The 115,343-nt window shown below is 62.7% G+C and carries 89 protein-coding genes and 7 pseudogenes (2 of these 96 running past the window's edge); 51 read left to right on the top strand and 45 right to left on the bottom strand.

Annotated features, from left to right (window positions below):
- A pseudogene (locus J2T21_RS04600) lies at positions 1-211 on the bottom strand (ISL3 family transposase) (its annotated part extends 1,085 nt beyond the left edge of the window); the annotation flags it as partial.
- Positions 212-594: 383 nt separating this feature from the next.
- Between J2T21_RS04600 and J2T21_RS04595 the strand changes: the two are divergent.
- Positions 595-777, top strand: a pseudogene (locus tag J2T21_RS04595) (ACP phosphodiesterase); the annotation flags it as partial.
- Between the two features lie 401 nt (positions 778-1,178).
- Here the strand turns inward: J2T21_RS04595 and J2T21_RS04590 are convergent.
- Positions 1,179-1,973, bottom strand: a complete 795-nt coding sequence (locus tag J2T21_RS04590) for an N-carbamoylsarcosine amidohydrolase (protein WP_307578953.1) — start codon at positions 1,971-1,973, stop codon at positions 1,179-1,181.
- 825 nt (positions 1,974-2,798) lie between these two features.
- On the opposite strand from J2T21_RS04590, the gene J2T21_RS04585 reads away from it, so the two are divergent.
- A complete protein-coding gene (locus J2T21_RS04585) occupies positions 2,799-6,665 on the top strand; it encodes a hydantoinase B/oxoprolinase family protein (protein ID WP_307578951.1) in 3,867 nt (1,288 codons plus the stop codon).
- A 153-nt stretch (positions 6,666-6,818) separates the two neighbouring features.
- A complete protein-coding gene (locus tag J2T21_RS04580; RefSeq protein WP_307578949.1) occupies positions 6,819-8,183 on the top strand; it encodes an MFS transporter in 1,365 nt (454 codons plus the stop codon).
- 522 nt (positions 8,184-8,705) lie between these two features.
- On the opposite strand, the gene J2T21_RS04575 is transcribed toward J2T21_RS04580, so the two are convergent.
- On the bottom strand, positions 8,706-11,858 hold the full coding sequence (locus J2T21_RS04575; RefSeq protein WP_307578948.1) for a DUF3427 domain-containing protein: 3,153 nt from the start codon (positions 11,856-11,858) through the stop codon (positions 8,706-8,708).
- A 382-nt stretch (positions 11,859-12,240) separates the two neighbouring features.
- On the opposite strand from J2T21_RS04575, the gene J2T21_RS04570 reads away from it, so the two are divergent.
- Both J2T21_RS04570 and J2T21_RS04565 read left to right on the top strand, forming a co-directional pair.
- Complete coding sequence (locus J2T21_RS04570; protein WP_307578947.1) at positions 12,241-12,414, top strand: recombinase family protein; 174 nt, start codon at positions 12,241-12,243, stop codon at positions 12,412-12,414.
- A gap of 581 nt (positions 12,415-12,995) precedes the next feature.
- Complete coding sequence (locus J2T21_RS04565; protein WP_307578945.1) at positions 12,996-16,097, top strand: HEAT repeat domain-containing protein; 3,102 nt, start codon at positions 12,996-12,998, stop codon at positions 16,095-16,097.
- Between the two features lie 359 nt (positions 16,098-16,456).
- On the opposite strand, the gene J2T21_RS04560 is transcribed toward J2T21_RS04565, so the two are convergent.
- Positions 16,457-17,884, bottom strand: coding sequence for a hypothetical protein (locus J2T21_RS04560; protein ID WP_307578943.1), 1,428 nt, complete (start codon positions 17,882-17,884; stop codon positions 16,457-16,459).
- Between the two features lie 1,014 nt (positions 17,885-18,898).
- Between J2T21_RS04560 and J2T21_RS04555 the strand changes: the two genes are divergently transcribed.
- Together J2T21_RS04555 and J2T21_RS04550 are read left to right on the top strand one after the other, a co-directional pair.
- The gene (locus J2T21_RS04555) at positions 18,899-19,615 is read left to right on the top strand and encodes a hypothetical protein (protein ID WP_307578941.1); all 717 of its coding nucleotides are present in this window, start codon (positions 18,899-18,901) and stop codon (positions 19,613-19,615) included.
- 323 nt (positions 19,616-19,938) lie between these two features.
- Complete coding sequence (locus tag J2T21_RS04550; RefSeq protein ID WP_307578938.1) at positions 19,939-20,220, top strand: hypothetical protein; 282 nt, start codon at positions 19,939-19,941, stop codon at positions 20,218-20,220.
- A gap of 7 nt (positions 20,221-20,227) precedes the next feature.
- On the opposite strand, the gene J2T21_RS20835 is transcribed toward J2T21_RS04550, so the two are convergent.
- Both J2T21_RS20835 and J2T21_RS04545 read right to left on the bottom strand, forming a co-directional pair.
- A complete protein-coding gene (locus tag J2T21_RS20835; protein WP_373457891.1) occupies positions 20,228-20,710 on the bottom strand; it encodes a DUF1643 domain-containing protein in 483 nt (160 codons plus the stop codon).
- 12 nt (positions 20,711-20,722) lie between these two features.
- The gene (locus tag J2T21_RS04545) at positions 20,723-21,712 is read right to left on the bottom strand and encodes a DNA-methyltransferase (RefSeq protein ID WP_307578935.1); all 990 of its coding nucleotides are present in this window, start codon (positions 21,710-21,712) and stop codon (positions 20,723-20,725) included.
- 215 nt (positions 21,713-21,927) lie between these two features.
- Here J2T21_RS04545 and J2T21_RS04540 point away from each other — a divergent pair, with 215 nt between their 5' ends.
- The 5 genes from J2T21_RS04540 to J2T21_RS04520 all read left to right on the top strand — a co-directional run bounded on the left by J2T21_RS04540 (position 21,928) and on the right by J2T21_RS04520 (position 27,190).
- A complete protein-coding gene (locus J2T21_RS04540) occupies positions 21,928-22,551 on the top strand; it encodes a hypothetical protein (protein WP_307578934.1) in 624 nt (207 codons plus the stop codon).
- A 212-nt stretch (positions 22,552-22,763) separates the two neighbouring features.
- Entirely contained in the window at positions 22,764-24,680 is a 1,917-nt protein-coding gene (locus tag J2T21_RS04535) for a DEAD/DEAH box helicase family protein (RefSeq protein WP_307578932.1), read from the top strand.
- Complete coding sequence (locus tag J2T21_RS04530; protein ID WP_307578930.1) at positions 24,681-24,896, top strand: hypothetical protein; 216 nt, start codon at positions 24,681-24,683, stop codon at positions 24,894-24,896.
- Positions 24,880-26,832, top strand: a complete 1,953-nt coding sequence (locus tag J2T21_RS04525) for an AAA family ATPase (RefSeq protein ID WP_307578928.1) — start codon at positions 24,880-24,882, stop codon at positions 26,830-26,832. Before J2T21_RS04530 ends, J2T21_RS04525 begins: the two co-directional genes overlap by 17 nt.
- On the top strand, positions 26,825-27,190 hold the full coding sequence (locus J2T21_RS04520; protein WP_307578925.1) for a hypothetical protein: 366 nt from the start codon (positions 26,825-26,827) through the stop codon (positions 27,188-27,190). Before J2T21_RS04525 ends, J2T21_RS04520 begins: the two co-directional genes overlap by 8 nt.
- Before the next feature lie 102 nt (positions 27,191-27,292).
- On the opposite strand, the gene J2T21_RS04515 is transcribed toward J2T21_RS04520, so the two are convergent.
- From J2T21_RS04515 to J2T21_RS04495, 5 genes and pseudogenes are all read right to left on the bottom strand, one after another.
- Entirely contained in the window at positions 27,293-27,595 is a 303-nt protein-coding gene (locus tag J2T21_RS04515; RefSeq protein WP_307578923.1) for a hypothetical protein, read from the bottom strand.
- 2 nt (positions 27,596-27,597) lie between these two features.
- Positions 27,598-28,002 (bottom strand): hypothetical protein, encoded by a 405-nt coding sequence (locus tag J2T21_RS04510; RefSeq protein WP_307578921.1) that lies wholly within the window; start codon positions 28,000-28,002, stop codon positions 27,598-27,600.
- Positions 28,003-28,014: 12 nt separating this feature from the next.
- Complete coding sequence (locus J2T21_RS04505) at positions 28,015-28,431, bottom strand: hypothetical protein (protein ID WP_307578919.1); 417 nt, start codon at positions 28,429-28,431, stop codon at positions 28,015-28,017.
- Positions 28,432-28,512: 81 nt separating this feature from the next.
- Positions 28,513-29,502 carry a DUF4192 family protein gene (locus tag J2T21_RS04500; protein WP_307578917.1) on the bottom strand — a complete coding sequence of 330 codons (990 nt, stop codon included), beginning with the start codon at positions 29,500-29,502 and terminating at the stop codon, positions 28,513-28,515.
- A 1,303-nt stretch (positions 29,503-30,805) separates the two neighbouring features.
- Positions 30,806-31,712: pseudogene (locus tag J2T21_RS04495) on the bottom strand (IS982 family transposase).
- 555 nt (positions 31,713-32,267) lie between these two features.
- On the opposite strand from J2T21_RS04495, the gene J2T21_RS04490 reads away from it, so the two are divergent.
- On the top strand, positions 32,268-33,224 hold the full coding sequence (locus tag J2T21_RS04490; protein WP_307578915.1) for an IS110 family transposase: 957 nt from the start codon (positions 32,268-32,270) through the stop codon (positions 33,222-33,224).
- Here J2T21_RS04490 and J2T21_RS04485 read toward each other — a convergent pair.
- Positions 33,221-34,468: an NAD(P)/FAD-dependent oxidoreductase gene (locus J2T21_RS04485; RefSeq protein ID WP_307578914.1), complete on the bottom strand. Its 1,248-nt coding sequence runs from the start codon at positions 34,466-34,468 to the stop codon at positions 33,221-33,223. The genes J2T21_RS04490 and J2T21_RS04485 overlap by 4 nt on opposite strands.
- Positions 34,469-34,652: 184 nt before the next feature.
- On the opposite strand from J2T21_RS04485, the gene J2T21_RS04480 reads away from it, so the two are divergent.
- Complete coding sequence (locus J2T21_RS04480) at positions 34,653-34,847, top strand: hypothetical protein (RefSeq protein WP_307578911.1); 195 nt, start codon at positions 34,653-34,655, stop codon at positions 34,845-34,847.
- A gap of 72 nt (positions 34,848-34,919) precedes the next feature.
- Here the strand turns inward: J2T21_RS04480 and J2T21_RS04475 are convergent, their stop codons facing one another.
- The 3 genes from J2T21_RS04475 to J2T21_RS04465 all read right to left on the bottom strand — a co-directional run bounded on the left by J2T21_RS04475 (position 34,920) and on the right by J2T21_RS04465 (position 37,755).
- A complete protein-coding gene (locus J2T21_RS04475; protein WP_307578909.1) occupies positions 34,920-35,834 on the bottom strand; it encodes an ABC transporter substrate-binding protein in 915 nt (304 codons plus the stop codon).
- A gap of 65 nt (positions 35,835-35,899) precedes the next feature.
- Positions 35,900-36,715, bottom strand: coding sequence for an amino acid ABC transporter ATP-binding protein (locus J2T21_RS04470; RefSeq protein WP_307578907.1), 816 nt, complete (start codon positions 36,713-36,715; stop codon positions 35,900-35,902).
- Positions 36,712-37,755 carry an amino acid ABC transporter permease gene (locus J2T21_RS04465; protein ID WP_307578905.1) on the bottom strand — a complete coding sequence of 348 codons (1,044 nt, stop codon included), beginning with the start codon at positions 37,753-37,755 and terminating at the stop codon, positions 36,712-36,714. Before J2T21_RS04465 ends, J2T21_RS04470 begins: the two co-directional genes overlap by 4 nt.
- A gap of 304 nt (positions 37,756-38,059) precedes the next feature.
- Between J2T21_RS04465 and J2T21_RS20830 the strand changes: the two are divergent.
- The 3 genes and pseudogenes from J2T21_RS20830 to J2T21_RS04450 form a co-directional block, all read left to right on the top strand.
- A pseudogene (locus tag J2T21_RS20830) lies at positions 38,060-38,143 on the top strand (hypothetical protein); the annotation flags it as partial.
- A 186-nt stretch (positions 38,144-38,329) separates the two neighbouring features.
- Complete coding sequence (locus J2T21_RS04455; RefSeq protein WP_307578902.1) at positions 38,330-38,695, top strand: FadR/GntR family transcriptional regulator; 366 nt, start codon at positions 38,330-38,332, stop codon at positions 38,693-38,695.
- Positions 38,696-38,823: 128 nt separating this feature from the next.
- The gene (locus tag J2T21_RS04450) at positions 38,824-39,981 is read left to right on the top strand and encodes an NAD(P)/FAD-dependent oxidoreductase (RefSeq protein WP_307578900.1); all 1,158 of its coding nucleotides are present in this window, start codon (positions 38,824-38,826) and stop codon (positions 39,979-39,981) included.
- 655 nt (positions 39,982-40,636) lie between these two features.
- Here J2T21_RS04450 and J2T21_RS04445 read toward each other — a convergent pair.
- From J2T21_RS04445 to J2T21_RS04430, 4 genes and pseudogenes are all read right to left on the bottom strand, one after another.
- A complete protein-coding gene (locus J2T21_RS04445; protein WP_307578898.1) occupies positions 40,637-42,061 on the bottom strand; it encodes an IS481 family transposase in 1,425 nt (474 codons plus the stop codon).
- Positions 42,062-42,259: 198 nt separating this feature from the next.
- A pseudogene (locus J2T21_RS04440) lies at positions 42,260-42,765 on the bottom strand (PDDEXK nuclease domain-containing protein).
- Positions 42,766-42,897: 132 nt separating this feature from the next.
- The gene (locus J2T21_RS04435; RefSeq protein WP_307578896.1) at positions 42,898-43,125 is read right to left on the bottom strand and encodes a DUF1016 N-terminal domain-containing protein; all 228 of its coding nucleotides are present in this window, start codon (positions 43,123-43,125) and stop codon (positions 42,898-42,900) included.
- A gap of 355 nt (positions 43,126-43,480) precedes the next feature.
- Positions 43,481-43,696, bottom strand: coding sequence for a hypothetical protein (locus J2T21_RS04430; RefSeq protein WP_307578894.1), 216 nt, complete (start codon positions 43,694-43,696; stop codon positions 43,481-43,483).
- Positions 43,697-43,752: 56 nt separating this feature from the next.
- Here J2T21_RS04430 and J2T21_RS04425 point away from each other — a divergent pair, with 56 nt between their 5' ends.
- The 4 genes and pseudogenes from J2T21_RS04425 (at position 43,753) to J2T21_RS04410 (ending at position 45,714) form a co-directional block, all read left to right on the top strand.
- Positions 43,753-43,878: a hypothetical protein gene (locus J2T21_RS04425; protein ID WP_307578892.1), complete on the top strand. Its 126-nt coding sequence runs from the start codon at positions 43,753-43,755 to the stop codon at positions 43,876-43,878.
- Between the two features lie 61 nt (positions 43,879-43,939).
- Complete coding sequence (locus J2T21_RS04420) at positions 43,940-44,182, top strand: DNA-binding protein (protein ID WP_307578890.1); 243 nt, start codon at positions 43,940-43,942, stop codon at positions 44,180-44,182.
- A 238-nt stretch (positions 44,183-44,420) separates the two neighbouring features.
- Positions 44,421-45,074, top strand: a pseudogene (locus J2T21_RS04415) (Nramp family divalent metal transporter); the annotation flags it as partial.
- A gap of 58 nt (positions 45,075-45,132) precedes the next feature.
- Positions 45,133-45,714 (top strand): divalent metal cation transporter, encoded by a 582-nt coding sequence (locus tag J2T21_RS04410; RefSeq protein WP_307578888.1) that lies wholly within the window; start codon positions 45,133-45,135, stop codon positions 45,712-45,714.
- 213 nt (positions 45,715-45,927) lie between these two features.
- Here J2T21_RS04410 and J2T21_RS04405 read toward each other — a convergent pair whose 3' ends face one another.
- From J2T21_RS04405 to J2T21_RS04395, 3 genes are all read right to left on the bottom strand, one after another.
- On the bottom strand, positions 45,928-47,001 hold the full coding sequence (locus J2T21_RS04405) for an alkene reductase (RefSeq protein ID WP_307578886.1): 1,074 nt from the start codon (positions 46,999-47,001) through the stop codon (positions 45,928-45,930).
- A 168-nt stretch (positions 47,002-47,169) separates the two neighbouring features.
- Positions 47,170-48,570, bottom strand: a complete 1,401-nt coding sequence (locus tag J2T21_RS04400; RefSeq protein ID WP_307578884.1) for an MFS transporter — start codon at positions 48,568-48,570, stop codon at positions 47,170-47,172.
- Positions 48,571-48,670: 100 nt separating this feature from the next.
- Positions 48,671-49,132, bottom strand: coding sequence for a DUF6069 family protein (locus J2T21_RS04395; protein ID WP_307578882.1), 462 nt, complete (start codon positions 49,130-49,132; stop codon positions 48,671-48,673).
- Positions 49,133-49,400: 268 nt separating this feature from the next.
- On the opposite strand from J2T21_RS04395, the gene J2T21_RS04390 reads away from it, so the two are divergent.
- A complete protein-coding gene (locus J2T21_RS04390; RefSeq protein ID WP_307578879.1) occupies positions 49,401-49,775 on the top strand; it encodes a hypothetical protein in 375 nt (124 codons plus the stop codon).
- A complete protein-coding gene (locus J2T21_RS04385) occupies positions 49,772-50,926 on the top strand; it encodes a hypothetical protein (protein WP_307578877.1) in 1,155 nt (384 codons plus the stop codon). Before J2T21_RS04390 ends, J2T21_RS04385 begins: the two co-directional genes overlap by 4 nt.
- A gap of 296 nt (positions 50,927-51,222) precedes the next feature.
- Here the strand turns inward: J2T21_RS04385 and J2T21_RS04380 are convergent, their stop codons facing one another.
- Positions 51,223-51,528: an IclR family transcriptional regulator domain-containing protein gene (locus J2T21_RS04380; protein ID WP_373457890.1), complete on the bottom strand. Its 306-nt coding sequence runs from the start codon at positions 51,526-51,528 to the stop codon at positions 51,223-51,225.
- Positions 51,529-51,917: 389 nt separating this feature from the next.
- Between J2T21_RS04380 and J2T21_RS04375 the strand changes: the two genes are divergently transcribed.
- From J2T21_RS04375 to J2T21_RS04350, 6 genes are all read left to right on the top strand, one after another.
- Positions 51,918-53,840, top strand: a complete 1,923-nt coding sequence (locus tag J2T21_RS04375; protein ID WP_307578874.1) for a hydantoinase/oxoprolinase family protein — start codon at positions 51,918-51,920, stop codon at positions 53,838-53,840.
- Between the two features lie 62 nt (positions 53,841-53,902).
- Positions 53,903-54,340: an acetone carboxylase subunit gamma gene (locus J2T21_RS04370; RefSeq protein ID WP_307578872.1), complete on the top strand. Its 438-nt coding sequence runs from the start codon at positions 53,903-53,905 to the stop codon at positions 54,338-54,340.
- Positions 54,341-54,369: 29 nt separating this feature from the next.
- Complete coding sequence (locus tag J2T21_RS04365) at positions 54,370-56,547, top strand: hydantoinase/oxoprolinase family protein (RefSeq protein WP_307578869.1); 2,178 nt, start codon at positions 54,370-54,372, stop codon at positions 56,545-56,547.
- Between the two features lie 5 nt (positions 56,548-56,552).
- Entirely contained in the window at positions 56,553-58,868 is a 2,316-nt protein-coding gene (locus J2T21_RS04360) for a hydantoinase B/oxoprolinase family protein (protein ID WP_307578867.1), read from the top strand.
- Between the two features lie 118 nt (positions 58,869-58,986).
- Positions 58,987-59,790, top strand: a complete 804-nt coding sequence (locus J2T21_RS04355) for a hypothetical protein (protein ID WP_307578865.1) — start codon at positions 58,987-58,989, stop codon at positions 59,788-59,790.
- A 233-nt stretch (positions 59,791-60,023) separates the two neighbouring features.
- Positions 60,024-62,774, top strand: a complete 2,751-nt coding sequence (locus tag J2T21_RS04350) for a helix-turn-helix transcriptional regulator (protein WP_307578863.1) — start codon at positions 60,024-60,026, stop codon at positions 62,772-62,774.
- Between the two features lie 127 nt (positions 62,775-62,901).
- Here the strand turns inward: J2T21_RS04350 and J2T21_RS04345 are convergent, their stop codons facing one another.
- Complete coding sequence (locus tag J2T21_RS04345; RefSeq protein WP_373457889.1) at positions 62,902-63,678, bottom strand: IclR family transcriptional regulator; 777 nt, start codon at positions 63,676-63,678, stop codon at positions 62,902-62,904.
- Between the two features lie 151 nt (positions 63,679-63,829).
- On the opposite strand from J2T21_RS04345, the gene J2T21_RS04340 reads away from it, so the two are divergent.
- The 3 genes from J2T21_RS04340 to J2T21_RS04330 are packed head-to-tail and all read left to right on the top strand — an operon-like array spanning position 63,830 to position 66,356.
- A complete protein-coding gene (locus tag J2T21_RS04340) occupies positions 63,830-64,534 on the top strand; it encodes a CoA transferase subunit A (RefSeq protein WP_307578861.1) in 705 nt (234 codons plus the stop codon).
- Positions 64,535-64,539: 5 nt separating this feature from the next.
- On the top strand, positions 64,540-65,190 hold the full coding sequence (locus tag J2T21_RS04335) for a CoA transferase subunit B (protein WP_307578859.1): 651 nt from the start codon (positions 64,540-64,542) through the stop codon (positions 65,188-65,190).
- Entirely contained in the window at positions 65,187-66,356 is a 1,170-nt protein-coding gene (locus tag J2T21_RS04330) for an acetyl-CoA C-acyltransferase (RefSeq protein WP_307578857.1), read from the top strand. Before J2T21_RS04335 ends, J2T21_RS04330 begins: the two co-directional genes overlap by 4 nt.
- A gap of 96 nt (positions 66,357-66,452) precedes the next feature.
- On the opposite strand, the gene J2T21_RS04325 is transcribed toward J2T21_RS04330, so the two are convergent.
- Both J2T21_RS04325 and J2T21_RS04320 read right to left on the bottom strand, forming a co-directional pair.
- Entirely contained in the window at positions 66,453-66,734 is a 282-nt protein-coding gene (locus J2T21_RS04325) for a HigA family addiction module antitoxin (protein WP_307578855.1), read from the bottom strand.
- A 12-nt stretch (positions 66,735-66,746) separates the two neighbouring features.
- A complete protein-coding gene (locus J2T21_RS04320) occupies positions 66,747-67,025 on the bottom strand; it encodes a type II toxin-antitoxin system RelE/ParE family toxin (RefSeq protein WP_307578854.1) in 279 nt (92 codons plus the stop codon).
- 219 nt (positions 67,026-67,244) lie between these two features.
- On the opposite strand from J2T21_RS04320, the gene J2T21_RS04315 reads away from it, so the two are divergent.
- From J2T21_RS04315 to J2T21_RS04295, 5 genes are read left to right on the top strand one after another with little or no spacing between them, the layout of a single operon-like run.
- Positions 67,245-67,895: a TetR/AcrR family transcriptional regulator gene (locus J2T21_RS04315; RefSeq protein WP_307578852.1), complete on the top strand. Its 651-nt coding sequence runs from the start codon at positions 67,245-67,247 to the stop codon at positions 67,893-67,895.
- Positions 67,896-67,934: 39 nt separating this feature from the next.
- Complete coding sequence (locus J2T21_RS04310; RefSeq protein WP_307578850.1) at positions 67,935-69,545, top strand: carboxyl transferase domain-containing protein; 1,611 nt, start codon at positions 67,935-67,937, stop codon at positions 69,543-69,545.
- Positions 69,546-69,603: 58 nt separating this feature from the next.
- Positions 69,604-71,685: an ATP-binding protein gene (locus J2T21_RS04305; RefSeq protein ID WP_307579547.1), complete on the top strand. Its 2,082-nt coding sequence runs from the start codon at positions 69,604-69,606 to the stop codon at positions 71,683-71,685.
- Complete coding sequence (locus tag J2T21_RS04300; protein WP_307578848.1) at positions 71,682-72,197, top strand: MaoC family dehydratase; 516 nt, start codon at positions 71,682-71,684, stop codon at positions 72,195-72,197. The genes J2T21_RS04305 and J2T21_RS04300 overlap by 4 nt, the downstream gene beginning before the upstream one ends.
- Before the next feature lie 2 nt (positions 72,198-72,199).
- Complete coding sequence (locus J2T21_RS04295) at positions 72,200-73,024, top strand: HpcH/HpaI aldolase/citrate lyase family protein (RefSeq protein WP_307578846.1); 825 nt, start codon at positions 72,200-72,202, stop codon at positions 73,022-73,024.
- A gap of 94 nt (positions 73,025-73,118) precedes the next feature.
- On the opposite strand, the gene J2T21_RS04290 is transcribed toward J2T21_RS04295, so the two are convergent.
- Complete coding sequence (locus J2T21_RS04290; protein WP_307578844.1) at positions 73,119-74,174, bottom strand: zinc-dependent alcohol dehydrogenase family protein; 1,056 nt, start codon at positions 74,172-74,174, stop codon at positions 73,119-73,121.
- A gap of 333 nt (positions 74,175-74,507) precedes the next feature.
- Between J2T21_RS04290 and J2T21_RS04285 the strand changes: the two genes are divergently transcribed.
- Positions 74,508-75,863 carry a D-serine ammonia-lyase gene (locus J2T21_RS04285; protein WP_307578842.1) on the top strand — a complete coding sequence of 452 codons (1,356 nt, stop codon included), beginning with the start codon at positions 74,508-74,510 and terminating at the stop codon, positions 75,861-75,863.
- A gap of 428 nt (positions 75,864-76,291) precedes the next feature.
- Here J2T21_RS04285 and J2T21_RS04280 read toward each other — a convergent pair whose 3' ends face one another.
- Positions 76,292-77,587, bottom strand: a complete 1,296-nt coding sequence (locus J2T21_RS04280; RefSeq protein WP_307578839.1) for an Nramp family divalent metal transporter — start codon at positions 77,585-77,587, stop codon at positions 76,292-76,294.
- 187 nt (positions 77,588-77,774) lie between these two features.
- Here J2T21_RS04280 and J2T21_RS04275 point away from each other — a divergent pair, with 187 nt between their 5' ends.
- From J2T21_RS04275 to J2T21_RS04260, 4 genes and pseudogenes are all read left to right on the top strand, one after another.
- Entirely contained in the window at positions 77,775-78,440 is a 666-nt protein-coding gene (locus J2T21_RS04275) for a GntR family transcriptional regulator (RefSeq protein WP_209906672.1), read from the top strand.
- 44 nt (positions 78,441-78,484) lie between these two features.
- Positions 78,485-79,327 carry an urea carboxylase-associated family protein gene (locus J2T21_RS04270; RefSeq protein ID WP_307578837.1) on the top strand — a complete coding sequence of 281 codons (843 nt, stop codon included), beginning with the start codon at positions 78,485-78,487 and terminating at the stop codon, positions 79,325-79,327.
- 281 nt (positions 79,328-79,608) lie between these two features.
- Positions 79,609-80,749, top strand: a pseudogene (locus tag J2T21_RS04265) (Tn3 family transposase); the annotation flags it as partial.
- A gap of 51 nt (positions 80,750-80,800) precedes the next feature.
- Positions 80,801-81,193, top strand: a complete 393-nt coding sequence (locus J2T21_RS04260; protein WP_307578835.1) for a VOC family protein — start codon at positions 80,801-80,803, stop codon at positions 81,191-81,193.
- 75 nt (positions 81,194-81,268) lie between these two features.
- On the opposite strand, the gene J2T21_RS04255 is transcribed toward J2T21_RS04260, so the two are convergent.
- A complete protein-coding gene (locus J2T21_RS04255) occupies positions 81,269-82,474 on the bottom strand; it encodes a glycerophosphodiester phosphodiesterase family protein (RefSeq protein ID WP_307578833.1) in 1,206 nt (401 codons plus the stop codon).
- 363 nt (positions 82,475-82,837) lie between these two features.
- Between J2T21_RS04255 and J2T21_RS04250 the strand changes: the two genes are divergently transcribed.
- Positions 82,838-84,019: an FAD-dependent oxidoreductase gene (locus tag J2T21_RS04250; protein WP_307578830.1), complete on the top strand. Its 1,182-nt coding sequence runs from the start codon at positions 82,838-82,840 to the stop codon at positions 84,017-84,019.
- On the opposite strand, the gene J2T21_RS04245 is transcribed toward J2T21_RS04250, so the two are convergent.
- The 6 genes from J2T21_RS04245 to J2T21_RS04220 form a co-directional block, all read right to left on the bottom strand.
- Complete coding sequence (locus J2T21_RS04245; RefSeq protein ID WP_307578828.1) at positions 84,016-84,813, bottom strand: IclR family transcriptional regulator domain-containing protein; 798 nt, start codon at positions 84,811-84,813, stop codon at positions 84,016-84,018. The two genes, J2T21_RS04250 and J2T21_RS04245, sit on opposite strands and share 4 nt — an antisense overlap.
- A gap of 117 nt (positions 84,814-84,930) precedes the next feature.
- Complete coding sequence (locus J2T21_RS04240) at positions 84,931-85,602, bottom strand: CoA-transferase (RefSeq protein WP_307578826.1); 672 nt, start codon at positions 85,600-85,602, stop codon at positions 84,931-84,933.
- Positions 85,602-86,273: a 3-oxoacid CoA-transferase subunit A gene (locus J2T21_RS04235; protein ID WP_307578824.1), complete on the bottom strand. Its 672-nt coding sequence runs from the start codon at positions 86,271-86,273 to the stop codon at positions 85,602-85,604. Before J2T21_RS04235 ends, J2T21_RS04240 begins: the two co-directional genes overlap by 1 nt.
- 61 nt (positions 86,274-86,334) lie before the next feature.
- Positions 86,335-87,543, bottom strand: coding sequence for a thiolase family protein (locus J2T21_RS04230; RefSeq protein WP_307578822.1), 1,209 nt, complete (start codon positions 87,541-87,543; stop codon positions 86,335-86,337).
- 541 nt (positions 87,544-88,084) lie between these two features.
- Positions 88,085-89,968, bottom strand: coding sequence for a BCCT family transporter (locus J2T21_RS04225; RefSeq protein ID WP_307578820.1), 1,884 nt, complete (start codon positions 89,966-89,968; stop codon positions 88,085-88,087).
- A 462-nt stretch (positions 89,969-90,430) separates the two neighbouring features.
- On the bottom strand, positions 90,431-91,363 hold the full coding sequence (locus J2T21_RS04220) for a LysR family transcriptional regulator (RefSeq protein ID WP_307578818.1): 933 nt from the start codon (positions 91,361-91,363) through the stop codon (positions 90,431-90,433).
- A gap of 160 nt (positions 91,364-91,523) precedes the next feature.
- Between J2T21_RS04220 and J2T21_RS04215 the strand changes: the two genes are divergently transcribed.
- The 4 genes from J2T21_RS04215 (at position 91,524) to J2T21_RS04200 (ending at position 96,601) form a co-directional block, all read left to right on the top strand.
- On the top strand, positions 91,524-92,828 hold the full coding sequence (locus J2T21_RS04215) for an aromatic ring-hydroxylating oxygenase subunit alpha (RefSeq protein WP_307578815.1): 1,305 nt from the start codon (positions 91,524-91,526) through the stop codon (positions 92,826-92,828).
- Entirely contained in the window at positions 92,825-94,330 is a 1,506-nt protein-coding gene (locus J2T21_RS04210) for a ferredoxin reductase (protein ID WP_373457888.1), read from the top strand. The genes J2T21_RS04215 and J2T21_RS04210 overlap by 4 nt, the downstream gene beginning before the upstream one ends.
- Before the next feature lie 148 nt (positions 94,331-94,478).
- Positions 94,479-95,699 carry a formaldehyde dehydrogenase, glutathione-independent gene (fdhA, locus tag J2T21_RS04205; RefSeq protein ID WP_307578813.1) on the top strand — a complete coding sequence of 407 codons (1,221 nt, stop codon included), beginning with the start codon at positions 94,479-94,481 and terminating at the stop codon, positions 95,697-95,699.
- A gap of 254 nt (positions 95,700-95,953) precedes the next feature.
- The gene (locus tag J2T21_RS04200) at positions 95,954-96,601 is read left to right on the top strand and encodes a GntR family transcriptional regulator (protein WP_307578812.1); all 648 of its coding nucleotides are present in this window, start codon (positions 95,954-95,956) and stop codon (positions 96,599-96,601) included.
- A 64-nt stretch (positions 96,602-96,665) separates the two neighbouring features.
- On the opposite strand, the gene J2T21_RS04195 is transcribed toward J2T21_RS04200, so the two are convergent.
- The 5 genes from J2T21_RS04195 to betT all read right to left on the bottom strand — a co-directional run bounded on the left by J2T21_RS04195 (position 96,666) and on the right by betT (position 104,325).
- A complete protein-coding gene (locus J2T21_RS04195; protein WP_307579543.1) occupies positions 96,666-99,170 on the bottom strand; it encodes a GcvT family protein in 2,505 nt (834 codons plus the stop codon).
- Positions 99,171-99,252: 82 nt separating this feature from the next.
- Complete coding sequence (purU, locus tag J2T21_RS04190; protein ID WP_307578810.1) at positions 99,253-100,173, bottom strand: formyltetrahydrofolate deformylase; 921 nt, start codon at positions 100,171-100,173, stop codon at positions 99,253-99,255.
- Positions 100,174-100,198: 25 nt separating this feature from the next.
- Positions 100,199-101,104 (bottom strand): bifunctional 5,10-methylenetetrahydrofolate dehydrogenase/5,10-methenyltetrahydrofolate cyclohydrolase, encoded by a 906-nt coding sequence (locus J2T21_RS04185; RefSeq protein WP_307578808.1) that lies wholly within the window; start codon positions 101,102-101,104, stop codon positions 100,199-100,201.
- Complete coding sequence (locus J2T21_RS04180) at positions 101,101-101,730, bottom strand: cyclodeaminase/cyclohydrolase family protein (RefSeq protein WP_307578805.1); 630 nt, start codon at positions 101,728-101,730, stop codon at positions 101,101-101,103. The genes J2T21_RS04185 and J2T21_RS04180 overlap by 4 nt, the downstream gene beginning before the upstream one ends.
- 336 nt (positions 101,731-102,066) lie before the next feature.
- Positions 102,067-104,325 (bottom strand): choline BCCT transporter BetT, encoded by a 2,259-nt coding sequence (gene betT / locus J2T21_RS04175; protein WP_307578803.1) that lies wholly within the window; start codon positions 104,323-104,325, stop codon positions 102,067-102,069.
- 302 nt (positions 104,326-104,627) lie between these two features.
- Between betT and J2T21_RS04170 the strand changes: the two genes are divergently transcribed.
- From J2T21_RS04170 to J2T21_RS04160, 3 genes are all read left to right on the top strand, one after another.
- Positions 104,628-105,377 (top strand): IclR family transcriptional regulator, encoded by a 750-nt coding sequence (locus J2T21_RS04170; RefSeq protein WP_307578801.1) that lies wholly within the window; start codon positions 104,628-104,630, stop codon positions 105,375-105,377.
- A 435-nt stretch (positions 105,378-105,812) separates the two neighbouring features.
- On the top strand, positions 105,813-107,267 hold the full coding sequence (locus J2T21_RS04165; protein ID WP_307578798.1) for an MFS transporter: 1,455 nt from the start codon (positions 105,813-105,815) through the stop codon (positions 107,265-107,267).
- 195 nt (positions 107,268-107,462) lie between these two features.
- Entirely contained in the window at positions 107,463-108,386 is a 924-nt protein-coding gene (locus tag J2T21_RS04160) for a LysR substrate-binding domain-containing protein (protein WP_307578796.1), read from the top strand.
- A 577-nt stretch (positions 108,387-108,963) separates the two neighbouring features.
- Here the strand turns inward: J2T21_RS04160 and J2T21_RS04155 are convergent.
- Genes J2T21_RS04155 through J2T21_RS04140 form a run of 4 tightly spaced genes read right to left on the bottom strand, consistent with a single transcriptional unit; the run spans position 108,964 to position 112,655 of the window.
- Positions 108,964-110,379, bottom strand: a complete 1,416-nt coding sequence (locus J2T21_RS04155; protein WP_307578794.1) for an aspartate ammonia-lyase — start codon at positions 110,377-110,379, stop codon at positions 108,964-108,966.
- A 26-nt stretch (positions 110,380-110,405) separates the two neighbouring features.
- Positions 110,406-111,572, bottom strand: a complete 1,167-nt coding sequence (locus J2T21_RS04150; RefSeq protein ID WP_307578792.1) for a M20 family metallopeptidase — start codon at positions 111,570-111,572, stop codon at positions 110,406-110,408.
- A complete protein-coding gene (locus J2T21_RS04145; RefSeq protein WP_307578790.1) occupies positions 111,562-112,233 on the bottom strand; it encodes a DUF1028 domain-containing protein in 672 nt (223 codons plus the stop codon). Before J2T21_RS04145 ends, J2T21_RS04150 begins: the two co-directional genes overlap by 11 nt.
- Complete coding sequence (locus J2T21_RS04140; protein ID WP_307578788.1) at positions 112,230-112,655, bottom strand: RidA family protein; 426 nt, start codon at positions 112,653-112,655, stop codon at positions 112,230-112,232. The genes J2T21_RS04145 and J2T21_RS04140 overlap by 4 nt, the downstream gene beginning before the upstream one ends.
- Positions 112,656-113,003: 348 nt before the next feature.
- Between J2T21_RS04140 and J2T21_RS04135 the strand changes: the two genes are divergently transcribed.
- Complete coding sequence (locus J2T21_RS04135) at positions 113,004-114,272, top strand: flavin-containing monooxygenase (RefSeq protein ID WP_307578785.1); 1,269 nt, start codon at positions 113,004-113,006, stop codon at positions 114,270-114,272.
- Between the two features lie 982 nt (positions 114,273-115,254).
- On the opposite strand, the gene J2T21_RS04130 is transcribed toward J2T21_RS04135, so the two are convergent.
- Positions 115,255-115,343: the 3' end of a M14 family zinc carboxypeptidase gene (locus tag J2T21_RS04130; protein ID WP_307578783.1), read on the bottom strand. 1,078 nt of this gene lie beyond the right edge of the window; the window shows 89 of its 1,167 coding nt (coding positions 1,079-1,167); its start codon lies beyond the right edge, outside the window; the stop codon is at positions 115,255-115,257.

Below are 115,343 nucleotides of genomic sequence, written 5' to 3'. Positions count from 1 at the left end.
TGGTTCCCAAATCCAGGGTGCGCCAGCGTCGGGGTCCGGCGCCGCGGTCGTAGCGCGGGGACTTCCTGGAGCAGCTCCCGCACCTGTTGCGCATGGACTTGTGGGGTGTCACCCGGGCCAGCAGGACCCCGGTGTCGGGGCAGGTCTCCACGTGGTGGACGGTCGTTTTTTCGACACCCAGCAGGGTGGCCCATATGCTTGTTTTCTGCACGCCGTTTTCAGCCCTTGAATTTTTGTACCTTAGTCAGTCAAAAATCCTAGGCAGGAAGCGGCGTGTGGGCGTTAAGGCTCGCTGGCCACGCCCACGGTTATGTCAGAAGAGCCCGTTTTGTCCTGGATACTTTTCATGCGGTCGCAGGCCGGCGTGGTCGGCATGAGGGCTCCAGTCGGACGGCGTCAAATTGCACGGCATCGCACCATGGCAACCGGGTCCACCACCCAGGACGTCGCAGCTCTTCGCCCAAAAAGCTGCGGCTCGATGCCACTGGCAAGCACCATCCCTGCTGGGTCGACCGTTTCAGAGCGCCGCGCATTCACCATAAATCGCTCTGAAACTATGGACGCCCCCTTGCTGCCACGTGCCGGACTGTCCCCTTGACTCAATACAACATTGGTTATTTCGTCGCGTCCCTGGCCACCAACTCCATCAATCGCACCTTGTCCACGGCGCTGATCAAGCTGGCCCCGGATAATCTTCAATTCACCGAGATCCCTATCAAGGATCTCCCGTTGTACAGCTACGACTACGACGCCGCCTACCCACCGGAGGGCGCGGCGTTCAATCGTTGATGGCCAACCGGAATCATCTTGTTCGCCAAGCATCCGGCCGCAAACAACTAATCACGCCGAGTTCACAACCAGAGTGTTCCCGGTCAAGGTTCCGCTTGCGGACGCCCCCGCGCAGCCCATGTCGCGGGCGGAAACCATCCCCTTCCGCCATTGCAGGAAGCGCTTCGCGGTCCACCCACGTCCGCTGCCGGACCGCCCCTACCTGCCATTCGAAACCTATTCCATACTCTCGAGCGAGACCTTCTGGCAGCCGCGGCGTGGTGTGCAGGGCGCCTGCTACGGATACCCCAGACTTCCAAGTCCTCCCGGATGCGCAACAGTCCGGCACCCACCAAGGGGTGCCGGACTGTTGTCGCCACGGCCCAGGGCCGCCGGCCGGTAGGACGCTGTTAGTACTGTTCGGCGAAGACCGGGTCTGCCGGAGCCTCCACCTCGGGCTGGGGATCCGAGAGGGTCTTCGGGACGGTGTCCTTGAACATCGGGAGTGCGTTCAGGTACTGCACCACCGAATCCGTGGACTCCACGTCACCAAACTTGTTGTCGATGTCGTAGAGGTTCCACTGCACAACGCCCGGGACGCGGTCGCCGATGGTCTCGCGGGGGATGATCGGGCGGAAGCCCTTCGCGATCGCGTCCTCGACGGTGTGGCGCACGCACCCGGCTGCGGTCGCACCGGTCACAATCAGGGTGTCGATGCGGTTGGAGGTCAGGAAGAGCTCGAGGTTCGTCCCCGGGAATGCCGAGGCACGGTTCTTCTCGAGCACGACCTCGCCCTCTGCCGGCGCGATGCGGTCATCGATCTGCGCCCAGTAGGAATCCGCCGGAAGGGTTTCCGTGGGGATCTTCGAGTACCACAGGCCCATGTCGTTCGTGCCGGAGGTCGCGTCGCGGTTGCGGTACACGTTGGTGGTGTAGAAGACCGGGACGCCCTTGGCGCGCGCTGCTTCGTTGATCCGCTGCACATTCGGGATGATCGTCTCCATGCCCGGGCAGCTGAACGGGTGGCCCGGACGCGTCCAGGCGTTGGCGAGGTCGATGTGGATGACGGCGGGGCGGTTGCCGTAGCCGATCCGGCGCTTGAAACCGCGCTCGTTGTAGATGCTCGTTCCGGCTTCGAACGCTTCTTCCAGCACTGCTGCAAGGCGGGCTTCGATGTCGTTGAACTTCCCTGTCGCTTCAGTCATTTTTCTCTCCACTCTCATCCATTGGAATGTTGCTAACCAAGCAACTGTGTTGCTCTAGTAAGTACTATAACCCACATCACAGCCCAGCGCCAGAGGTGCACGGAACCCGAATTTTTCCAGGGCCCACCGCACGGTAGCGCGCGGACATCGGCAGCTGCGCCACCCCTGCAGCCCAGCGAGGGCCACCTCCCGCCCCGCGTGATCACAAGGCCGGGCAACAGGATTGGAACCGAGCCCCAGGTGAATGCCGAGGCCCCCTCCGCGCCGAAGGTGAGCAAGGCCGCCCTCCCGCGCCGGCAATCGGTGGCGTCGGTCCGTCCGGTGGCGCTGTCACCGCTGGGCCCGAGAGGAGACGGTGGATGGCGCTCATATTGCCGCGGCCACCGGCCCGCAGCTCCCCTATCGAGACCGACATGAAGACGCGGGGTTCGTGGCGACACTAAAGGGGGCGACCATCCACCGATCGGAAGCAGCACCCCATCGAGACGGCACCCGGCACCCACCCCACGGGCCCTCTGGGCTGGATCACCGGACAAGCAGGGGGGCTGCGGGGACAGTGTCCGCAACAGACCACTCCGCACGCAAAAAAAATATCGAATGGATCCCACTTAGGCATTGCTTGTTGCTCAGAGGGGCATTAGATTGCTACCTAAGCAACGTTGCGTGAGCCGAATCACACGACCTGTCGGAGGAGGCCCCACCACTGTGGACCATCCTTCCCATCCGCGGCCCGGTACGGGCCCCATTCCCTGCATCCCCTATTCTTCCCGGGCTATTCCTTTTTCCACCACAATCCTGGGCATCCCCCTATCGAAAGGACCCATCATGAAGCGCATCGGAGTCGACGTCGGCGGCACATTCACCGACCTTTACTATTCAGATGATGAACGCCGCATCGCCGTCGTCGAGAAGGTTCCCTCCACTCCCCACGACCCGTCCGAGGGCGTGGTCAACGGCATCAAGTTGCTCTGTGAGAAGGCCGGCGTGCCCCTGTCGGAGATCGACCAGTTGGTGCACGGGACCACGGTGGCCACGAACACCGCGCTGACGCATACCGGCGCCGAAGTCGGGATGATCACCACCGAGGGATTCCGGGATATCCTGCACATCGCCCGCCACAAGAAGCCGCACAATTTCTCCCTCCAGCAGGACCTGCCGTGGCAGACCAAGCCGCTGATCAAGCGCCGCCACCGGCTCACCGTGAAGGAACGCATCACCGCCCCCCACGGCGAAGTCCTGGTTCCCCTGGACGAGGAAGAGGTCCGCACCCGGGTGCGCGAGCTCAAGGCCGCAGGTGTCCAGGCCATCGCCGTGTGCCTGCTGCACTCCTACCTGAACCCCGCCCACGAACAGCGCATCGGGCAGATCGTCAACGAGGAGTTCCCCGAGGCCTACCTGTCCCTGTCCAGCGAGATCGTCCCGCTGTACCGGGAGTACGAGCGCTTCTCCACCACCGCCCTGAATGCCTATGTCGGGCCGAAGGTCTCGCGCTACCTGCACCGTCTGCAGGAACAGGCCGAAGACCTGGGTTACCGGCGCGAGATCCTGCTGATGCAGTCCTCCGGCGGCATGGTGCCCATCCGCGAGGCCGCCAAGCGGCCGGTCACCCTGATGATGTCCGGTCCGGTCGGGGGTCTGATCGGCGGCATGTGGGCCGCCAAGCAGTCCGGCTTTGAGAACGTCGTCACCCTGGACATCGGGGGCACCTCGGCGGACATCGGCGTCGCCTACCAGGGCGAGCTGCGCATGCGCCACCTGCTGGACACCAAGATCGGCGACCACCAGGCCATGGTCCCCATGGTGGACATCGACACCATCGGCGCAGGCGGCGGTTCCATCGCCTATGTCGATGCCGGCGGAGTTTTCCGCGTCGGCCCCCAGTCGGCCGGCGCCGTGCCGGGACCGGTCTGCTACGGCCGCGGCGGCACGGAGCCGACCTCGACCGACGCCCAGGTGCTGCTGGGCCGGATGCGCCCGGACCGCATGCTGGCCGGCTCGGGCCTGGACATGGACCTCGACGGCGCCCGCACGGCCATGGAGAAACTGGCCGACAAGCTCGGCATGTCCGTCGAGGAGGCCGCCCTGGGTGCGCTGCAGATCCAGAAGTTCGGCATGACCCAGGCCATCGAGCAGAACTCGGTGCGCCGCGGCTACGACCCGCGCGACTTCACCCTGGTCGCTGCCGGCGGAGCCGGCGCGCTGTTCGCCTGCGAAATCGCCGCCGAGCTCGAAGTGCCCCACGTGCTGGTCCCTGCCCACCCGGGCATCATCGCCGGCATCGGGCTACTGGCGACGGACGAACAGTACGAGTTCGTTGCCACCAACCGGTTCAGGTTCTCCGACGCCGATCCGGCGGCCATCCAGGCGTCCTTCGAACAGCTCGAGCGCGACGCCAATGCCCAGCTGGACGCCGAGGAAGTCCCCGCCGAACGCCGCAGGATCGACTGGCTGGCCGATGCCCGCTATGAGGGCCAGGGCTACGAGATCCGCTTCGACGTCCCCGAGGGACCGGTGACCACCGCCTGGCTGGACCAAGCCGAGGCCGCCTTCCACGACGCCCACTTCGAGGAGTATGGCCACCGCTTCAAGGACGGCACCGTGGAGGTCATCAACATCCGCGTGGAGGCCCGCGCCGTGATGGACGAGCTGCCCACCCCGGAAGCCACGCAGTCCGGCTCCCTGGAACAGGCGCTGGTGGAAACCCGTCCGGTGACCTTCCAGCAGGACGGCCATCCGGTCACCCTGGACACCGGCTTCTATGACCGGGCCAAGATGGGCGTGGGAACCACCTTCACCGGCCCGGCCATCATCGAGCAGTACGACTCCACCACCGTCATTCCCCCGGGCTTCACCGGGACGGTCGACGAGGCCGGCAACCTGGTCATCGCCTGCCCCGCCGCCACCCAGAGCGCCGAGCAGCTGGCCACCCCGATCCTGATGCGCGTGATCGGCGGCGCGCTGAACTCCGCGGCCAAGGAGATGGCCTCGGTGCTCTTCCGCATGGCCTACTCCTCGATCATCCGCGAATCCGAGGACCTGGGTGCCGGATTGTTCGACAAGGACGGCAACGTGCTGGCCGAATCCGACTCCACCCCGATGTTCATGGGTTCAATGCCCAAGATCGTCAAGGGCGTCATCTCCGTGCTGGGCGATGACATCCACGAGGGGGATGTCATCCTGCACAACGACCCGTACCTGGGCGCCACCCACTCCCCGGACGTGGCGATCATCGAACCGATCTTCCACGACGGGCAACTCGTCGGCTTCGCCGGCGCCTCCGGGCAGCTGATCGACAACGGCGGGGCGTTCTCCGGGCTGATGGTGGACATCCAGGACATCCAGTCCGAGGGCACCATCTTCCGCGCGGTGAAGGTCTACGAGAAGGGCGTCCGCCAGGCGTCCTTGATCCAGCACATCCTGAACAACACCCGGACGCCCACCTCCAACGAGGGCGACTTCCAGGCGATGATCGCCGCCTGCGACCTCGCCAAGTCCCGCTACCTGGCCCTGGTGGAACGCTATGGCCTGGATTCGGTCCGCGACGCCGGCCAGTTCTGGATCGACTACTCGGAGCGGATGCTGCGCCAGGAGATCGCCAAGATCCCGGACGGCGTGTACGAGACGGAGGTCGGCTACCTCGATGACGACGGGCGCAACTACGGCAAGAAGCTGCCCATCGTGGTCAAGGTCATCGTCGAGGGCGACGAGATCACCTACGACCTGACCGGTTCCTCCGAACAGGTGCCCACCGCCTACAACTGCGCCTTCGAGGGCACCACGGTCTCGGCGTTCACGTTCATCACCCGCATGATGTTCCTGGACGAGGTCGCCTTCCCGGTGTTCGTCCCGCAGAACGAGGGGATGCTCAAGCCGCTGAAGGTGATTGCCCCGGAAGGCACCATCTTCAACCCGAAGTACCCGGCGGCCACCTTCAGCCGGTTCTCCCAGGTGCAGCGGGCCGTGGACCTGGCCCTGCGGGCGCTGGCTCCGGTGATGCCCGAACGGGTCACCGCCGGGAACTCGGCGCACATCCACTTCATGTCCTACTCCGGCTGGGACCAGAAGCAGGGCGAGTACTGGGTCTACCTCGAGGTCAACGAAGGCTCCTACGGCGGCCGCCAGCACTCGGACGGGCCGGACTCGGTGGACAACCTCATCGCCAACACCCGCAACAACCCGATCGAGGAACTGGAGTGGCGCTTCCCGATGCGCACCGACCGCTACGAACTGCGCGACGATCCGGCAGCCGCCGGTGAATTCCGCGGCGGCATCGGCATCGTGCGGGAGAACACCTTCCTGACCGACACCGCGGTCACCTGCGAGGGCGAACGCCACGACTCGGACGTTCCCTGGGGCGCCTTTGGCGGGCATGACGGCCTGAACGCGTCCCTGGTGAAGAACCCCGGCCGGGACGGGGAGGCCTCCTGGCCTTCCAAGGTCACCGGCTGGCAGCTGGTGGCCGGCGATTCCCTTCAGATCACCGTGCCCAGCGGCGGCGGGTTCGGCGATCCGCTCAAGCGCGACCCCTCGAAGGTCCTCGAGGACGTGCTGGACGGCTTCACCACCGCCGAGGCCGCCACCCGCGACTACGGCGTGGTCCTCAAGAAGGTCAACGACCAGCTCACGGTCGATTTGGTCGCCACCGCCGAACTCCGGAAGAACGTGGCCTCCGAGCTCAGTCCCATCAACTGATCCCGAAGCCGCAGCAGTAAAGGGGGGCGGATTGGAGGCCAGCGTCATTGCCTGGTCGCCGGTCCGCCCCCTCTCGTTCCCGATCCACCACCCTGCCCCTGTCGCTTTGCCACCCTGACCCTGTCATTTCCCCACCGTCCTCAAGGAATCGTCATGTCTACTGTGCAACACACTCAATTTGTCGAATCGGATGTCCGGCCCAAGGACGTCCGGTTGGCCACCTGGATCTGCTTCTTCGCCTGGACCTTCGCCGTCTACGACTTCGTCCTGTTCGGAAATCTGTTGCCCCAGCTCGCCGAGGACCTCGGATGGACAGGGGCCCACTCGACCGAGGTCAACACCTGGGTCACGGCCGGCACGGCCATCGTGGCCTTCGCGATCGGTCCGGTCGTGGACCGGATCGGTCGGCGCAAGGGCATCCTGATTGCCGTGGCCGGAGCCGCCGTGGCCTCGTTGCTGACCGCCATGGTCGGCTGGGTCATCGGCCTCGCCGCCGGCCTGGGGCTCGTCTTCCTGGTCCTCGTGCGGTCGCTGGCCGGCCTGGGCTACGCCGAACAGGCCATCAACGCGGCCTACCTCAACGAGATGTTCGCCCACAACAGCGACCCGGCCAAGGCCAAGCGCCGGGGGCTGGTCTACTCGCTGGTCCAGTCCGGCTGGCCGGTCGGCTCCGTGCTCGCCGCCGGATCCGTCTACCTGCTCTTCCCCCTGGGCGGATGGCAGCTCTGCTTCGTCGTCGCGGCGCTACCGGCGATCTTCATCCTCTGGGCCGGACGCTGGCTCAAGGAAAGCCCCCAGTTCTCCCACCGGCACCAAATCGACCGGATGCTCAAGGCCGGTCAATTGGAAGAGGCACAGTTGCTCGGGGAAAAGTACGGCATCGATGTCTCCGAGAAGGCCAGTCCCCTGGCTTCGGTCTTCCGCGGGGAATCGCTGCGCTCCACCGTGACGATCGGTGGCGCCTTCCTCCTGAACTGGCTCGGGGTCCTGTCCTTCGCAATCCTTGGCACCTCGCTGTTGACGGCACCGGATGGTAAGGGCATCGAGTTCAGCAGTGCGCTGCTGGTCCTGATCATCTCCAATGCCACGGCCTTTGCCGGTTATCTCTTCCATGGCTGGCTGGGTGACCGAATCGGACGCCGCAACGCCATTGGCTTCGGTTGGATCCTGTGCGCCGGGTCCTTCTTCACCATGCTCCAAGCCCCGAACGGGAACTTCCCGCTGATCATCGCCCTCTACAGTGCCGGGCTGTTCTTCCTCATCGGCCCCTTCTCGGCTTTGATGTTCTTCACCGGTGAGAGTTTCCCTGTCCATACCCGGGCCACCGGCAGCTCTCTGATCAACGCCGCGGGCCAGGTCGGTGCGATCATCGGCGGCCTGCTGATCACTGCCTCCCTGGCCGCAGGCAGCGGCTGGATCAATGCCACGTTGTGGTGGGGAGTCATCCCCATCTTGGCCTCCGGGCTGCTGATCTTCGCTGCCCGCAACGTCGACCCTCGCACCATCCGCACCGACTGACGCGGCTGGACCCGGCACCACGAACACCGTCCGTCCGGCGGCAATTCCCTGGCCCCTGGGAATCGCAGTCGGGCGGACATTAATGAGTCCGGGGCACTTCGCCCGTCCGGAGTGTCCCCGAGAACGCGACCCGAGACAGTCTGCACAAGAGCACCACTTCCCGGATCTTGAATGGGCTGGCCGAGACCAGCTGCTTCGACGGGCCGACCTGGGGGTCCGGCGTGCGCACTTGCCCTATCATGAGGGTTTGGCATTCGCTATCCCGGAGACTTCTGCCAGTTCGGTGTGGAACATAAAGTAAGCGATCGTGGTGGAACAGGTTGCAGCTCCCACCAGATCAAGCACACCGCCTTATTAGGCACCCGCTACACGTCAATACGAAATCTCATCGGCGCCTGTCCTTCTGGCCGAACTTCCGCCCGTTTATCGTGGGCCAGGGCGTTCTGCTGACAGCAGGGTAGGCAAGTCCTCCGTATTTTTCGTGAACCGATCTAAAAACGAGCACGTCAATGAGGGCAGATATTAGCGCGCCACCGCACTTGCGGATGTAAACACTCCTACCGGCATATCGCGCTGCAGCTTCCAAGTGATGGCGATGGGTTTGGCGCCCTGGTGCTTCACGTAGTCGACTGCGCCCAGGCATGTGAATGGCATGACCAACCCGTCGATGTCTTTTGCAGCGTCACGGGTAAAGAGCAGGATATGCGATCCATGCTCCTTCCGATTCAAGTAACGTTGCCCGGTTGGGCTCGTTGGACTGGTTGTGTTCTGCGATTCCCAGTGGAAGAGACTGGGGCTAATCGCGTAGTCCTTGTACAACGTGTTGGGGCTGTGGACCGCTTCGTCTTTATCCAGCGTTACGAAAAGAGCATCGGCTCTAGCTTGTGGGCACCAAGCCACGCCCTCCCGGTGACTCACACCCTTGCCCTGTTCCAAGGAACCATATTCCAGTGCAGCCAGAACTTCCGACCTCCAGTACGTGGCATGGGAATAGAGCGGAACCTGCTGCAGTCCCAAGGGGAGTCCCTTTGGTGCATGCGGGCTTCGGGCCACGCCACGCGAGAACGCAGCACGCAGCTCCCGAACCAAGTAACCGTTGGCACGGATACGGTCCAGGCCCGCATCGTAGGAAGCCAAGCCGCCGCCGTTGTCCCAGAACATGTAGAACAGCATGCGCGCAAACGTCTGGAGTCGCTGCCCCAGCTCCGCATAGCGCGGGGCATCTATTGAAAGCAGTTCGGCATACGCTTCGGCACGCTCCGCATCATCTACGTGGAGGAAGCGCGTAACGCGCTTGAGAAGCTCCCGCTCCTCATCCTGCTGGACTCCATCAAAGCCGCCCAGTCCTTCTTCCCAAGGGGAGCGAGCAGAAATCAGGCCCGCCTTGCGGATCAGATCCGTCCACGAATCCCCCGTTCTGCGGTAGATATCCTTAACGTCCCTGCCGGATTCTTCAAGATATTCGTCCATCTCAACAAAACCGTAGGACTTGATTTCCCGAACCAAGACCGGTTTGTTTAGCTTGAGCTGGTCTCGGATGTTGTCCAGCACGATGGCTCGCGCCACACGGTCGAGCATTAGCTGACAACCCGACGGCAACCCTGGTGCACCATCATCGATGACGCGCTCCAGCTTCTTGCGCGGGACATCCAACAAGGCGCGGTACTTGACGTCGAAACGGAACTCCCGGCGTTGCTGGCCAATGAAATCGAGCACCGTGAGCACCGCTTTATCGTCTGCCCGCCGCAACCCACGACCGAGCTGCTGCAAGAATATTGTCGAACTCTGGGTAGGACGCAACAGCAAAATTGTGTCGATCTCCGGTACATCCAGGCCCTCGTTGAAAAGATCAACAGCAAAGACGCAATTGAGTTCGCGGGCACGAAGCTTGGAAAGGGCTCCTTCTCGTTCCTCTGTGCTTGAGTTTCCCGACACGGCCACCGACGGAATGCCCGCATCATTGAAGACCTTGGCCATGTAATGCGCGTGCTGGACCGAAACGCAGAATCCAATCGCTCGCATCATTGAAGTACTGAGGACCTTGTCGCGCAATTCATTGATGATTTTCAGGGCACGGATGTCGTTGCCCGTGTACACGTTGTTCAGCTGCTCCAGGTCGTAGGACCCTCTTTTCCATTCGATGGCGCTCAGATCGACGTCATCCGCCACGCCGAAGTAATGGAAGGGCACCAGCAGATCCGCGTCCAGCGCATCCCACAGACGCAGCTCAGAAGCGATCTTTCCGTCAAAGTAGGTATCTGCAACATTGATACCGTCACCGCGTTCGGGAGTCGCGGTGAGGCCCAGAAGTTCCATGGGCTTCAGGTGTTGAATAAGTCTGCTGTATGAAGGTGCCTCGGCATGGTGGAACTCGTCGATCACCACGACGTCAAAGGCCTCCGCGTCGATCTTCGACAGTCCGAGCGCGGCCAGGGACTGTACGCTGGCGAACACATGTCTCCAGACGATTGGCTTCTGCCCGTCCACGAACATCTCTCCAAAGGAGCCCTTTCCCAAAACCTTGCGATAGGTTTTCAGGGATTGCTCAAGAATTTCCTTGCGATGCGCCACGAACAAGAGTGTTAGTTCCCTGCCCGCTGCTTGGCACAGTCGCTTGTAGTCGAGTGCTGCCAGAACGGTCTTGCCGGTGCCGGTCGCGGCGACCACCAGGTTTCGATGCTCGTTGCGGTTGGAACGGGCAGCTTCGAGCTCCTCCAGCATTTCCTTCTGGTGCAGCAACGGTTGCACTTCCAGCCCGGTGGACCCGAGCATGCGCTCGGCCGTGGTTCCGCCTGCCCGCTTCAGTGCCGCATCCAGCTGTTCGGCGTCGGTCTCGGGATCGTAGGGGACGAACGCGTCGTCTTCCCAGTAGCTGTCGAAGGTCAGCGCGAATTTCTGCAGGAGACCCGGCGTAGCCACGCCTGAGAGTCGTACGTTCCATTCAAGCCCGTCAAGCAGCGCAGGCCTGCTGAGGTTGGAGCTTCCGACATAGGCGGTATCGAATCCGGAATTGCGGTGGAACATCCAGGCCTTGGCATGCAGCCTGGTCGCGTTGGTCTCGTAGTTGATGCGGACCTCGGCACCGAAGCGACGGACCAGCTCATCGATGGCGTGGCGTTGGGTGGCTCCCATATAAGTCGTGGTGATGACCCGAATCGGGATGCCGTAATCCTTGAGTGACTCAAGCGAGTCGGAAAGCAGGCGCAGGCCTTCCCACTTGATGAATGCGCATAACAGGTCCACGCGGTCTGCCGAGGATAGCTCGGCCCGAAGCTCTGCGGCAAGTTGCGGATCTTCACGGCTGTTCGTGAGCAAGGCAGCCGAGCTTAGCGAGGTCTGAGGTCGTTTGAACGAGCGAGTACGGATGCCATCGTCGCGTTGTAGTTCCATGAGCTTTTGGGGGCCGGGGAGGACATCTTCTGTGTGCCCAACAAGTTCAAGAATTTGGTTGGTCAGGGTGACCATCTGTACCGGTTCGAGCGACCCAAGACGAGCCTCAATTGCGCGACCAAGAAAACGTGCCAGTTCACCTGGCGCGTCCTCGCCCTCCACAGACTCCACCGACCGCGTGAAACCGTGCAACGATGCCAACCTACCAGCCAAGTGATCGGTAATTAGGCTCTCAAAAATTCCTTCACCCAAGTCGAACGCGCTATTCTGCCCAGCTTTGTCCATCTTGCCAGGCTACTCGAACTCGGTATCCGTATCAGGGATCAACACTTGGTGGCCAACGATCCGTACTCTCGCAGCGTCCGGCTTTCATTCAAGTGATTCATTTTCTTGAATTGACCTACAAAAGTTCGCCACTGAGAATTTTCCTGGAATCAATTTTGAGGTATTAGATCTTGCGTCACAATCAACCTGCCCATTGTTCCCTAGACGGGTACTTGAGAACAGTGGCCTGCTGAATAGGAACCTTATGCCGATGGCCCACCGCGACACCCGGGCCCCAAAAACCCGTCCCCTAAATACGTTGAAAACTCACAGAATCTCGATTCGCGGTTGCCCCGCCCGAGAAGCTGTCCTGGTCACGTGGCACAAACGCTAGACTCAAACCATGTCACTGCACCTGGTCGGATATGCGCGCGTCTCCACCAACTCCCAGGACCTCGCCTCTCAGCAGGCGGGACTGAAGGACCTGGGCGTGCCCGAGGATTTGGTCTACGTCGACCACGGCTTGACGGGCCGGAACCGCGAACGCCCGGGCCTACAGACGTGGGATCCGGAATGAATCTTCGGCGTGGGGTCCCCATGAACAGAAAAGTGGTTCGTTCGACCGAGGCGCTTACCTGGCGCGCGAATGCGTCCTGGGTTTCCTGCGTTATCGGACGTTGTCGGTCCGCTTGATCCAACAACAGCCTTACAACGGGGCGACGAGTTCTCGGTCCTTGTTCTCGGTCCTGCCAGATGTTAATGAGAGCTGGCTCGTTGTTTCGATCCATTCTTGGCGCCTGCACTGGATGCGGGTGGCGTTTTTACAGGGATAACAGATGAGATTGGGGTGGTCATGGTGGATGGTCCTCTAGTGAATAGGTTTTCTTCCTTCATCAGAAGCCGTCTGCACTGCTGTGTACGCGTTGGTCGATCGCGCTCGGGCGGACAAGGCGGAGCAGCTATGAGAGTTGACCTCGACTGCATTCTGCGGGTCAAGCCCCGCGGGCCCGTAGACCGCCCGACAAGAAAACACGAACGGATCCAGCGATGAGCTTGTCAGATCGCCTCAGGGATTCAGAGTCTCCTGTGCGCGCATTCCTTGAGGGCATCTCGCCCCACATATCTTCACTCCGTGGCCCAACGAGCAGTGCCCGAGCCATGGCAGCTTCCCTGGGCTTGGAGGATCTGACAAGAAGCCCCGCGATGGTGTCTGCTCCTCAGGGTGGGGACTCCGCCACGACCGGGACCGCCTTGGACATTCGAGCCCGGATCGCACTGGGCGGCTTCGACGCACGAATATCTGCGTCATTCGCCGGTGTCTCCAGGTTGCTTGCACAAGCCGACCACATCGAGAACGGTCGCCACCGAGCTACTGTCCTTGCCGAGAGCTTCGATTTAGCTGAAGGACTTCTTCTCGACACCAAGGATGAGACCCAGCTCGATCTTGCCGCGGTCTTGTTTGCGTACTGCGAACAAATTCTCCGTGGCGGCACCATGGCTTTGCAGGGGCAGCTGGGAGAAGCATGCGATCAAGCATTGAGCGCTCATGAGTTCGCAAACAACATTGATTCCGGTGTGTTGGCGGACGTGCGTGCGCTGATGAACGCTGGCACTCTACAAGTTGACGCATGGAAGTCGCAGATCGCAGGTGGCGACCGCTTCGAGCCGAACCCTGACTTCGCGGGCTCACTCTTGGTCGACGGCGCAGACGGAGACTGGCTCATAGGTGAGACGCTGATCGACTGCAAGGTCTACGGCCAGCTATCGACCCCCAAACTTCGAAACTTCCTGCTGCAACTGTTGGGCTATGTGATGCTCGACCTCGACGACGCCCTGAAGATCCGGCATGTGGGCCTCTGGCTTCCCCGGCAGCAGTTGACGCCGACCTGGCGCCTTGAGTACCTCCTTGCTGGGGATCCTGAAGAAGTCCTGCCCAGGTTGCGCGATGAATTCATCAAAGCGACAAACGCTACTCAGATTGCCCTGCACATTCCCGCCACACAACGGCGTAAGCACCAGCTTTTGGCAGACAACCGACACACTCGCCCAGGGATGCTGGACGCACTGGCTAACAGTGACGACACCGACATCCGGTTCCGTGTGGGACGCAACGACATGACCCCTGAAGCCACCGTGCGGTTGCTAGCCAAGGATCGCTACGCGCGGGCACGCGAGGGCGTAGCGACGAACGAACGCGTTCCTGCAGATGTGCTCGAAACGCTCTCCCGCGATTCGAGCGTGATGGTTCAACAAGCCGCGGCTACGAACCGAGGGTCATCGTGGCAATCTGCAACCGCGTTGGGCTCTGGCACTAGGGGAAGTCAGCCAGATGCATTGGCGATGATCGATCAGCCAGTCACTACTGGCAATGCACGCGACTTCATTGGCGGCGCCGTTGAGATCAACCAGGATCGCGCAGATTGGTCACTGGACACGAGATGGCTCACAACTTTCTTGTCCAGGGCGCTACACGCCGACCCTGCTTACCAGGTTGGAGTCCAGGTACCGGAAGCCAGCCAAATGTGGTCATACATCTCAGGTCGCCCGTTCCGGTTCCCGCATCAACTGCAGGGCGGGTTCTCCGACGCTGTGATGGCCGACCTTTTCCGGGGTGATCGACCGGCAGCTGTGCGCAGAGTCGTGGCTGGGAGCCTGCCGGTGTCCGATGTCGAAGTCAGGACGAGGCTTCTCAAAGATGGGGATGCCGAGATACGTTGGTCGACGCTGAAGCGGACCCTCGAGCAGACAGACGACAGTCTGTCCGAGTTTCTCGGGGAACTAGCCGGGTCGCGTGAAGTTCGTCTGCGTTTTTGCAAGGACGAGCACAACTCTGCGTATTGGTCCCCGACACCGACGGAGCTTGACCAGCAGGTTCTTCGACTCCTTGCGGGGCACCCAGCGACGCCCCGCCAGGTGCTTCAGGGGCTCATTGAAAGCAAGCAACCTGAAGTTCTGCTCGCCCTGGCGCGCAACACCGCTCTCGAATCAGGGGACCTCGAAGCCCTCATTCACAAGATGATCGCGTCCAGGTCGCTCGCTGCACGTGAGCTGTTTGCCTCATCTCCTCACACGCCGCCGGAGGTCCTACAGGCCTTGGCATCCGTTCGGATAGCCGATGTGCGTGAGATCCTGGCCGGGAACATGCAGGCCCCCCTGCAGATGCTCGCGGCGTTGTCCACGGACCGCAGTCGGGCGGTGCGCCTCGCCGTGCTCAGCAACCCCGCGACGCCCGCGGATCTGGCGACTTCGATCGCGCAGGAGCTCTTGGTGGACAGTGTCGACCAAGAGCTCTTGTCGATTCTTGACGCATTGGCTTACCGAATGGACGTGACGCTACCCACGACACTGGTCGAGGGCGCGCTCGATGAGCTGTCCAGGAGCCGTGTTCGCGAACCTGACATGCGTTATGAGGTTGGCAGCGACGGGCGTGCCGGTGAGCGGACGCTGAAGAGACTTTCAAAGAGCGCCGATGAGGGAGTTCGACGAGTGGTGGCCGGTAACACTCGTGCGTCGGCTACTGTTCTGGAACTACTTGCAACTGACCTTGACTCAGATGTACGAGCTGCTGCTGCTGGGAACCATGCGACAGGGCTCTCGGCGCTGATTGAACTTTCTCAAGACTATGATGTCGTGGTGCGTCTGGCTGTCGCCAGGAACTCGAATCTCTCGCAAGAGGCTCTCCGAGTGTTGCTCACTGATGATGATCCCCATGTTCGCCAGGCTGCAAGCCAGAACCCTTCGGCTAATGCCCAGGACGTACATCATGGGGAGCTTGAACGTCACGAGAAGCCAACTAGATCGCGACTGGCACGTGCTGACCTAGAAGAGATGGCCATAGCTACAAAGGCACAGACGCGGATTCAGGTCGCTTACAACGAGGACGCACCACCGGATATCCTCAAGTTCCTCGGCGGAGAACGACGGAGCGTGAAGGTACGCAGGGCGGTGGCCGCCCATCCGAACACGCCTGCAGAAGTCCTGTGGTCGCTGGCAACCGACAAGGATTTAGAAGTGCATCAAGTTATTGCCTTGAACTCCAATACGCCGGCTGAACTGCTGGTGCAACTGGCAGGCCGGAGCCTCGACTTCGCGCTTCTGGTATCGCTGAACCCAGGAGTACCAGATGAGGTGCTTGATGCACTTGCAGCCGATGGCGAAGCGCTGGTGAGGTTCGTCGCCGACATCACGAGGACTCATCGAGCGCTGGTCGCTGGCGCTGAAATACTTCAGCTCTCTGCAAGGACCGAGAACGCCGACTGACACGTCATCCGAATCTGGTTGACGACATGCAGCCCAGTGAGTGGAGGTTGTGCACGTCGCCCGGTCACTTCAGGTCACCTTTCGGGATGTTGATGCCCCGGGCGTTGTGTGCAGGCGGTGGGCTGGGTCCCGGTGTCCACATGTGTGGGGAAAAGACCGAAGGAAATATCTTTTGCCGTGCACATGTGGACGCGGGGCAGCCGTGGCTAGTGCGAGCTTTGTTGTATTTTCATTGGTGGTTGAACGGTTGCCGATGGCGTCAAGCCAGCTTTTGGTTCATTGGCAACTTCGCGATCGTTTTTCTTGGAAGACACACCGTTCGGGCGATGCTTCTAATCACGTAGAACGAGGATATCTGGCTAGCCCTTGCGCAGCTTTACTGCGGGAGGATTGGCGAGATTGAGGATTGCCCTATCTTTACTCAAAAGGTCAGGAGTGATGTTCGTTTTCTGGAGAGCATCATGCAGGCTTCGGTCGACGTTTCGAGTGAGCTTTGGTTCGAGCAATTCTAAGAGCTTCTTCCACTGGCCACGGGCGAGATCTGTCTGGAGACGACTCGCTATGTTCACGCCCTTGAAAGCCCTTAGCGCATATCCGGCTTGTGTTGAATCAAACTTCTCAATTAGGCGCCGGTAGATCGGATCTGCCGCCCATGTAATTCCACTGCCGTTGCTTAAGAACACTTCAACGATGGTCTCTACATAGCGTTTTGCCAGGGCTTTTGGAATGTCCCCTTGGGTCCCCACTAGTTCTTCTAGAGCCCGCGCTGGTGCCGGTTCGGTCGCAAAGTTGTTCCATCCATGATGGGCGGTAAGAAGTGCTTCGAGTGACCTCGAAATTTCGGCTGCTCTGACTGGTTCTGGGAGGAATGAGCCACCGTCAACCAGATCAAAAAGTTCACGTCCTTTGGCTGCTCTATCGTGGTCGGCATTGGCCACGTGTCGAGCGATTAGCGTACCGAAACGATACCGGGCGTCATCAGAGATGTATTGCCAAATGGGGGGCCATAGATCACGTACGTTGTCCGCCGTGTGTGCGGCGACATTAGGATCTGAGTACAAACCGAACAGCCCGGAAGAGATTGAATCAGCACGATCAGGAACCAAGTTCGAGAAGAAGATGGCCGTGGACCCTGCTTCTAGATCAGTGAGACGCCTCTCCTTAATGTTCTTGAGCAGACGCCCCACTTCTGCGGCAACTTCATCAGGGGGAGCCATGATCACTTGACGGATACAGGTTTCTAACCACGACACCAGTTGCAAGCCAGATATTTCAATCTGATTCGGGTGCGCAGCACTGGCGTGGTTGCGCATATAACGAATTCCATCGAGTTGGTGATGGCCTACGTCGCTTAGTAGGCCCATCTCTTTGGTAGCTCGCAACAAGTCGACGTCGGCAACCTGAGCAAGATCCTCGGGTTTGGAGAGGTATTTACGGCGGTCGGGAGAGGGAACCGCTACATCAAAGAAGTACCCAAGGTCGTAGGTTTCAACACGCTGCCGAAGTACACCTACCGTCTCGTCCCAGAGGTAGTTGAGTGCTGCGTCGAAAAGGCCTGCGGATGCAGCGGCGATCATCTTGCTGATGTACATCGCCTGGTCTCTTTCGTCGCCTTCGAGGGCGCTTAAGGCGGTCGGAAGATTGCTTAGAACTGCTGCGCGTTGGGGAATTCCCACAAGGATGCCATCGGACGGAAGCCCCAGATCCTCTAGGTGCCCAAGAAGGGCCGTTTCGAACTGTTGCAACTGAGCGTTGGGCGATGAGCCCGCAGGAATCAAGGAAGTCATAGGCCCAGCCTAGTACGTCACAGATTTTCATTCGTTTGGCTGGTTGACCGAACACCGGAAGGCCTCTTGTGTGTTTGTCGGCGACGTTTCGTTACATGCCGATCCAGCCCAAGTTTCTTTAGTTCGTCGATCCTCCACCCGTCTTTGGTGGCACGCACGTAAGCCTTCTTATCCTCCTTTTTCGCTTCGCAAGTTCGGCTTCCAGGTCGGTCACGAACTGGCGTGCCTTGACCAGATCGGTTACCGATTCGATGCGCGAGTTCAGTAGTTCGCGTGCCTGCTGCTGTGTGGCTGCGAAGGTGGCCAGTGTTCGTGTAATGGGTTGCAGCATTACTTCATAGAAGAATCGCTCGTTCCTCGAGCCCCGTTATGCCGACGCATGGGCTTCCCTCCAACTCCGATAGTGACACGAATGTCTCAGCAAAGGTGCCGGATCGTCCTCTATGCGACGGAGGAAGTATGACCCCCTGTTGGGACCTCTTCTCGGTCGATGTCCTAGGTCTCTTCCCCTCAAGGGATCGAAGTCCCCGCATTAGCATCAAAGGTTCCTTTGATGCGACAGCAAAGCATGGGACGACCTCGCATCTGGAAGGTTGCACATGCAGGGAGCCGATCAGCTTCATAATCTATGGCTTCGGTACGTCTCGTGCCCCTCGGGGAGTAGCTCATTTCAAGCATTAGGTTTCAACACACATGGTTATAAGAATCTCCGGTCGCACGATGCCCCCTTCTGTTTTGTGGCATTCGCTGGGCTACAGGTCCCGAAGGCAGGAGACACATATCCCTAGAGTTCTGAGACAGCCTACGAGGTCGTCCGAGCCCGGGAGTTCTTCGTCTCGTAGGCGTCAACAGCGCGCGTGCTGGTGAAGTCGATGCCCCGATAAATTCCGTTTTGCACTCCTTCACCGGGCAGTTCACCGAATTGGGCTAACACGACATCCTTCCCGAAGCAGCAATTCGTAAGAGTCAGGGGATCGATCCAAGCCTTGCTTTCTACCCGTATAAGCTTTGACTGTGCAATCCAAGGACAATCAGGACGAGCCTGGGCTCAAACCAGACATCAAGCGCTTTCTCGCCGTACTAGGTCTTCCGTTATTGGTCCAGATCGGTGCTGTCACTCCACTCTTCGAGAACAGTCGTTTCTTCGCGGAGGGCGGGTGGTGGGATTCATTGAGTGGTCTGCATCAGTTTCTTTTTGTCCTCCTCGGCTGGGGAATTTGGATCGTCGGAGTGACGGTCTTGGCACTTCTGCTCTCATTCTTTTCCCGCCGATGGCGGCAGAATTTTTGGCTGCCTGGAGCCAGGCTACTTAGAGGGGCCATTAGTTGGCTCGGATTGCGACTTGTGAGTCGCACTGACATGAACCGACTGATAGAGCAGGAGGGAAAAGTTAGAGCAAAGAGGGAAGCTGACGCGGTTCCTCCGAAGGGAAGACACGGCAGACTGGCGGGTCAGACGATTTACGGGAGGATCAGCACTCACCGCAACCTCAACGATTTGTCTCTTCTGGTCAAGTGGAGAAGCAGTGGATTAGTGCTCGGAAAGCTCATACCTTGTCCTGGGGACATCTGGGAAGTTCACTACGGTCGTCTTGAGAAAAGAGGCTTTCAACCGCAGTTTTTGAAAGAAGAGAATTTAGGTCGGGTAGAAGCCCCCTGGGAAGGTGTTGATCTGTTGCGGCGGCGGGACCTGCAAAAGGGTTTGGGCATCCAACAGACTCATCACGACTAGACCCAGAGAACCCCTACGGCAGAGAGCATCCTCTACCGAGCTGCATCCATTTACCCGACACCCTGCACCGGAATTGAAATAGACCCGTGCAAGTGGCCTTTAGCTGAAGCCACAGACTGCAAAGAACCCTGCCACGCCGGTGGATTTGGTGCGTGAAGTGAAAGCCGAATTGGAGCTGGCCACCCCGTCGTTCGGGTCCCGACTGTATTGCCTTGGAGGAAATGGTCGCGCACAACCGCGCCGAGGTCCGAATTCATGTTGCTTTCAGTTCGACGGCTAACGCGGATCTGCTTGCCCTGCTGGGTGGAGAATGAAACGTCCAAATGAAGCGCGCCATCGCGGCGAACCCGAACACCCCCGCCGCAGTCCTGGGCTCACTCGCCGACGACAACGACGAACAAATTCGCCAGGCAGTCACCTTCAATGGCGCAACGCCGTGGACTCTCCTTGCGGAGCTGGTAGGCCGCAGCATCGACCTCGCCATCCTCGTCGCCATGAACCCCGCGGCCCCGGTGCCGTCCTTGCCGCTCTTGCGCGAGACGACAATCCACTTGTTCGGTTTGTCGCCAACCGCAGTCGACAAGCTAGCGTTATTGCGAGGCTAAATCCTACCTAAGTAAAATCAGCCAAATCGACAGTGCTTAGGACCGATGAAAGGCGTAGTTCAAGAGTTTCGCCCACAGCCCTCTGATATTTATCACTGACATATTGGTGCCATCTAGATGGGTGGCGGGGTGTGCCCCCAACAGTCCAGAGCTTGTCGAACCCTTGGTCCATTGCCGACTGTGCAAGCCAGGCCACCTGTGATTTCCTCATCCGAGCAGCTTCTCCTGTCAGTCCACTGATCCCCCACGCTCCCATCAACACGTCAGCGCTGTCCAGTGCGTTCAGTAGCTGTTCCCTGGATTGGGTCCATCCTTCTGGACATTTTCCAATGACGTTGATGTCTTCCACGGAGCGGGTGGGCTCCGAGAATAGATTTGCTATCAAGACGGAATCGCATGCCAGTGCTAGGCGTGCCGCTTCAACATGACGCAGGGAAGCAACCCCTGAGGTGAGAGGTGGATTGAGTAATACGGCAAGAAGCCTGGTCATATGGCAGGTCGTCTATCCGGATGTTTTAGGGCTGAGCTCAGCGGAAGACCCGGCAACGATTTGTTCTACTACTAAGCGCTTCGAGTCGGCGGCCATATCCGGAGGCAAGAAACGAATTGCTGATAGTGCAGCATAGGAACGATCCAGCTCGAAGCTCAACCACTTCCGATTCAACTTCTCGGCGGCCATGCCGGTGGTATTTGAACCACCGAAAAAGTCCACAACTAAGTCTCCGGGATCGGTCAGCATTTCAATGAAAAATGCCGGGAGCTTCTCAGGGAAACGCGCCGGGTGACCGACTAACCCCATTGCTTTGCAATCTCGCAAGTACTGATCGTTGGACTGGCTGTTTGGTATGGACAAGAGATTTCCAGGGAGGGCCCCACCGTTATCGATTCCAAAGGCCTCACCGATCTTGTGTTCGGAAGGCCGATCTTTAGGTGTGTAGTGCTTGGCCGGGTTCTCCAGCAGCTTTTTCATGGACTTTGAGTACGGAACACGGACCCGGCCAACGTCCGCTTTGGGAAATTCACTCTTTGACAGCCACCAGACTGTATTGACGGAGTCCTTGGCACGAATCTTGCGCTTATTCACCCACTCAATGGGAGAAGGGAGTTTGGAAGTGTTGTGCCAATAGAATTCCTCAGCGAGGAAGTATCCAAGGTCATCGACAAATGCCAACAGGGCCCGAAACTGATGCAGGGATCGGACGGGAGAGCCCTTCTGATAGGCGCCGCCGATGTCGATCACTAAGCTACCTGTAGGTTTCAGGGCGTCAAAAGCAAGTTTGGCAAACTGAACCAGCCACGCTACGTATTGCTCCTGGTCCTCGTTTCCATACGCTTTCTTCCGGAGGAGAGGAAACGGCGGACTGGTAACGAACAAGTCCACGCTCTCTGGTGGCAAGTGACTGAGCAGCTCTAGACTGTCACCGCAGGCTTGGGCTCCGAGCGAAGTCGTGTAACAGATCCGTTCGGACATTTCATCCAATATTTCTTGCATGAGCTTCCTTCAGTAGATCTGCGACATCTCAGCTTAGCCGTTCCAAGCATCGTTCCTCCGGAGGGGCATCTGGATGAGATCAATCTCAAAGAGGCCAGATCGATCTCTACTACGCCAATCCTGGCTATTCCTGTGGTCAATACGGATAAATCCCGAATCAGCTGAGACACTGAGATTCATAATTCATCAAGCGATTTGGGACTGGGGGAACCGCCATGGCACTTTTCGATCCGTCATGGGTGACCGTACCCGACGCCATTTTCCGTTCGGCGCTTCCGGACAAGGGAACTGCCACCACGGTTCAATTGCATCGAGTCCTGATTAGGGCTTTATCTAGCTCCTTGTCCGAGATTCCAGACGAAGAAACGCTCAAGCAGAAGCCACTCATTGTTAAGACCGAGCTTCCACTTCCCCACTCGCTTCGTTTCTACATATATAACGCTACCCAGCATGCCTCCGAACGGCAGTTGGGTACCTTCAAAATTCAGCTCACCTCCGGCATTCAGAAGGTTGTAGAAGGTAGCTCGCGGTATGAATTCGACCGCAGTCTGGGCGTCCGCCCCATAGTAGTGGGGTATCACCTCGAACTGGATGTCTTCATTTTGTGGGATACGGACCTTCATGATGCGGGGGCTGGATTCCCGTTCTCCAAGAGCATTCAGGCTCCGCCGGAAGTCGTCTTCGGGGCCTTGTCCGCAGGATTGGCCGAGGGGGAGCGCCGGCTAAAGGGGATGCGAGTCAGCGAAACTATAGTGTGCGCTCGACCGGCGCGGCTGGTTGAGGCATTGTCGCTGCGCCTTCAACGGTCGACGGAAACTCTTCTCAAAGGGGGGATCTGATGCTCAGGGCGATAGGAGACCTGAAAACCGAGTACTCCAGTGAATCGGACGACATAGCAAGGGATTTCTACGGACCGTGCTATCGGCACGCCACGACTTACGACCGGATCACGGGATTCTTCAGCTCGACGGTTTTTCATCTGCTGCACGGGTCGTTGGGCACCTTTTTCCAAACTAACGGCGGGAGGATGCGAATTCTATGCTCTCCAAGGATGAGTTCGAATGATGCCGATGGGCTCGTCTACGGCTATGCGGCGCGGAACGATACCGAGCTCTCCGAAATGCTCCGCTGTGAGCTCCGAGATCTTCTTGCTTCTCCCGCGGCAGACGGAGCTAAGTTGTTTGCCGCCCTGGTAGCCAACGGGCTTCTGGATCTACGGCTGGCCAAAGTCGCCCTGCACACCGCTTCCAGCAGCAAAAGCATGTTTCATGACAAAGTTGGCTTGTTTCGGGACTCCGCCGGCGACAGCGTCGGATTCAGAGGTTCCCTCAACGAGACGTACCTGGGGCTTTCTAGGCATGGGAATATTGAATCCATCGATGTCTGGCCATCCTGGGCCGGTGGAAGGGACGCCGAGCGGGTCGCAAAAGCCGTCGGAAGATTCGAGGACATTTGGGATTCGAAGGTCCCCGGCGTCACCGTTGTGGGTTTGCCCGACGACATCCGCCGTGAGATCGAGATCGTGGCGAAGGATGTCGACCTTGAAGCATTCCTTCGGGACGCTTCCGTCTCGAAAGCCAACGCTGCAAAACTCGAAGTCGGTGGGATCGAACTCCGAGACCATCAGGGGGCGGCCTTCAGGGCATGGCAAGCCAATGGCCACCAAGGCATATTTGCGCATGCCACTGGCTCCGGAAAAAGCGTCTCGGGCCTATATTGCGCTCAACAAGCGATCCGGGGCGGCCTCATCCCCATCATTCTGGTGCCGTCCAAGCTACTACTCGAGCAATGGGCCGTACAAGCACGCGAGGTCTTAGGTGCAAAGGTCATCTCCGTCGGTGCTGGACATAACAGATGGCGCACAGCGCCCATCCTCAGGGCGGCCATGGAGAACCATGAGACGAACCGACCGTACGTCATCGTCGCAGTGCTCAACAGCGCATCCACGCCGATGTTCAGGGCCCAGGTACAGCGGGGCGTGGATAAGGCCTTCGTTCTCTTTGATGAGTCTCATCGAGCCGGAAGCCTGCAGTACAGGGAACTGCTTGAATGGCTAACGGCACCTCAGCGATTAGGTCTGAGCGCAACTCCGAACCGAGCAAACGATCCCGAAGGAACGCTGGCCGTCTCCAACTATTTCGACGGCACCGTGCATCGATACACCCTGAAGAATGCCCTAGATGACGGGGTTCTGGCTAAGTATGAATACCATCCACAGTGGGTCAGTCTCACCGAGGAAGAACAAGAACGCTGGGATATTCTGACGACGGAAATACGCCGGCGCACAGCAATGGATAGATCATCTGACGCAACCGCCCCTATGTCCGACCAGCTAAAGATGAAGCTCATTGAACGGGCGCGCATAGCTAAGTCTGCATCGCGCAAGATCCCCGCAGCGATCCGCACTGTCGTTGAAAACTACAAGCCGGATGAGAAACAAAAGTGGCTTATCTACTGTGACAACCAAGTGCAAGTAGAGGAACTACGGGTGGGTCTCAACGACCTCGATATAACAGCCTGGGCTTACCACAGCGCCATGACCGGCGACCCGATAAACACCTTGCGTATGTTCGATTCAGAAGGGGGAATCATCATTTCGATCAAGTGCCTCGACGAGGGAGTAGACATCCCCTCGGCTACGCATGCACTTGTCATCGCTTCGTCGCGCAACGAGCGAGAGTTCATCCAACGTCGAGGAAGGATTCTCAGGAAAGCACCCAATAAAACCATCGCGACTTTGGTGGACATCTTGGTGCTCCCCGACGAAGTTCAGCGAACAGACTCTTCATGGCCTCTCGTCGTCGGCGAACTCGCGCGGGCTTCTCAATTCGCGGCCTGGGGACTGAACACAGACTCGGTATCAAAAATTGAAGCGAAGATCATTGACATGGGCATCCAACTTGAAGAACTCAGTGAGCTCATGAAAGCAGGATATGAAGAAGATGAAGAATCAATTGAGGGGGATTAGTTGAAGAGCGATTCATCAGAACTGTATTTGACGGTTCAAGAAGTCCGAGAAAGGAATTTTCCAGGTCTGGACGCAAGGCTGGTGGAAGATCTCCTGAATATCCAGGTGAATTTCTCGGCGGATGCTGCAGAAGCCAAAAAGCAAAGCGACAAAATCATCAACGCTTGGGCTGCCGGCCGCGTGGAAAAGGGAGACCTGAATGTTGACACTAAATAGCCTCACGATGCGGGACTTCGGTCCTTACAAGGGCGAACAAACGATTTCATTTTCTCGGGATCGCGGTGTCTATATTGCGTACGGTCCAAACGGCAGGGGCAAAACGACCCTCCACAACGCATTCCGTTATGCCCTCTACGGGGAGATTTTGCGCCGAAACAGAGTCGAGCAGGCTAGTGAACTGGCCAATTCGGAGTCCCGCAAGGAACGGGGATATGGGTCGTTTGCGACCGTGCTGGAATTCACCAGCGACGCTTTAAATTACCGGCTCACTCGAAACTATGACGACCGGAAAAATCCCCAAGAATCCATCCTGCTCGAGCGGGATGGCTCCGTTCTCCCCCAAGATGTGACAGACAAGGTGATGAACCAGCTGGCTCCGCGCTCAGTCAGTCAATTCTTTTTGTTCGATGGGGAGTTACTGCGGAAGTACGAAGCACTCTTGGACAACGATTCGCCGGAGGGACAGGACCTTGAGAAGGAAATCGAACGAGTTTTGGGTATCCCCCTCGTTAGCCAGGCCAGGGAACACGTCTCAGAATATAGGAGATCAGCGGCCCGCAGGCTCGCAGAAATAGCCAAAACAGAGGACGAAACGAAGCGGCTCGGCGCAGCCCTCACGACAGCCGAAGATTACAAAGCCAGTTATCAGCGGTCTGCCCAAGAAATCGTAAAGGAGCTAGAAGCGGCGCAGGCACGCTTCGACGAACTCGAAGAGCTCCTCCGATCCCACCAACAGAGCGAAGGCCTATTGGACAAGCTTGATTCACTGCGCCAAGGACTCAAACGAACCGAAGATGGCCAGGTCCTGGCCCGGCAAGCACTGAATGAACTTTCCCCGGACCTTTGGAAACTACTGATCTCAGCCCGGGCTAAGAAGCACGTCGACCACTTGACTACCCAGATCGAAAAATACGAGACGGACCTGGGCAACGCCCAAGCACTGGACCGGGACCTAAAACATCTTGATCTCCATTCAGACTGCCCCGTTTGCCATAGAGGGACGGACCCACATCTTAGGGAACAACTAATCGCCGAGCTGCAGGATGGACTTGGTGGTCTCAACAGTGAAGATCTGCACGTAAACCTTGAGATATCGCGACGTTCCAAGCAAAAATGGAGTTCCTTCAGCTCCATCGATAGAAGACTAGTGACCGACAGGGATAAGGCCCTTCGTGACTTACAGCTGGAACAACACGAGATTCTCGAAGAGATGGCTGAGATCGAGGCAAAGCTGAGTAACATCGGCGAGGATAAAATCCGCCAGCTGAAAAGCGAGCGGGACCAACGCAGGATCCAGCTTTACCGGGACAACGAGAGACATCAAGACCTGAATAAGAAGGTCGCCGAGCAAGATGCCTCTATCCAGCTAATCATTCGCAACATTCGCAGCCACGCCAGTAAGACCGACCCTTCGGTCATCCTTAAAGAACAAGTCGCAGCCGAACTCCTCAAACTCTTCGATGAGTCCATCACTGCGTACCGCGCCAAACTCCGCAATAAAGTAGAGCAGCGTGCCTCCGAGGTCTTCATTGATTTGGCCGCGGAACCTGACTATCGAGGCCTCGCCATCACCGAAGGCTATGGTCTCCAGATACTGGGACCAGATAATGAAGTCGTCACCGGACGATCGGCGGGCTATGAACATCTTGTCGCCCTTTCGCTGATAGCAGCTCTTCAGGACAGTGCAGCCGTGCGAGGTCCTGTCATCATGGATTCACCCTTCGGACGGTTAGATAGCGACCACACTGCCCACGTGGTTGCCGCTCTCCCGAAGATGGCTAGACAAGTCGTTCTACTCGCATTCGAAGGCGAGTTCGATCGACAAGAAGCCGTGGATGCACTCGGTGCGAATTTGATAAGCGAGTACTCGTTGGAACGAATTTCCGTGCGTCACACGGAAATAGCTAAGCAAGGGAGCCAAGTCAATGTCTGACCTGAGGAACATCGCATTGACGATCGAAGCAGACGCTTGCGTGGAGGACTTGAAAAGGGTTCTTGCTCTGGAGGACCAGATGTCACTCATCCGCTTGGGTTTTGCCTATGCAATAGAAAAAGGACTGTCCCCGGAGCGGGATATCTCGACGGGGACACCGGGCGGAGCCAACTACGTCAGTTCAAACCTCGATGATGAGGGACTGATGGCCTTCATAGTTCAGGAAACGCACCCCGTACATGCTTCCGAGCCCTATAGAGTCGTCCAAATCCTGATGAGCAAAGGGCTGAGACGCCTAGCCTTGGACATCAGTCAGGGCCACATTGGCAGTGTTGGAGATATCTTCGACCAAGTCTAAGGACGCGCAGGATTCAGTTTGCCCGCTGCACGGACAATGACGCGGACACCCTTTTGGTCGTCAACGCCGTCTTTGGCTGTTTTGGTTTGTGGTGCGGCCGGTTCAGGTGGGTTGCTGAGCCGGTGGTCCGGGGGCGGGCCAGGGCAGGTCCTCGAGAATCTGCCACAGCGCGGCACCGTCCTTTTCGGTGAGGGAAATGCCCGGCAGCACGTCCAGGGCGAGTGCCTGCAGGTACTTGGCGACGGTGACCGTGGCCTCGGCGTAGGCGGTATGGCCGTCTTGGCCGGCGGCGATGATGGCGGCACATTTTTGCGCTTGGTGGCGGGTCAGGCGGACCGGGACGTTGTCCAGCTCGTCGTGGGCGTTGAGTAGTTCCTGGTACTTATCGGGGTCCAGCGTTCCCATGGTTAGCCGCCGGTGTTTTCGCGTCGGAGTTCTTCCAGACGGCGGCGCTCCTCGGCGGTTCGGTATCCTTGCCCGCCGATGGCGTTTTGGCTCTTGGCCAGTTCCTCGCCCATTTGCTGGGCCAGCTTTGCGGCCCGGGGGAGGTGTTCCCCGTCCAGGGTGACGCTGACTGCTGGGTCTTTGCCCTCGTATTCGGTGACGTCGTATTCCTCGAGCGATTTCACCAGTCCCTGGGCGAGCTGTTCGGAAATCTGGGGCAGGAAGCTGCCGAAGTTTTTGAGGATTCCCAGGATCCCGTACACCACCGGTGCCGGGTGGGTTCCCAGGGTGAGGTGGGCCAGGGCGCGCAGTGCGTCGTAGGTGGTGTCGGCTTCCTGCACCGCCGCGGGGGTCTTGTCATCGTCCATGATCGTGGTCTCCTAGTTCCTTGGTCCGAGTTCTGTTCTCACCATATCGGTGGGGCACCAGGTGCCCACGAGTTCCCCGGTGTCGTCGGTCCAGGCGACGTGCACCAGGTGTGTGGTGCGGGCGGTGACTTCAACCGGAAGGACCAGGTTTCCGCTGTTGGTGGGGATCTCGGCGGTGGCCCGGTGGTGCGGCACTGCTTGGGCCGGTGCGTCGCCGGGGTAAAAGCGTATGAGTTCGTACGCGGTGCCTTGGTGGGTGAAGGTGTCGTGGTTTCCCCGTGCCGGGGTGTCCGGGGCGCGCAGCGCCCTGGTGCGGCGGCCGGGGGAGCTTGCGGAGGAGGCCGCCGCCGAATTCTGTAGCCGCGGCTCCCAAGGGGATTCATTGCGGAGCTGCGTGGGGTGGTGGCCAAAGGCCATGTCGATGCTCATGTGTGGGTCTCCCTTTTGGGTGTGAGTGTAGCTAAGTGGGGCGACGTTTTGGAACGTCGCCCCACTTAGCTGGTGGTTGGGCTAGCGCTTGGTGCTGGCTGACCTCGGGAGTTCGCCGGTGTTGATCATTTTGATCAACAGGGTGGTGAGGCGGTGCTCGGGGTCGGCTTCAAGTGCGAGGGCCAGGAATTTCATGGCTTCGCTTCCCTTGCCGTCGATCCAGCGTATCCATCCGACTCCGGCCAGTAGGTCGGTGCGGCTGGCTTCGGGGATGAATTCCAGCGCGGTATAGACTGCGTCGGCACCCGTGAGGAAGAATTCCCAATCTTCCGGTGCTTTCTCCCCCATCAGGACGGCGCTAATCGTTTCGGCGTCGTCGCTGGTGGTGGCCAGCGAGGCGAACAGCAGGTCGCGCACGTTCTTGTTGGTGCAGATCCCGGCCAGCCATGCGGCGTGCGCGGGGGTGACGCTCCCGTTGTGGCGGTAGCCGCCGACCATGTCGGCCAGCGTGCCGCGCACCACGGTGCGGGTTTCGGCCTCCTCGAAGCCCATGTGGCGGGCGTCATTGATGAATTTCTCGAGGTCGCTGATGCTGGCCGGGGTGGTGCAGGCCGGGATGTCTGCGGCCATCTTGGCGGCCTTGGTGGTGCTGACCATCAAGGCGAGTGCCGCGTTGGATTCGGCCACGGTGGAGAATTCCACCGCGTCGGTGGAGTCGCCGTCGTAGTCCATGACCCATCCATCGGTGATGAGCACCGAGTTCCTGATGGGGCATCCCGCGCGGGCCAAGGTATCGCCCAACGCGCGGAACTGCTGGGTGGTCATGGACTTTTCGTTCTCGAAGCTCAACAGGATAACGCTGTAGGCATCACTCACGCGTTGAACGTACGTGGTGATTTGCTGTGCCCATTCCTCGGCGGGTGCTTTGGGGAGGGCGTCCACGCGCAGGGTGGCCAGCAGTCCGTTGTCGTTCGTCAGCATGAGAACCACCGACGAAGTGGGGATGAAGCCGATTCCGTGGATGGCGACTGCCGTGACCTCGGCCATGGTGGTTGCTTCGATGCTTTCCATGGTTGTTTTCCTCAATCTGTGGATGAGGGGGGATCGCGGAACCAGCCCCGCGCTTTGTCTCTCCCCCGCGTTTTTTTGGTTGCTGGCGAAATGAAATGAGCGGACCGAGCACCAAGGAGCAGCAACCCTTTAGGGCAGGCCGGCCAATTGTTTGTCCGGAAATAAGCGCAGCGCCGGACACAGAATTTGCCGGGCTGGCCCCGCAGCGCAGCAAGGGGCTTGTGCCCTTGGTGTCGGGACATAAACTCCGAAGGACAGCAACCGAAAAAGGCGACGGCCGCAGGCCGGCACCTGATGCGCCGGAGGCGGATCAGGTCAACAGCCGGCCGCGCAGCGGACACCCGGTCCCTGGATGCGAGCGAGTACCCAGGACTCCTCCCTCCGGTGAGCTGGACACGGTGCGCCGCACACATGGATTGCAAGATCGCGACAACATGCAGCCCTATAGATCCGTTTGTCTTAGCAGCCGATTACCTTGATGACATCGAAACCGTGTGCGAAGCCCACGGACTCTCCTTTCGTGAGGCGGTGAATCCGATTTTCTTCTGGGTAGAACTACGGCTGAGACTCATCATCGCAAGTCTTTCTTGCTTGTTCGGCCGGCTCTATTTACAAGCCGAAGCTTGCGTAGCGTCTAGCGGGCGGGGAACGGGCGGCGAACCGGCCCGACTCGCCCTATTTGGCCGAAGGCAACAGCCGGCCGCGCAGCGGACGCCCGGTTCCTGGGTGCGAGCAATGGAGTGCCCAGGACTCCCTGAAACCCCCGGAATTCCGCGGGGAGTAGATGATCTATTACTCATTCACTCAAACGAGTGCGTGAGCACAAGACGTGCTCCGGGCAACGCGCGCCACCCACTGCGCCCGCTCCGTTGCGCTCCTGATGAGCATGATGTGGCCCGCTCCAACTAAACTGATGGAGTGGCATTCCACCCCCATATGAGGACCTGCTGCGTGACGTACTGGTTCACGGCTTGTCTGCAGGGGGCTCAGCAGGAGTGGAATTGCGCGTGAAATTCGAAGATGTGGGAGGGGGTGAGATAAGTGAAGAAAGACGGGGCAAGCTGCGCTGAATGCTGTGCAGGAAAGGGAAAAGCCACAACCATCGGCTTAGTCGTTTCGGGACTCCGGCTGGTCGTGGCTGTTCCACAGTTCATTTCAACCATTTGGTCAAGGACTGAATAATCATCAGTAGGCCCGGTATTACCAGTACCGGGCCTACACCCTTTGCAGGATGTAGCCATATGGTTATCTCAATCTTACAGGCGCATCCTTTTTGCGCCTAGATGATTAAGTCGTATTCATTTCAGTGGCCGTAGGCGGTCAGGGACCGTTTTCGGGGCGCGTTGGTATTCCAGTTGTGCCAGATTCCGGCCGCGAGGGCCAGGAGCTTTGAAGCGATGCGGGCATAAAGCCCGTCGAGGGTCCGGGCACCGTGATATTCCAGCCCAAGCTGACCCTTGAGGGTGTCAAAGACGGACTCGGTCCACTGTCGGATGCCCCCGAACTTCCCGAACCGGGGCTTTTCGTCCTTGCGGTCCGGCCGCACCAGGTTGGCGCCGAGGTCCTCGGTGATGAACCGCTCGAAGTCCTTTCCGGCGAAGCCCTTGTCGGCAAGGATGACCTGCCCATCCCGGACCAGATGGTGGTCGTGGCGCAGCAACGCCTCGGTGACTTCGCGTTCGCCGAGTTTCGGTTTGGCCAGTCCCCAAATCACCGGCATGCCCTCCGGGGTGCTGATCAGGTACAGGCGGAAGCCCCCAGAAATAGCGCGAATGCGAGGCGCAGAAACCGTAGCCGGCGTGTCCGGCCAGATCGGAGCGCTTGACGGTTTCACGGCTGGTGCCGCACGGGACCGGGGTGGGATCCAGCAGCCGGAGGACCTCGTGCCAGGATTCGGTGTCCTTGGCCAGGGCGGTGATCACCGCACTGATCAGTGTTCCAGCAGCCCTGACCCGCTTGTTGTAGCCGGACTGCTGCGGGATCCCGGGGAAGAAGCCCTGCAGGTGGGTGCGCGCATAGCGGACCCACCTGGCTTCGGAGGAATGCCTGTGCAAGAGGTGTTGGGCCACCACCAGGCACAGCAGCTCGGCGTCACTCAGGACGGCCTTGCGGCCGGGTTTGCTCAACCGGCCATATCCCAAATCCGGCAAGACACGGTCGGTCAGTAGGACGTAGAGTGTGGTCAGGAGAGTGTTGAGTTTTGGGTTCACATACGAGGCTTAACACTCTCCGCCCGATTTTAAAAGGCCTTTGGTCCAATATGAACCGGAGGCCCGTCTAATCCTCGGCACCGATTAGGACTTATTCATCTAGTGGCCTTGATCCACCGATCCGGTTGGGGCTGGCTGAATCCCAGTTTTTTGGTGGTGCGGTGTTTTTGGGCAGCGGTGGGGCCGGCTGTGTTTCGTCAACTTTAAGTCGACCATTAAAGCGGTAAGAATCAGGCCACTTGGGCCCGGAATCCTGCCATATAGGCATTTGGCCTATTTCTCTAATGGATAGTGGCAAGCCTGAGGCTGGCTGCCAGACTTGACCCACATGGGCCGGGCGTGACTCGATCTATTTCTGACCTGCTTGGAGGCAGTGTCTTTCTCATCACTTGTCCGCCCAACCCATGGGGGCCAGTCTGGCTCGCACGGTGGCCTGATAGAAGGTTGTCCGTCCCTCGGAACCCCCGCGGGATGTGACTCGTTAGAGAATGGCCTCGGCGCGATCCCACCCCGGCTGGCCGACCATCCTCCCATCTTGGGAAGGAAGCCACTGCCATGAGTGCAGTCCGGGAAAAATACACGAACATCGTCGGAGTGGACACCCACGCCCGCACCAACACTTACGCCATCCTCGTGGCAGCCACCGGCAGCCTTGTGGATACCGCCACGTTCCCCACCAGCGGACCGGGCCTCAAACGGGCCATCGCTTGGATCGACCGGCGCAGTGAACCGGGCAGGACTCTGGTGGCGATCGAGGGCACCAACTCCTACGGCGCCGGGCTGACCCGTGCCCTGCGAACCACGGAACTGGACCTTTGCGAGGTGCGTCCACCGCGCCGGACCTCGCGTGCGGGACGCGGCAAATCTGACGATATTGACGCCCTGGCAGCTGCCCGCACGGTGCTCGGCGACCAAGTTGAGGCCCTGCTGGATCCCCGGGCCGAGGGCAACCGCGAGGCCCTGCGGATCCTGCTCAACGCCCGGACCGTCATGGAACGACAGGGGACCGCCGACCGGCTGATGCTCACCTCCATGCTGCGGACCATGGACCTGGGCGTCGACGCCCGCCATGCCCTCACCGATGAGCAGGTCCTGATGGTCAGCCGTTGGCATGCCCGCCGCGACGACGACCTGTCGATAAGGATCGCCCGCGCCGAGGCCACGCGGCTGGCCACTGCAATCCGCCCGTTCCATGCCCAGCTCGTATCGAACCACCAGCAATTGCAGGAGGTCGTTGGCCTGATGGCTGCCGGCCTGCTGGACCTCTATGGGATCGGGCCGAGGCAATTCTCTAACGAGTCACATCCCGCGGGGGTTCCGAGGGACGGACAATCTTCTATCAGGCCACCGTGCGAGCCAGACTGGCCCCCATGGGTTGGGCGGACAAGTGATGAGAAAGACACTGCCTCCAAGCAGGTCAGAAATAGATCGAGTCACGCCCGGCCCATGTGGGTCAAGTCTGGCAGCCAGCCTCAGGCTTGCCACTATCCATTAGAGAAACAGCTGGGCTAGAACCGCACTTGGGGACGGTCCACTGCGCAAGCCCGAATATGTACAGGCAGCGGCTCGTTGCCAACGATCATTGCGACTGCGTCTCCGGTGACGGGAGCCAAAGTCAGTCCGAGGGTCCCATGACCGGTAGCAACGACGAGTCCATTCCGTCCTGGAACCGCCCCAATGTAGGGGACGCTGTCCGGCGTGCTGGTGCGCACCCCGCTCCAAACGTCAGCTTTCTTGATCGTTAGTTCCTTCAAAGCAGGAATGAAGTCCGAAGCTTCGTGGATGACGCTTTGCATTCGACGCAGGGAAGCGGGGCGCTTATGGCCAGCAAAATCAAAAGTTCCAACATAGCGTGTTCCGCCTTCGAACGGCGTGCAGGCTACCCTGGCTTCGTTCAATTTGATCGGTTGTCTTAGGCTCGGCCCGCCGCTGATGGTGACACTGCAGCCACGGCCCGGTTCCATCAGTAGCTTGACGCCCGCGGTGCGAAGGAGCCTTGCCGTCTCAGAGCCGGCCGCCACGACCACCTGTTGTGTTTCCATACGGCCACTGTCCGTCTCAAGAGACCAACCGCCTGGACGTTGCTCCAGTCGATGAACAAGCCGGTGCTCAATAATTTTTACGCCGGCATTGTGTAGCCACGCGGACAGTCCCGCCGTAAACGTTTCGGGTCGCACGCTCTTTTCGTCGGTAAGGTGGATACCTCCGGCAAGCCGTGGGTCGAGAGCGGGTTCAAGATCCTGAAGTTTCTCTGAGCCCAAAACACTAATTTTGCCCATGTTCCCTGCCTCACGGCCTTTTTCAAATGAAACCAAGAAATTCTCAATCTCGCTGTCCGTCCGGAACGGCAGAAGCAAGCCGTCGTCGTGGACTTCCATTTTGATCTCGGCGCGCAGTGACCCAAAGAGATCGAATGTCTGGGCATTCAACCCAAGGAGTGCACGCCTGGCTGTCGCAGACTCCGACCGAGAACTATTGCGGTAGAAGAGTGCAGCCCACTTCAGGAAATCCCAGTGAGGAAACGTTTGGAAGCGCGTGGCCCCGTGTGGATGGAACATCGACTTGATGGCGTCTTCAATGGCACCTGGGCTATTGAACGGAGCAGACAAAGCGGGAACGATCCATCCTGCATTCCCGCGAGAGGCCCCCTGCCCGCAAACCTGGCTATCGATGACTGTCACTTCATGGCCTGCCTTGGCTAAACTGTAAGCACTACAAAGACCAATGATGCCGCCCCCAATTACCGTGACGTTCATTTGGATCTGCCTCTTTCTGTGTTTTAGAAGTGCCCGTCAATTTTGCGGGCACCTGGAAGACGTCGGATTTTGCGGCGTGCGTGCAACGCACCAGATCTGTGGCAGGAAATACTTTAGGCACGAATCCAAGGTCGCAGTATCCTGGACCCTTCATAGCCACTAGGCTTATCATTTTGACGGCTTCATGCTGCTGCTGCTTCAGTTTGCTGAGTCATCTGCGAAGTTCGGTTCCTGCACCGGGTTAGACCCATCGTTCAGCATCGAGCGCTACCGGCTGCCTGAAACAAGGGCATGGGGAAACCTGCCTGTTGCTACCTGTGAGTTCGTTCAAGCCCTCGTGTCGCCACTGGCCGCCGCCGTGAAGCTGAGTGAAACATGAAGCTCGGCGAGGGCCCAAGTCCTTGCCTTGTGGCTTTGACTCGGACGCTCACGAGTTGCGCCTCGAGGAGGTCTAGCCGTTGGCGGGACCGCCACCATTGATCGGGAAGTCCGGAAGGGCCAGATCACTCACGCCATAACCTTCAAGCAACTTGGCGTAGTCTCCCTTTTCAACAATCTTGAAAAGAGCAGCTCGGAAAGCTTCCTGCAGCTTGACATCCTTCTTGTTGAAGACCGTCCCGTAGAGGATCGGCTTCGGGGAAGTGTAGATCTTCTTGAATGTCTCGGGGTTCTGCGAGACGTTATAAAGGACGGGCGGCGTATCGATCCAAGTCCCGTCTGCCTGCCCACTTGTTACCGCGAGGATTGAGGTACCGCCGTCAGAATAGCTTGTGCTTTGCACCTCCGGTTTCCCGTCTTCCACGCAGCCCTTGGAAACGTCTTCGAGGAGCCCCTGCTGCTGAGTGCCCTTGACGTATCCAATGCGTTCCCCGCAAAGATCGCTAAGTTCGACTGAATCCGACTGGTAACTCTTGGCCGCAAGGATCGAGGTGCTTGCGTTAAGAATATCGATGAAAGTCGCCTTCTCCTGGCGTTCCTTGAAGTCGCCGATCGAGGCAACCACGTCAATCCGGCCGGACTCTAAGCCCGGAATGAGCGCGTCGAAGTCGGTAAGTTCCATCTCAGTATCCAACCCGAGCAAGTCCGCCGCTGCTTGGACCAACTGTGGCGCCAAGCCCGTAATGTTGCCTTCCGCATCCGTAAACTTCATCGGTGGTACGTCGGGGTTGACGCCAACGGACAACGTGCCGCCATCTTGGAGATTTTGCGGGAGCATAGCGACAAGTTCCGGGTCGGCTTCATACCGAGGCGCTTCGACCTTCGCACTGCTTCCTGCACCTGCTGGTTCCTCAACCGGGTTTGCGCAGCTAGTGAACGACAATGCCGCAACGACGGATAGGCCTAGCACCAGATTGATTCGTTTCATGTTGACTCCTAAAATATGGTTCTCTTGCGAAAGTGCACGTAGTCCGCGCTTTGGAGCGCAAACAATCACTGCTTGGAAATCGAGGAGAAGAACGACCGCGCGCGTTCTGTTCGGGGATTGGTAAAAATAGTGGAGGCCAAGCCTCTTTCAACGATCTGCCCGTCGGCCATCATGATGACCTCGTCGGCGACGTCACGAGCAAACTTCATCTCATGCGTAACGATAATCATCGTGGATCCGCGTTCGGCCAACTCCTTCATCACGGCCAAGACTTCACCAACAAGCTCGGGATCCAACGCACTGGTGGGTTCATCAAAAAGCAGAATCTCAGGATCCATGGCCAGGGCCCGGGCAATGGCAACTCGTTGCTTCTGTCCACCCGAAAGCTCACTTGGATAGTTGGCTCCTTTGTTCTTGAGACCGACACTGTCCAGCAAGAGGGCTGCGCGCTCGGCGGCCTGGCGCTTATCGGTGCCGCGTACCAGTCGCGGACCCACCATGACGTTTTCTTGTGCTGTCAGGTTCGGAAAGAGATTGAATCCTTGGAACACCATGCCGAAATTAAGCACCTGCTGGCGTGCTTTGCGGGCGGATACCGGCACACGACGACGCCTCACCACTTCTTGGCCAATCATCTCGCCCTTGAAATAAATGGCGCCGCCGTCGATCGCTTCCAGCATATTGATGCTTCGAAGCAGCGTGCTTTTGCCGGAGCCCGACGGTCCCACGATGCAGGTAACCGATCCTGCTTGGACCGAAAGATTCACATCCTTCAGGGCATGAAAGCTACCAAAGTGTTTCTGGATTCCCACAAGTTCGAGGATTGGCCTCTGCAGCGTTTCCTCTGTTGGAATGCGGGTGGCAACCTGTGCCTGGTTCATCTTCCTTCTCCTCGCGAAGTCTGAGTCTCTGTTTGTTCATCCAGAACGACCATCTCTGTCGCCTGCTGTTCCACAGCGGGGCTGAGGCCAACCCGTCGGTTGAATCCGCGCCCGAAGCGTTTCTCGAGCCGCGCTTGTCCGTACATGGCAAGGCTAGTCAAGACGAGGTACCAAAGCACCGCGACCATGAGCAGTGGAATGGTCTTGAAGTTGCGTGAGTAGATCAGCTCAACTGTGGTCAGCAACTCAGCAAAACCGATGACCGACACCAACGACGTATTCTTGAACATCGTGATGAGCTCGTTGGCCATCGAGGGCGTGATGACGCGGATGATCTGAGGGCCGATGATCCGAAGGTAGGCATTGAACTGTGAAATCCCCAGAGCCTTGCAAGCTTCGAACTGCCCCGAGTCGATAGAAATTACGCCGGACCGGAGAACTTCCGCCGACTTTCCTCCCAAGTACAGGGAGAGCCCTAGGACCGCTGCTGTGAAGCGAGTGATGACTTGGTTAGTAGGCGTCTCGACTAGCGGTTCCAGGAACGGGAGTCCGATGCCCAAGGTTGGCACCAACGCACCAAGGAAAAAGATCATTAGCAAAATGACCAAGAGTGGTGTGGCACGAACGACCCAGATGTAAAGTCCGGCAGCGGTACGGAGTACCCAGAGATTCGAGAGCCTCGCCCAGACGGCCATGATGCCGAAGATCAAACCAAGAACACAGGAAAAGATAGTCAGCAAGATCGTATTGCCAAGGCCGATCATGATTTGTTGGCTGAACATATAGGAAAAGACCGTGTCCCAGTGCCAGTTACGGTTGAAGACGAAGAACTCTAGGGCTAGGACTACCACATAGATAGCCAAGATGTAGCTGATCCAACGTGCTGTGCTCGCTCGTTTCCCAATGGGAAGGGCGGCGGAGGCTCGCGACTCATCGGTGACGAGATTGCTGTCAGAATCAGTGATGGAGACTTGCATGCTAGCTCCCGAAAATGGAAATTGGACGGAAAAAATACTGGACACAAGGAGCGCGGTGCTCATGATTTGGGGCTCGAATATTCGTTGCAACGTCACTCACCAATGACGAGTATCTCGACAATGGTTGTAACCATTAGATACAATCTACGTGTGAGGCAGACCACTGTCAAGCATTAATTCTTCGCATTACATGACGCCTCATGCCATATGCTGAGAACTATGAGAGGCTACAGTCAATTACTTTGATTATGCTTAATAGCGACCAGACATCCGCTGCTTAGAAGGCCACAGAGGGAAGGTTCGAACCATTTCATTCCAATTCGCCCAGACATCACGCGCCACCGAAGTCGCCAAAGAAATCGAGCGGTTGATTCGCGGACGAAATTTGAGGCCCGGAGATCACATCGCCACTAAAGCCGAGCTTCAAGGACACTTTGGCGCAGCCCGAGCAACGATCAACGAAGCCATCAAGCTCTTGTTGGACCGCGGCCGGATCACTGTGAAGCCCGGGCCCAAAGGCGGGGTTTTCGCCGCCCAGATCAATCTGGATCGAGAGCTTGATCGGTTCTTGGTGGCAGTTGGCGAAGAGCCTGACAGCGTAGCCGATGCCGTAGCTGTTCGCGACCACCTCGAGTCAATGATCCTGGAGGAGGCGGCAAAGTTTCGCACCGAAGCGGACCTGAAAGACGTCCGCCGACTCCTCAAACTCCTAGAAGACGCTTGCGGCGACGAAGTCTCGTTCCTGAATATTGGGATCGAGTTTCACCGCCGGATCGGCAGGATATCCAAAAACCAGATTCTGACCAGCACGTACTGCGGACTTCTCGATTTCATCGAGTCACGGGTAGCACGTCTGACTTGGCCCGAAAACACGGAAATGTCGATCTACCACCATAAACGGGTGCGCCTCCACGCTAACATCCTGAATATCCTAGAGGCCCAAGACGTCTCGAAGATTCCCGCCATAGTAAAAGAGCATCACTCCCAGGTTCAGCGAAGGTAGACGTCCGAGACCAAAACGAAGAGATTCCTTTTGGTCTCCATAAATTTTCCACTCCAGCGCCGCAGAACGGTTCCTATTCTCAACCCCGGGACAGCCGTATAACCAACAGATCCAAGGATGGTCACAGAATGAAGATAGCTGTAGTCGGTGCCGGAATAGTCGGAGTCTCCATAGCCGCCGAGTTGGCATCCCGCGGAGCCGAAGTGGTCCTTTTGGACCGAAACCCTGCTGGCAGCGGTACTTCCTCCACGTCATTTGCCTGGGTGAATTCGAACAACAAACACCCAGACGCGTATTACGAATTGAACCTAGCCGGCATGCATGCGCACCACAAACTCGCAGCCAGTGACGGCGAATGGTTCCACCCCACCGGCCATGTTGAGCTGGCCGTCGATTCGGAGCACCGTAAGGAACTTCAGCAGCGGCTGAAGCGTCTGGCCAGTCTTGGCTATATCACCGAGCTTCCTGATGTGAAACAAACGATTCAACTGATTCCCGACCTACTGCTGCCCGGTGGAGAGTCAACGACGGCATTTTACCCCCTCGAGGCACACATTGACCCTGTCTGCTACGTTGAAAAGAGACTGGAAGGGGCTGTATCACTCGGAGTCACGTTCTTGTCACCCGTTGAAGTGCAATCTTTGGAACCGCAAGATGGGGGCTGTCTACTCGGCTTGGACGACGGCAATTCGATGTTGGTCGACCGGGTTGTCAGCGCCACCGGCCGGTGGACCAATGAGATTGCACGTCTGGCTGGACTCCCACCGTTCATGCTCGAATTCCAGGGTCCCGGCGACCCCACGATGGGATACTTAGCAGTGACGAATCCCCTGCCGTTGTCCTTGAGTCGCGTGCTCACAAGTCCACGACTGAATGTCCGTCCAGCCCCGGGTGGTCGACTTATTCTTCAGGCGCTGGACCTCGACGCTACTGCGGAAGTTGGTCGTCAACCGGCAGCGGACTCTTCGTTGGCGCAGGAATACATTTATCGACTTCGTGAGATTCTGGGTCACACATCAGGCGCAAGGATCGACGAAATCCAAGTAGCCCGGCGCGCAATCCCGCGCGATGGACTGAGTATCATTGGCGCTCCAGTGGACAAGCCGTGGCTCTATCTCGTCGCGACGCATAGCGGCGTGACACTCGCGCCCTTCCTGGGGGAGCGAGTCGCCGCTGAAATATTCGGCAACACCGAGCCACTATTTGATTCGTTTCGTCCCGACCGTCTGCTGCGCCCATCGAAGGTGGCGACCTTTGCCGCTCCACGGCGCCCGGGCGAGCAATGAACTCCTCTCACTTAGGCAATCACCGAGTGCCTGCATTCTTCCCTGGACGGTCAAGTCCCGTGAAGTGGTGACCAAGCAGAAGACGACCACGAAGGTGTGGTCGAAGGAGCAGACCAAGGTGTTAAAGCAGACGTTGACTGTGAAGAAGTAGTAGCGGTTCTTTTTGGAGGGTTCCGGCAGGGAAACCTGGCCGGCACCCTTTTCTTAGTCGGAGCCATGTTTAGAACGTCTGGGCTGCGGGGATTGCGCATGAGATTCACTTGAACCTATCCGCCGATAACAGCACTTCTGGAATCCCTGTTTTCTGTCGATTTCAGGACTCACCAGTGTTGGAAGCCCTCGGCACCTCCCTGCCCGCAGGTTGGACCGGTTCCGCTATATTCCTGCTGAGCCAAGGCATTCGCCCAAGTCCAACCTGGGCGGGATGAATCCCTCGTCAATCTGAACCGTTTGGATTCGTGAGTGGCTGGCCTGCCAAGTCGTCACGCGTCGGGCAGATTCTCCGGTTCGTGTTCGAGCGCCGCTGTTTAGCCGAGGCTTTCGGTAGCAGGTGTGGGGCGATCGGGTGTGTAACCTCGCAACATCGTGGACACCAAACCTCACCACTTCGTGGGCAGGTAGTCTCACGGCTTCGTGCACAGCTACCGGCAGTGGTTCAACGGATGAAGACCTCCGGGTAGTCCACTTCCCGCCGGTCAAATTGGGCTTTGAGTTCTGCGTGTTTCCGTTCCCAGTGTTTGGTGGGATGCGACATCTGGACGCCCCGGATGGCGTACGAAGATATGTACCGGCCCCTCACATTGAGGGCGCGCAGGGGCAGCGGGAACGAGAACACAATCAGGCCCGTGCGCGGGTCGGCCAGGCTGAACTCGTCCACGGTGAGCCTGCGGTAGAACTGCCGATCGGCATACGTTGATGGCAGCTTCACGTGGTAACCGTGATAATAGACCAGGCGGTTGGCGCCGGTGACTTCCACGATCGACTGGTCACCGTCCCGTTCCACGGCTTCCTCCAGGATGGTTTCGCCGGTCTTTGAAACCGTCAGGCGGGAACGGTCAAGGTCCCGTGCCTGAGCGTTCCGCAGCTGCCGGTACTCCGACGCCTTCGCCTCGAGCACCACCAGCGGGATGGGGCTGGTCGCGGGTGTGTGTTCCAGCAGTTCCCACGCGGCGGCCGGGGTCACCTGCCCCAGGGCCTGGTGGGGGCGGCGCTTGTTGTAATGCTCGCGAAAGGTGTTGATCCGTCCCTGCAGCTGGTCCAAGGAGGCCGGCTGGTTGGCATCCAGGAAACGGATCAGTGTCTGGTGCGAGCGCTCGTTCTTGCCTTGCGTGGTCGGTCTTCCGGGCAGCCCGCTGATGGGCATGGTTCCGTGAGAGGCAAGGAATGTCTCCACGGGTCCGACCACGCCGCGGCGCAGCTGGTTGAAGGCCAGGGAGTTGTCCGAGAGGACCTCGCCCGGGGCGCCGTGCCGGTGGATCGCCTGTTGCAGGACGTGCTTGGCATCCGCGCTGTTCTCGTGGCGTGCGTAGGCCAAGGTCCCCACGTCGTAGCGCGTGGCATCGTCGATGAGCTGGTAGACCGTTTTGGTCTTCCCGCTGTGCAGCCGGTATTCGAAGGCGTCGAGCTGCCACAGGGACATGGCGGTGGACCGCACGAAGGGGACGTAGGAGGATTTGGGGCGTTTCCTGGGCGACGCGTCGACCTGCCCGACGCTGGCGAGCAACCGGGCGATGGTTGCCACCGAGGGCACCTTGCCGCCGGGGAAGCCGTCCTGGAGGGCTGCCTCGTAGTGGATCGAGCGCGGACCGTAGTCCCACCCGTCCGTTTTGAGCCGCTTGCGGATCTTGACCAGCTCGTTGATGACCTCGGGGCCGTAGCGCCTGGAAGGGTGCTTCGGGGCACGGGATCGGGGATGCAGGGCGGCCGTGGATTCGCTGGCTGCGCGGGCGCGGATCTTGTAGAACACGCTGCGCGAGACCTTGACCGATCGGCAGAACTCGGTCACGTTCAAGGCGTGCGGCTGGGACGGATCGTAGTTGATGATCGCGGCTCGGGTCTGAGGTGAAAGGGCGTTTGTCATGGCACCTAGCCTGTCAGCGCCGCCTGCCAGCACAGTGTGCACGATGTGTTGAGACATCGTGTCTCCGATGTCATGAGATCGTGTGTCCACGATGTTTTGAGACAGGACACACGAAGCCGTGAGACTACCTGCCCACGAAGTGGTGAGGTTTGGTGTCCACGATGTTGCGAGGTTACACACCGCATCAACCCGCAACCGCTACCGGAACGTCCCACACCTGCTATCAAAAGCCTCCTCCATACACGCCGCAGTGATGGCATCCGGGGACGGCAGGGTCGCCTTCTCAGCGATCGGAAGCGCCTCGTATGTGTAGGAAGACACGGCCAACGGATTAGTTGACCCATCCAAGGCATAGCGCACGGTGCGGTCGTTCTTGGACCCACACACCAGGATCCCGACGGTCGGGGCCTGCCGGGGCAGCCGCAGCATGTCATCGACGGCGGCGACGTAGAAATTCAGATGCCCCAGGTGCTCGGGCTTGAATTTGCCGGCCTTCAGCTCCACCACCACGTAGCGGTCCGACGGCACGTGGTACAGCAGCAATCCACGAAGAAGTCCTCCCCGTCGACATCGAGGTGGTACTGGCGGCCGACGAACGCGAAACCCGGACCGAACTCGGCCAGGGTCTGGGACAGGCGCAGCGTCATGGTCTCCTCCACGGCATGTTCCCGGGCATCTTCGGTGAGCCTCAGGAAGTCCAGCACCAAGGGGTCCTTGGCAACCTCCCGCGCCAGGTCGGTCCCTTCGCCCGGCAACCGTGCCTCGAGGTTGTTCGGGGCCGCACCGGTGCGAGTGTGCAGGGACGTGAGAATTTGGTGTTCCAGGACGGCCACCGATCACCCATGCTGCAGGGCCAGGGAGGCATACCAGTGACGCAGTTCTTGGTCATCGACATTGTTCAGCAGCGCGACGTTGTGGCTCCAACTCAATTGTCCAGACGGTGTCTGGACAATTGGTTCTTCCCCGCTCCAGGCCGCGACGAAGGCGCGCATGTTATACAGATTGGTCCGGGAGAATCCTTTCATGTGCGGAAATTCTGCACGCAAATCGCGGGCAGTCCTCACCAGGACGTTACTCCCCCAGGGTTGGATACGCTGCCGCTCGAGGATGGTGTGGCCGATGTGTTCCAGTACAGCTCGATCATGGCGGTGTTCGCGACGCGCTGGGCCCGGTGTTGGGCTTCCCGCACGAGATCTTTCAGGGTGGCCAGGGCGGCGGAATAGTCGACGGGAAGGTCAGGTTCGAGCTGGGTCTTGGTTCAACCCTAGTTCCAGTCATCGATGCTCTGTCGTCAATTGTCCAGACACTGTCTGGACAATTGACGACAGGGGAGTTTGGCGCCATCGGTTACCGCTATATCCACTCGCAACTGATCCATGTCGATCACGGCCACGCCCTGTGGTTGCTGTGCAGGAATCCTCAGGATTCGTGCAGTGGGTGCTCTCGCGTGAGGTCCTCGAACCAGCGGTCCTGCGCGGCGTCGTTGTCCCGGTCCAAGGCCTCGAGCTGCTGCATCAGGGCAGCATGACGGGGTGTGCCCGGAGGTGCGGAGACGATCTGCCGTTTCAGATCAAGACGCAGCCCGTGGAGCTCTTGCTCCCGGTCACGGTCACGGTCCCGCGAGATTTCTTCCATGCCCCTGGGGCCATCCTCCACGCCACGGCCGTCTTCCAGCTTCGGGGTTCCCGCCGGTGACGTGGTACTTCCCCCGGTTCCTGCCGCAGTTCGGCCAGCACGGCGTCCGCACCAAGGCGGTCCGGCGCCTGGGCGAACTCGGCGGGACACCCAACGCCGGAATGACGGCCAAGCCCGCGTGAGGGGTAAACAAACAAACAGACAAATAGTCGTCATATTTTTACTACCTAGGATGTGATTGCGATGGTCGGTTCGCCAATGGACCGTGCGGCGGCGGCAATTGACGCAATGGAGTCGGAGAACGCCAAGGTGACGGTCACTGCGGTGCGTTCACGCGCCGGCGTCTCCATGGAAACCGCCCGCTCCGCCGTGGAGGCGTGGCGCGCGCAGCGTTCGCGCCCGGTGGTCGCGGTGACCGAGGCAGCACAGCAGGCGTTCTTCCGATTGTGGGCCGTAGCCGTGACCGAGGCCCGGCACACCGCATAGCTCGAGGCATCCCAGACCACCCTCGAGGCGGCACGGGCAGAGGCCGTGGAGGCCGGTGCGTTGGTCGATGCCGAGACCGTGCGCGTCGAACGTGCCACGGCACGCGACGCGTTGAACCCCTAGCCAACAAGCCTGCGGGGTGGCAGCCAGGCCTGCCACCCCGCCCGCCATCCCTGTACTCTCTCCACTTAGGTCAATGATGACCACCGATATGCTGCAGTAGAAGGAGGACTCGCACATGAGCGAGCCGCACAAGACCGTCGCCTCCCCGCATGCCCACCACGGACGGACGGTTACGCACGAAGTCAGTAGCCCTGCTCCGGGCAAGCGCCGGGGCTTCCTCGGGTACCTCGCCCTCATGGGTCCTGCCTTCGTTGTCGGAGCATGGCAGTTCGGCCCCGGCAACCTCACGACTGCGGTGCAGGCGGGCAGCGGCCACGGCTACACCCTGCTCTGGGTCATCGCGGTCTCCACGACCCTAATGATCTTCTTCACCGACATGAGCGTCCTACTGGGCATCGCCACCCCCACGTCTCTGATCACCTCCATCAAGGATCATCTGGGCCCATCGGTCGGCGTCTTGGCAGGCATCGGCGTCTTTGGCATCATCCTCATGTTCTCCGTCGGCAACGCAGTTGGTTCCGGGCTTGGCGTTTTCATGGTCTTCGGGGGCTCCCCCGTCCTGTGGCCCATCGTGTGCACCGCCGCGGTCGGCATCGTGCTGGCATTCCGCAATGTCTACGGAATCGTGGAGAAAGCGCTGCTGGTGATCGTCGTGCTCATGGGCATCACCTTCATCGCGAGCATCCTGGTTGCCCAACCCGACTGGTACCGGGCCATGGAGGGGATGGTTCCACAGCTTCCGGCCGGAAGCGAGATCCTCGTGGTGGCATTGGTCGGAACCAACTTTTCCATCAACGCGGCCTTCTACACCTCCTACGGCATCAAGGATGCACCGTCGCACCCGTGCCGATTACCGCGACATCACCCTCGTCGACACTGTTCCCGGCATCGTCGCCCCGGGCATCATGACGGCGCTGGTCATCATGGTGGCAGCGGCCGTGCTCGGCAAGACGGGCGCCGAAGCCGGAACCATCAACGCGCTGGCTGCGGTATTCGAACCCCTGGCCGGACCCGTTGGATCGCTGGTCTTCGCACTCGGACTTTCCGGGGCAGCGTTCTCCTCGATGATCGCCAATGCCACGGCCGGGGGCACCATGTTCTCGGATGCCCTTGGACGTGGGGCAAAGGCAGGGTCACCCACCGCAAGAATCGTCACGGGAATCATCCTGGCCTTCGGATTGGCCATCACCCTTTCGTTCCAGGCTTCACCCGTCGGCCTGATCGTCATCGCCCAGTCCCTGACCGTTTTGATAGCCCCGTTCCTCGGTGTCCTGATTGTCATCATGGCCAACAAGACCTCCATCATGGGGGACCTGCGCAACAAGTGGTGGCAGAACTTGTTCGCCGCAATCGGGCTGATTGCCATCGTCGCGTCTTCCCTGCGGCTCATCACGGTGCTGCTCAAGTAGCGCCTCTCTGCAAGAGACCAATTCGTTGTGGCTCCCTCTCGGTCCGAGAGGGAGCCACAACGCTTTCAAGCTCGCCGGGCTGTCCCGACGTCTGACCGCGCTTCACTCCGGTGGTGGGCACCGGCGAGCACCGCACAGCTCAGGTCCTCATGAACCTTTCGATGTTGCGGACGCTGCCACCGAGGGTTCCCAACTTGCCCGGATTCCCGTGGGTTAGTTCTCCCAGAACGGGTAGTCGGTGTACCCGGCGGCACCCTCGGTGTAGAAGGTGGACGCATCGGGTTCGTTCAGCGGGAGGCCCTCCTGCCAGCGGCGCACCAAATCGGGGTTGGCGATCGCCGGGCGTCCCACCACCACGGCATCTCCCCAGCTATTGGCGGCAACTGCGGCCGCATCGTCGTAGGTGGTGACGGACTGGAAGCCGGTGTTCAGCAGGACCGGGCCATTGAAGCGCGAGCGCAGGTCTTGCACGAGTGCACCTGCGGGGTCCGCATGCAGGATGCTCAACGCGGCCAAACCCAAGGGCGCAATCCCGTCGATCAGCGCCGCATAGGTGGCGGCTACATCCACCGGGTCGGTTTCCAACGCACCCTGCACGTTGTGCTCCGGGGAAATGCGCAACCCCGTCCTGCCGGCCCCGATCTCCTTGGCCACGGCGGTGGCCACCTCAACGACGAAGCGCGCACGGTTTTCCGGGGAGCCGCCGTAGGCGTCGGTGCGGGCGTTCGCGCTGGGTGCCACGAACTCGTGCAGCAGGTAGCCGTTGGCTCCGTGCAGTTCCACGCCGTCGAACCCGGCGGCGATGGCATTGCGGGATCCGTTCACGAACTCCTCGACGATGCCCGGCAGCTCGTCGGTCCCCAGGGCGTGCGGGACCGGGTAGGCGTGCTTTCCCGTATATGTCCGGGTGACCCCGTCCACGGCGATGGCGCTCGGGGCCACGACGTGGGGCTGCACGGTGGTCTCGGTGTGGGTGACCCGGCCGGCGTGCATCACCTGGGCGACGATGAGTCCGCCCTCCGCGTGGACCGCATCGGTGACGCGCTTCCATCCGGCGACCTGTTCCCCGGTGACCAGTCCCGGCTGGCGGACGAACCCCTGGCCGGTGAAGCTGGGATACACGCCCTCGGATACGATCAGGCCCATCGAGGCGCGCTGGCGGTAGTACTCGACGACATCGTCGTTCGGCACGCCGTCCACGCGCGAGCGGGAGCGGGTCAGCGGCGCCATGATGAGGCGGTTGGGCAGTTCGAGGTCACCGAGGGTGAGCGGGGAAAACAGGTCCATGGGGCAGTACTCCAAACGTTGGGGTGGGCTGCCTGGTGCAACCGGTCCCGCAGCATGGCTATTCCTGCATTGCCCCCGGGTGAGGTGAAACACCGACACTCCGGAATGGGTCAGGGCAGGAATCACGCCGCCCGGCACCCGTTCAGCGGTAATGCCCAAGGGTGTCCGCTACTGCTGAGGCGCGCTCTCCGGCGCGGTGGCATAGGCGACCGACAGCCGCCGGTAGGACCGCGTGGCCAGCGCGGCAAGGCCCAGCACGATCGAGGCGATCCCCGAGACCAGGAAAACCAGCGCGATCCCACGGGCGTCCCCTTCCCCCAGCAACCAGCCCCAGCCCTGCTTCCCGGGTTCGGAATCCATGTAGGGAATGATCCAGAACTCGGCCAGCGGCGCGATCATGAACGCGGTGATCGGTGCGGCTGCGGCTTCGAAGGTCATCGCGAAGCCAAAGACCCTGCCCTGCACCGCGTAGGGCACCACCTTCTGGATCACCGTCTGCTCCGCTGCCTCCACCGCGGGGATCAGCATCATGTAGACCCAGATTCCCACGGCGTACAGCCACCACCATTCGCGGATCGTGAAGCTCGCGCCCAGCACCCCGGTACAGGCGACCAGGATGAGCATGGTGCGGATCGGGTTCTTGCCCAGGCCGAACTTGGCCACCAGTCCGCCGCCGATCAGGAACCCGGTGGCGGTCACCCCGAGCACCACGCCCCAGATCTCCACCGGGAAGATCGTCAGGCCGTAGGGATCCATGAGCGCCATGAACACCCCGCCGGTAAGGTTGTTGAAGGTGGTGAACAGGATCAGCGCGAACAGGCCCTGGGTGGCACGCACCGCGGAGATCCCGGCGCGTAGCTCGGCAAAGCTCTCGCGTTCGGCTGCCCGCACGATCTTCGGTTCCGGGATCCGCAGGAACAGCAGGTGCGCGAGCACCACCAGGCATGCTGACAACGAGATGATGATCGTTCCGCCCATGCCCAGGAACCCGATCGCCAGGCCGCTGAAGACACTTGTGATCATGAATGCCAGGCCCTGCACGGTGCCCACCAGTCCGTTGGCGTTGGCCCGGCGCTCCGCCGGCACCAGCAGGGTCACGGTGGTGGACAAGGCAATGTTGCGCAGCTGTTCGACCACCGCACCGATGAGCACCACCAGGGCAAAGAGCCAGAACCAGATCCCGGACAGGCTCAGCATCTCGGACTCGGGAACCAGCAGGAACATCGTTCCCGCCACCGCAAAGCAGGCCACGGTGAACAGGGTGGAGCCCACCATCACCGCATGTTTGCGGTACCTGTCCACCAGCACCCCGAAGAACAGGCCGAAGAAGGCGACCAGCAGCATATAGGTCCCGCCAATGAGCCCGGTGGCCAGCACCGACCGCGTCTCTAGGTACACCCAGAAGGTCAGCGCGAACCAGAGGAAGCTGGTGACCACATTGGCCAGGGCCGTATTGACCAGCACATGCAGGAAGGTGCGGTGCCCCGATTTCGAAGGCACCGCTGTGCCGGCTGCTTGTTGCCTGTCGGTCGTTTCGATGTCCGCGGAGGACGGATCTTCCTGCGACATGTTCCAAGCCTAAAACCTGGCATCGCCCTTCGATAGGCGGGCGAACCAGAGATTTAGTTCCATCCGAGGAACCAGCGCCACCCCTGCGCCACGAGGAAGACTATGTGCTAACCAATGCGTTCCGGCTTGCCGCGGCCTCTTCGTTGTATTTCTTATTCGAGTTGTTCACCGCAAGGTACCAGGATGCACCTACGACCAAGTGGATGACTGCCAGCCCGATACCGCTGGGCAGGTCAGCGGCGTACAGGATCGCGTTGGCAATCGAAAGCACGGCGACGGCCACACCGATCCACTGCGCGATCTTGCAAAATCCCGGCCTTGACCTGCCAATCAGGAAGGTGAGGAACCCGAGGATGGCGAACGGCAAGACAATGTAGCCCACAATCTCACCGAAGGTCAGGTGCGTGAACAGGCCGCCATTGAAATACATGGAAGCGCCAGCTGCCTCGCTGACGAAATAGACAAAGATGCTCGTGATCACGGCCCCGAAGGTCGCAATGAGAACCTGAACATAGTTGAACGGCATCTTGAACTTCTTGTTCGGCTGCACCTGAGCAGTCATGGCTGACCATCTCCTCGACACTACGTCTGTATGCCCTTCTATTTTCACTGTACGCCCGATTGGGCACGTTGGGTTCGGAAGCCCCGGATGGGAAAATCCAATGCAGATTGTGGGCTCAGTTTGGGCAGCTGGGTGTGGTTTGTCCCGATATCCCGCACCAGGTTTGAAGGCAAGTTTTCGCTGGATCTCCGGATCCACAAATCCGCTGAAGTCCGACAACATTGCGTGGAGGTCCATACCGACAGTCAGGGCCGATACTCTGGTTGCCATGAATCAAGATCATTCGAGGTCTTCCTCGCTGTTGTCCGGCCGTTGGCGAATCACCGAGATGGACGCATGGGATGCCGAGGCCATCGACTTGGTCCAACCGGGATATATCCAATTTTCCGGGGATCGCCAGGGAGAGTTCGGTTTCATCGTCGTGCGCGGCTGGATGGATTGCCGCCCGTTCCAGCGGGACGGCCAAGCTGGCGTCGAGTTTTCCTGGGCCGGCGATGACGATGGAGATGAAGCCGGCGGACGGGGCTGGGCGGTCCTGTTCGACGACGAGACCCTCCAGGGGCACATCTTCTTCCACATGGGCATGGACTCGGCGTTCGTGGCCAAGCCCTACGGGGACGCCGGCGGGGAAGAATGGCAATGAGCGAGTACCAGTACTACGAGTTCCTCGCCCTTGACCGACCCCTGACCCGTGACGAGCAAAATGACGTCAGATCGTTGTCCACCCGGGCGCGGATCACGGCTACCTGTTTCACCAACGAATACGAGTGGGGCAATTTCCGCGGCAACCCGGACAAGCTGATGGAACGTTACTATGACGCCCACCTGTATGTGTCCAGCTGGGGCACGCGCAGGGTGATGTTCCGTCTGCCGCGCACGCTGCTGGATCCCGCAACTGCCGGAGCGTATTGCCGTGATGACCAGGCAGTCTCCCGGACTGCGGGTGAGTTCACCGTGCTCGACTTCACCAGCGAGGATGAAGTAGGCGAGTACGACTACGACGACGACGGCTCGGGACAGCTGTCGTCCCTTGTCGGAATCCGTGCCGAACTAGCAGCGGGAGACCTTCGCCCGCTCTACCTCGGCTGGCTGGCTTCCCGCAGCATGTGGGATCTCGACCCGGAAATGGTCGAAGACGAACTTGAACCGCCGGTTCCGCCCGGCCTGGGAAATCTGAGCTCGGCACAACGGTCGCTGGCCGATTTCCTCCGCGTCGACGAGGACCTCCTCGAAACCGCGGCTCGGACTTCATCGACCGTAAAGACCGCCCGCAAAGACCTTCGGGCGCTGAGCACCTGGGTGGAAAACCTTTCGGAAACAGGGAAGAACCTCTATTTGCTGCGCATCTTGCAGGGCGAGGCAACCGGGGTGGCTGCCGAGTTACTACGGTTGTACCAGGACGATTCCGCCCCGGAAGCCCCCGCCCCAAGCCGCAGGACCGTCGCCGCCCTGTTCGAGATGACCGCGCAAGTGCGCCGGGAACGAACGCGACGCAGGGCCGCGGAACGCGCCGAGACCGAAGCACGTCGGGAGCAAGAGCAAGCAAAGCTGCGCGAAGGGCGGCTCAATGCGCTGGCATCGACCGGGGATGCCGCATGGTCCCGCGTGGATGCGCTGATCGCCACCCGCAAGCCAACCGACTATGGCGCCGCCGCCACACTGCTCACCGATTTGCACGCGATCGCAGAACGACAAGGAGGGCTTGAAGTATTCAAGACGCGCATCTTTGACTTGCGGCATGAGCATGCCCGCAAGGTCAGCTTGATTGAACGCCTTGACCGGGCCGGTCTCTGAGGAAATGTTGTTTCGATAGGTTGAACTTGCACCGCAGTCCCACTGTCGGTCACATCATTCAGGACCAAGGGACGCTCATCGTGAGTGGTCCGGCTGCATGCCCGCTTCAACCACATCTGATTCGCCACCGGCAATCCCACGTACCAGAAATGTGCGTCGCCGGACCAAGGGTCCTCCTACCTACCTTCACCTGCCTTGGCCGGGCTTGCACCTTCCGGGAAGCTCCATGGAAGACAACTAACGCTCCTCACGACAGCCGTGGTTTCTGATGGGGTCGAAAGTGAAAACGCAGAACATCACCGAACATGTTGCGACTTTTCGCCGCGCAACTCCTTGCTCAGCTCGTGGGCGTGGTGAAGAAGCAGCCGTCCCAGCTCGGGGCGGCGCTCGGGCGAGAATCGCGATTCCACGCCCGTCAGGCTCAGCGCCCACGCCGGCTGGCCGGCGGCGTCGAAGACCGCCGCGCCCATTCCCCAGCTTCCCTCCACGATCAGCGCGGGATTCTCTGCCCAGCCGCGCTCCCGAGTTTCGGCGATTCGCCGGCGCAATTGGTCGGGACCACGGTCCTTCCCTTGAGGTACATTTCGGGACCCGATAGCCACAAACCCTCCCGGCTGTCCTGGGCGCAAAAAACCTTTCAGAAGTCAGCGCAGCTGCCTCACCCAGCAGCGAAAGGCGATAATCATCTCCGGGCGGCTGGCCGGCATAGCGAACAGTAATCGTCATGCCCTTTCATCTCGCCGACCAAGCATGCCCACGCTTGGACGGGACCATCGCCGGAACATCTCGTCGACCGTTAGCCTACGCTTCCACTGCCACACCACCCGCGTTGTTCCACCCGGGTGGGTAGCTCAATCCACCCATCTGGGGCTTGGGCCCACCCCTAAAGACCACCCCTGCGGGTAGTAGCGGTCCACCCCGACCTGCAGTGCAGACTGATCAAACACAACCGCATATGACTCACATCACATGCCAGGCTTTGGGAGACTCCATGGAACGTTTGATCAACATTGACAACGGTGGCACCCTGACCGACATCGTCGTCGGCAGCGGCACCGATTTCACCTTCACGAAGACGCTGACAACCCCGGCCGACCTGTCCCAGTGTCTCTTCGATGGCCTGGCCAAGGCCTCGACCACCATCTACGGGCAGGAAGACCTTCCGTCCTTGCTCCACTCCACGCGCCACATCCGCTATTCATCGACCCAGGGCACCAACGCCTTGGTCCAGGGCAAGGGCCCACGCATCGGCCTGATCACCGACGACCCCAATCTCATGGCTGAGTTGCGCAAAGGTCCCGAAGAAATCAGGCTCTTTGACGACCTGATCGGGGAACGGGTGAGCTTGCTTCCCGTGGACGGCGACGAGGAATCCCGCGCCCGGTTGTTGGTTACCGAGATCAACCGCCTCACCACGGCCGGCGCTGAACGCCTGGTCGTTGCCGCAGTGGACCCTGACCGCGAAAAGCTCTACAAGCGTGCGATGTTGAAGAACTTCCCCCGGCATCTGCTCGGATCGGTCCCGGTGCTCTTCTCCTGGGAATTCACCTCCGACACCTTGCGCAGCCGCCGGATCTGGTCTGGAATCATCAATTCCTTCCTCCACCCCACCGTCGAACGTTTCCTCTACAGCGCCGAGCACCGGCTGCGCTCCTACAAGGTCAAGAACCCACTGCTGATCTACCGCAACGACGGGGCCTCCTCCCGCGTGGCCAAGTCGGTGGCACTGAAGACCTACTCCTCGGGCCCGCGCGGCGGACTTGAAGGAACCCGGGCCCTGGCAGATGCCTACGGGCTCAAGCACGTGCTGATGATCGACGTGGGTGGGACCACCACGGACGTCGGATCGGTACTGAACTCGGAAATCTCCACGGACCGCCGCGGAAGCGTGAAGGGTGTGCCCATTTCCTACGAGATGAGCAACGTCCACTCCAAGGGCATCGGCGGAAGCTCTGTCATCGCCGTGCAGAACGGCGAGATCACCGTTGGCCCCGACAGCGTGGGCGCGGCACCCGGGCCGGCTTGTTTCGGGTTCGGCGGCCGCCAGGCAACCATCACCGACGTCAACCTGCTGCTGGGTGTGCTCGATCCCGCCACCTACCTCAATGGGGAAATGAAGCTGGATGCCGGGCGCGCCAGGGCGGTCATCACCTCGACCGTTGCCGAGCCCTTGGGCATCAGCCTCGACGAGGCCCTGATTCGCATGGAGCGGACCTACGCCGAGCAGATGGCTTCGGCATTCTCCGGCGCGATCCAGGACGCGGACACGACGACAGTTGCCGCGTTCGGTGGCGGCGGACCGATGAGCGCATGCCTCGCGGCCCGGATCGCGGGAGTCCGCCACGTGCTGATCCCGCGCCTCGCTGCGGTGTTCTCAGCCTTCGGGATCAGTTTCTCGGATATCTCACAAACCTATGAAACCGACATCACCGGGGCATCCGCCGCACAGATCGATGAGGCAAGGCTGGAGATGGAGGGACGCGCGGCCCGTGACATGTTCCAGGAGGGACACACAATCACTGAATGCGGCCTTGACTGGACGCTTGTCATTGAAAACGCAGATGGTTCCATGGCCAAGGATTCGCCATTCGACGAAACCTCAACCCCGCAGATATCGGACGACCAGAAGGCATTGCTCTCACTGAAATGCACGTTTGCCCTCCCACACCCGACGCTGCCGAGCAACCACAAACAGTCAAAGAGCGAGGCGGTGGCTGAGGGAACCCGCTCGGTCCGGTCCTCGGCCGATTCGGTTGAGCAGATCCCGGTGTACCAGCTCGAGGAGCAGGCTCCCGGAGCGACAGCTGCGGGGCCGGCCATCGTGGAGGGACCGTTCTTCACGGCCCGGGTTCCTGCCGGTTGGGTCCTCGACATTTCCGCCGCAGGCGACCTGCTGCTTTCCGACTCGCAGTAGGCCACTGATCATTCCCTTCCCTTCGCCTTTGAACCACCAAGACAGAAAGCCAGGCATCGACCATGCGCGTCCCCATGACGGAATACCTCTACATCGATCTTTCCACCGAGCAGTGGGTGTGCCGCCCGTGCGGCCACAACCTCGGTGACGCCCGCGGCAGCTACAAGGAAGGCACCCTTGTTTTCGACCGCGATCCCCGGGAGATCCACCCCCCGATCATCGACCCGGAGAAGTACGAGTTCACGTTTTCCCCGGATCCCGCCTACTGCCGCATCCTCGAATACTGCTGCCCAAAGTGCGGCACGCAGATGGAGACCGAGTATCTTCCGCCTGGCCACCCGCCGACAATCGACATGATCTGGGACATCGATGCACTGCGTACGCAGTGGGAGGAACGCGGGGAAGACCCCGAACTCGTTGTCGACTACGGTCCGGGCGAAAACGCCGTCACCGACATGCGCTCGACGCACGAGGGCCACCACAACCATTCGCATCGCTAAGCCAGAATTCCAAAAGGAGCAAACAGGACATGAAACGCATTTCTGTTGACATCGGTGGCACGTTCAGTGACTGCTTTTTCGTCTGGGACGACATCTATGTCGAGTCAAAGGCCCTGACCACCCACCACAACCTTGCCCTGGGCTTCAATGAAGCCTTGGACCTGGCATGCTCTCGAGCCGGAGTCAGCCGCCAGCAGGCCCTGAAGGAAGTCGACTCCGTACGCTACGCGACCACGTTGGGAACCAACGCCTTGATCGAAGGTGTTGGACCCCGTGTCGGGGTCTTGGTCACCCACGGCTTCGAGGACACCATCCACCTTTCCCGCGGACGCGGCTACGGTGAAGGCCTCGACCCCCTGAAGCAGGGCGACATGGCCGACGCACAACGCCCTGAACCACTTGTCCCTCGCCACCTGGTGCGTTCCGTCAAGGAACGCGTCGATTCCATCGGCACCGTGCTGGTCCCCTTGATGTACGAAGATGTACGCCAGCAGGTCCGCGAGCTGGTCGACAACGGGGCCGAAGCCATCGTCGTGGCATTGACCAACGCCACCGAGAACTCCGAGCACGAGGAAAGAATCCTGGAGATCATCCTCGAGGAATACCCGGCCCATGAGCTGGGATCGATCCCGGTGTTGCTCAGCAGCCAGGTCTCCGGGCGCAAGGGAGAATACATCCGAGCGATGTCGACGGTGGTGGACGCGTTCCTTCACGAAACCATGTTCCACGCGTTGAACCAGCTCTCCAGCAACCTGCGCGAATCGGGCTACGACAAGCCCATGCTGGTGATCCACAACTCCGGCGGCATGGCCCAGCCGAACTCCACCGATGCGCTGCAGACCATCCACTCGGGTCCCATCGCCGGCGTCGGAGGTGCGCAGCACCTCTCGGAAACCACGGGGCTGGGCAACGTGGTCTCCATGGACATGGGCGGGACCTCCTTCGACATCGGACTGGTTCCCGAAGGCGGCATCAAGCACTACGACTTCCAGCCGACCATTGGCCGCTGGATGGTCTCGGCTCCCATGATCCACCTGAACACCCTGGGTGCCGGAGGCGGTTCCATCGCTTCCTATGACCGCATCCACGGGGCCATCAAGATCGGTCCCGAATCCGCTGGTTCCGACCCGGGACCTGCCTGCTACGACCGCGGAGGCCTGCGGCCCACCGTGACCGACGCCGACCTGGTGCTGGGATATCTCGACCCGGAGAACTACGCCAACGGCTACATCCCGCTGAACAAGAAGCGAGCAGCCTATGCGATCGAGGAAGCCTTCTCCGACGAGCTGGATCTTGAAGCAATCCAGGTCGCCAAGATCATCAAGCGCACGGTCGACGAGGAAATGGCCATCGGCATCGAGAAGGAACTGCGCACCCGCGGCGGCTTGGTCGAGGACTACACCATGCTGGCCTACGGCGGCAACGGCCCGTTGCATGCCTGCGGAATCGCGTCCCGTGCCGGCATCAGCAAGATCCTCTTCCCACCCTTTGCCTCAGTGTTCTCCGCCCTGGGCGCGGGGAACATGAAGCCGCTGCACATCCACGAACGCAGTGCCTACATCGTGCTCTACGACGCCCTGGAACGCAGTCTTTACACCGAGTATGACGCAATCAACGGCTACATCGAGGAGCTCGAGAAGAAGGGCGCCGAAGACTTGGTTCGCCAGGGGTATGACCGTGACTCGGTCAAGTACCGCCTGGAGATGGACATGCGCTACGGCAACCAGCTGGTGACCACTGCAGTGGCCTTCGACATCAACCGCGTCAACGGCACCGGGGACGTGCTGCACCTGATCAAGACATTCGCCGACATCTTCGGCGACCGCTATGGCGAAGGCACCCAAGCACCCGAGGCCGGGGTACGCGTGCAAACGGTCCGGGTCGCCTCCTACGTCGAAGGGGATGTAGTCCAGTTCGAATCACTCGAATCCAACGGCACCCGTCGCATCGAACCGGTGGCCGTCGCCGAACGAACCATCCACTTCACCGATGAGGAGGATCCGGTAAATACGCCGATCTACGACACCAGCTCGCTCAAGAGCCACTACGTGATCAACGGCCCGGCACTGGTCACCACGGAGAGCACCACCTACCTCGTGGAACCCGGGTGGCGCCTTGAGCCAACCCCGCAGGGCGCGGTCTGGCTGCTCAATGACCTCACCAATACAACCGACGTGACCACCAATCTTCAATTCCAGGGAGTTTGAGAGCAATGACGCTGACAACCAATGACACCGGAAACGCGCAAGGGATCCTGAGCACACAGGAACAGCAGTGGGTCGACAAATTCATGGACGAGACCACGCTGTTCCTGGGCCCCGACCCGGAGATCATGCGCAGCCACCAAATCCACGAACGCACCGCCTACGAAGACGAATGCATCGCCAAGGGCGTCAGCCCGCTTGAAACGGACCGGATCCGCAAGCGCCTGGCCGGTTCCCTGGACGAGGCCTTCGAAATGTGCGAGAGCATGGGCGCTGCTCCCGGCGCCAAGTGGGCCGACCTTTCGGTGGCCGTGTACACAGCGGAAGGGGATGTGACCTACCTGTCCAACCGCGGCGTGATCGCCTTCTCCGCGGTCCTGCACCACCCGATCCGCTACATCATGAAGAACTGGAAGGACGAGCCGACCGTGGGCATCAATCCGGGTGACGGATTCTTCCACAACGACTCGCGTTACGGCATGGTGCACAACACCGACCAGTCAATGCTCGTGCCCGTGATGCGCGATGGCCAGATCATTGCCTGGGTAGGGGCCACCATCCACGAGGGCGAGAACGGCGCCTGCGAACCCGGCGGCATGCCCTCGGGTTCGGAGACCCCCTTCGATGACGGATTGCGTGCTTCCCCCATCAAGATCGTGGAGGGCGGTCATCTCCGCCGCGACCTGTTGACCTTCCTCCAGCATTCCACCCGTGACCCGAAACTGATGCTTGCGGACATCAAGGTAAAGATGGGCGCCGTCCGCCGGGTCATCGAGTCCGTGGACCGGATCATCGAGGAGGTGGGCCAGGAGGCATTCGTGGCGGCGCTGCGAGTCACCGTGGAAAATGTCGAGGCCGAGGTGCGCCGCCGCATCAAGGAACTGCCCGACGGAACGGTCACCTTCAACCAGTTCATGGATTCCACGTTGAAGGAGAACATCCTTATCAAGTTCGCCTGCAAGATCACGGTCAAGGGAGACCGGCTGATCGTCGATTTGACGGGCACCGGCCCGGAGATCCTCAATCGGGCCATCAACTCCCCGCTGGGATCCACCAAGGCCTTCATGACCCAGGCGATCCTCTCCTATTGGTGGCCCGACCTGCCGCGAAGCACCGGCGCGCTGTCCCCCATCGAGGTGATCTCCGAGGAGCATTCGTGGGCAGATGCCGGCTACGACGCACCTGTGGGACAGTCCTTGCAGGGCTCGTTCCGGGGCTTCTCGGCGCTGCAGACCGCATATGCCAAGTTGCAGTTCTCCGCCCCCAAGAAGTACTCGAATGTGATTGCCCCTTGGTTCAACCAGATCAATGATTTCCTGTGGGGCGGCACCACCCAGCATGGTGAGCAGGTGGGCAACCTGTGTGCCGACCTGAACGGGATGGGCGGCGGGGCAAAGGCCTTCCGTGACGGCGAAGACGCGGTGGCCCCCTTGTTCTGTGCCATGGCCGACATCGCCGAACAGGAGGTCATGGAGGAAGAAGTTCCATTCCTGCAGCTGGTGTCCAAGCGGCTGGTGCGCGACAACCAGGGCTTCGGAAAGTACCGCGGCGGCATGGGATACGAGATGATCGTTGCCTCCCGCGGCACTCCCAACTGGGGATTCATGACCGTGACCTCCGGATCCAAGTTCTCCTCGATCACCGGAATGTTTGGTGGCTACGGCTGCCCGGCGTACCCGCTGTCGATCGTCAAGGGAATCAACATCTACGACATCATCCGCAAGGATCCCTCGCAGTTCGACTTGTCGATCGAACGCATCATGAACGAGCAGCCCTACGAGGGCGGCTCCTACCAGAGCGCCCACATGGGTCTGCAATTCGATGTAGCCAAGGAGGGAGAGCTGTACATGATCTCCCAGGGCTCTGGCGGAGGCTACGGCGACGTCCTGGAACGCGACCCTGAGCTGGTGGCGGCCGACCTGCAGCTCGACAGGATTTCCGCCCAGGTTGCCACGGACCTGTACGCAGTGGTCTGGAACCCGGAGACCTTCGTTGTCGATGTGCAAGCCACGGAGGCAGCGCGGGTCGAGGCCCGCAAGCGCCGCATCGCCCGCGGCACGCCGTTCAGGGAGTTCATCAAGGAGTTTGTCACGGAGGAACCACCGGCGGATCTGCTCTACTACGGCTCGTGGGGCCAGGACAACGATGAAGAAGTCTTCGCCACCCACTGGGGCGGGCAGGAACCACAGCGGGTAAAGGGGAAGCTCAGCGAGATCCCACTGGTCATGATCCCGGACCGCCGCGTGCTGAAGATCGAAGCCCAGAACAAGAGGATTCGCGAGCTTGAGGCGAAGTACGGGGAAACCGTGGTCCACAAGTCCTGATCCTCGCTTCATCGGTGAAGTGGTGCCTTTCCGCCCCCGGCCACGGCCGCGGCGGAAGGCACCATTTCCCGTCACCCAAACATCCAGCAAGGCCCCAGCAAGGAAAGGAGCAAATACCGTGAATCTGGCAAATGTCATCGCCGAGCCGCAATCCGGCCGGAAGCATGCAGTGATTCTTGACCACCTCGATTACTCCCAGGCGGTGATACTGCAAAACCGTCCGATCCCGTGGGAGGATCCCATGGCCTACGCCAACTTCATGGGGCAGGCGCAGGGGCTGCTCAAGCCGGATGCAGCTTTGCTTCACCTCGACCGGTTCTATGGGCACCGAACAGCAACCAGCCAATCCCTGCAAGACGACATGTCGGCCAGAAGCCGGACGGGCTTTGCGCTGCGGACCATGTTGGCTGATGCACAAACCCTTGGGATCGTCATGGACATCGCCAAGACGTTTTCGCAGACACAACGGGAGGCCGTGGTGTTGCATGTCCCGTCGCCCATGGCCTGGTTGGCCACCACACATGCTTTCTCCGGGAAGGACGACGCCGCGGACCTGGATGCCGACGATGCGGAGAACGCCTCGATGTACGTCGCCGATTGGTTGCGGAATTTCTCGGCACTTCCGATTGCCGGGGTCTTGCTCGACGACCGGACGCCTGTGGGAGTCTCGCAGCTTCCCGCGGTGGGACTCGAGGTCTACACCCCCATCATCAATGTGGCCGAAAACTATCGTTGGACCTTGGGGATCCGGTCGGAGGATTCCGTCGCGTTCAGGGAGCCGGAGACCGATGGCCAGGTGTTGGGCGACGGATTCTGGAGCACGGTCTCCTCGCCGCTTCCCGCCACTGGATTCTATTTTTCCCAACTGCCTGCCACGGCGGTGCCGGAAGATGTCATCACCCTCATGGCGGGTTTCAAGTAAGGATTTCCCAGTCTCAGGCTGGGGTGTCGTTCGGTGCGGAGCTCGTGGTGCCGGGCGGATGACTTGCTTGGTGGCACAAGCAAGGCAGGGCCCCACGGGCACGACACATTACGGATTCTCCCACCCGCAAACTGGTAGCATGATCTAAGTCACATTACATATGTGTATTTCCGGTCGAATCCATCCTGCAGTCGCAAGTTGGGTGGGCGACGTGCATCGAGGAGAGCCAGCAAATGCCTCTGGGCCCGCCAACTGCGGCTACGAAATTCCAGCCGCCAACCCCGGTGATGAGCTGGGTGGAGCGCAAGCGCCTAACCGCTTCTCTTGCTGCAGGTGGCAACAAGCGGCTGGCTCTCCTGCATGGCCCTGCCGGGTACGGGAAGTCAACGCTTGCCGCCCAGTGGGTGGCCGAGCTCGCCCACGCCGACTTTGCCGTTGCCTGGTTTTCCTTGGACAAGGACGACAACAACACTATTTGGTTCATGTCGCATTTGATCGAGTCCCTGCTCAAGGCCGGAGCGGAACTGGATCCACAGCTGCTCCAACTTCTCCAGGAGCGCCCCGATGATGCGGAGAAGTATGTGGTTCCCTCGATCATCAACGCCTTAGCCGAAAGTGGGCGTTCTACCGTCATTGCACTCGACGACTGGCACCGCATCCTCGACCCTCGCACCCTCGCGGTACTTGAACGATTGCTGGACGAGGGACCGGAGAGCCTCCGATTTGTGATCACCAGTCGCACCCGCAATGGGCTCCCCTTGGGGCGCCTGCGTGTCCGCGACCAGCTGGTTGAGGTGGATGCGACGTCACTGCGTTTCGACCACCGCGAAAGCTGGCAGCTGCTCGTGGGAATCAACCGACTTGAGCTCACCAACGATGACATCGACTCCCTCCTTGAATCAACGGACGGGTGGGCCGCCGCACTGCAATTGACCTCCCTGTCATTACGCGGGCAAAGCGACGTTTCCGGAATCGTGCGGAAGATTTCCGGCAGGCACCAGGCCATCGGCGAATACCTTGCGGAGAACGTCCTGGACACCTTGGAACCCGAGGTCCTGGATTTCCTGCTCAGCACCTCCATCACGGAACGGACCTGCGCCGATCTTGCCGCCACCCTTTCCGGCGTCCGGCGCGGCCAGGCCATGCTCGAGGAGGTCCAGGCCCGCGACCTTTTTCTGCAGCCCTTGGACGTGGACGGATCCTGGTATCGTTACCACCACCTTTTCGTGGAGTATCTGAGGAAGAGGCTCGAGCGTGACGAACCCGATCGGGTTGCCGAGCTCCACCGAAAAGCGGCACATTGGTATGCCGAGCACAACCACACCAGCGAGGCCGTCGACCACGCCCTGACTGCCGGAGATATCGAGTTTGCTGTTGACGTCGTCGAGTCCGACGCAATGCTCAAGGTCGAACACTCCCAAATGTCGACGCTGCTCGCCATGGTGGAGAAGCTGCCGGCCTCCCGCGTCGAACCAAGGCCAAGACTCCAGATGGCAATTGCCTGGGCCAATTGCCTGTTGCACTTCCCGAAAGAATCCCGCATCGCCCTCGAGCAGGCTGAGATCTTGTTGGGGCCGGATAGCGGGCTGGGGACCGAGGATCAGGAAGAACTGAGGCTGGAAGCCTTGGTAGTCCGTCGTTGCCTTGAAATGTACGCGGACCAGATAGTACCCACCAATGATTTGAGGGTGTTGGTACTCGAGTCGACAAAACCATTGCGGCCCTGGATCGTTTCGGTTGCGGCCAACATTGTCACCTATGCAGAACTTCAAAAGGGGAGCTTCGCTGCGGCATTGGCCACGCAGGATGCGGCCCGCATGGCTCACGACCAAACCTCGGGTCCCTTCAGCGAGGTTTACGGCCACTGTTTTGCCGGTCTTGCCGCATTCGCCCAATTGGATATCGACACCGCCCAACGGCATCTGGAAGATGCCCTGGAGTTGGGACGCCGCTCCGCCGGCCGACAGTCGCATGCCGCCAAGTTGGCCGGTGGGCTGCTTGGGGAACTGTTGTATTTGCGCGGTGCCTTTGGCGAAGCGGAAAAGTTGCTTGTCGAAGCCCAGGAATTGGGCGCCCACGCAGGTGTGGCTGACTTCATGATGGCCACCTACAGCACACTTGCCAGGCTACGGGTCTTGCGGGGTGATGTGGAAGGGGCCACCCAGGCCATCGAGGCTGGTGAAAAGATTGCGGCGGCCTTGGATCTTCCGCGGCTGTCCACCCGGCTCATGGCCGACAGGGCCAATCTGGGCTTCCCGTGGCAAGACGACGGCCGAACCGCGTTCGCCTACCCACACATCACCGATGCAGCGGACGACTCCCGGGAACTTGCAACCCTTGCATCCATGCTGCTCTCCGGCCGGCCCGGTAGTGCAACAACCACAGCGGCTCTTGCCGTGAAGTTGTTGGCTCGTCGCCGGGCGCATGGAAACGAGTACGAGATTCTGTATGCCCGGTTGGCACTGGCAGAAGCGTTGCAGGCAGCGGGGCATCAAGAAGAGGCCGAGGCGGAATTCAAGGACGTCCTGGTCATTTCCCACAGCTTGGATCTGCCCATGGTGCTGGTCGAGCGCCGGCAGAATTGCCGCGAGCTTCTCCGCTCGCTATCGGGCGCTGTGGAATCGGGGGCGTGGGTTCCCAACGACACAGCAGCGATCCATGCCTTCATTGGACGAATCCTGGAACTTGGAAAAATCTTCGGACGGGACGGAGGAGGTGCAGTTGCGGTGGCCCATGACTTCACGGAGCCGGCAACTGCAGCATTGGTGCCGGGCAGGCGAGGTGCTCCGGTGCTTTCCGAAAGGGAACAGGAAATCCTGACCCTGGTTGAGCGCGGCCTCTCGAACCGGGAAATCGCCCAGGCTCTGTACATTGGTATCAACACGGTCAAGTGGTACCTCAAGAGCCTGTTCGTCACTTTTGGCGTGTCCAACCGCCAGCAATGCGTTGATGCCGCCCGCGAATTCCAGCTCCTGGATCAGTAGGCGGTCCGGCGTCCCTTGATGCGCGCAGCCGATAGAACCCTATTGACCAACCACTGCAGAAGGAATTTTCTGAGCAACACTCAGCGACCATGCCGTCTGCTACATCCCGCGAAATAAAGTGGAACAACTACAATCGCTCGCCGCGCAACTCCTTGCTCAGCTCGTGCGCATGGTGCAGCAGCAGCCGACCCATCTCGGGGCGGCGTTCGGGCGAGAACCGCGATTCCACGCCCGTCAGGCTCAATGCCCAGGCTGGCTGTCCGGCGGCATCAAAGACCGCCGCGCCCATTCCCCAGCTTCCCTCCACGATCAGCGCGGGATTCTCTGCCCAGCCGCGCTCCCGCGTCTCGGCGATGCGCCGGCGCAACGGCTCGGGCGCGTGGTCGTTCCCATGCTCGGTCGCCAGGTCCCGGCCTTCCAGGTAACGCTCAATGGTCTTTTCGGGCAGGAACGACAGGATCGCCAACCCTGCGGAGGCCACGCCGAGCGGGAAGCGCTTGCCCTCATAGAGCACGAAGGATCGAATCGGGAATGCCCCGTCGGCCCGCAGCAGGCAGACCGTCTCATCACCTCGGCGCACCGAGAGAAACGCGCTTTCACCCGTGGCGTCGGCCAACGCGGCGACATGGGGACGGGCGATGTCGGTGATGTCGTAACGTTCGGCCGCCACGGTCCCCATCAGATACATTTCCGGGCCCAGCAGCCACAAGCCCTCCCTGTTGTCGTGGTCGCAAAAACCCTCGGCAGTCAGTGCCGCGAGCAGGCGGTGCACGGTGGGCCGCGCCAGGCCGGTGCCTCGGGCCACCTCGGCGGTGGAGACGCCCCTGGGCATCGCGGTGCTGACGGCACGCAGCACCGCCGCCATCCTGCCCACCACCTGGGCGCCGGGAAACGAATTATTCATGTTCATATTATGGACAGGATTCATCCAATCAGCCACCCATCGAGCAATGCAGGTCACATTGACTCGACCCGTTGACCGATTTAACACCGAATCATTACAGTAGGGCCAAGACACCGCATCAATCCACATCGTGGACGACATAAGGAGAACCATGGCAACGAAAGTCATCGGCGACGCCGCTGCGGCGCTGGCCGCAACCGTGCGCGACGGCATGACCATCGCGGTGGGCGGTTTTGGGCTCAGTGGAATCCCCACCCGCCTGATCACCGCCCTCCGAGACTCGGGCGCCACCGGGCTGACCATCGTCTCGAACAACATGGGCGTGGATGGCAAGGGTCTGGGAATCCTGCTGGAAAACAAGCAGGTCTCCAAGGTCCTGGCCTCCTATGTGGGCGAGAACAAGCTCTTCGCCCAGCAGTTCCTGGACAACGAGCTCGAGGTCGAGTTCGTCCCCCAGGGCACGCTGGCCGAGCGCCTGCGCGCCGGCGGCGCCGGCATCCCCGCCTTCTACACGCCCACCGGCGTGGGCACCCCGGTGGCCGAGGGCAAGGAAACCATGGAATTCGATGGCCGGACCGCCATCTTGGAACGCGGCATCGTTGCCGACATCTCCCTGGTCCGGGCCCACGAGGCAGACCGCGAGGGAAACCTGCGCTACCGGATGACCGCACGGAACTTCAACCCGCTGGTTGCCGCCGCAGGCCGCATCACCTTTGCCGAGGTCGAAACCATCCACGAGGAGTACCTGGACCCGTCGCTCGTGGACACCCCGGGCATCTTCGTGCAGCACGTCGTGCAGACCGACGGAACCAAGGACATCGAACAGCGGACCGTGCGCGTCCGCCAGGAGGCATAGAAACCATGTGGACACGCGATGAAATGGCAGCAATTGCCGCCAGCGAACTGACCGACGGCCAATACGTGAACCTGGGCATCGGGATCCCGACCCTGGTGGCCAACAACCTGCCCGAGGGCGTGCACGTCACCCTGCAGTCCGAGAACGGGCTGCTGGGCATGGGCCCCTTCCCCTACGAGGGCGAAGAGGACGCAGATTTGATCAACGCCGGCAAGCAGACCGTCACCCTGCTGCCCGGCGGCAGCTACTTCGACTCGGCGACTTCCTTCGGCATGATCCGCGGCGGGCACGTGGCAACCGCGATCCTCGGTGCCCTGCAGGTTGCCGCCAACGGGGACCTGGCCAACTGGACCATCCCCGGCAAGCTCGTCAAGGGCATGGGCGGCGCCATGGACCTGGTCGCCGGCACCCCGCGCGTCATCGTCATCACCGACCACGTCGCCAAGGACGGGTCCCCCAAGATCGTCGAGACCTGTGACCTGCCGCTGACCGGGGTCGGCGTGGTGGATCGAATCATCACCGACCGCGCCGTGTTCGACGTGGTTGATTCCGCCCTGGTGCTGCGGGCCATGGCGCCCGGCATCACCATCGCATCCCTCACCGAGGCCACCGGGGCCGCTTTCACCGTAGACCTTCAGGAAGAAGCAGCAGCATGAGCGCATTGATCGCCGGGTACGCCCGCACCCCGTTTGCCCGCTTCAACGGGGCCTTCGCCACCGTCCCCGGCACGGCACTGGGGGCCCACGCGGCCGCCGCCGCCCTCGAGCGCGCCGGAATCCCCGCCGAGGACGTCCAGCGGGTCTTCGCCGGACAGGTGCTGCAGGCCGGTGCCGGGCAGAACCCGGCACGCCAGTCCGCCGTGGGGGCCGGCATCGGCTTCAACGTCCCGGCCCTGACGCTGAACGCGGTGTGCCTTTCGGGCACCGAGGCCGTCGTGGCGGGCACCCGCATGATCGACGCCGGCGAGGCCGACGTGGTGGTCGCCATCGGGCAGGAGTCCATGTCGCTGGCACCCCACGTACAGCGCGCCCGCGCAGGAACCAAGTACGGTGCCATCGAAATGATCGACACCCTGGAATTCGACGGGCTCACCGACGCCTTCGAGGCCCGCTCCATGGGCTCCTCCACCGAGGACGGCAACACCGCCATGGGCATCAAGCGCGCCGAGCAGGACGCCTTCTCCGCCCGCTCGCACCAGCTGGCAGCAGCCGCCGCCGACTTCCACGCCGGGGAAATCGCACCGTTCACCATCTCCTCCCGGCGCGGGGACACCGTGGTCTCCGCCGATGACGGCATCCGCGCCGACACCACCGCCGAATCCCTGGGCAAGCTGCGCCCGGCCTTCTCCAAGGACGGCACCATCACCGCCGGCAACGCCTCGCAGATCACCGACGGCGCCGCCGCCCTGGTGCTGGTCAGCAAGGCCGCCGCGGAACGCCTGGGAATCACCCCGATTGCCGAGATCGTCTCCCACGCGTTGGTGGCAGGTCCGGACGTGCTGCTGCACGAGCAGCCGGCCAACGCCATCCTGGCTGCGCTCGAGGGCACCGGCATTGCGCCGGCGGACCTGAAGGCCGTGGAAATCAACGAGGCCTTCGCCGCCGTGGGCGTGCGCTCCACCGCGAAGCTCGGCATCGATCCGGAAATCGTGAACCCCAAGGGCGGGGCCATTGCCCTGGGCCACCCGATCGGCGCCTCGGGCGCACGCATCATCGGCACCCTGGCCCGCCAGCTGGCCGAGCTCGGTGCCGGCTCCGTGGGCGCCACCGGCATCTGCGGCGGCGGCGGGCAGGGCAGCGCAGTTATCTTGCGGGCACTGTAGGCCAAACAGCATCGGGTGTCGCTGGGACATCCGTCAAACACGGGCACTCTCCACATCACTCAAGAGGCGTGGAAGGTGCCCGTGTTTTCATGCAATTCAGGCAGCGTCAAGCGGCTTCACAAGGTGCGTCTTGCCTTCCAGCTCCCGAGCGAGGTCATAGTTCACCTGCATGACGAGCCAGCCCCGGGCTGTACCGGTTCCGGCAAGTTCCAACCTGACGGCCAGATTCGGGCTGATGCCGGCACGACCGTTGACTACTCTGCTCAGGGTCACGCGAGCGACACCTAACCTGAGCGCGGCTTCCGCAACGGTGAGGCCAAGTCCGGCGATCACGTCCTCGCGAATGATCTCACCCGGGTGTGGTGGGTTCTTCATCATGGTGCTGTTCCTTCAGTGGTAGTCCTGATAGCCAACGAGTTCGACGTCTTGCCCAAGAAATCGGAATGTCACACGCCAGTTGCCGTTGACCCAGATCGAGAAGTGTCCGGCAAGGTCACCCTTAAGCTCATGGGTGCGGAACGAGGGAATGGCAAGGTCAGCTGGCGTCTGCGCAACATCGAGTACACCCAAGATGCGGACGAGTTTTGCCGCATGCGCGGGCTGGACACCCTTGTTGGAATTGTCGCGATAGAGCGCTTCCAGCCCCTTATGCCGGAAACTGACGATCATAACAGATTGTATCGCGTGTCGACTCACGACACAAGATATCTGCCGCCGGCCCTGCCTCCACCGAAGCGCGACACGGGTGCGAGCACTGTGCAGCCAGCTTCGGAGCCCCACGCATTTCCCAATCAAGTGATTGACAGTGTGCCGCATCACGGTGTTTGCTATAGACAGAGAGTCAATCGGTTGATTGACTCCGGCGTTATCTCGGCAATGGAGAACATGGTGAACATCGGGAAGGTCCAGCAGGCGGCCGTCATGCTCTTCGCCCGGCAGGGTTTCGCCGCCACCGGCATCCGCGAACTGGGGGCCGCCGCCGGCATCAACTCGGCCACGCTCTACCACTACGCCGGGAGCAAGGAAGATCTGCTGGTGCAGGTCATGCGCGGCTGCCTGGAGGAAATGATCTCCTCCGGATCCCACGCACTTCGCATCAGCGCCGAACCGACCATCCAATTGGCGGCCCTGGTCTCCTCCCATATCGGTTTCACCGCCGCCAATCCACTGACCGCGCGCGTGGCCGAGTACGAAATGCGCGCACTCTCCGCGGCAAACCGCACCTCCATGCAGCAGCTGCGCGACGACTACGAGTCCTTCTTCGCCCAGGTGGTCGAACGCGGCCTGCGCGTCGGGGACTTCGCCACGGAGGACGCCACCATGGCCCGTCTGGCCCTGATGGAAATGGGGACCGGTGTGGCCCACTGGTACCGCCCCGACGGACGACTGCCGCTGGCCGATGTCCAGCACAACTTCGTCACCATGGCCTGCAAGATCCTCTCCGCCGACCCCTCCATGCTCGAGGGCATCGACTTCATCCGCCCACCGGTGCACCTCGTCAGCGAACCGCCGGGAATCCCCGTTGCCTCCGCCCACTGACATGCCACCCCCAAACTTTTCAGCGTCGAAAGAGGATCCATGGAAGCCCTGTCCAGCACGATTGACACGACCGGCCCCGCGTTCCTGAAGAACGCGGCCGAACAAACCCTGCTCGTTGCCGAACTGCGCGAGCGCCTGGCACGCGCCGCACTGGGCGGATCGGAAAAGTCACGCCAGCGCCATCTGGACCGCGGGAAGCTCCTGCCGCGCGACCGCGTCAACACCCTGCTCGACGAGGGCTCCCCCTTCCTCGAAATTGCACCGCTCGCGGCCGAGGACATGTACGGCGGGGACTGCCCCGGGGCCGGCATGATCGCCGGAATCGGGTTGGTGCACGGACGCCACGTCCTGGTGATCTCCAACGACGCCACCGTCAAGGGCGGCACCTACTTCCCGATGACCGTGAAGAAGCACCTGCGTGCCCAGGAAATCGCGATGGATAACGGGCTGCCCTGCGTGTATCTCGTGGATTCCGGCGGTGCCTTCCTGCCCATGCAGGACGAAGTCTTCCCCGACCGCGACCACTTCGGGCGCATCTTCTACAACCAGGCCAACCTCTCCGCGGCCAAGATCCCGCAAATCGCCGCGGTGCTGGGCTCCTGCACCGCGGGAGGCGCCTACGTCCCGGCCATGAGCGACGAAACGGTCATCGTCCGCAACCAGGGCACCATCTTCCTGGGCGGACCACCCCTGGTGAAGGCCGCCATCGGCGAAATCGTCACCGCCGAGGAACTGGGAGGCGGCAACCTGCACGCCAAGACCTCCGGCGTCGTCGACCACCTGGCCGAAAACGACGCGCACGCCCTGCAGATCGTCCGCAACATCATCGAAACCCTGCCGCCCACCCCTGCCCCGGCCTGGGACATCGCCGAGCAGGTCGCCGAGCCGCTCGAAGACCCGGCAGAGCTCTACGGCACGGTGCCCACCGACGTGAACGCCCCCTACGACGTCCGCGAGGTCATCGCCCGGGTCGTGGACGGCAGCGAATTCCACGAATTCAAGGCCAACTACGGCACCACATTGGTCACCGGCTTCGCCCGCATCCACGGGCACAAGGTCGGCATCATCGCCAACAACGGCGTGCTCTTCTCCGAATCCGCGCTCAAGGGAGCCCACTTCATCGAGCTCTGCGACCAGCGCGGCATCCCGTTGGTGTTCCTGCAGAACCTTGCAGGGTTCATGGTGGGCCGCGACTACGAGGCCGACGGCATCGCCAAGCACGGCGCCAAGATGGTCACCGCCGTGGCCACCGCCCGGGTCCCCAAGTTCACCGTCGTCATCGGCGGGTCCTTCGGCGCCGGCAACTACTCGATGTGCGGGCGCGCATACTCGCCGCGCTTCCTGTGGATGTGGCCGGCGGCCCGGATCTCGGTCATGGGCGGCAACCAGGCCTCCAGCGTGCTGGCGACCGTGAAGCGCGACCAGCTCGAGGGCTCTGGAGACACCTGGAGCTCCGAGGACGAGGAAGCCTTCAAGGCGCCGATCAAGGAACAGTACGAAGCCCAGGGCAACCCCTACTACTCCACCGCCCGGCTCTGGGACGACGGGGTCATCGATCCGCAAGACACCCGCCGGGTGCTCGGCATGGCCCTTGATGTCGCCTCCCGCCAACCGCTGCCGGAGACCTCCTTCGGCGTCTTCCGCATGTAAGTGGTCCCACGCTGCCTTCTTTCCTCCCCCAAGATCACTTGTTTCCAGATAAGGACCAATCGTGACGAACAAACTTTTTGACACGGTGCTCGTGGCCAACCGCGGGGAGATCGCCGTCCGGGTGATCCGCTCCCTCAAGACCCTGGGCATCCGCTCCGTCGCCGTCTACTCGGACGCCGATGCCGGTGCCCTCCACGTGGCCGAGGCCGACGTTGCCGTGCGCATCGGGCCAGGGGCGGCCACCGAAAGCTACCTCAGCATCCCCGCGATCCTTCAGGCCTGCCGCCGCTCCGGCGCCCAGGCCGTGCACCCGGGCTACGGGTTCCTGGCCGAGAACGTCGACTTCGCCCGCGCCCTGGAGGATGCCGGACTCACCTTCATCGGGCCCGATGCCTACTCCATCAACCTCATGGGCGACAAGATCCGCTCCAAGAACCACGTCTCCTCCCACGGCGTCCCGGTGGTCCCGGGCATCGCCAAGGCCGGGCTGGACAACGGGGAACTCACGGCCGCCGCGGCCGAGGTCGGGTTCCCGCTGCTGATCAAGCCCTCGGCCGGAGGCGGCGGCAAAGGCATGTTCGTTGTCGAATCCGCCACCGAGCTGCCCGAGGCCCTGGCCAGTGCCCGCCGCACCGCGGCCAGCGCCTTCGGGGATGACACGCTCTTCCTCGAACGCCTGGTGCGCAACCCCCGGCACATCGAGGTCCAGGTCCTGGCCGACAAGCACGGCAACACCGTGCACCTCGGCGAGCGCGAATGCTCCCTGCAGCGCCGCCACCAGAAGGTCATCGAGGAAGCCCCGGCCCCGCTGCTGGAAAACCATGCCGAAGGCGAACGCATCCGCGCCGAGATCGGTGCCGCGGCCGTGGCCGCCGCGGAATCGGTGGACTACGTGGGTGCCGGAACCGTGGAGTTCCTGGTCAGCGACGAGAAGCCCGACGAATTCTTCTTCATGGAAATGAACACCCGCCTGCAGGTCGAGCACCCGGTCACCGAGGAAGTCGTTCGCATCAACGGCCGGCGCATCGACCTGGCGCAATGGCAGGTGCGCATCGCCGCCGGCGAGCAACTGGACTTCACCCAGGATGAGGTTCAACTGCACGGCCACGCCACCGAGGCACGCGTCTACGCCGAGGACCCCGCACACGACTTCATGCCCTCCATCGGGACCGTCCTGGCTCTCACCGAGGCCACCGGCCAACACATCCGCGTCGACTCCTCGCTGCGCGAGGGGCTGGAGGTTTCCTCCTTCTACGATCCGATGGTTTCCAAGGTCATCGCCTGGGGTACGGACCGCGCAGACTCCCTGGCACGCCTTGATGCGGCCCTGGCCTCCACCGTGATCCTGGGGGTGCTGACCAACATCGAGTACCTGCGCCTGCTCATCACCGATACGGACGTGGCCGCTGGGCACCTGGACACCAACCTCATTGGCCGCAAGATGCCGGACATGGCGTTTCGGGCACTCTCCGATGAGGAGCTGACCCTGGCCGCACATCTCTCCCGTGAACCCGTTGGGGCCATGGACGGCCCCTGGCAGCGGGCGGACGGCTGGCGGCTGGGCGCCCACGCGGGCACCACCCTGGAATTCGAGGTCGACCAGCAGATCCGCTCGCTCACCCACCTCCGCGCCGGCAGCGGCTCCGTGATCACCATCGAAGGAACCGAGTTCCTCGTGGAGGCCGCCGGCCCGGGCCGCCTCTCCGTGAACGGGCTGGCGCACCGCCTGTCGACGGCCCGCTCCGCCGACGGCACCATCTGGCTGAGCCACGACGGGTGGAGCGCCGGTGTGCGCCCGTTGGACCGCACCGAGGTGCTCACCCGCGAGTTGGCAGCCTTGGACCGCGGAGCCGGAGCCCTCTCCCCGGAGGTCCGCTCCCCCATGCCCGGAACCGTCATCGCAGTGAAGGTCCACGACGGGGAACAGGTGGCGGCCGGGCAAATCCTGGCCACCATCGAGGCCATGAAGATGGAACACCAGATGCTCTCGCCCGGCGACGGGGTGGTGACCATGAGCCACCTGAAGGCCGGGGACCTGGTCAAGGCCAACCAGCTCATTGCCACGGTCCAGATCGAGGACGCAGACCCCGGGAACACCGACACAGATGTCCCCCTCACCGATCTGGAGCACAGCGCATGAGCACCCCCACCCCCGAACGCATCGAACAGCGCGGCTTCTACCTCGACGAACTGCGCGAGGGCGTCATCTACGCCCACCGTCCCGGCCGCACGCTCACCGAAACCGACAACGTCCTGTTCACCTCGCTGACCATGAACAACCAGGGTCTGCACCTGGATGCGGCCTGGAGCGCCACCCAGCCCTTCGGGCAGCGACTGATGAATTCGCTGTTCACGCTCGGAACGATGATCGGGCAGTCGGTGCCGCAGATGACCGAGGGAACCATCATCGGCCAGCTGGGCATCGACGGGGTGAAGTTCCCGCACCCGATGTTCCACGGCGACACCCTCTACACCGAAACCGAGGTCACCGACATCCGGCTTTCGAAGTCCCGGCCGGGGCAGGGCATCGTCACCATGAAGCACACCGGACGGAACCAGGACGGCGTCGTGGTGGCCACCGCCACCCGCACCTGCATGATGTGGACCAGGGACGCCCACGCGGCATCCATGAACCCCAGCGAAGAGGACTAGTCATGGAAAGCTTCACCATGGGCCCGGCAATCCTGTTCTGCCCGGCGGACCGCCCCGACCGCTATGCCAAGGCGCTCGAACGCGCCGACGCGGTGATCCTGGATCTCGAGGATGCGGTGGCCGCGGGCAACAAACAATCCGCCCGGCGGGCCCTGGTCAAGAACCCGCTGGATCCGGAACGCACCATCGTGCGGGTGAACCCGGTCGGCACCGAGGACTTCGCCGAGGACCTGGCAGCCATCGAGCAGACCGCGTACCGCACCATCATGCTGGCCAAGACCGAAACCCCCGGGAACCTGGCCGCCGTCGCCGGATTCAATGTGGTCGCCTTGTGCGAAACGGCCCTGGGGATCCTCAACGCGCCGAAGATCGCCGCCGCGGACAACGTCGTGGCGCTGATGTGGGGCGCCGAGGACCTCGTGGCCTCCCTGGGCGGATCCTCCTCCCGCAAGGCCTCGGGCACCTATCGGGACGTGTCACGGCATGCGCGGTCCCAGGTGCTGCTGGCCGCCGGCGCGTACGGCAAGACGGCCATCGACTCGGTCTACATCGACATCCCCGATCTTGCCGGGTTGCTCGGCGAAACCGTTGACGCCGCGGCCTCGGGCTTCGGGGCCAAGGCCTCGATCCACCCGAGCCAGATGTCCGTCATCCGCCAGGCTTTCGCTCCATCCGCCGAGGAGGTCGAACGGGCCACGCGCATCCTCGCCGCGGCGAAGGACGCCGCCGGAGTCTTTACCTTCGAAGGCCAGATGGTGGACGAGCCGCTGCTGCGCCATGCGCGGGCGGTGCTGGCCAGGTCCGTGGACACGCCGGCGGATTCGTAGCCGCCTGTCCCGCTCCAAACGCCACGGGGTGCGGAGCGGCCGCATGCAGCGGCTGGTCCACACCCCGTGGAGGCAGTGCCCGGTGGACATTTCCTCAGGCGTTGAGCATGACCTTCAACGCCTTGGTCTCGGCGGCCCGGGAGAAGGTGTCGTAGGCGGCCTCGATGTCGTGCAGCTTGAAGGTGTGGCTGACGAACCTGTCGACCGCGAGCTTCTTTTGCGCGACCAGCTTGAGCAGCGTGGCCGTCGTATTGGTGTTCACCAGACCCATGGTGAGGGTGATATTGGAGATCCACAGGCGGTCGATCGGCAGGTCCACGCTCTTGCCGTGCACGCCCACGTTGGCCACGTGTCCGCCGGGCCTGACCATGTCAAGAACCATGCCAAAGGTCTGCGGGATGCCCACGGCCTCGATGGCGACATCCACCCCCAGGCCGTCGGTCAGGGCCAGCACCTGTTCCTTCCAGTCCGGATCCGTTGACAAGACCCCGTCGGTGGCGCCAAAGGCCTTGGCTTCTTCCAGGCGGTTGGCATCAACATCGATCGCGATGACGCGCGAGGGGCCGTACAGCTGTGCCGTGGTGAGGGCCGCAAGCCCCACCGGGCCCACCCCGACCACGGCAACCACGTCACCGGCCTTGACGGCGCCGTATTGGACACCGATTTCGTGGCCCGTGGGCAGGATGTCGGAAAGCAGCGTGCCTTCCTGGGCGCTGACCCCCTCGGGCATCTTGTGGACGGAGGTTTCGGCGTAGGGAACACGCACGAATTCGGCCTGGGTGCCGTCGATCAAATGTCCAAAGATCCAGCCGATCCCCGAGGCGCCCTCCTCTCCCAGACAGTGGGAGAACAGTCCCTTCTTGCAGTAGTCGCAACGGCCGCACGCGGAAACGCACGAGAGGATGACCCGGTCCCCCACGGAAAGGTTTGTCACCGCGGAACCGACTTCGGTGATGGTTCCCACCCCTTCATGGCCAAGGATCCGCCCGGGGGTCACCGCCGGAACGTCCCCCTTGAGAATGTGCAGGTCCGTGCCGCAGATGGTGGTGGTTTCGATCTTGACGATCACGTCGGTGGGTTCCTGGATTTGGGGATCCGGCACTTCGTCCCAGGATTTCTGGTTTGGTCCATGGTAAACAAGGGCTTTCACAATTTTTCCTTACGCTCGGTCAAAACTGAAGCAATGCTTGCCGCCATCGGGGGGGGGCGACAGCGTCGGTACCCGATGGCGACTGCAGTGTAACCCGCCGGTGGCGCGACTGCTTGTGTAGAACCTCCCCCACTTGGGCGTCTTCGCTTCGGCACGATCCGCGCGGATCCACACGCGCCCCCGCCACCTGCGGGGAACACCGTTGGGCAGCTGTTGCCCGCGCGGAGTCGGCACCGCGTCGGCGGGCGCGCACCCGGCCAACTCGCCGGTAGCGCGTCGGTGCCCTAGATTTGGTAGCTGAACACCCTCCCGCCTGTGAAAAGAGCCGCCGCGATGACCCAGCTTCCCGACTTCGAGCAACTGCTCACCGATCCCGTGGTGGCAGCCCTGGCCCGGGCCGAGGAAACCGCCTGGTTCAGCGATCACCCCACACCAACCGCCGCGGGAATCGAGGCTTCCGGCATCGATCCGGCCATCATCGAAGATGCCCGGGCGCGTTTTGACCGCTTCGCCCCGTGGTTCGCCGAGCGCTTCGAAGACACCCGCCCCACCCACGGCATCCTGGAATCCCCGCTGGTCGGCATCCCGGACATGCAGGCCGAACTGTCCGCCCGCTACGGCACCGAACTGCCGGGCAAGCTCTGGCTAAAGCGCGACGACTTGCTGCCGGTCAGCGGCTCCATCAAGGCCCGCGGCGGCATCCACGAGGTGCTCCAGGTCGCCGAGCGCATCGCCACCGAGGCCGGACTGATGGCCGAGACCGACGACGCCCGGGTGCTGATGACCCCCGAGGCCCGGGAACTGCTCTCGGCGCACGGCATCGCCGTGGGCTCCACCGGAAACCTGGGCCTGTCCATCGGCATCGTCGCCTCCGAGCTGGGTTTCAACACCACCGTGCACATGTCCATGGACGCCCGCACCTGGAAGAAGGAACTGCTGCGCGCCCGCGGGGTCACCGTCGTGGAGCACAAGGGCAACTTCTCCGACGCCGTCGCGGCCGGGCGCCGCACCGCAGCGGAGGACCCCAGTGTCTGGTTCGTCGACGACGAATCCTCGCTGAGCCTCTTCGCCGGCTACTCCGTCGCCGGCGCCCGCCTGACCGGGCAGCTGGCCTCGCTGGAGGTCACCGTGGATGAGCACCACCCGCTGATCGTCCACCTGCCCTGCGGGGTCGGCGGCGGCCCGGGCGGGGTGACCTTCGGGCTGAAGCAGGCGTTCGGGGACGCGGTGCACTGCATCTTCGTCGAACCCACCCACGCCCCCTGCATGTCCCTGGGTGTGCGCACCGGGCTGCACGATGCCATCTCCGTGGCGGACATCGGCCTGGACGGACTCACCGCCGCGGACGGCCTGGCCGTGGGCCGCCCCTCGCGCCTGGTCGGCGAGCACCTGCAGCAGCTGATCGACGGCTACGTGACCGTCACCGATGAGCGCATGAAGGCCTTCCAGGGATTGCTGCACGACACCGAGGACATCGACGTGGAACCCAGCGCCGCGGCGGGCTTTGCCGGACCGTGGACGATGCTCACCGACGCTTCCTACCGCGCCGCGTTCGGGCTCGACGATACGGCACTGGCCAACGCGACCCACATCGTCTGGGCCACCGGCGGGTCCATGGTCCCCGCCGCGGAGATGGCGGGCTACGTGGCCGAGGGCCAGGCGCTCTCCGCCACGGTGGCCTGGCGCTAGACGCCCTGCGGGCCGGTAGATTGGGCCCATGGAGATCTTCGCAAGCCGGGTGCTGTTGCGGCCCGTGGACCTGCCGGCCACGCAGGCGTTCTAGGGGTGGCTTCTGAAAAGTCGAATATCCGGCCTCTGTGCGATTTTTCGCCGAAGTGTGCAGCCGTGGAACAGTACTCGGTCCGGTTTGTAGCAGTGGTTTGGGTAGCAAAAGGAGCAGCGTTGCGCGTTTACCCTAGACTTCGGGGTTGGCATTCACGGTGGAGACCGCAGCGCCACCACAAAGCAGGGGTGCACCCAAACGATGCACCCCTACTCGTGCTGCTCTATCTAACGCTTCGCCACGATCGACAGGATTCGGGCATTTCCTCATGATCCTTTATCGAAGGGGAACCGGGAACCCTCCAGCCCCGATCAACCTGGTGGAAGACTGCGGTCTACCCCCACAATCCGACCAGGTCCCCAAGCTGGTAGCCCGCCAGACCAGTGACAATGAGGCAAATGATCCAGCCAAAGACGTTGGCCAGCGGGCCGTTGCGGTAGGCGCCCATCAGTTGTTTGTTGTTCATCACTACCATCAGGAAGATCGCGATGATCGGGAGCAGCAGGCCGTTGGCTGCCTGCGCGATGATAATCATCTGTACGGGATTAATGCCCGTGACCGCAATCAGTCCGCCAACGATCAAGATGCCGATCCACACGGCGCGTGCCGGCGTGCTCCTGAGGTCGGTGCTGCGTCCCAGCGTGCCGCTGATCGCGTAGGCGGCGCCCAGCGGTCCGGCCACGGCGGAAGTAAAGCCGGCCGCGAATAGACCGGCGGCAAAGACCCATGGCGAGGCGTCGCCGAGCAGGGGTTCCAGCGCGCGCGTGAGGTCCTCCCCGGTCTCGGCTGCCAACCCGTTCAGGTACATTGCCCCCATGGCTGTAGCCATGACTGCGAGGGTGATCAGGCCGCCAACCGAGATGGACACCGCGGTATCCACCCGGGATTCCCGGATCGAAGCGCGTGGGTCCAGCTCCCTGCCCCACTTCTCCTGGACCAAACTCGACTGCAAAAACAAGTTGTAGGGAACCACTGTCGTGCCAATCAGGGCGATGGTCGTGAGCATGGCCCCTGATGGCACGGTAGGAATCAACATGCCGGCGAGCATCTCTCCAACGGGCGGACGCACCGCGATGGCAGTGAGCAAGAAGATGCCGCCCAAGATGACCACCATGATTGTCAGCACGACCTCGATGGCCTTATAGCTCCCGGTCCACAGCAGCGTCCCGATGAACAGGAGCAGGACCACGACCAGTATGCGCATGTCCAGCCCTGTGACGGTGTTGAGCGCCAGGGCCGTTCCCGTGGTGTCCCCGCCCGCGTAGCTGGCCCCGCCGATGCCGATGGCGGCCACAACCAGCACCACCATGATCCCGCGCGCCAGCTTCGAGGCGAACACCGTACGCAGGGCCTCACCCAAACTCAACCGCGTGGCGATTCCCAGTCGCCCGCTCATCTCCTGCAACACGATGGTCGCGATGATCGAAAAAACCACGGCCCAGGCCAGTGTGAACCCATACGAGGCCCCGGTGACGATCGACGTCGTGATTGTCCCAGGCCCAATGAAGGAAGCGGCAATGATCAGGCCGGGACCGAAGCGTGAATGCCGCTTGCCACGATCCTGCTGCAGGGCGGGCCTGACCCTGATTGTCCCGGAGGCCTCCGGTGCTCCTGGCTGCGCTTCCTTCATGATGTTCTCCTCAACAATGGCGGCAATAATCTTGTGATGCCCCACACTATGGATGGTTGAACCATCTGGCAAGAGCATTTCGACAATATCCAGAAATGAGTCCTCAGACCTACACTATTGGAGCGAAAATTGGTCCAAGAATCATTTTCATGCCACTGGAATGGTTGAACCATGTTATCTTCGATACATGATAGAGGACGACGACACCAGTGCTTCCGGCAGGGTTCGTGAGAAGTTGCGCCTGCAGATACTGCGTGGCGAACTGCCCCCGGGCACACGCCTAATGGACCGGGCCCTAGCCCCCGAGCACGGCGTTTCCCGCAACAGCGTCCGGGAGGCACTGCGCCTGCTCGTCAACGACGGGCTGGTCGCCTCAACGGTCAACGCCGGCGCCTCGGTGCGGGTGCTGACACCCGCGGATGTTTCGGACATCTACGCCGCCCGGCGGATCCTTGAGGTCGGTGGGGTTCGGGCCAGCAGTCAAGCAAGCGACGCCACGCTGCGGCGATTGGACGAAGCAGCCCAGGCCAGCATTGAGGATCGGCGCCTGCAGCAGTGGCGCGATGCCGGAACGGCCAGCTTGGCCTTCCACTCGGCGCTCGTCGCCCTGGCCGGGTCTGCCCGACTGGACCGATTCTTCGCCGGCATGGCCGCCCAGCTCCGGCTGGCCTTCGCCGTCATGCCCGATGAAGCGGCGTTCCAAGCGCAGTGGGTTGACCGCGATCGATCCATTGCCGATCTGTTGTTGGCCGGCCGGCGGGAGTCCGCCGAGATCGAACTGCTGGGCTACCTAGCCGATTCCGAGGCGGCCGTCGTCGATGCCGTGCGCGCGGCCCAGCGCAACCACCCCTAGATCCCGCCCGCATCCCAACGTTCACCCCAGTATAAGGAGCCCACATGACCGCTGATCCACGCTTGACCGAAGCCGCCTACCAAGGCACCGCCCTGAAAGTCGACCAGGACTTCTACAAACGCATCGGTGAGCAGACCGAAAAGCGCACCCTGGTGCAGGAATTCACGGTCCAGATCCGCTCCGGGCAGGCGTGGGAAGTGCCTGCCGGCCACGTGTGCAGGATTTCCACCGTTGATGGCCCACAGGTCGGCGACTTGAACCTGTGGAACCTCCATGATCCTCGCGAGCGCTTCTGGGCGGCCCGCACCCGCCAGCTTCAGGCCGCACATCTGAGCACCTATGACCGCCTCTGGTCGACCCTGCCATTCCTGCGACCCATGGCAACCATCGTGGGCGACACCCTCGCCGGATACGGGACCGACGCTGAGGGCGGGCGGTTGCACGACACGCTGGGCACGCGCTGCGACCCCTACGTGTCGCAGATGCTCAACGACGTGAGCTTCGACTACCACTGCCACTCCAACCTCGTGCGTGCGGTCCTCCCGTTCGGATTGACCGAGTTCGACGTGCACGACGTGCTCAATGTCTTCCAGTGCACCGGCCTCAACGACCGGGACGAGTACTTCATGAAGACATGTCCCGCCCAGCCGGGGGACCACTTCGAGTTCTTCGCCGAGCAGGACCTGCTCGTCGCCCTCTCGACCTGCCCCGGCGGCGATCTGTCCCAGCCCATGTTTGGCTCCGACAATGAGGACCCCGTGGAGAACTGCCACCCACTGAACGTGTCGGTCTACGCCCTCGACGAGGACTTGACCAACGGGTGGACCGAACCCACTTCCCCGCGCTACCTGGGAGCCCACGGGTTGCGCGCCAAGACCTGGAGCTAAACCGCTTCCAGGAGCACCGCCGTCGTGCTCAACGGGCTTTGAAGGCGACCTAGACCAGGTTGCCGCAAATGCCACCGAGCACGACGGCGATCTCCGGACCCATGCCGGTTGACGACTGCCTCAACGTGGAACGGAAAACTGTGAGAATTCCGGAGAACGCCTGGAGATCACCGGCAGACAATGAGCTACACAATATGCCATCAGTGACCAGTGCGTCCTTGAAGTGGGCGGCTTAATAATTCATCGAAAATACAACGCTAAGGTCCTCGCTAACGGTCCTCGACGATGCATCCACGCCATTCATCCGTTCTCGGTGAAAACAGTTGGTTCTCGCCGAGAACGGCATTGACCGTGAGTCATACGAGTTTTGTGCCCTGGCGGAGCTCAAGAACGCGCTTCGGTTCGGAGACATGACGGGTCACAGGCTCTAGGCAATTCGGCGACTTCGATGATAACTTGCTGGCGGACACCGATTGCTCGGCCATGAAGAACGCCGGAGAACAGCCCCTGCTCACGGTGAATGGTGGCGAAGGAGTTCTCAATACCGCCTCGCCCTGCTCAGCGAACTTCTGCACCAAGTCAACTCTTTTGCCTCCCCTGATGAACAGCCCGGGGTGCTGTTCACTGCCATAGGCGTGAAAATCACCTCGTTCGAGTGGATCGTGCCGCAACAGGTGCAGCCCTTGGTCGACCGGACTTACGCCATGATCCCGCGGATACGAATCACCGACCTATTGATGAAAGCAGACGGTGGACGGGCTTCACCCGCGATTTCACGAACTTCAAATCCGGTCAACCTTCCTAGGACAAACAGCTCCTTCCCACTGCCATCTTGTCCAATGGAATCAACCTGAGCCTGACCAAGGTGTCCGAGTCATGCACCGGCGTCACTTACGCCCAACTGGACCGCCAGCAGGCCTCCCCTATTCGGGATGAAACCTACAGTGCCGCCCGGGCCTAGCTGGTCAATACCCGGCACACACTCTTTCGCAACGAGCTGGAGCGACGGAGCCCCCTCTTCCTCGGACGGGCAGTGCTTCCGTGCCGGCAGCCATACCGATTCCACCGGGCATGTGAACTTGAAAAAAAGGGGTCGACCCGGACGGAAGGTCAACACCCACGTCTCGGAGAAATATCCGCCCTTCCACAGCAAACTCAACAACGTCGGGGACCGCGACGCGACCTACGTCTTGGACAGGCTGCTGTATCACGAGTCCGACCTGACGGTCCAGGAGCATTACACCGGTACGGCAGGTTTACCGACCCCTCTTCGCCCTCATGCACCTGCTCGGATACCGGTTCGCGCCTCGGATCCGCAACATCGGCGATACCCGCCTCCACGCACCTACCAATGCGCCAAGTCCTGCTACCTTGGCGCCGCTGTTCGTGGGCACCAACAAGATCAACCTCGGCAAACACTGGCCGGCAAGGTTTCCTGGCGCTAGGCAGCACTCCCACAGGTAGATTGGGCCCATGGAGATCCTCTCAAGCCGCGTGCTGCTGCGCCCCGTGGACCTGCCGGGCACGCAGGCGTTCTACCGCGACGTGCTGGGGCTGGCCATCGCCCGGGAGTTCGGCACCGCCGGGCACCGCGGCGTGGTGTTCTTCCTGGGCAACGGTCTGCTGGAGGTGGCGGGCAATCGCGGGGCAGACGAGCCGTCCTCGCTGGTGCTCTGGCTGCAGGTCCGGGACGTGCAGGCCGAGCTCCTGCGACTGGCCGGGCGCGGAGTCACGATCGATCGGGAGGCCCGAACCGAACCCTGGGGACTGATCGAGGGGTGGATCCAGGACCCCGACGGGACGAAGATCGTGCTGGTGCAGGTCCCGGAGGATCACCCGATCCGCCGGGACGTGCGCGAGCCATGACGCCAAGGGCAGTGCCCACCCGTAGAGCGATGGGGGTGGGCACTGCCGTTTGGGGGCTTGCGGGGCAAGCCGGTTCTAGTTGGCGAAGGTGTCCAGCAGGCGGCCCTTGGCGTCCCAGAGGCCCAGCGAGTCGCCGCCGTTGTTCAGGACTGCGGTGTCGCCGCCCAGGTAGAACGCCTCGGCGCTGTTGGTTCCCGGTCCCGAGAACACCCGCAGCTCGGCACCCGGCGTTAGCTTGAATCCCTCGCCGACGCGCAGGATGTTGTTGGCGGCGTCGCGCAGCACGTAGCCGCTGACATCGATGGTGCGGTTGCCCGTGTTGGCCAGCACGACGTGCTCACCGGTTTCCGGCTGCAGGTCGTTGCCCGGCACGTCGTTGACCGAGTCGGCGATGATGATCCCGTTGTTGGAGGGGAACACCTTCCTGCCGTCCAGGTGGCGGTCCATCTGCTGCGGGAAGTCGCCGGTGATGCGCTCGACGCCCAATTCCAGGGAAGCGTCCGCGGCCTCGGCGGAGTTCACGGTGTAGACGCCGAGGCCCAGCCCGGCTTCCTTGACCCGCGCGGCGCCGGCGGCATCCAGGGTTCGGTAGCTGGTGCCGAAGGAATCGGCGTAGGTCGCGTAGTCGGCCAGGACCTCGGCCCCTGGGACTGTGCCGGTCAGCTGCTGCAAGGGAACCTCCGGAGCCAGGTCGGCGAAGATCTTGTTGGATGCCGCGTCGAAGCCCAGGACCTCGATCTTCCCGGTCTGCTCCAGCTCGCTCCACTCGGGGTCGTTGGCCAGCGCCTCGGCGACAACCTGCTCGACGCCCGGGGACTTGGCCGGGGACTTGATCTCGATGAACACTCCGGCCTCCCCGGTGAGCACGTCGGCCACCGCGTCGAAGTGCGGGATCTTCTCTCCGGCGAAGCCAGCCGAGAAGTAGGAGCCGGCGTCGAGGAGCTGCAGCTCGTTCCAGGTGAAGGACGTGATCGGGTCGTTGACCCGGTCGGGGAAGACATCTGCGACGTTGGTGGTGCGGGCCGCGGTGTCGTCGTGGAAGATGAACGGGACGCCGTCGCTGGTCAGCTGCACGTCGATCTCGACGAAGTCGGCACCGGACCGGCTGCCGGCCTTGATGGCGGCCAGGGTGTTCTCCGGCGCGACGCCGGCGGCGCCGCGGTGGCCGATCAGGATCGGGGCCGGTTCTTCGGGGGTGGTCGGTGCGGCGAGGGCCGGGCTGGCCAGCCCGGCGAGCATGCAGGCGGCCAGGGTTCCAAGCGTGAGGGTGCGAAACTTCATGATGGGGATCCTTCGGTGTCGGGAACGGACACCCTCCACCTTGCTGTGCCGGGAAGACCTGCACGAAAATCCAAGGTGAACCGGCGGTGATCAGCCGAGGTACAACACCACCGGGCATCCGCAGGCGGGGAAGGTTCGGGTTCGTGAAACATGAAAACCCGTTGGCCGCACCTCGGCCCACCTGGATCGGAACCCAAGAAACCGCGTTCCCCCGGCGGTTTTCAACCGACCGGCCAGGGCATGGAATGTGTCTTGGCATCCCCTGGGCCCGGTTCACCGAACGACATCTCGGCGGCAAGATCCGAGCGTTGGGCGATCCCCTGCATAGACTCGAACGAGGTTTTTCCTGAAGGGACACAAGACATGGTTGCACGGTTGGACACGGTCGTCGTTGGCGGCGGGGCGATGGGATCGGCCACCGCGTGGGCGTTGGCCACCCGCGGCCGCGAGGTCACGCTGCTCGAACAGTTCGAGCCCGGGCATGCGTTGGGTGCTTCCCACGGCACCACGCGGAACCTGAATCCCGGCTACCGGGACCCCGTGTACGTCTCGATGCTCGTCGAGGCCCTCGAGCTATGGGAACGGCTCGGCGCCCAGAGCGGCGAGGCCCAGATAGCCCGCACCGGGATCGTCAACCACGGAGCCCCCGCGGAACAGGGTCGGGTGCTCGCCGCGCTCTCGGAGGCCGGTATCCGCGCCGAGGAGCTCTCCGCGGCGCAGGCGACCGAGCGCTGGAGCGGCATCCGCTTCGCCGGCCCCGCGCTGCACATGCCCGACGGCGGGCAGCTGAACCCCGACCTCGCTTTGCCGAGCTTCCAGCGCGTGGCCACCGGGCACGGTGCACGGATCCGCCACGGGGTGCGCGTGGTTGAGATGAAGGTTCTCGGGGACAAGCAGGTTTCCCTGACCCTGGAATCCGCCGCCGGCGCCGAAACCATTGAGGCCCGAAACGTCGTGGTCACCGCGGGCGCATGGACAAGATACCTGCTGCCCGGCTCGGTGCGGTTGCCTGCCCTGCGCGTCACCCAGGAACAACCGGTGCACTTCGCCCCGCTGGATGCGGACACCGTGTGGCCGGGCTTCAACCACACCCTGGTTCCCGGCTCCCCCGGATTCGAGCACGCCTATTCACCGGTCTACGGAATGTCCACGCCGGGCGAGGGGATCAAGGCCGGTTGGCACGGGACGGGAGCGCCGACGCACCCCGATGCGCGCAGCTTCGCCTCCGAGCCGAAGCAGTTGCGTGCCCTGCAGGACTATGCGCGAAAGTGGCTGCCCGGAGTCGACGCCGATTCCTTCACCGAGCTCAGCTGCACCTACACCAACACCCCGGACGAGGACTTCATCCTGGACCGCATCGGCCCGATCACCATCGGTGCCGGGTTCTCCGGCCACGGGTTCAAGTTCACCCCCGTGATCGGGCGGATCCTGGCGGATCTGGCCTCCGGAAGCGGTCCGGCCCCGGCGAAGTTCGCCGCCGGGCGCACGATCGGCGATTCGGTGCTCTCTCCCGCGTTCGCCGGGAACCCGGCCGGTTCCCTCTAGCGGCTCGCGGCCAGCGCGGCCTGGACCTGCGCCGCGGCCTGCTGCAGCGCAGGAAGCACCGCATCGGCGGCTTCCTGCGCGCCGGTGTGCGACGCCGGGCCCACGCTCATGGACACGTTCATGGCAGCGGCGATGCTGCCGTCGGGGCTGAACACCGGGACGGCAACCGAGCGCAGCCCGATCTCCAGTTCCTGGTCCACGATCGCGTAGCCCTGGGCGCGCACGCGTTCGAGTTCCGCCCGCAGCTCCGCCACGGTGCCGATGCCGTGCCCGGTCGGGCTCGACATGCCGCCTTCCAGCAGTCTTTCCAGCACCCCGGGCGCCTGATAGGCCAGCAGCACCCGGCCCATCGAGGTGTTGGTCGCCGGGAACCTGGTGCCCACCGAGATTCCCACGCGCATGATCGAGCGGGTGTGCACCCGGGCGATGTAGAGGATCTGGGCGCCTTCGAGCACCGAGGCGGAGGCCGACTCGTGGACCTGCGAGGAGAGTTCCTCGAGCACCGGTTCCATCAGCTGGGGCAGGGTGGCGCTGGAGAGGTAGGAGTAGCCCAGCTGCAGGACCTTGGAGGTGAGTTCGAAGAACTTGCCGTCCGAACGCACGTAGCCGAGCTCCTGCAGGGTGAGCAGGAAGCGGCGGGCCGTGGCCCGGGAGAGGTTCACGCGCTTGGCGACCTCGCTCAGGGTCATCGAGGGGTGCTCGGCGTCGAAGGCGCAGATGACGTCCAGGCCGCGGGCCAGGGACTGGACCGAGGTCGAACCGCCCGCGGACGGGGTGCCGGTTTCCTGGCTCATCTGTTTGTGCTCCTACGCGGTGTTGCCGATATATAGCTGTGCCCGCGCGTGCATGTGCGCGGGCGACGGGGTGCGGCCGACGGGAAAACCCGCAAGCCGCACCCACCAATGTACTGCCTAGGCGGCCTTCACCAATTCCACCGGCAGGCGCCCGGCGAGCTCCTCGAAGCTGATGCCGTGTGTGGAGCGCACGGTGACGGTGCCACCGGCCAGCTCGAAGATGGCCGACTCGGTGTAGATGCGCGAAACGCAGCCCAGCCCGGTGACCGGGTAGGAAAGCGCCTGAACCAGCTTGGATTCGCCGGTCTTGGTGAACAGGCCCATCATGACCCAGGTCGCCTTGGCGCCGATGGCCAGGTCCATGGCCCCGCCCACGGCCGGGATCGCACCCGGCGCCCCGGTGTGCCAGTTGGCCAGGTCGCCGGAGCCGGAGACCTGGAAGGCCCCGAGCACGCAGACGTCCAGGTGGCCGCCGCGCATCATCGCGAACGAGTCCGCGTGGTGGAAGTAGCTGGCGCCGGGCAGCTCGGTCACCGGGATCTTGCCGGCGTTGATCAGGTCCTCGTCGATGTCCTCGCCGGTGGCGACCGGGCCCATGCCCAACATGCCGTTCTCGGTGTGCAGGGTGACGCCCTGCTCCGTGGTGAGGAAGTTCGACACGTTGGTCGGCTGGCCGATGCCCAGGTTCACGAAGGCGCCGGCCGGGATGTCGGCGGCGACCAAGCGGGCCATTTCGTCGCGGGTCAACGCGGCGTCGGTGGTGGTGAAGGTGGTGGTTTCGGTGCTCATTAGTTGTTGCCTCCGATGGTGACCAGGGTATCGACGAAGATACCGGGGGTGATGACGTTTTCCGGGTCCAGCGAGCCGGTGGACACGATCTCGGAAACCTGCACGATGGACTGCTTGGCTGCGGTGGCCATGATCGGGCCGAAGTTCCGGGCGGTCTTGCGGTAGACGAGGTTGCCAAGTTCATCGGCGCGCAGCGCCTTGATCAGTGCAAAGTCGGCGTTGATCGGGGTCTCGAGCACGTAGCCCTTACCGTCGATCACGCGGGTTTCCTTGCCCTCGGCCAGCATGGTGCCGTAGCCGGTGGGGGTGAAGAACCCGCCGATGCCGGCACCTGCCGCACGGATGCGTTCGGCCAGGTTGCCCTGCGGGACCAGCTCGAGTTCCAGCTCCCCGGCGCGGTAGGCCGTATCGAAGTGCCAGGAGTCGGACTGGCGCGGGAAGGAGCAAATGACCTTCTTCACGCGGCGTTCCTTGATCAACAGCGCCAGGCCGGCATCCGCCTGGCCGGCGTTGTTGTTCACGACCGTGAGGTTGGTGGCGCCGCAGTCCATGAGCGCGTCGATGAGTTCCATGGGCTGGCCGGCGTTGCCGAAGCCGCCGATCATGACGGTTGCCCCGTCGTGGATGTTTGCCACTGCCTCTGCGGCGGTGGCGGCGATGCGTGGTGCCATCGTGGGTTTCTCCTTAAAACTTTTTGGGTCTGGGGGTGGGGGTTCGAATCCCCGGGATGTCTTAGGCTGCGTTCGGGTTTTCCAGCACGACGGCCAGGCCCTGGCCGACGCCGATGCAGATCGCCGCGACGCCCCAGCGCTGGTTGTTCTCCTGCAGGCGGCGGGCCAGGGTACCCAGGATGCGCAGGCCGGAGGCGCCCAGCGGGTGGCCGATGGACAGTGCGCCGCCCCACGCGTTGACGATTTTCCCGTCGATGTCCCAGGCGCGGACGCAGGCCAGGGACTGGGCGGCGAAGGCCTCGTTGAGCTCGACCGCGGCAACGTCCGACCAGGAGATCCCGGCCTTGGCCAGCGCCTTGTTGGCGGCCTCGACCGGGGCGAAGCCAAAGTACTGCGGGTCAAGGGCTGAGGACGCGCGGCCGGCGATGCGGGCCAGGGGCGACGCTCCCAGCAGCTCGCCGCCGCGCTCGGAGCCGATGAAGGCGGCGGAGGCGCCGTCGGACATCGGCGAGGCGTTGCCGGCGGTGACGGTTCCGGTGGCGGCATCGCGGAAGACCGGGCGCAGCCCGGCGAGGGTCTCGGCGGTGGAGCCGGGGCGGATGGTTTCATCCATGGTCACCTCGGTGCCGCGCTTGTTGGCCGGGGGAACCGCGACCACGAGGTTGTTGTACTTGCCATCGGCCCAGGCGGCAGCCGCGAGCTTGTGCGACAGTGCGGCGAATTCGTCCTGGTCCTCGCGGGTGACCTCGTACTTTTCGCGCAGCTGCTCGGTGGCCTCGCCCAGGGACACGGTCCATTGGCTGGGCATGGCGGGGTTGACCAGGCGCCAGCCCAGGGTGGTGTTGGCCAGTTCGAGGTTGGACATCGGGAAGGGGCGCTCGGTCTTGGGCAGCACCCAGGGGGCGCGGCTCATGGATTCGACGCCGCCGACCAGGACGAGGTCCGCGTCGTCGGTGTTGACCTGGCGGGAGGCGGCGATGGCCGCATCCAGCGAGGAACCGCAGAGGCGGTTCATGGTGGTGCCGGGCAGCGAGGTGGGCAGGCCCGCCAGCAGGGTTGCCATGCGGGCGACATTGCGGTTTTCCTCGCCGGCGCCGTTGGCGTTGCCGAAGATCGATTCGTCGATGGAGGCCGGGTCCAGCTGCGGTGCGCGGGCGACGAGTTCGCGGACCACGTGCGCGGCCAGGTCGTCGGGGCGGTGGGCGGAAAGGCTTCCGCCGATCTTGCCGAAGGGGGTGCGGATCGCGTCGTAGAGGTACGCCTGCTTCATGGTGTGGGGTCCTGGCTTCCTGATCTGAAATGTTCGCATCACGAACGCTTGTTCACTAAATGAACTTTATCAGTTTGCCGCAGGCCGGACAAGGGGTCTGCCTCGGGGGTGGTGCCCGGCCGGGGAATCGACGTTCCAGCCAACCGGACCTTCGACGTCAGGCCTTGGCACAAGTGGAACGCGGGAAGCGGCGCGCCGGGAAGGAGCCGGTCGCCAAATGAACGACGGTCCGGCGCCGGTGGAATCGGCCAAGCGCCCCGGGCGCGTACCGCTTAAACGGGCCGGCCCCAAGCCATGTTTTGGATGGCTCGGGGCAGCAGAAACGTCCCGGGGCTATGGGCCCGCGGAACGACCCTGGCGCGGCGGTGATCACCCGCTGTGGACCACTCCGATTCACGGCATGGGGAAGCGGCATCGAGTTCACCGGCGCACTGCGGAAAATCCGGATGCGCCTCGAACCGGCCCGCGGACCGAACCGCCGGGTGTCCCTAATCCGCGGCAGTGGTCCGCGTACCTGGGGCACGCGGACCGTTGCGGGTCCTCAGTCGTCGGCGCACTTGGCCGGACAGCGGTCCTCGGATTCACAGGCGTCGGTGCAGTCGTGCTTGGTCACCAGCTCGAAGGGCACCCCGCCGTGTTCGTCCACGGCGGTGCGGATGGCCCTCTCGACCACCGAGTCGGCCAGCTTCTTGCGCAGCGCCAGCGGGTCGCGGCGCAGGTCCTTGACCAGGGCGATGCACAACACGAACATGACGACCGCGAAGGGCAGCGCGGAGACGATGGTGATGTTCTTCAGCCCGTTCAGCGCCTCCCCGGGATTGTTCCCCCCGGCCAGCAACATGGTCGCCGCCACCGCCCCGGTGAGCACCCCCCAGAAGACGACCACGCGCTTGGAGGGGTGCATGTGCCCGTTGGTGCTCAGCGAGCCCATCACGATCGAGGCGGAATCCGCCCCGGTCACGAAGAAGATGCCCACCAGCACCATGGCCAGGATGGCAATGGCCAGGGTGATGCCCGGGGAGGTGCCCAGGTGCTGGATCAAGTCGAACATCGCGCCCTCGAAGTCGATGGACGGTTCCCCGTTGACCATGTCCACCATCGAATCGGTGGCCCCGTTGGAGGCCTCCGCCTTGAGTTGGACGTTGAAGGCGGCCCCGCCGAAGATCGAGAACCAGATGACGGAGACCAGGGACGGAACCAGCAGCACGCCGGTGACGAATTGGCGGATGGTGCGTCCGCGGCTGATGCGGGCGATGAACATGCCCACGAACGGCGCCCATGACACCCACCATGCCCAGTAGAAGATGGTCCAGCCCGACATCCACTCGCGCACCGCCTCGTCGCCGGCGGCCTCGGTGCGCGAGGCCATCGAGGGCAGGTCGCGGACGAAGTCGCCGATGGCCGAGGGCACCAGGTTCAGGATCAGCAGGGTGGGGCCCAGCACGAAGACGATCACGGCCAGCAGCAGGGCCAGGACCATGTTGATGTTGGAGAGCCACTGGATGCCCCGGGAGATCCCCGAGACCGCAGAAAGCACGAAGCAGATGGTCAGCACCGCGATCACCACGACCAGCACCGGGGAGGCAACATGGCCGACCCAGCCGTTGAATTCGATGCCGCTGGCAATCTGCATGGCCCCGAGCCCCAGGGAGGCGGCGGTGCCGAAGAGCGTGGCGAAGATGGCCAGGATGTTCACGATCTTGCCGACGGGACCGTCGACGCGCGGACCAAACAAGGAGGTGAAGGCCGAGGAGATGAGCTGGCGGCGTCCCAGCCGGAAGGTCGAATATGCCATCGCGATGCCCACCACGGCGAACATGGCCCAGGGGTGGAGGCTCCAGTGGAAGATGGAGGTGGCCATGGCCGTCTGGATGGCCTCGGGTGTGCTCCCGTCAACCGTTCCCGGTGGCGGTGCAACATAGTGGTAGAGCGGTTCGGCCACGCCATAAAAGACCAGGCCGATACCCATTCCGGCGCTGAACATCATCGAGATCCAGGAGACGGTGCGGAATTCGGGCTTTTCCCCGTCGTGTCCGAGCGGGATGTTTCCGAAGCGTCCCAGTGCCAGCCAAAGCACGAAGATCACAAAGAAGGAGGCCAGCGAGACAAAGAACCATCCGGTGTTCTCGGTGACCCAGGACAGTGCCGCGGCGGAGGCGGCCGAGAGCGAGGCGGTGTTGACCAGGCCCCAGACCACGAAGGCCACGGCGAAGGCACCGGCAACGCCGAAGGTCGCCTTGTCCAGCCCCGCGGGAAGGCGGGTAATGCCCCGGGTGGCCGTTCGCTCTGATTCGCTGTCCTTCAGCTCCTGCAGGATCGCGGAATCGTCCGGGGGCCGGGACTCCACCCCCGGGCTCTCGACCGGGCTCTCAAGCGGGCTCCCTTCCGGCTCATCGGAGAGGACTTCTTGGGTATTCAAAGCCATGGAATATTCCTTTGCCTGGGGGATGCTGTGGGCGTCGTTGGACCACGGACGGCGTGCCCGCCGCCCTGCTCGGATATGCCACGGGACCGACACCCAACTGAAGAGGTGGCGGTTGCGTGGGTCCTTTGGACCCGCTGGCGCCACGGATCATGGCGGCGGCCTCGGAGCATGCTGGTGGATCGGCCGTGGACGGGCCAAATCCGAAGGTGCGCAGGGCGGAAGCCGAGATGCGCAGTCGGCATTCGACCCAGCGGTTTGCCGGCAAGACGTATCCGGTCCGGTCCGGGCCGGCCTAGCGCATCGTTGGCCCGGTCCTTTCCATACTGTGGTTCGGTGGGGAACGGGTGGACAGTGGTTCACATGGATCAACAGCAAGCGCCACGAGCAACAATCGTGGCGTACCTCACAAGGGAAAGTCAAGCAATCCAAAAAATCCCGGGCGCGCGCCCACCGGACGCGGCGTTACAGCTCGTCTTCCAGGCGCTCGGTGAGGATTCGCTTCGCCCGTGCCTGCAGGATCGCCAGGGAATCCTTGATCAGCGGTGAGCCGATGCTGCCCTTGCGCACGGCCGCAACGATTCTGCGCGAGGGTTTTCCCCTGCCCGAGATGGGCAGTCGGGTCACGTTCTCCGCGCTTCCCAAGGTAGCCAATCGCGGCAGCAGGCCGACCCCCAACCCGGCGCCGACGAAGGCGATCTGGGTTTCCCACTCGACGGCCTCATGGGCTATTCGCGGAGTCACACCGACAGCGGTGAACGCCGCCGTAAACAGGGCGTGATAGGCAGATCCGGGGGCTTCGGTGATCCACGGATCCGTTGCGAGCTCCTCCAACGTCACCGTTTCCCGCGTGGCCAGCCGATGGTCGGACGGGAGAATCGCGTCGAGGGGATCATTCAGCAGGGTGGTCTGTTCGAAGCGTTGGTCTTCGTCGGCGTGCATATCGGACTGCATGGCCACGATGACCGCCAGGTCTATGCGCTCGGCGACCAGCAGGTCGAAGCAGCGGGCCGGGTTCGCCTCGAGCACCTGGACCTCGACCTCGGGGTGCTCCGTCCGCAGCGTGGCGGCAAGCGGCGCCAGCAACTGGGCGGCTGCACTGGAGAAGCCCCCCAGCCCGAAGTGGGACTGCACCTGCCCTCCGGCCTGCAGCGCCGCGGCGCGCAACTGCTCCCATTCGGCAATCAGCGCGTCCGAGCCCTCAACGAGAAACCGCCCGGTCGCGGTCAACCGCAGGCCCCGTCCATCCTTTGCCAGCAGCTGCAGTCCGAGCGCGCGCTGCAGTTCGCGCAACTGTGCCGAGACCGCCGAGGGCGAGTAGCCGGTGAGCTCCGCGGTGGCTGCGACGGTGCCGCAGCGGGCAAACACCCTGAGCGTGGTGAGTCGTGAATCGATCATGCACCTATCCTGCATCATTCACGGCAATATCTTGCGCTTTTCTTGCAGATGATCGCGCCCTAATGTCGTGACTACAACGCTTTCAACAGCACCGGCGCACCAAAAAGCTCGTAAGGTCCCGCGTATCCCACGCCTACCCCGCTCTTCGAGGAGTAAACAGATGTCTGCTTCAGTGACCGTGCCGATCAATTCACGCGGCAAGCTCGCTTCGCCATTGCCAGCCGAGCAGCTGGCGGAAATCACCGAACTCTTTGACCAGCGGCGGGAAGGCTACTCCCTCGACGCGCCGTTCTACACCGATCCGGCGATTTTCAAGCTCGACATGCAGGCCGTTTTCGGCCAACACTGGATCTTCGCCGCAAGTGTTGCCGAGCTCCCCGAACCGGGGGACTACGTCACCGTCGACTACGGCCCCTACTCCTTGATCGTCCTGCGCAACGACGAGGGCGGCGTGAACGTCATGCACAACGTGTGCCGCCACCGCGGGGCACGGGTCCTGACCGAATCGGCCGGGAGCACCGGCAACATGGTCTGCGGCTACCACTCCTGGACCTACTCCCCCAACGGCGACCTGATCCATGCCTCAGCTCCCGGGGAAACCAAGTTCGACAAGAGCTGCTTTGGCCTCAAACGCGCCCACGGCCGCGAATACGCCGGACTGGTCTTCGTCTGCATGGCGGACGAACCGCCGGCCGATTTCGATGAAACCGCCACGATCTTCGAGCCCTACCTGGCGCCCCACGACCTGGCCAAGACGAGGGTGGCCTACCAGCAGAACATCATCGAGGAGGCCAACTGGAAGCTCGTGATGGAGAACAACCGGGAGTGCTACCACTGCGACGGCCACCCGGAACTGGCCTGCTCCCTCTTCCCCACCTGGGGCCTGACCGAAGGCCTCATCCCACCGCACCTCGAGGAGGTGTGGGACCGCAACACCGAGGCCCAGGCCGCGCTCGAAAAGCGCTGCGAGCGCTACGGCATCCCCTACAAGGTCGTCGAGGAACTCGACACCCGCGTGGCCGGCATCCGCATTTCCCGCGAGTCCCTCGACGGCGACGGCGAATCATTCTCCCCCGACGGGCACCGGCTCTCCAAGAAGCTGCTCGGGGACCTGCGCGACTTCCGCCTCGGCCGCTGCTCGATGCACCTGCAGCCCAACAGCTGGTTCCATTTCCTCGGCGACCACGTCGTCACGTTCGCGGTGTTCCCCATCACCGAGCACCAGACCCTGGTGCGCACCACCTGGCTGGTGGCCGACGACGCCGTCGAAGGCGACGACTACGACCTGGAGAAACTCACCCACACCTGGAAGCAGACCAACCTGCAGGACAAGGCCTTCGTCGAACTCTGCCAGCGCGGCGCCAGCAGCCCGGCCTACGAGCCCGGCCCGTACATGAAGAGCGAATACCAGGTCGAGGCGTTCATCAACTGGTACGTGCAGCGCGTCCAGGAGCACCTGGGATGACCATGACCATGACCGAGCCCACGGCAACCACCGACATCACGACCGAGATCACCACCGAGACCACCACCACGACCATCACCGCGCCCCACCAGGAGCCACAGCGCATCCGCGGCCTGGAAATGCCGTGGAACCGGGTGCTGGGCAGCACCGAGGGTCCGGCCAGTGCCGCGCGCGCCCTGGGCCCCTGGCATCCGCAGGAGTTCCTGGCCGAATGCGTCGAGATCGTCCCGGAGGTCGGCGGAATGCTGACCTTCGTGTTCCGCCGCCTTGACGGCGCGCCCCTGGCGTTCCGTCCGGGGCAATACGTGAACATCGCCTTTCCCGTAAACGGCGAGGGCGGGGACCCGATGGACCGCAGCTACTCCTTGTCCAGTTCGCCCACGAAACCGTGGACCTTCGACATCACGGTGAAGCGTGATCCCAAGGGCCGGGTCTCGCCGTGGGTGCACGAGAACATCGGACCCGGCACGGTGCTCGAAATGCTCGGGCCCGTCGGCGCCTTCCACCTGCCCGACGTCGACCGGCGGGCACGCTACCTCCTGCTGGCCGCCGGAGCCGGCATCACCCCCATCATGTCCATGCTGCGCACCATCCACTCACTGCCCGGACAGGCCGACGTGGTGGTGCTCTACCACGGGGCCGAACCCGGAGGCTTCGCCTTCCACCAGGAACTGGGGTACATCGCCACCGTGGATTCGCGCGTCACCGTCCACTTCTCCCTGGGCGACCGCACCGCACCCGAGGACTGGGAGGGCCTCACCGGACGGCTGTCCACCGCGATGCTCGACGAGGTGGCGCCGGACGCCAACGGGCGGCAGGTCTACGCCTGCGGTCCCGAAGGCTACCTGAACAACGCCTCCGAACTGCTCGCCGCGGTCGGCGTCGACGACACCTCCATCCACATGGAGTTCTTCTCCGGAGACCGCGAAACGACCCTGGAATACCAGGCAGAGGTCGCGCTGGCCGAGGAGATTGCGGAGGAAATCGCCGAGGAAATCGCCGATTCCGCGGAGGTCTACTACGAAAGCCAGCCTTCCGCCCTGGGCATGTACGAACCGGCCTACGACGACGAGGGGCCGCTGGAGGCCACGGGACTGGCGCTCGAGGCGGCCGACCCCGACTTTGCCGAACCAGACCCCGTCGATTCCGAGGTCCCGGCCGCCGAAGCGGAACCCGAAACCGAAGAAACAGCCGAACCCTCCGCCCCCGACGTTTCGGCATTCGACACCGTCGGAACGGGAACCCTCACCCTGTCCTTTGTTCGCACGGGCCTCAATGTCCTGATCAATCCCGAGGAGAAGATCCTTGGCGTGGCCAAGCAGGCGGGCGTCAGGATCGGGGCGAATTGCCAAGAAGGCATGTGTGGTTCGTGCAAGGTCGTGAAGCTTTCCGGGGACATCGAGATGAACCACCAGGGCGGGATCCGGTCACGGGAGATCGAGGCCGGCAAGTTCCTGCCCTGCTGCTCCACGGCGTTGACCGACATGGTCATCGACGCCTAGCCTCCGGCGGCGCCGCGGCGCCTGTTTTCGGGCCGTCCAACAACCCGCGCGGCCCGGAGGGAAACCGGGAACACCCACCTTCAGCGGCGCTCTGGCGCACCCAGGGCCGCCGCAAACGCTTGATCGCCAACACATTAGGAGCCATTCAATGTCAGGTAACAAAGCCGTCGCCTACAAGTCGCCGGGAATCGTTGAGGTCATCGACACCCCCTACCCCACCTTCGAGCTCAGGGACGGACCCGGGGTGAACCCCTCCAACGTCGGGCGCAAGGTCCCCCACGGGGTCATCCTGCGCACCGTGGCCACCAACATCTGCGGCTCCGACCAGCACATGGTCCGCGGCCGCACCACCGCCCCCGCCGGCCTGGTCCTGGGCCACGAAATCACCGGGGAGGTCATCGAGACCGGACCCGACGTCGAATTCCTCAAGGTCGGGGACATCGTCTCGGTCCCCTTCAACATCTCCTGCGGCCGCTGCCGCAACTGCAAGGAAGCCAAGACCGGCATCTGCCTGAACGTGAACCCCGACCGCCCCGGCAGCGCCTACGGCTACGTCGACATGGGCGGCTGGGTCGGCGGCCAGGCCGAATACGTGCTGGTCCCCTACGCCGACTGGAACCTGCTCAAGTTCCCCGACCGCGACCAGGCCCTGGAAAAGATCATGGACCTGGCCATGCTCTCGGACATCCTGCCCACCGGCTTCCACGGCGCGGTGTCCGCCGGGGTCACCGTCGGCTCCACCGTCTACGTCGCCGGCGCCGGGCCCGTCGGGCTCGCCGCCGCCGCGTCCGCCCAGCTGCTGGGCGCCGCGGTGGTCATCGTCGGGGACCTGAACGAGGACCGCCTCGCCCAGGCCCGCTCCTTCGGCTGTGAGGCGATCAACGTCGGCGCCGGGGACCCGGCCGACCAGATCGAGCAGCTCCTCGGCGTGCGCGAGGTCGACTGCGGCATCGACGCCGTCGGCTTCGAGGCCCGCGGCCACGGGCACGGCACGCACGCGGCCGAGGCCCCGGCCACCGTGCTGAACTCCCTCATGGACCTCACCCGGGCCGGCGGCTCCCTGGGCATCCCCGGCCTCTACGTCACCGGGGACCCCGGCGCCGCGGACGAGGCCGCGCGGAAGGGCAGCCTGTCCCTGTCCCTGGGCACCGGCTGGGCCAAGTCCCTGTCCTTCGCCACCGGCCAGTGCCCGGTGATGAAGTACAACCGGGCGCTGATGATGGCGATCCTGCACGATCGGATCCACATCGCCAAGGCCGTCAACGCCCGGGCGATCTCGCTGTCCGACGCCCCGCGCGGCTACGCCGAGTTCGACGCCGGCGCGGCCACCAAGTACGTCCTGGACCCCAACGGCTACCTGTCCAACTAAGCCGGAACATCGGACCGGGATGCCGCAGTTCCACCTGCAGGCAGGCAACACGGTCGTTGCAGCACCCAGATCGCCGGGGAGCCGCAACGACCGTGTTGCCTTTTAATGAAGCGGCTGCCACCCGGCGGAACCGCCCCGGGCACCGGACCCCGCTTCCGCCAGGTCCGGGCCCGGCGCCCGCGTGCCGTACTCTCTGATATACCTAGGAACGGATGACCATCCGGATCGCACCATCAAGGAAGGGGCCAGGCACCGTGGCAAACACCGTCCCGGCGGGTAGGACGCAGGCGGAACACGCCTACCTGGAATTGCGCGAGCGCATCATCGACATGCGGCTGCCGCCCGGAAGCGCCCTCGACGAGGATGCGCTGATGCGCGACCTGTCCGTCGGCCGGACCCCGATGCGCGAAGCGGTCAAGCGCCTGGAAACGGACCGGATGCTCAAGGTCTTCCCCCGCCGCGGGACCATCATCGCCGACGTCAACATCCGCGACCTCAAGGACATCTCCGACGCACGCCGGGTCCTGGAGGCATTCGCCGCCCGGCGGGCGGCCGAGCAGGCCACGGAAGAGGACCGCGAGATGCTGCGGGCCTGCCTGGAGGACATCGAGGCCCGAACCTTCGCCTCGAACCGCGCCTCGGTGGACCTGGACGCGCACATCCACCGTGCCGTGTACGCGGTGATGCGCAACAGCTACGTGGAAACCACGCTCATCCAGTACTTCCACCTCTCCCAGCGCATGTGGAACTTCGTGCTCTCCGGGCTCGAGCCCATCCAAGGCCACGTCAACGAGCACACCGCGCTGCTGCGCGCCATCATCGACGGGGAGGCGGAACTGGCCGCCCGCCTGGCCGAGGAGCACATCACCCACTTCGAGAACCGCGTGCGCGAGGCCCTGTAGGCGGGCACAAGAGAAGGCCGCCGGGGACCCACCCGGCGGCCTTCTTGGTACACGGCCCGCGGAATCAGGCGCGGATCGCCACCATTCCCGGGTCGACCAGCGGCTCGGCAACGATGCTTGCGGAGATCATTTTCCCGAAGTAGCTGATTTCCACCTGCTCACCCTCCTCCATCCCGGCCGGAAGCCAGGCGTAGGCCACCGGCTTGTGGACCGTGTGCCCGAAGGCGGCGCTGGTGACGTAGCCGACGTTGTGCCCGTCCACGAAGACCGGTTCCTTGCCCAGCACCATCGAGGTGCCGTCATCGACGGTCAGGCAGCGCAAGCGCTTGGCGGCGGGCTCGTTGCGGCGCTTCTCCGCCGCTTCCTTCCCGATGTACCCCTCCTTGGCGGCGCGCACGGCGAAGCCCAGCCCGGCGGAGAACGGATCGTGTTCGGTGTCCATGTCCCCGCCCCAGGAGCGGTAGCCCTTCTCCAGCCGCAGGCTGTTGAAGGCGCCGCGTCCGGCCGCGATGACGCCGAGGTCCCGGCCCGCTTCCCAGAGGGTGTCCCACAGCCGCAGGCCGAGGTCGGCCGTCGTGTAGATTTCCCAGCCGAGCTCCCCGACGTAGGACAGGCGCATCAGGCGCACCGGGATCCCGGCGATGGAAGTGCTGGCCGCGCGGAAGTACTTCAGCCCGTCGTTGGTCAGGTCCTGATTGGTCAGCTGCGCCACCAGGTCCCGGGCCCGCGGTCCCCAGACCCCGATGCAGCAGGTCTCCGAAGTGGTGTCGCGCACCTGGGCCCACAGCGCGGGGTCTGCCGCGCTCTGGTCCGCGGCGTGCTTGACGAGGTAGTCCAGGTCCAGCCCGCCGTTGGCGCCGATCTGGAACAGCTCTTCCTCGATGCGCGCCACGGTCAAGTCGCTCTTCACCCCGCCGGCCTCGTCGAGCATCAGCGTGTAGGTCACCGAGCCGATGGACTTGTCCAGCCCGCTGGTGGTCAGCCTCTGCAGCAGCGGCAGGGCCCCGGGGCCCGAGACCTCGAGCCGCTTGAGCGCCGTCATGTCGTACATCGCCACGTTGGTGCGGGTGGCGTGGGCCTCGGCCGCGGAGATCGGGGATTCGAACTTCGCGCTCCAGGCGTCGCGCTGTGGAGGCTGCCAGGCCTCGGGCAGCGCGGCGACGAGGTCGGCGTTGGCCTCGTACCAGTGCGGGCGCTCCCAGCCGGCGGTTTCCAGGAAGAAGGCGCCGAGCTCGACCTGGCGCCGGTGGAAGGGCGAGACGCGCAGGTTCCGCGGGGAGGTGCGCGGCTCGAGCGGGTGGCGGATGTCGTAGATCTCGTCGAAGTTGTGCTGCGAGGTCTCCAGCACGTACTCGGGCTGCAGCTGGACCTCCTCGAAGCGGGCGACGTCCAGTTCCCGCAGGTCGGTTTCCGAGCGCCCGTTGACCAGCAGTTCGGCCACGGCCTTGGCCACGCCCGCGGAGTGCGTCACCCAGACGGCCTCGGCGATGAAGAAGCCGCGCAGGTCGCGGGACTCGCCGACCAGCGATCCGCCGTCGGGGGTGAAGGAGAAGATCCCGTTGAAGGCGTCCTCGAAGGTGGCTCCCTGCAGGGCCGGGAGCAGCAACTGGCAGTTCTTCCACGGGACCTCGAAGTCCTCGGAGGTGAACGGCATGCGCGAGGGCATGTTGTGCTCGGTGATTTCCCCGGTGTTCGGCATTTCGTCGTAGCCCACGGGAATCGCGCGGTGGGCGTAGGAACCGATGCCCAGGCGGTCGCCGTGCTCCCTGAAGTACAAATCCTCGTCCTGGTGGCGCAGGATCGGCAGGTCGGCGCTGTTCCCGGTGCCGCGCACGGTGCGGCCCGCGGCCGCCGATCCGCGCAGCGGAGCCAGCGGCGAGGTGGTGATGTACTGGTGGGCCAGCGGCACCAGCGGCACCTTCATCCCGATCAGGTCCCCCACGGCCGGGCCCCAGAACCCCGCGGCGGAGACCACGATGTCGGCGGGGAACACGGTCTCTCCGCTGCGCACACCGGTGACGCGTCCGGCACGGCGTTCGACGCCGGTGACCGGGGCCGAGCCGATGAACACCGCACCGCGGGACTCGGCGCGCTCGCGCAGCAGCTGAACGGCGAGCACCGAGGAGGCCAGCCCGTCGCCGGGGATGTGCAGGGCGCCGAGCACCTGGTTTTCGTCGATGAGCGGGTGCAGCGCCTTGGCCTCAGCGGAGTCCACCATCCGGGCCTCCAGGCCCCACGAGGTGGCCCAGCCCTGGCGGCGCTTGAGCTCCTCCATGCGGGCCGCGGTGGTGGCCACCTCCAGCCCGCCGACCTTGTTGAATGCGCTTTCGCCCCCGCGCACCAGCGAGGCGAGCTTCGCCCCGGTGTAGGCGGCGAATTCGGTCATGGTCTTGGACGCGTTGGTCTGGAAGACCAGCCCGGGGGCGTGCGAGGTGGAGCCGCCCGTGAGCGGGATGGGGCCCTTGTCCAGGACGGTGATATCGGTCCAGCCGCGCTGGGTGAGTTCGTCGGCCAGGTTGGCCCCGACGATTCCGGCTCCGATGATGACGACGCGTGGTGGCTTCATGATGACTCTCCTTGGGGTGTGGGTGCTGGTGCCTTGCAGGCGGACCGCAGGTATTTGGGGGGTGGTGCCCGGATCGGGCGCCGGGCTAGGTGAAGGTGATGGTGCGCAGCCCGTCGACCATGACCCGGTTTTCAACGTGCAGCCGCACGGCCTTGGACAGCGCCAGGGCCTCGTTGTCCCGGCCCACCGTCGCCAGCTCCTGCGGGCTGAGCCGGTGGTCGACCCGGATGACCTCCTGCTCGATGATCGGCCCCTCGTCCAGGTCGTCGGTGACGTAGTGCGCGGTGGCGCCGATCTGCTTGACCCCGCGCTTGTGGGCCTGGTGGTAGGGACGGGCGCCCTTGAAACCCGGCAGGAACGAGTGGTGGATGTTGATGGCCTTCCCGGCGAGCCGCGTGCTGAGTTCCGGGGAGAGGACCTGCATGTACCTGGCCAGGACCACCAGGTCCGCGTCGAACCCGGTGACGGCCTCGAGCAGCCGGGCCTCGGCCTCCGGCTTGGTGTCGGCGGTCACCGGAATGTGGATGAACGGAAGCCCGGCGGCCTCGGCCATGGGGCGCAGCGTCTCGTGGTTGGACACCACCGCGACCAGGTCGGCGGCCAGGGTTCCGGTCGTCCAGCGGAAGATCAGGTCGTTGAGGCAGTGGCCCATCTTCGAGACCATGACCAGCACCCTGGGCTTGGTCCCGTCGTGGAAGTTGAAGTCCATGGAGAACTCGTTGGCCACCTGGGCGAAGTCGCTGGCGAGCTCGCCGGCGCTGACCGCCTTCTCGCGCTGGACGAAGGCGGTGCGCAGGTAGAGGCGCTGCGCGGCCGGGTCGTCGAATTGCTGGTGCTCGACGATGTCGAAGCCCCGCTCGAAGAGGAACTTGGACACCGAGTGGACGATGCCGCTGCGTTGCGGGCAGGAGAGCGTGAGGACCGCGTGGTCGGTGGCGGGCGTTTCCTCGCGGGGCGTGAGCAGGCTCGTGGTTCCCGAAGCGATGGTGGAAGGCAAATAGGTCATGGCTGATGCTCCTTGGCTTATCGAATCAGTGGGGAACCGGCACCGGGGCCGGTTCGGTGGTGGTTTGGGCGGCCGGTTCGGTGGGCCGGCGGGCGGCGAGCCCGGTGATGGTGTTGCGGAACAGCAATGCGGTGGTGATCGCCCCGACGCCACCGGGGACCGGGCTGAGCGCAGCCGCCCGGGGCGCGACGGACCCCGCGTCGACATCCCCGGACAGGCGGCCGAACGCGTCGTAGTTGGTGCCGACATCGACCACCACGGCGCCGTCGCCCACGTGCTCGCCGGTGACCAGGCCGGGGCTGCCCGCCGCGGCGACGAGGATCGAGGCCCCGCGGGTCGCCGCGGCCAGGTTCTTCGTCTTGGAGTGTGCCACCGTGACGGTGGCATCGCGGTTCAGGAACAGGTGCAGCAGGGGCTTGCCCACCACCGGGGACCTGCCCACCACCGTCACGCGGGCACCTGCCAGTTCGACGCCGTGGTGGTCGAGCAATTCGATGACCGCCGCGGCCGTCGCCGGGGCGAAACCGGCGCCGCCCGACATCCAGGTGCCCAGTGACAGCGGGTTGGCCCCGTCAACGTCCTTGTCCACGGCGATGGCCGTGGCGACCTGCTGCAGGGACACCCCGGCGGGCAGCGGCGTCTGCAGCATGACGCCGTGGACCGACGGATCCGCACTTGCGCTTGCCAGCGCGCGGCGGATGGTTTCGGCCGGGGCGCCTTCGTCCAGCCGCTCCACGGTGACCCGGACGCCGATGCGGGTGCCGTACCGCGTGAGGGCCCGGACATAGGATTCGCTGGAGGGATCCGTTGTTGCGGTGACGATGTGCAGGCGACGCTGCCCACCGGTCCGGGCCAGCTCGCCCACGCGCTCGATGGAGCGTTCGGTGATGCCCGCCGCCACGGCCCGGCCGTCGAGGATCCCGGCGCTCATGCCGCCACCGGGTTCCGGACCGACTCGACCAGGGCATCGGCACGGTTGTGCACCCGGGACACGTTGTGGAGGATCCGCTCGAAGTTGCGCAGTCTGGCGGGGTCCTGGACCGAGGGCAGGTTTGCCTCCAGGTTCACGACCGACGTGGAGACCGCGGCCCGGATGGACGCGGCGGCGGCGGCTACGTCCGCGATGACGCTGCCGTTGCCGATCGGGGCCAGTTCCTCGGCGAGGGCCACCAGCTCCCCGCAGATGACGATGAGTTTGGCCGGTGCGTCCGCGGCGGCGTCCAGGGCCCGGCCGATGGCTTCCCGGCGTTCCGCGGGGTCCAGGCCCGCCCCGGGCTTGGCCGCGTAGGCCCGTCCGACGGCGTCGAATGCGCGGGCGTCCTCGTTGGCGGCGTCCAGCGAGCGGGCCTCCAGGTCCTCAAGTTCGGCCAGGATGGCGGCCACCTCGGTCGAGACGTGCTCGAACTTCGGGCCCTGCGAATAGTTCGCCACCATGCGCAGCAGGCTGGCGCCGAGCGCCGCCTGCAGCCCCGCCACTGTCCCTCCGCCGGGCGAAGGAATCCGCTTCCCGATGTCCCGGATCAATCCATCCACCGACTCGCCACGTATATCAATCAACAGAACCCCTTTTTGCCGGTGTCGCCTTGGCCTCGCCCATTCAGGCATACAACTGATATATAACAGACCCTAGGTGAGTTGGACCACATGTGTCAATGGTTTGGGGGAAACGTGAATTTACGCGTGGACAGGAAGGCCGGGAACCGGGCCCCTTGCACCCCGGGGATCGGGCCTCGCCGGAAGGAGCAACGCCCGGATCCCCGGCTTGGGCCGGCTCCAACCACGGCAAAGAAGACGGTGGGCCAAGACCCCGCGCGCCCCTGCGCGGAGGCCTTGCCCACCGTCCTGATCCTGCCCCGGGGACCGTGTTTCCACGGGTACCGGCTGGTGCTTCCGTTATTCCCGGCCCTTGCCCTCGTCCTCGTCCGGTTCCGGCAGATCCACCTGCGGGACCATGCCGGTGGCCGGGCGCGGAGGTGTGAGCAGGGAGGCGTAGTCGTGCTCGGAGGAGTACTGCAGGAAGGCCAGGTGCGCCTCATAGCGGTCCAGCACGTCGTTGATGACCTGCGACTTGTCCAGGCCCATCAGGTCGTAGCCCTCGGTGCCGGTCTGCGTGAAGACCTCCAGCCGGTAGTACACATCGACCTCGCGGGAGACGGTGCGGGCACCAAACGCCGGGACCGGGGCCTCCACCGCCGCCACCTGGTAGTGGAAGTTGCGGTGGTCGTGCATGTGCACCAGCAGCGTGTGCTCGGCGATCCCCGTCGTTTCGTTCGCCGCCGTGGCCAGCTCGGCCTCGTAGCCCAGCTCGTTGAACTCTCCGGCCACTTCCTCCAGCGCCGGATGGATGGTTCGCTCCACGTACTGGGCCACGGCCTTGTTGGACGGGTAGGCGCGCAGCTGCGCCATCCGCTGGCGCCAGGTCTTTTCCGGTGCGTTGCCGCCGTGCGCGGCCACCGAGCGGCGGCGCATGACGGTGCCTTCGCGTTCGGCCCGCTCCATCCGCAGGACCTTGGAGAAGGAGGCCATGACCAGGTAGGCGATGATTGTCACCGGCAGTGCGAAGATCAGCGTCGCGTGCTCCATGGTCGTCACCCCGCCGGCCACCAGCATCGCCACGGTGAGCACCGCGGTGAGCAGCGCCCAGAAGATGCGCAGCCACTTGGCGCCGTCCTGCGAGGGATCCGGGATGGAGGAGGAGAAGTTGGACATGACCATGGCGCCGGAGTTGGCGCTGGTCAGATAGAAGAGCAGTCCCGAGAGCGTGGCCAGGCCGATGAGGAACGGGGCTCCGGGGAACATCTCCAGCAACGCGTACCAGCCGTGCTCGGGGCTTCTGATGGCGAGCTCGGCAAATTCGGTGTTCCCGCCCAGCACCTCGCTCATGGCGCTGTTGCCGAAGATCGAGACGATGAAGAAGTCGCAGAGCACCGGGGCGGTGATCGCGGCAATGACGAACTCGCGCAGCGTCCGCCCGCGCGAGATGCGCGCCAGGAACATCCCGACGAACGGGCCCCAGGCCAGCCAGAAGGCCCAGAAGAACAGGGTCCAGCCGGCCATCCAGGCCGAACCGTCTTCCTCGTATGCAAAGGTCTGTAGCGTGCGCTCGGGCAGCGTGAAAATGAAGCGCCCGATGTTTTCCACCAGTGCGGTGAGCAGGAAGGAGGTCTTGCCGGTGATCAGGATGTAGAGCATCATGGCCGCGGCCGACCAGAGGTTCAGCTCGGAGACCAGCCGGATGCCCTTGTCCACACCGGAGGTGCAGGCGGCGATGGTCATGATGACCGCCACCAGCACCAGGGCGATCTGCAGGGCCAGCCCCTCGGGGATGCCGAAGAGCCAGGAGATCCCGACGTTCAGCAGCACCACGCCGATGCCCATCGAGGTGGCCACGCCGAACACCGTGCCGACCAGGGCGAAGATGTCGATGACGTCGCCCGTGGCCCCGCGCACCCGCTTGCCCAGCAGCGGATAGAGCGCCGCGCGGATCGACAGTGGCATGCCCCAGCGGTAGGCGAAGTAGCCCATGGCCATGCCCAGCAGCGCATACATGGACCATCCGGCGATGCCGTAGTGGAACATTGTCCACACCACCGCGTCCTGCACGGCCGCCGCGGACTGTGGGTCGACCGAGGGCGGGGTGATGTATTGGGTGATGGGTCCGGTCACCGAGTAGAAGAGCATGTCGATGCCGACCCCGGCGGCGAAGAGCATCGCGACCCAGGTGAAGAGGTTGTATTGCGGGCGCGAATGGTCCGGGCCCAGGCGCACGCTGCCCTCCTTGGAGAAGGCGACCCAGAGGACGAAGAGCACCACCAGGGTCACCGTCACGACGTAGAACCAGCCGAGGTTGGTCGAGATCCAGGCGACGGCCGCGGCCATGGCGGTCGCGGCGTTGTCCGGGACGATGATGGCCCAGAGGGAGAAGGCGAGGATGATGACGGCCGAGATGATGAAGACGCGCCAGTTGACCTTGGGTCCGGCATATTCGATGAGTTCGGACGGGCCCTTGCTCAGCTCGGTGCTGGTGATCGGGGCACGGTTTTCCTCGGACGCCGGGTCCTTGTGCCGTTCGCTGACGCCGAAGCGGCTGCGCTCCACCATGGGCTGGGGGCGCTCCGGCCCGGTGCCCTGCATGTCCTCTGGCCCGGCCATCTGGTTCTCCTTGTCATCATGGACCAGGGATGCCGGAGGGCCGTCCGTGAAGCCAAGAACCGCTTGCCAAACCCCTAAGGGCTGGTCGGATGGACCGGTGCACCTGGTTGCCTTTGCTTCCTCATGTTAGGCCCACTTGACGGAGTTCAAGGGAATTTGTCGGAGCTACTTTTATCTCCGGACGTGCTTGGCCCGTACGTGGCACACGAGGCAGGTTGGCCTGCACGGCCGCGCCGCTTCCACCCGGAGCACCCTCGATTCCCGGGAACAGGGGGAACGGCCACCTGATCTAAGGTGGTGTCATGGCCAATTCACCGAGCGGGGACTCGATGTTGGACCGCCTGGTGCGGATCCTTGATGCCTTTGACGCGCAAAACCCCACACTCACGGTCAATGCCCTTTCGCGGCGCGCAGACGTTCCCCGGGCAACCACCTACCGTTTGCTGGAGAATCTGGTTTCACACGGACTGCTGGCGCGCGACAACGACGGCCAGGTGCGCTTGGGCCTGCGATTGTGGGAACTGGCCAACCGCAGCGCCTCGACCCTGGGCCTGCGCCAGGCGGCGCTTCCCTTCATGGAGGACATCAACCAGCTGGTCGGGCAGAACACCCAGTTGGCGGTGCTGCACGAGGACGACGTGCTGGTCATCGAGCGGCTCTCCCGCCCGGGATCCGTCGTCAACCAGGCCAATGTGGCCGGCCGCATGCCGGTCCACCTCACATCCATGGGCATGGCGCTGCTGGCCTACTCCCCCGCCAGCGTGCTGCAGGGCTACCTTGAGCGGCACGGGGACGCCATGCTGGCCAGGCACCCGAAGCTGCGCCACGAGCTGGCCGAAATCCGGCGGATTGGCTACGCCACCTTCGATGGGTTCATCGACCCGGAGTCCACCGGGGCCGCCGCACCGATCCTTGATGCCCGCGGCCATGCCCTGGCCGTCCTCGCGGTGGTCGTCCCGCGGGGCTCGGACCTGCTGCCGGCCGCGGTAATGGCGCTGCAGACCGCGGTGCGCGGCATCGCCCGGGCGCTGGGTCCTGTTAACGGGAGCTGACCGACACCGGACACCCTCCGCGCCGTGCGGCTCCCGCCGTGCCCGGCACCGGCGGATCAGCACGCACCGCGAGCGGCCCCGCGCGCAGTGAATCCCCGCCCCCTTCAACCCGGCGACAAACGGAATCAGGCTTCGAGGCAGTTCCGCACCCGTTCCCCACTGTGCAATCGACGGACGTCCGCTGGCTTCGTTTCGGCATTATGACGGGCGCGCCGCCCCGTCGGATTCCCTGCCGCATATCATTGGTGCAGCCAAGCAAGGGTCCCAGTCGCAGGGCCGAACGGCCAGAAAACCCCGTCGAAAGCCCGTCCATGTCGAGAACGGGTCTGAATCTGAAAATCAGATGCTTCTCCCAGAAAAAAACTATTCGACATATGTGACTGGTCTCACGAGACTCTTAAGCACGCTCATATCTTCCTACTCCCAGGAGTCACCGTGAATTCCACCTCGCTTTCACCAGTTCCGCAGAAAAGCCTGCGAAAGTCGGTCGCCGCCGGCTCTATCGGCGTGCTAGTCCACTGGTTTGACTGGGCCGTCTATGCATATATGGCATCGATCATTGCCGGCGTGTTCTTCCCCGCACAAGATCGAACGGCAGGACTCCTTGCGGTTTTCGCGGTCTTTGCCATCTCCTTCGGAGTACGGCCGCTGGGAGCGATCCTTTTCGGCTACCTGGGCGACCGTTTTGGGCGTAAGCGGACGCTTTCGATGGTCATCATTTCCATGTCCGTTGCCACGCTGAGCATCGGGTTGCTACCCGGTTATGACTCCATTGGGCTTTGGGCGCCGGCGCTGCTTCTCACGGCGCGCATGGTGCAGGGCCTGGCCGCCGGCGGCGAGTTCGGCAGCGCGGCGGCGTTCCTCGCCGAGGCTTCCCCCGCCAAGCACCGCGGGTTTGGCGTGAGTTGGCTCGAAGTCGGGAGCCTGCTCGGCTTCCTTGCCGCATCGCTGACCGTTCTGGTCCTCAACAGCACCCTCGGCCCGGATGCCGTCGCCGAATGGGGCTGGCGAATCCCCTTCATTCTCACCGGCCCACTGGGCCTGATCGGCTTCTACATCCGCAACAAGGTCGAGGACACCCCTGAATTCAAGGCCTTGAAAGAGCTCGAACACGTTGCCCAGAGCCCGCTGAAGGAAGTGTTCAGCAACAACTGGAGGCAGCTCCTGCAGACCAGCGGCATCGAGATCATGATGAACGTAACCTTCTACATCATCCTTGTGTACTTGCTGACCTACCAGGAAGAGTTCATCGGCATGAGCGTGGAGACGGCGGCCCTGCTCTCCACCGTTGCGTCAATCACCGCGTTGATCCTGGTGCCCCTGTTTGGCGCCCTTTCCGACCGCATTGGCCGCAAACCCCTCATGCTTGCTTCCGGGGCATTGATGGTTATCTGCTCTTACCCGTTGTTCAAGCTGATGCAGGTGGACGAGCCCTGGGCCGGCATGGCCAGCACCATCGGCCTCGGCATCATTCTGGCGATTGTGCTGGGCGTGCACGCCGTTACCGTGGCCGAACTCTTCCCCACGCGTACCAGGCAAACCGGCCTCTCGATTGCCTACAGCGTCACCGCAGCCATTTTCGTGGGCACGGTACCCCTCGTACTTACCTGGGTCATCAGCGCAACGGGCAATATCATGGCACCGGCCTTCTACATGATCCTGGTCGGCCTGCTCGGACTGGTCACGCTGCTGACGATGAAGGAAACCAAGGGCATCGATCTTCTGGAGCAGGACCGCGCGGATGCCCTGGAACGGGGATTCATGAAACTTGGCACTTCGGATGCGGCACCCGAGGAAACTTCTGTCACCCCCACGTCGCTGGATCCCGGCATGAACGATGCCATGGAGAACGACAGCTCACGACGCTCCGCACGGCAACCCCAAGTGTGAGCCGCCCGCCGGCCGGCGGATTCGGGCCTTTGGTCCGCACCCTGCCGCTGGCAAGCCTCACCAGCCATGGCGGGATGCTCCGTGCGTCCCGCCATGGCTGTGCCGTTGAAACCCTGCGTCAACAATGGCATCGATTTTCGAGATTTGAAAACGATTGTCCTTCGCCCCTATCGGGGTAAGCGCTAAGCTCAGGCTATGGACATCACCCTTACCCAACTCAGGTATTTCACGGAGGCCGCAGCCCGGCTGTCAATGACCTTGGCGGCCGAACGGCTCCACGTCGCCCAGTCGGCGATCTCCAGCGCCGTGGCCCACCTGGAACGGCAAATCGGGTCACAGTTCTTCATCCGTCAACGATCAAAAGGGTTGGCACTCACCCCTGCCGGGGAGGCCTTCCTGCGTGATGCCCTGGCCGTCCTGGGTCATGTGGAGGACATCGTTGAGAAGGCACGTGGTGAACAACTCAGTGTGGCCGGCCGCGTGCGGATTGCCTGCTTCAGCACACTGGCACCCTTCCTCATACCGGGGTTGCTCAGCAGGTTGAGCCAAGACTACCCACAGTTGGTGGTGGAGGTACTCGAAGCCGATGCCGCCGGGTGTTCAAATGCGCTGCTCAACGGCCAAGCCGACTTGGCATTGGGATACGACCTGGGGATTCCCGAAGGCGTGGCAACCACGGTGGTCGATCGGGCCCGGCCCTATCTGTTGCTGCCCCACGACCACCGTTTTGCGAAGCGCTCTTCACTGGACCTAGAGGACATGGCCGGCGAACCGTTCATCTTGCTCGACATGCCCTACACCCGTGATCTGATGCTTTCGCTCCTGCGCGACACCGGCATCAGCCCCGAAGTGCGGTTCCAATCCGGAAGTTTTGAAACAGTGCGCACGCTGGTGGCACACGGGCACGGATACTCGATCCTGCACCAGCATCCACACCACAACATGACGTATGACGGCCAGCAGGTGGCAGCCGTGCAGATCACCAATGCGGTGCCGCAGCTGGACATCGTGATCGCCCACTTGAGAACCCAACGGGCCACTGCCCGGATGAGAGCGGTCGGCCGTTGCGTGCGCGACCAGCTGGCCGAACTTTCCGGTCAACAGCCAGCCGAAGCCTGAGATCGGGCTTGCCGTCTTGGAACATAGCCGGGCCTGTAGATGGTCCGTGCCATTTTTGGACAGCGGTGTGTTGAGCCGGATCATTGGATAGCAGGTGCGGGTCCATCGGATAGCCACGGAGCGGGGACCCGGTAGCGCTTCGGCCACCGCGGTATTTGTCCTGGGTGGTGGCGTTTTCCTGCCTGGAACCGGTGTGCCGGCGCATCGTCGGTCTGCCGGGCCCGGTCAGTACGCCGGTTGAGGCGAGGCGATGCTGTTCGATTCGGCGACGACCGCCTCGCGCAGCGTTTTGTACCGTTTCCCGGGTCGAACAGCGAGGCCACCACTGCGACGCCACGGTTTTCCTGCTGGCTGCAACCCGCCCTCACAGCCGCTTCCGTGCACCATCCACGGCCCCCGGGGTCGCGGCCGAAAGCCCTCCTCCCGCGAGGCTCCGGAACATGCTATCCGGTCGCCCCGCACCAGTCACCGAAAAGCCGCGTCCATGCACGGTGGACCAAGGCTCCGGACAAGGCCATGGCACCGCAGCTCGCCTACGCGGTGCTGCGGTGCCATGGCCTTCCGTGTCCGTTACCGGCTACGCTCCCGCCAAGGCCTGCGGGGATAACGCCTCAAGCAAACGGTCCGCCTCAACCAACCCTTTCTTTGCGACCAGGGCGGCAATGCCTTGATTCGTCGCCAAGGCTTCCTTGGCCAGCTCCGCAGCCGCGGCATAACCAATGAGCGGCGCAAGCCCGGTCACCACACTCACCGACTCAACCATGCGTTGCTGCAGGACGGGCAGGTTGGCTTCGATGCCGTCCACGCAACGGGTGCGGAGAATCGAACAGGCCGAGGTGAGCCATTGAATGGATTCGAACAGGGCATCTGCCATCACCGGCTCGAATGCATTCAATTGAAGTTGGCCCGCTTCGGCAGCCATCGTCACTGTGGTGTCGGCGCCAACCACCCGGAAGGCAACCTGGCTGACCATCTCGGGGATCACCGGATTGACCTTGCCGGGCATGATCGATGATCCGGCTTGAACCGCCGGCAGGAAGATCTCCCCCAATCCGGCCTGCGGTCCGGACGACAGCAGTCGCAGATCGTTGCAGATTTTCGAGAGCTTGACGGCAGTGCGCTTGATGATGCCGGAAACCAGCATGAAAACCCCGGTATCGCTCGTGGCTTCAACCAAGTTGGTCGCCGAAGTCAGCTTCATGCCGGTCACGTCGCACAATTGCTGGATCACGAGGTTCCGGTATTCGTGCGGTGCAGTGATACCGGTCCCGATGGCTGTGGCACCCAAATTGGATTCGCCTAGATGGGTCGCCAGCTCAGCGATCCGCAGCCGGTCCTCACGCAACGTCTCGGCAAAAGCACCGAACTCCTGGCCCAGGGTCATGGGAACGGCATCCTGAAGTTGGGTCCGGCCGATCTTCAGGATGTGTGCGAATTCCAGGCCCTTTGCGGCGAACGCTGCGGTGAGCTTCTCGTGTTCGTCCATCAGCATCGCCAATTCGCGCTGAAGTGCAAGCTTCAGCGCCGTCGGATACACGTCGTTCGTGGACTGGCTGCGATTGACCACGTCAATGGGATGCAAATACTGGTACTCGCCCTTGGCATGGCCCAGGATTTCCAGCGCCCTGTTGGCCACCACCTCGTTGGCATTCATGTTTGTGCTTGTACCCGCACCCCCTTGGATCCGGTCAACAATGAACTGGTCGTCGAACTTTCCGTCCATGACTTCCCGGGCGGCCTGTTGCACAGCCAGGGAACTGGCCGGATCGATCAGTCCGAGCTCTTCATTGGCACGCACGGCCGCATACTTCACCGAGCCCAGGGCCCAGATCAGTGAACGCATGCTCCCGATCGTTCGCCGGCTTACCGGAAAATTCTCCAAGGCACGCAGGGTGCTGATCCCCCAATAGGCCTCCGCGGGCACACTGCGTTCCCCGAGGCTGTCCGCTTCGACCCGTACGGTGCCGTCCCTCGTTGCGGTGATGCTGCTCATTTTCTTGTCTCCTTGCTTGGGGGCTTTCAGCCCAGATAATCCAGTCCCGTCAGGGCAAGCAGAACTGATCCGTCGTGGATGGCTCGGTTTGCATCGTCGCCCACGCAATGAGCGGCAAATTCTTTTTGGTGATTGGCCACGGGGTAGCACCCCAGGCCTATGTATGGGTGGATGGCCGGAACTACCTGGGACACGTTGCCCATGTCCGTGGACGCCCGGTTCATCGTGGCCTGCTCCGGCGGCGCATCGAACCGGCGTCCAAGCTCGAGTGCATGTTTCACATAGATGTCGAGCGCACGCTGCTCGGTGCGAAACTCCGAATACGGCTCGGACTCCGGAGTGATGGTCAATTCGCAACCGGTCGCCAAGGCCCCGGCTTCGAAGCAACGGGCCACACGCGATTCGAGGCCCTCAAGATCCTTCAGTGTCTGCGCGCGGACATACCAACGCCCCTCGGTTCGTTCCGGGATCGCGTTGGGAGCTTCCCCGCCGCGCGTCTGCACGCCGTGGACACGGGTCTGCGACGGCAATTGCTGGCGCAACAGGCCCAGGGCCACCTGGGAGACGATGAACGCGTCGTTGGCGTTGATGCCCTGCTCCGGATACGCGGCAGCATGGGCCGCCTTTCCTTCAAAAACGACGTGGTTGTGTGCGACGGCATACGGACTGGCCTCTGCCGAATCAACCGGACTCGGGTGGGCCATCATGGCCAGGTCCAGTCCCCGGAAAGCACCCTTCTTGAGCAACTCAATTTTTCCGCCGCCGCCTTCCTCGGCCGGCGTTCCGTAGACCTCGACGGTCAAGTCGCGCGCATCGGCGAAAGCGGAGAGCGCCACGGCCGCTCCGCATGACATCGCGGTGATGATGTTGTGTCCGCAGGCATGTCCCAGCCCGGGCAGCGCATCGTATTCGGCCATCAGCCCCACCCGGCGGCTGCCGCTGCCGTACACGGCTCGAATGGCTGTATCAAAGCCCAGGTAGCCGCGTTCGACGGCAAAACCGCGACTTTCAAGATAGCTAGCTGTCCACTCTGCCGCCTGGTGTTCTTGCCATCCGAGTTCCGGGTTGGCGTGCAGCCGTTCAGACAACCCGATGAGTTCGGCCTGGTGTTCGCGCACGGTGTCCAGCACCCGCCGCTTGTCTTCCGGTTTCAGGGCTCCGGCGCCTGCCGCTGCCATGGTTTCAGCGCTCATCGCCGGGCACTCCATAACCGACGGAAGCGGAGGGGTCCAGTCCCCGGACCACGTAGTCGTTTCGCTGCGGCGACCACACACCGAGCAGTCGACCTAGTTCGGCGATGGGATCCTCATGCCAGTCGACCCGAAGGTCGGTATCACGCCAGCCGTGCCCTGAAACCACCGCCATTCCCGCGGAGTGAACCGGGCCCTCCTCGCCTCCGGCGGACAATGCAGCCTGAAGGCCGGCCAGCAGGCGCTCCTCCAGCTCGCCTTCGGACTGCTCAAATGCATCGCACATGGCCTGGGGAATATGCGAGCCGCTCAACATGTTGCCTGCGGCGACGCTATGCGTCCCCTGGCCGCTGCCATGCACGCCCAACGTGTGCTTCCCGTGATGCACCGCGACGCCGCCGTGTGCATCGAGCACCACCAGTTGTCGATAGTCCGCGTCCGCATAGTTCTCGAGTGCTGCCTGGATGGCGGAATCGGCCCCGTGCCCGGCCTCCAACAGGTCCAGGATGTGGGTCCCGAGCCGGGGATCCGTGATGTTCTGTGAACTGACCGCACCGATTCCGTCCCGCAAATGGGTGCATCGTGCTGCGACGGCAGGAGACGACGAGCTCACTGCCATGCCGATGCGGCCGTGCTGGTCGCGGGCGACAATGCTGAACGTCATTTGGAGGCTCCCTCGGAAATCACGGCGGTGGCATCAATCTCAACCAACCATTCGGGGCGCGCCAGTGCTTGGACGACAATGCCGGTGGATACGGGGTAGACACCCTTGAGCCACTTGCCCATGACACGGTACACAGCCTCGCGGTAGCGGGGATCGATGAGGTAAACGGTGACCTTCACGATGTCTTCAAGGCCGCTGCCCGCTTCTTCAAGCAGCATCTTGATGTTCGCCATGGCCTTCTCGGCCTGGGCCTCGACATCACCAATGCCCACGGACTCGCGGGTTTCCAGGTCCTGCCCGATCTGGCCACGCAGATAGACCACGCCATTGGCCACGACCGCTTGGCACAGGTCGTTGTCCAGGTTTTGTTCCGGATAGGTGTCCTTGGTGTTGAACTTTCGCAGGCGCTGGTGTGTCGACATGGCAATTCCGTTTCTCTGGAGGGTTCCCGAAATGTTCGTATGGCACCATTGTGGCCACCCCGAAGGCATCCGTAAAGCAGCTAAATCAGAGCAACTGAATCTCAAAAACAGATCATTGAAGACTTGCCGCACCAGGAGGCGATCATTTGATCATGTGATGCACCCAGTCGGCTCAAATCTAATTTAGTGATGCGCTTCGTCGCCAACAGATATTGGACAGCGGTTCTCAACCTGCCGTTTGCTTGAATCAATCGGGAACAGCCGCCCTCACCGGGGACAACACCTGCCGCTAGGAAATTCTCGCCGCAGTCACCCGAACCATTACAACCATTCGAGCGGAGAATCGGAATGTCGAATATGCAGCCAGAGGCGACGGAGGTCCTCGTCGTGGGCGCCGGCCAGGCCGGTGTGGCGATGAGCGAGCACCTGACCAAAATGAACGTGCCCCATATCGTCCTTGAGCGAAACCGGGTTGCCGAACGCTGGCGCTCGGAACGCTGGGATTCGTTGGTGGCCAATGGCCCGGCTTGGCACGACCGCTTTCCCGGCATGGATTTCAACGATGTCGACCCTGATGAATTTGCCACGAAAGATCAGGTGGCAGAATATTTCGAGGACTACGCGGCCGCGTTCAATGCCCCCATCCGATGCGGAGTCGAGGTGCAGCAGGTCAACAAGAAGGAAGGCGAATCCGGTTTCCGCGTGGAGACTTCCGAAGGCATCATCGACGCCGCCTTTGTCGTGGCCGCCACTGGCGCGTTCCAGAAACCGATCATCCCTGCCCTGGTCCCTCAATCCGCCCGCCTCCATCAGCTCCACTCCAGCAGTTACCGCAATCCGCAACAGCTTCCTTCCGGAGCCGTCCTCGTGGTCGGCGCAGGCTCTTCCGGTGTCCAGATAGCCGACGAGCTGCAGCGTTTCGGGCGCCAAGTCTATTTGGCCGTCGGACCACACGACCGGCCCCCGCGGAGCTACCGCGGCCGCGACTTCGTGTGGTGGCTCGGCGTGTTGAACAAGTGGGAAGCCGCGGCCCCGCCGATCGGAGCCGAGCACGTCACCATAGCCGTCAGCGGCGCCCGGGGTGGGCACACCATTGATTTCCGGGAGCTGGCAGAGAGCGGAATCAAGTTGGTGGGACGGGCTTCCTCGTACGACGGGGGAACCATGACTTTCAACGACGATCTGGCCCGGAACATCGCCGATGGCGATGCCAACTATCTTTCGCTGCTCGACGAAGCCGACGCCTACATCCTGCGAAACGGAATCGACCTGCCCGAGGAACCAGAAGCCCGAGTCCTGGGTGCAGATCCTCAATGCGTGACCGATCCGATCTTGGAGCTTGATCTTGCAGAGGCCGGTGTGTCCACGGTTCTGTGGGCGACTGGTTTCGGTTTCGACTACAGCTGGCTGAAGGTCGACGCATTCGACGAATCCGGACGCCCGATTCATCAGCGAGGGGTCTCGGCGGAGGCCGGGGTCTACTTCCTTGGTCTTCCCTGGCAGTCACGCCGAGGATCGAGTTTCATTTGGGGCGTCTGGCATGATGCCAAGTATCTAGCCGATCAGATCGCCATTCAACGAAGCTACAGCGCTTTCAAGAACTACGCGCTGGTGTAATCGGGCAACCTCTTCATGAAAGGTCTCGCTCACGTAGTCGAGGGAAGCGTGTCGAGTGGGAGCAATCCTGGTGGAACTTCCGCTCGACATCTTTCGCATCTTGCCGCTATCCGCGGGCAAAATGGAGAACCTAGAGAATCGCGAGCATCGACCCGAGCAGGGCCTGCATCGACGACGGGATCCTGGCTGCGGGCCCAGGCCCTGACAGATGGGCCCATGCCATGTCGGCATCCAAAGCCTGGATGCCGACATGGGCCAAGATGGCCCGACCCCGGCTTCCGAACCCTTGCGCCGTGAAGGCAGTGAGGCGCTTCAACACTGAGTTCCTGCAGGAACCTCGAGGCCCGGTATGGACGACACGTTCCATACCGGGCATCGTTGTCCGCTTTGCCGGTCCGGATGAGACCGGATTCCCTGTTTTGGAACGGGTACCTTTCCCAAGTCGCACCTTGACGGGCTCCCCGGACGATGAAATGCATGATTCGGCTCCATGCATCCGCAGGGTTGTCCGCGCCTCCGCATGCTTGTCGACGGCCGCGCCACGGCTTCTCCACGCCGGTGCTTCCCGTCCAGCCCAGCCTGGCGGTCCTCGGGATGTATTAGCCCCTCTTCCCTGGGCGTGCTTCCCTCACCTTCACCCAAGGGGAACACCGACTCCCCCGAGGTTCAGCAACATGCGGGAGACCCATTAAGAGATTCCGGCAATGTCCAGCTTCCCGGCCCCGCTGGACGCGGTGGACCCCGAGGCTCGGGTTTGGCACCAGCCGCAGCCTTAGCGCTGCACACCTCTATCCGCGGCGCTGTCCGGGGAGCGGCAGCGGTCTGGGAGCCCTGAGCCGAACAGGGCACCGCAGAACATCCCCCGGGCTTCCGGGCAACGACAGCGACCCCGGACGTTGAGGTAATCGTCCGGGGTCGCTGTAGTTCTGCATGCGCCGGCCATGCCTGGGTCGACCTCGTGGCGGCTTGGTCGCGATCTTGTCTACTTCGGGATGTTCCCTGCGTAGTCCGTGTTGTATCCGGTGACCGGCTGGTGCGGGATTTCCTCCCAGCGGTCAGGATCCACCTTGT

The organism is Paeniglutamicibacter psychrophenolicus, assembly GCF_030812255.1.
GTDB classification, from domain to species: Bacteria; Actinomycetota; Actinomycetes; order Actinomycetales; family Micrococcaceae; genus Paeniglutamicibacter; species Paeniglutamicibacter psychrophenolicus_A.
The sequence above is the reverse complement of the archived record's forward strand: the minus strand, read 5'-3'. Positions and strand labels throughout refer to the sequence as shown.

Bases quoted from the DNA above. Each gene is read 5' to 3' on its own strand.
- J2T21_RS04475 (WP_307578909.1), bottom strand. From the start codon at position 35,834: ATGAAACGAATCAATCTGGTGCTAGGCCTATCCGTCGTTGCGGCATTG.
- J2T21_RS04365 (WP_307578869.1), top strand. From the start codon at position 54,370: ATGAAACGCATTTCTGTTGACATCGGTGGCACGTTCAGTGACTGCTTT.
- J2T21_RS04245 (WP_307578828.1), bottom strand. From the start codon at position 84,813: ATGAGCCAGGAAACCGGCACCCCGTCCGCGGGCGGTTCGACCTCGGTC.
- J2T21_RS04385 (WP_307578877.1), top strand. From the start codon at position 49,772: ATGAGCGAGTACCAGTACTACGAGTTCCTCGCCCTTGACCGACCCCTG.
- J2T21_RS04140 (WP_307578788.1), bottom strand. From the start codon at position 112,655: ATGTCGACACACCAGCGCCTGCGAAAGTTCAACACCAAGGACACCTAT.
- J2T21_RS04540 (WP_307578934.1), top strand. From the start codon at position 21,928: ATGGCACTTTTCGATCCGTCATGGGTGACCGTACCCGACGCCATTTTC.
- J2T21_RS04500 (WP_307578917.1), bottom strand. From the start codon at position 29,502: ATGGAAAGCATCGAAGCAACCACCATGGCCGAGGTCACGGCAGTCGCC.
- J2T21_RS04320 (WP_307578854.1), bottom strand. From the start codon at position 67,025: ATGATCGTCAGTTTCCGGCATAAGGGGCTGGAAGCGCTCTATCGCGAC.
- J2T21_RS04400 (WP_307578884.1), bottom strand. From the start codon at position 48,570: ATGTCGCAGGAAGATCCGTCCTCCGCGGACATCGAAACGACCGACAGG.
- J2T21_RS04590 (WP_307578953.1), bottom strand. From the start codon at position 1,973: ATGACTGAAGCGACAGGGAAGTTCAACGACATCGAAGCCCGCCTTGCA.
- J2T21_RS04375 (WP_307578874.1), top strand. From the start codon at position 51,918: ATGGAACGTTTGATCAACATTGACAACGGTGGCACCCTGACCGACATC.
- J2T21_RS04515 (WP_307578923.1), bottom strand. From the start codon at position 27,595: ATGGGAACGCTGGACCCCGATAAGTACCAGGAACTACTCAACGCCCAC.
- J2T21_RS04520 (WP_307578925.1), top strand. From the start codon at position 26,825: ATGTCTGACCTGAGGAACATCGCATTGACGATCGAAGCAGACGCTTGC.
- J2T21_RS04370 (WP_307578872.1), top strand. From the start codon at position 53,903: ATGCGCGTCCCCATGACGGAATACCTCTACATCGATCTTTCCACCGAG.
- J2T21_RS04210 (WP_373457888.1), top strand. From the start codon at position 92,825: ATGACCATGACCATGACCGAGCCCACGGCAACCACCGACATCACGACC.
- J2T21_RS04405 (WP_307578886.1), bottom strand. From the start codon at position 47,001: ATGGACCTGTTTTCCCCGCTCACCCTCGGTGACCTCGAACTGCCCAAC.
- J2T21_RS04155 (WP_307578794.1), bottom strand. From the start codon at position 110,379: ATGAGCAGCATCACCGCAACGAGGGACGGCACCGTACGGGTCGAAGCG.
- J2T21_RS04480 (WP_307578911.1), top strand. From the start codon at position 34,653: ATGCTGCTGCTGCTTCAGTTTGCTGAGTCATCTGCGAAGTTCGGTTCC.
- J2T21_RS04335 (WP_307578859.1), top strand. From the start codon at position 64,540: ATGTGGACACGCGATGAAATGGCAGCAATTGCCGCCAGCGAACTGACC.
- J2T21_RS04445 (WP_307578898.1), bottom strand. From the start codon at position 42,061: ATGACAAACGCCCTTTCACCTCAGACCCGAGCCGCGATCATCAACTAC.
- J2T21_RS04570 (WP_307578947.1), top strand. From the start codon at position 12,241: ATGTCACTGCACCTGGTCGGATATGCGCGCGTCTCCACCAACTCCCAG.
- J2T21_RS04535 (WP_307578932.1), top strand. From the start codon at position 22,764: ATGAGTTCGAATGATGCCGATGGGCTCGTCTACGGCTATGCGGCGCGG.
- J2T21_RS04330 (WP_307578857.1), top strand. From the start codon at position 65,187: ATGAGCGCATTGATCGCCGGGTACGCCCGCACCCCGTTTGCCCGCTTC.
- J2T21_RS04285 (WP_307578842.1), top strand. From the start codon at position 74,508: ATGACCCAGCTTCCCGACTTCGAGCAACTGCTCACCGATCCCGTGGTG.
- J2T21_RS04170 (WP_307578801.1), top strand. From the start codon at position 104,628: ATGGCCAATTCACCGAGCGGGGACTCGATGTTGGACCGCCTGGTGCGG.
- J2T21_RS04235 (WP_307578824.1), bottom strand. From the start codon at position 86,273: ATGGCACCACGCATCGCCGCCACCGCCGCAGAGGCAGTGGCAAACATC.
- J2T21_RS04295 (WP_307578846.1), top strand. From the start codon at position 72,200: ATGGAAAGCTTCACCATGGGCCCGGCAATCCTGTTCTGCCCGGCGGAC.
- J2T21_RS04455 (WP_307578902.1), top strand. From the start codon at position 38,330: ATGATCCTGGAGGAGGCGGCAAAGTTTCGCACCGAAGCGGACCTGAAA.
- J2T21_RS04230 (WP_307578822.1), bottom strand. From the start codon at position 87,543: ATGAAGCAGGCGTACCTCTACGACGCGATCCGCACCCCCTTCGGCAAG.
- fdhA (WP_307578813.1), top strand. From the start codon at position 94,479: ATGTCAGGTAACAAAGCCGTCGCCTACAAGTCGCCGGGAATCGTTGAG.
- J2T21_RS04160 (WP_307578796.1), top strand. From the start codon at position 107,463: ATGGACATCACCCTTACCCAACTCAGGTATTTCACGGAGGCCGCAGCC.
- J2T21_RS04275 (WP_209906672.1), top strand. From the start codon at position 77,775: ATGATAGAGGACGACGACACCAGTGCTTCCGGCAGGGTTCGTGAGAAG.
- J2T21_RS04340 (WP_307578861.1), top strand. From the start codon at position 63,830: ATGGCAACGAAAGTCATCGGCGACGCCGCTGCGGCGCTGGCCGCAACC.
- J2T21_RS04430 (WP_307578894.1), bottom strand. From the start codon at position 43,696: ATGGAAGAAATCTCGCGGGACCGTGACCGTGACCGGGAGCAAGAGCTC.
- J2T21_RS04215 (WP_307578815.1), top strand. From the start codon at position 91,524: ATGTCTGCTTCAGTGACCGTGCCGATCAATTCACGCGGCAAGCTCGCT.
- J2T21_RS04135 (WP_307578785.1), top strand. From the start codon at position 113,004: ATGTCGAATATGCAGCCAGAGGCGACGGAGGTCCTCGTCGTGGGCGCC.
- J2T21_RS04310 (WP_307578850.1), top strand. From the start codon at position 67,935: ATGGAAGCCCTGTCCAGCACGATTGACACGACCGGCCCCGCGTTCCTG.
- purU (WP_307578810.1), bottom strand. From the start codon at position 100,173: ATGACCTATTTGCCTTCCACCATCGCTTCGGGAACCACGAGCCTGCTC.
- J2T21_RS04395 (WP_307578882.1), bottom strand. From the start codon at position 49,132: ATGACTGCTCAGGTGCAGCCGAACAAGAAGTTCAAGATGCCGTTCAAC.
- J2T21_RS04450 (WP_307578900.1), top strand. From the start codon at position 38,824: ATGAAGATAGCTGTAGTCGGTGCCGGAATAGTCGGAGTCTCCATAGCC.
- J2T21_RS04585 (WP_307578951.1), top strand. From the start codon at position 2,799: ATGAAGCGCATCGGAGTCGACGTCGGCGGCACATTCACCGACCTTTAC.
- J2T21_RS04220 (WP_307578818.1), bottom strand. From the start codon at position 91,363: ATGATCGATTCACGACTCACCACGCTCAGGGTGTTTGCCCGCTGCGGC.
- J2T21_RS04240 (WP_307578826.1), bottom strand. From the start codon at position 85,602: ATGAGCACCGAAACCACCACCTTCACCACCACCGACGCCGCGTTGACC.
- J2T21_RS04410 (WP_307578888.1), top strand. From the start codon at position 45,133: ATGCACCGTCGCACCCGTGCCGATTACCGCGACATCACCCTCGTCGAC.
- J2T21_RS04525 (WP_307578928.1), top strand. From the start codon at position 24,880: ATGTTGACACTAAATAGCCTCACGATGCGGGACTTCGGTCCTTACAAG.
- J2T21_RS04360 (WP_307578867.1), top strand. From the start codon at position 56,553: ATGACGCTGACAACCAATGACACCGGAAACGCGCAAGGGATCCTGAGC.
- J2T21_RS04490 (WP_307578915.1), top strand. From the start codon at position 32,268: ATGAGTGCAGTCCGGGAAAAATACACGAACATCGTCGGAGTGGACACC.
- J2T21_RS20835 (WP_373457891.1), bottom strand. From the start codon at position 20,710: ATGACCAGGCTTCTTGCCGTATTACTCAATCCACCTCTCACCTCAGGG.
- J2T21_RS04145 (WP_307578790.1), bottom strand. From the start codon at position 112,233: ATGACGTTCAGCATTGTCGCCCGCGACCAGCACGGCCGCATCGGCATG.
- J2T21_RS04550 (WP_307578938.1), top strand. From the start codon at position 19,939: ATGAAGCGCGCCATCGCGGCGAACCCGAACACCCCCGCCGCAGTCCTG.
- J2T21_RS04345 (WP_373457889.1), bottom strand. From the start codon at position 63,678: ATGAATAATTCGTTTCCCGGCGCCCAGGTGGTGGGCAGGATGGCGGCG.
- J2T21_RS04390 (WP_307578879.1), top strand. From the start codon at position 49,401: ATGAATCAAGATCATTCGAGGTCTTCCTCGCTGTTGTCCGGCCGTTGG.
- J2T21_RS04470 (WP_307578907.1), bottom strand. From the start codon at position 36,715: ATGAACCAGGCACAGGTTGCCACCCGCATTCCAACAGAGGAAACGCTG.
- betT (WP_307578803.1), bottom strand. From the start codon at position 104,325: ATGGCCGGGCCAGAGGACATGCAGGGCACCGGGCCGGAGCGCCCCCAG.
- J2T21_RS04150 (WP_307578792.1), bottom strand. From the start codon at position 111,572: ATGAGCGCTGAAACCATGGCAGCGGCAGGCGCCGGAGCCCTGAAACCG.
- J2T21_RS04575 (WP_307578948.1), bottom strand. From the start codon at position 11,858: ATGGACAAAGCTGGGCAGAATAGCGCGTTCGACTTGGGTGAAGGAATT.
- J2T21_RS04185 (WP_307578808.1), bottom strand. From the start codon at position 101,104: ATGAGCGCCGGGATCCTCGACGGCCGGGCCGTGGCGGCGGGCATCACC.
- J2T21_RS04270 (WP_307578837.1), top strand. From the start codon at position 78,485: ATGACCGCTGATCCACGCTTGACCGAAGCCGCCTACCAAGGCACCGCC.
- J2T21_RS04300 (WP_307578848.1), top strand. From the start codon at position 71,682: ATGAGCACCCCCACCCCCGAACGCATCGAACAGCGCGGCTTCTACCTC.
- J2T21_RS04225 (WP_307578820.1), bottom strand. From the start codon at position 89,968: ATGGCTTTGAATACCCAAGAAGTCCTCTCCGATGAGCCGGAAGGGAGC.
- J2T21_RS04350 (WP_307578863.1), top strand. From the start codon at position 60,024: ATGCCTCTGGGCCCGCCAACTGCGGCTACGAAATTCCAGCCGCCAACC.
- J2T21_RS04510 (WP_307578921.1), bottom strand. From the start codon at position 28,002: ATGGACGATGACAAGACCCCCGCGGCGGTGCAGGAAGCCGACACCACC.
- J2T21_RS04505 (WP_307578919.1), bottom strand. From the start codon at position 28,431: ATGAGCATCGACATGGCCTTTGGCCACCACCCCACGCAGCTCCGCAAT.
- J2T21_RS04545 (WP_307578935.1), bottom strand. From the start codon at position 21,712: ATGCAAGAAATATTGGATGAAATGTCCGAACGGATCTGTTACACGACT.
- J2T21_RS04260 (WP_307578835.1), top strand. From the start codon at position 80,801: ATGGAGATCCTCTCAAGCCGCGTGCTGCTGCGCCCCGTGGACCTGCCG.
- J2T21_RS04420 (WP_307578890.1), top strand. From the start codon at position 43,940: ATGGTCGGTTCGCCAATGGACCGTGCGGCGGCGGCAATTGACGCAATG.
- J2T21_RS04560 (WP_307578943.1), bottom strand. From the start codon at position 17,884: ATGACTTCCTTGATTCCTGCGGGCTCATCGCCCAACGCTCAGTTGCAA.
- J2T21_RS04325 (WP_307578855.1), bottom strand. From the start codon at position 66,734: ATGATGAAGAACCCACCACACCCGGGTGAGATCATTCGCGAGGACGTG.
- J2T21_RS04250 (WP_307578830.1), top strand. From the start codon at position 82,838: ATGGTTGCACGGTTGGACACGGTCGTCGTTGGCGGCGGGGCGATGGGA.
- J2T21_RS04580 (WP_307578949.1), top strand. From the start codon at position 6,819: ATGTCTACTGTGCAACACACTCAATTTGTCGAATCGGATGTCCGGCCC.
- J2T21_RS04485 (WP_307578914.1), bottom strand. From the start codon at position 34,468: ATGAACGTCACGGTAATTGGGGGCGGCATCATTGGTCTTTGTAGTGCT.
- J2T21_RS04280 (WP_307578839.1), bottom strand. From the start codon at position 77,587: ATGAAGGAAGCGCAGCCAGGAGCACCGGAGGCCTCCGGGACAATCAGG.
- J2T21_RS04465 (WP_307578905.1), bottom strand. From the start codon at position 37,755: ATGAGCACCGCGCTCCTTGTGTCCAGTATTTTTTCCGTCCAATTTCCA.
- J2T21_RS04565 (WP_307578945.1), top strand. From the start codon at position 12,996: ATGGCAGCTTCCCTGGGCTTGGAGGATCTGACAAGAAGCCCCGCGATG.
- J2T21_RS04255 (WP_307578833.1), bottom strand. From the start codon at position 82,474: ATGAAGTTTCGCACCCTCACGCTTGGAACCCTGGCCGCCTGCATGCTC.